The 113983-nt window shown below is 58.5% G+C and carries 110 protein-coding genes (2 of these 110 running past the window's edge); 52 read left to right on the plus strand and 58 right to left on the minus strand.

From position 1 onward, the window contains the following. From ACQR3R_RS09835 to ACQR3R_RS09865, 7 genes are all read right to left on the minus strand, one after another. Window positions 1–274, minus strand: partial view of a DUF535 family protein gene (locus ACQR3R_RS09835; RefSeq protein WP_428271888.1) — the start only. 725 nt of this gene lie to the left of the window's left edge; only the first 274 of its 999 coding nucleotides appear in the window; its start codon is at window positions 272–274; the stop codon falls past the left edge of the window. Window positions 275–281: 7 nt separating this feature from the next. Next, the gene (locus ACQR3R_RS09840) at window positions 282–1268 is read right to left on the minus strand and encodes a glycosyltransferase (RefSeq protein WP_428271890.1); all 987 of its coding nucleotides are present in this window, start codon (window positions 1266–1268) and stop codon (window positions 282–284) included. A gap of 22 nt (window positions 1269–1290) precedes the next feature. Further along, window positions 1291–1815, minus strand: coding sequence for a serine O-acetyltransferase (locus ACQR3R_RS09845; protein ID WP_428271892.1), 525 nt, complete (start codon window positions 1813–1815; stop codon window positions 1291–1293). Between the two features lie 8 nt (window positions 1816–1823). Continuing rightward, window positions 1824–2780, minus strand: a complete 957-nt coding sequence (locus tag ACQR3R_RS09850) for a glycosyltransferase (protein ID WP_428271894.1) — start codon at window positions 2778–2780, stop codon at window positions 1824–1826. After that, window positions 2773–3390 carry an acyltransferase gene (locus tag ACQR3R_RS09855; protein WP_428271896.1) on the minus strand — a complete coding sequence of 206 codons (618 nt, stop codon included), beginning with the start codon at window positions 3388–3390 and terminating at the stop codon, window positions 2773–2775. Before ACQR3R_RS09855 ends, ACQR3R_RS09850 begins: the two co-directional genes overlap by 8 nt. 132 nt (window positions 3391–3522) lie before the next feature. After that, window positions 3523–4989 (minus strand): FAD-dependent oxidoreductase, encoded by a 1467-nt coding sequence (locus ACQR3R_RS09860; protein WP_428271898.1) that lies wholly within the window; start codon window positions 4987–4989, stop codon window positions 3523–3525. 216 nt (window positions 4990–5205) lie between these two features. Continuing rightward, a complete protein-coding gene (locus tag ACQR3R_RS09865) occupies window positions 5206–6582 on the minus strand; it encodes an oligosaccharide flippase family protein (protein ID WP_428271900.1) in 1377 nt (458 codons plus the stop codon). Window positions 6583–6682: 100 nt separating this feature from the next. Here ACQR3R_RS09865 and ACQR3R_RS09870 point away from each other — a divergent pair, with 100 nt between their 5' ends. Continuing rightward, complete coding sequence (locus ACQR3R_RS09870) at window positions 6683–8236, plus strand: O-antigen ligase family protein (RefSeq protein WP_428271902.1); 1554 nt, start codon at window positions 6683–6685, stop codon at window positions 8234–8236. Here ACQR3R_RS09870 and ACQR3R_RS09875 read toward each other — a convergent pair. Then, window positions 8186–9247, minus strand: a complete 1062-nt coding sequence (locus ACQR3R_RS09875) for a glycosyltransferase (protein ID WP_428271904.1) — start codon at window positions 9245–9247, stop codon at window positions 8186–8188. The two genes, ACQR3R_RS09870 and ACQR3R_RS09875, sit on opposite strands and share 51 nt — an antisense overlap. Before the next feature lie 383 nt (window positions 9248–9630). Between ACQR3R_RS09875 and ACQR3R_RS09880 the strand changes: the two genes are divergently transcribed. From ACQR3R_RS09880 to galE, 3 genes are read left to right on the plus strand one after another with little or no spacing between them, the layout of a single operon-like run. Beyond that, window positions 9631–11157, plus strand: a complete 1527-nt coding sequence (locus ACQR3R_RS09880; protein WP_428271906.1) for an O-antigen ligase family protein — start codon at window positions 9631–9633, stop codon at window positions 11155–11157. Window positions 11158–11161: 4 nt separating this feature from the next. Then, window positions 11162–13777 carry a cellulase family glycosylhydrolase gene (locus ACQR3R_RS09885; protein WP_428271908.1) on the plus strand — a complete coding sequence of 872 codons (2616 nt, stop codon included), beginning with the start codon at window positions 11162–11164 and terminating at the stop codon, window positions 13775–13777. A 45-nt stretch (window positions 13778–13822) separates the two neighbouring features. Continuing rightward, a complete protein-coding gene (galE, locus tag ACQR3R_RS09890; protein ID WP_428271910.1) occupies window positions 13823–14800 on the plus strand; it encodes a UDP-glucose 4-epimerase GalE in 978 nt (325 codons plus the stop codon). Window positions 14801–14846: 46 nt separating this feature from the next. Here the strand turns inward: galE and ACQR3R_RS09895 are convergent, their stop codons facing one another. From ACQR3R_RS09895 to feaR, 6 genes are all read right to left on the minus strand, one after another. Then, window positions 14847–15653: an AAA family ATPase gene (locus ACQR3R_RS09895; protein WP_428271911.1), complete on the minus strand. Its 807-nt coding sequence runs from the start codon at window positions 15651–15653 to the stop codon at window positions 14847–14849. A gap of 12 nt (window positions 15654–15665) precedes the next feature. Beyond that, a complete protein-coding gene (locus ACQR3R_RS09900; RefSeq protein ID WP_428271913.1) occupies window positions 15666–17231 on the minus strand; it encodes a GumC family protein in 1566 nt (521 codons plus the stop codon). 20 nt (window positions 17232–17251) lie between these two features. After that, window positions 17252–18274 carry a hypothetical protein gene (locus ACQR3R_RS09905; protein WP_428271915.1) on the minus strand — a complete coding sequence of 341 codons (1023 nt, stop codon included), beginning with the start codon at window positions 18272–18274 and terminating at the stop codon, window positions 17252–17254. 119 nt (window positions 18275–18393) lie between these two features. Continuing rightward, window positions 18394–18951, minus strand: a complete 558-nt coding sequence (locus tag ACQR3R_RS09910; RefSeq protein ID WP_428271917.1) for a polysaccharide biosynthesis/export family protein — start codon at window positions 18949–18951, stop codon at window positions 18394–18396. Window positions 18952–19199: 248 nt separating this feature from the next. Next, window positions 19200–19697 (minus strand): hypothetical protein, encoded by a 498-nt coding sequence (locus ACQR3R_RS09915; RefSeq protein WP_428271918.1) that lies wholly within the window; start codon window positions 19695–19697, stop codon window positions 19200–19202. Between the two features lie 312 nt (window positions 19698–20009). Continuing rightward, window positions 20010–20927 (minus strand): transcriptional regulator FeaR, encoded by a 918-nt coding sequence (gene feaR, locus ACQR3R_RS09920; RefSeq protein WP_428271919.1) that lies wholly within the window; start codon window positions 20925–20927, stop codon window positions 20010–20012. Window positions 20928–21275: 348 nt separating this feature from the next. Between feaR and ACQR3R_RS09925 the strand changes: the two genes are divergently transcribed. The 5 genes from ACQR3R_RS09925 (at window position 21276) to ACQR3R_RS09945 (ending at window position 24728) form a co-directional block, all read left to right on the plus strand. Next, on the plus strand, window positions 21276–22424 hold the full coding sequence (locus tag ACQR3R_RS09925; RefSeq protein WP_428271920.1) for an amine dehydrogenase large subunit: 1149 nt from the start codon (window positions 21276–21278) through the stop codon (window positions 22422–22424). A gap of 12 nt (window positions 22425–22436) precedes the next feature. Next, window positions 22437–22976 carry a MauE/DoxX family redox-associated membrane protein gene (locus tag ACQR3R_RS09930; RefSeq protein ID WP_428271922.1) on the plus strand — a complete coding sequence of 180 codons (540 nt, stop codon included), beginning with the start codon at window positions 22437–22439 and terminating at the stop codon, window positions 22974–22976. Between the two features lie 3 nt (window positions 22977–22979). Beyond that, a complete protein-coding gene (gene mauD, locus ACQR3R_RS09935) occupies window positions 22980–23600 on the plus strand; it encodes a methylamine dehydrogenase accessory protein MauD (protein ID WP_428271923.1) in 621 nt (206 codons plus the stop codon). 19 nt (window positions 23601–23619) lie between these two features. Then, window positions 23620–24141: a methylamine dehydrogenase light chain gene (locus ACQR3R_RS09940; RefSeq protein WP_428271924.1), complete on the plus strand. Its 522-nt coding sequence runs from the start codon at window positions 23620–23622 to the stop codon at window positions 24139–24141. A gap of 65 nt (window positions 24142–24206) precedes the next feature. Continuing rightward, on the plus strand, window positions 24207–24728 hold the full coding sequence (locus tag ACQR3R_RS09945; RefSeq protein ID WP_428271925.1) for a hypothetical protein: 522 nt from the start codon (window positions 24207–24209) through the stop codon (window positions 24726–24728). Window positions 24729–24861: 133 nt separating this feature from the next. Here the strand turns inward: ACQR3R_RS09945 and ACQR3R_RS09950 are convergent, their stop codons facing one another. Genes ACQR3R_RS09950 through ACQR3R_RS09980 form a run of 7 tightly spaced genes read right to left on the minus strand, consistent with a single transcriptional unit; the run spans window position 24862 to window position 33211 of the window. Next, complete coding sequence (locus tag ACQR3R_RS09950) at window positions 24862–26664, minus strand: dipeptide ABC transporter ATP-binding protein (protein WP_428271927.1); 1803 nt, start codon at window positions 26662–26664, stop codon at window positions 24862–24864. Then, a complete protein-coding gene (locus tag ACQR3R_RS09955) occupies window positions 26661–27506 on the minus strand; it encodes an ABC transporter permease subunit (protein WP_428271928.1) in 846 nt (281 codons plus the stop codon). Before ACQR3R_RS09955 ends, ACQR3R_RS09950 begins: the two co-directional genes overlap by 4 nt. 10 nt (window positions 27507–27516) lie before the next feature. After that, on the minus strand, window positions 27517–28578 hold the full coding sequence (locus tag ACQR3R_RS09960; RefSeq protein ID WP_428271929.1) for an ABC transporter permease subunit: 1062 nt from the start codon (window positions 28576–28578) through the stop codon (window positions 27517–27519). Next, window positions 28571–30142, minus strand: coding sequence for an ABC transporter substrate-binding protein (locus ACQR3R_RS09965; RefSeq protein WP_428271930.1), 1572 nt, complete (start codon window positions 30140–30142; stop codon window positions 28571–28573). The genes ACQR3R_RS09960 and ACQR3R_RS09965 overlap by 8 nt, the downstream gene beginning before the upstream one ends. A gap of 11 nt (window positions 30143–30153) precedes the next feature. Continuing rightward, the gene (locus tag ACQR3R_RS09970) at window positions 30154–31353 is read right to left on the minus strand and encodes an LLM class flavin-dependent oxidoreductase (RefSeq protein ID WP_428271931.1); all 1200 of its coding nucleotides are present in this window, start codon (window positions 31351–31353) and stop codon (window positions 30154–30156) included. A 40-nt stretch (window positions 31354–31393) separates the two neighbouring features. After that, window positions 31394–32140 carry a class II aldolase/adducin family protein gene (locus ACQR3R_RS09975; protein ID WP_428271932.1) on the minus strand — a complete coding sequence of 249 codons (747 nt, stop codon included), beginning with the start codon at window positions 32138–32140 and terminating at the stop codon, window positions 31394–31396. A gap of 15 nt (window positions 32141–32155) precedes the next feature. Next, window positions 32156–33211, minus strand: coding sequence for an ABC transporter substrate-binding protein (locus tag ACQR3R_RS09980; protein WP_428271933.1), 1056 nt, complete (start codon window positions 33209–33211; stop codon window positions 32156–32158). A 326-nt stretch (window positions 33212–33537) separates the two neighbouring features. Between ACQR3R_RS09980 and ACQR3R_RS09985 the strand changes: the two genes are divergently transcribed. The 11 genes from ACQR3R_RS09985 (at window position 33538) to ACQR3R_RS10035 (ending at window position 50083) form a co-directional block, all read left to right on the plus strand. Then, the gene (locus ACQR3R_RS09985) at window positions 33538–34806 is read left to right on the plus strand and encodes an acyl-CoA dehydrogenase family protein (protein ID WP_428271934.1); all 1269 of its coding nucleotides are present in this window, start codon (window positions 33538–33540) and stop codon (window positions 34804–34806) included. A 32-nt stretch (window positions 34807–34838) separates the two neighbouring features. Further along, on the plus strand, window positions 34839–36620 hold the full coding sequence (locus tag ACQR3R_RS09990; RefSeq protein ID WP_428271935.1) for an ABC transporter transmembrane domain-containing protein: 1782 nt from the start codon (window positions 34839–34841) through the stop codon (window positions 36618–36620). Continuing rightward, window positions 36613–38475, plus strand: a complete 1863-nt coding sequence (locus ACQR3R_RS09995) for an ABC transporter transmembrane domain-containing protein (protein WP_428271936.1) — start codon at window positions 36613–36615, stop codon at window positions 38473–38475. Before ACQR3R_RS09990 ends, ACQR3R_RS09995 begins: the two co-directional genes overlap by 8 nt. A 238-nt stretch (window positions 38476–38713) precedes the next feature. Next, complete coding sequence (locus tag ACQR3R_RS10000) at window positions 38714–39874, plus strand: LLM class flavin-dependent oxidoreductase (RefSeq protein ID WP_428271937.1); 1161 nt, start codon at window positions 38714–38716, stop codon at window positions 39872–39874. Between the two features lie 20 nt (window positions 39875–39894). Further along, the gene (locus tag ACQR3R_RS10005) at window positions 39895–40947 is read left to right on the plus strand and encodes an ABC transporter substrate-binding protein (RefSeq protein WP_428271938.1); all 1053 of its coding nucleotides are present in this window, start codon (window positions 39895–39897) and stop codon (window positions 40945–40947) included. Window positions 40948–40983: 36 nt separating this feature from the next. Next, window positions 40984–42042, plus strand: coding sequence for an ABC transporter substrate-binding protein (locus ACQR3R_RS10010; protein ID WP_428271939.1), 1059 nt, complete (start codon window positions 40984–40986; stop codon window positions 42040–42042). A 287-nt stretch (window positions 42043–42329) separates the two neighbouring features. Further along, window positions 42330–44600 carry a TonB-dependent receptor domain-containing protein gene (locus tag ACQR3R_RS10015; protein ID WP_428271940.1) on the plus strand — a complete coding sequence of 757 codons (2271 nt, stop codon included), beginning with the start codon at window positions 42330–42332 and terminating at the stop codon, window positions 44598–44600. Window positions 44601–44670: 70 nt separating this feature from the next. Beyond that, window positions 44671–47136 (plus strand): TonB-dependent receptor domain-containing protein, encoded by a 2466-nt coding sequence (locus tag ACQR3R_RS10020; RefSeq protein WP_428271941.1) that lies wholly within the window; start codon window positions 44671–44673, stop codon window positions 47134–47136. A gap of 606 nt (window positions 47137–47742) precedes the next feature. Beyond that, window positions 47743–48504: an ABC transporter permease subunit gene (locus ACQR3R_RS10025; RefSeq protein ID WP_428271942.1), complete on the plus strand. Its 762-nt coding sequence runs from the start codon at window positions 47743–47745 to the stop codon at window positions 48502–48504. Between the two features lie 9 nt (window positions 48505–48513). Next, window positions 48514–49275 carry an ABC transporter permease subunit gene (locus ACQR3R_RS10030; RefSeq protein ID WP_428271943.1) on the plus strand — a complete coding sequence of 254 codons (762 nt, stop codon included), beginning with the start codon at window positions 48514–48516 and terminating at the stop codon, window positions 49273–49275. 13 nt (window positions 49276–49288) lie between these two features. Beyond that, a complete protein-coding gene (locus ACQR3R_RS10035) occupies window positions 49289–50083 on the plus strand; it encodes an ATP-binding cassette domain-containing protein (protein ID WP_428271944.1) in 795 nt (264 codons plus the stop codon). 715 nt (window positions 50084–50798) lie between these two features. Here the strand turns inward: ACQR3R_RS10035 and ACQR3R_RS10040 are convergent. From ACQR3R_RS10040 to ACQR3R_RS10055, 4 genes are all read right to left on the minus strand, one after another. Continuing rightward, a complete protein-coding gene (locus ACQR3R_RS10040) occupies window positions 50799–52148 on the minus strand; it encodes a glutamine synthetase family protein (RefSeq protein WP_428271945.1) in 1350 nt (449 codons plus the stop codon). Window positions 52149–52168: 20 nt separating this feature from the next. After that, window positions 52169–52723 carry a helix-turn-helix domain-containing protein gene (locus tag ACQR3R_RS10045; RefSeq protein WP_428271947.1) on the minus strand — a complete coding sequence of 185 codons (555 nt, stop codon included), beginning with the start codon at window positions 52721–52723 and terminating at the stop codon, window positions 52169–52171. A 25-nt stretch (window positions 52724–52748) separates the two neighbouring features. Next, window positions 52749–54038: an FAD-dependent oxidoreductase gene (locus ACQR3R_RS10050; protein WP_428271948.1), complete on the minus strand. Its 1290-nt coding sequence runs from the start codon at window positions 54036–54038 to the stop codon at window positions 52749–52751. Window positions 54039–54194: 156 nt separating this feature from the next. Continuing rightward, complete coding sequence (locus tag ACQR3R_RS10055) at window positions 54195–55397, minus strand: FAD-dependent oxidoreductase (RefSeq protein ID WP_428271949.1); 1203 nt, start codon at window positions 55395–55397, stop codon at window positions 54195–54197. A gap of 286 nt (window positions 55398–55683) precedes the next feature. Here ACQR3R_RS10055 and ACQR3R_RS10060 point away from each other — a divergent pair, with 286 nt between their 5' ends. After that, window positions 55684–56247 (plus strand): Rrf2 family transcriptional regulator, encoded by a 564-nt coding sequence (locus tag ACQR3R_RS10060; RefSeq protein ID WP_428271950.1) that lies wholly within the window; start codon window positions 55684–55686, stop codon window positions 56245–56247. A 3-nt stretch (window positions 56248–56250) separates the two neighbouring features. Here ACQR3R_RS10060 and ACQR3R_RS10065 read toward each other — a convergent pair whose 3' ends face one another. Continuing rightward, complete coding sequence (locus tag ACQR3R_RS10065; protein WP_428271952.1) at window positions 56251–56586, minus strand: hypothetical protein; 336 nt, start codon at window positions 56584–56586, stop codon at window positions 56251–56253. Between the two features lie 224 nt (window positions 56587–56810). On the opposite strand from ACQR3R_RS10065, the gene ACQR3R_RS10070 reads away from it, so the two are divergent. From ACQR3R_RS10070 to ACQR3R_RS10095, 6 genes are all read left to right on the plus strand, one after another. After that, window positions 56811–57755 (plus strand): 2Fe-2S iron-sulfur cluster-binding protein, encoded by a 945-nt coding sequence (locus tag ACQR3R_RS10070; RefSeq protein WP_428271953.1) that lies wholly within the window; start codon window positions 56811–56813, stop codon window positions 57753–57755. Window positions 57756–57807: 52 nt separating this feature from the next. Then, window positions 57808–59139 carry a Rieske 2Fe-2S domain-containing protein gene (locus ACQR3R_RS10075; protein ID WP_428271954.1) on the plus strand — a complete coding sequence of 444 codons (1332 nt, stop codon included), beginning with the start codon at window positions 57808–57810 and terminating at the stop codon, window positions 59137–59139. Further along, a complete protein-coding gene (locus tag ACQR3R_RS10080; RefSeq protein WP_428271955.1) occupies window positions 59129–59662 on the plus strand; it encodes an aromatic-ring-hydroxylating dioxygenase subunit beta in 534 nt (177 codons plus the stop codon). The genes ACQR3R_RS10075 and ACQR3R_RS10080 overlap by 11 nt, the downstream gene beginning before the upstream one ends. After that, window positions 59662–60255 (plus strand): isochorismatase family protein, encoded by a 594-nt coding sequence (locus tag ACQR3R_RS10085; RefSeq protein ID WP_428271957.1) that lies wholly within the window; start codon window positions 59662–59664, stop codon window positions 60253–60255. The genes ACQR3R_RS10080 and ACQR3R_RS10085 overlap by 1 nt, the downstream gene beginning before the upstream one ends. Beyond that, on the plus strand, window positions 60252–61064 hold the full coding sequence (locus tag ACQR3R_RS10090) for an SDR family oxidoreductase (protein ID WP_428271958.1): 813 nt from the start codon (window positions 60252–60254) through the stop codon (window positions 61062–61064). Before ACQR3R_RS10085 ends, ACQR3R_RS10090 begins: the two co-directional genes overlap by 4 nt. Window positions 61065–61142: 78 nt before the next feature. After that, complete coding sequence (locus ACQR3R_RS10095; protein ID WP_428271960.1) at window positions 61143–62375, plus strand: dienelactone hydrolase family protein; 1233 nt, start codon at window positions 61143–61145, stop codon at window positions 62373–62375. 309 nt (window positions 62376–62684) lie between these two features. Here ACQR3R_RS10095 and ACQR3R_RS10100 read toward each other — a convergent pair whose 3' ends face one another. The 3 genes from ACQR3R_RS10100 to ACQR3R_RS10110 all read right to left on the minus strand — a co-directional run bounded on the left by ACQR3R_RS10100 (window position 62685) and on the right by ACQR3R_RS10110 (window position 66315). Beyond that, complete coding sequence (locus ACQR3R_RS10100) at window positions 62685–63713, minus strand: AraC-like ligand-binding domain-containing protein (RefSeq protein ID WP_428271961.1); 1029 nt, start codon at window positions 63711–63713, stop codon at window positions 62685–62687. 3 nt (window positions 63714–63716) lie between these two features. Next, a complete protein-coding gene (locus ACQR3R_RS10105; protein WP_428271962.1) occupies window positions 63717–64730 on the minus strand; it encodes an AraC-like ligand-binding domain-containing protein in 1014 nt (337 codons plus the stop codon). A 328-nt stretch (window positions 64731–65058) separates the two neighbouring features. Next, complete coding sequence (locus ACQR3R_RS10110; protein WP_428271964.1) at window positions 65059–66315, minus strand: OprD family outer membrane porin; 1257 nt, start codon at window positions 66313–66315, stop codon at window positions 65059–65061. Window positions 66316–66719: 404 nt separating this feature from the next. On the opposite strand from ACQR3R_RS10110, the gene antA reads away from it, so the two are divergent. The 8 genes from antA (at window position 66720) to ACQR3R_RS10150 (ending at window position 74441) form a co-directional block, all read left to right on the plus strand. Then, window positions 66720–68108 (plus strand): anthranilate 1,2-dioxygenase large subunit, encoded by a 1389-nt coding sequence (antA, locus tag ACQR3R_RS10115; RefSeq protein WP_428271965.1) that lies wholly within the window; start codon window positions 66720–66722, stop codon window positions 68106–68108. A gap of 2 nt (window positions 68109–68110) precedes the next feature. Next, complete coding sequence (antB, locus tag ACQR3R_RS10120) at window positions 68111–68602, plus strand: anthranilate 1,2-dioxygenase small subunit (RefSeq protein ID WP_428271967.1); 492 nt, start codon at window positions 68111–68113, stop codon at window positions 68600–68602. Window positions 68603–68620: 18 nt separating this feature from the next. Then, window positions 68621–69646 carry an anthranilate 1,2-dioxygenase electron transfer component AntC gene (gene antC / locus ACQR3R_RS10125; protein ID WP_428271968.1) on the plus strand — a complete coding sequence of 342 codons (1026 nt, stop codon included), beginning with the start codon at window positions 68621–68623 and terminating at the stop codon, window positions 69644–69646. A 196-nt stretch (window positions 69647–69842) separates the two neighbouring features. Further along, complete coding sequence (locus ACQR3R_RS10130; protein ID WP_428271969.1) at window positions 69843–71003, plus strand: ABC transporter substrate-binding protein; 1161 nt, start codon at window positions 69843–69845, stop codon at window positions 71001–71003. 61 nt (window positions 71004–71064) lie between these two features. Beyond that, window positions 71065–71976, plus strand: coding sequence for an ABC transporter permease subunit (locus ACQR3R_RS10135; protein WP_428271971.1), 912 nt, complete (start codon window positions 71065–71067; stop codon window positions 71974–71976). 11 nt (window positions 71977–71987) lie between these two features. After that, window positions 71988–73016: an ABC transporter permease subunit gene (locus tag ACQR3R_RS10140; RefSeq protein WP_428271972.1), complete on the plus strand. Its 1029-nt coding sequence runs from the start codon at window positions 71988–71990 to the stop codon at window positions 73014–73016. Further along, window positions 73013–73762, plus strand: a complete 750-nt coding sequence (locus ACQR3R_RS10145) for an ATP-binding cassette domain-containing protein (protein WP_428271974.1) — start codon at window positions 73013–73015, stop codon at window positions 73760–73762. Before ACQR3R_RS10140 ends, ACQR3R_RS10145 begins: the two co-directional genes overlap by 4 nt. After that, window positions 73755–74441 (plus strand): ATP-binding cassette domain-containing protein, encoded by a 687-nt coding sequence (locus ACQR3R_RS10150; RefSeq protein ID WP_428271975.1) that lies wholly within the window; start codon window positions 73755–73757, stop codon window positions 74439–74441. The genes ACQR3R_RS10145 and ACQR3R_RS10150 overlap by 8 nt, the downstream gene beginning before the upstream one ends. 322 nt (window positions 74442–74763) lie before the next feature. Here the strand turns inward: ACQR3R_RS10150 and ACQR3R_RS10155 are convergent, their stop codons facing one another. The 13 genes from ACQR3R_RS10155 to ACQR3R_RS10215 form a co-directional block, all read right to left on the minus strand. Further along, a complete protein-coding gene (locus ACQR3R_RS10155) occupies window positions 74764–75387 on the minus strand; it encodes an NIPSNAP family protein (RefSeq protein ID WP_428271977.1) in 624 nt (207 codons plus the stop codon). A gap of 33 nt (window positions 75388–75420) precedes the next feature. Next, a complete protein-coding gene (locus ACQR3R_RS10160) occupies window positions 75421–76602 on the minus strand; it encodes an alpha-hydroxy-acid oxidizing protein (protein ID WP_428271978.1) in 1182 nt (393 codons plus the stop codon). 145 nt (window positions 76603–76747) lie between these two features. Further along, complete coding sequence (locus tag ACQR3R_RS10165; RefSeq protein ID WP_428271979.1) at window positions 76748–78025, minus strand: OprD family outer membrane porin; 1278 nt, start codon at window positions 78023–78025, stop codon at window positions 76748–76750. Window positions 78026–78253: 228 nt separating this feature from the next. Continuing rightward, on the minus strand, window positions 78254–78754 hold the full coding sequence (locus ACQR3R_RS10170; RefSeq protein WP_428271980.1) for a flavin reductase: 501 nt from the start codon (window positions 78752–78754) through the stop codon (window positions 78254–78256). A 19-nt stretch (window positions 78755–78773) separates the two neighbouring features. Next, window positions 78774–79733: a 2Fe-2S iron-sulfur cluster-binding protein gene (locus tag ACQR3R_RS10175; protein WP_428271981.1), complete on the minus strand. Its 960-nt coding sequence runs from the start codon at window positions 79731–79733 to the stop codon at window positions 78774–78776. Window positions 79734–79812: 79 nt separating this feature from the next. Further along, a complete protein-coding gene (locus ACQR3R_RS10180) occupies window positions 79813–80553 on the minus strand; it encodes an SDR family oxidoreductase (protein WP_428271982.1) in 741 nt (246 codons plus the stop codon). Window positions 80554–80563: 10 nt separating this feature from the next. Next, on the minus strand, window positions 80564–81043 hold the full coding sequence (locus tag ACQR3R_RS10185; RefSeq protein ID WP_428271984.1) for an aromatic-ring-hydroxylating dioxygenase subunit beta: 480 nt from the start codon (window positions 81041–81043) through the stop codon (window positions 80564–80566). Window positions 81044–81059: 16 nt separating this feature from the next. Beyond that, a complete protein-coding gene (locus ACQR3R_RS10190; RefSeq protein ID WP_428272606.1) occupies window positions 81060–82325 on the minus strand; it encodes a Rieske 2Fe-2S domain-containing protein in 1266 nt (421 codons plus the stop codon). Between the two features lie 56 nt (window positions 82326–82381). After that, entirely contained in the window at window positions 82382–82930 is a 549-nt protein-coding gene (locus ACQR3R_RS10195; protein ID WP_428271985.1) for a nuclear transport factor 2 family protein, read from the minus strand. 16 nt (window positions 82931–82946) lie between these two features. Continuing rightward, window positions 82947–83306, minus strand: coding sequence for a hypothetical protein (locus ACQR3R_RS10200; protein ID WP_428271987.1), 360 nt, complete (start codon window positions 83304–83306; stop codon window positions 82947–82949). Window positions 83307–83335: 29 nt separating this feature from the next. Further along, window positions 83336–84508, minus strand: coding sequence for an acyl-CoA dehydrogenase family protein (locus ACQR3R_RS10205; RefSeq protein WP_428271989.1), 1173 nt, complete (start codon window positions 84506–84508; stop codon window positions 83336–83338). 26 nt (window positions 84509–84534) lie between these two features. Continuing rightward, on the minus strand, window positions 84535–85647 hold the full coding sequence (locus tag ACQR3R_RS10210) for an amidase family protein (protein ID WP_428271990.1): 1113 nt from the start codon (window positions 85645–85647) through the stop codon (window positions 84535–84537). Between the two features lie 317 nt (window positions 85648–85964). Continuing rightward, window positions 85965–86135 (minus strand): hypothetical protein, encoded by a 171-nt coding sequence (locus tag ACQR3R_RS10215; RefSeq protein ID WP_428271991.1) that lies wholly within the window; start codon window positions 86133–86135, stop codon window positions 85965–85967. Between the two features lie 300 nt (window positions 86136–86435). On the opposite strand from ACQR3R_RS10215, the gene ACQR3R_RS10220 reads away from it, so the two are divergent. From ACQR3R_RS10220 to ACQR3R_RS10255, 8 genes are all read left to right on the plus strand, one after another. Beyond that, window positions 86436–87587, plus strand: a complete 1152-nt coding sequence (locus ACQR3R_RS10220) for an ABC transporter substrate-binding protein (RefSeq protein WP_428271992.1) — start codon at window positions 86436–86438, stop codon at window positions 87585–87587. 103 nt (window positions 87588–87690) lie between these two features. Then, on the plus strand, window positions 87691–88728 hold the full coding sequence (locus ACQR3R_RS10225; protein WP_428271993.1) for an ABC transporter permease subunit: 1038 nt from the start codon (window positions 87691–87693) through the stop codon (window positions 88726–88728). After that, window positions 88725–90527, plus strand: a complete 1803-nt coding sequence (locus ACQR3R_RS10230; RefSeq protein WP_428271994.1) for an ABC transporter permease subunit — start codon at window positions 88725–88727, stop codon at window positions 90525–90527. Before ACQR3R_RS10225 ends, ACQR3R_RS10230 begins: the two co-directional genes overlap by 4 nt. Next, entirely contained in the window at window positions 90527–91318 is a 792-nt protein-coding gene (locus ACQR3R_RS10235; protein ID WP_428271995.1) for an ATP-binding cassette domain-containing protein, read from the plus strand. The genes ACQR3R_RS10230 and ACQR3R_RS10235 overlap by 1 nt, the downstream gene beginning before the upstream one ends. A gap of 74 nt (window positions 91319–91392) precedes the next feature. After that, the gene (locus ACQR3R_RS10240; RefSeq protein WP_428271996.1) at window positions 91393–92379 is read left to right on the plus strand and encodes a 2-dehydropantoate 2-reductase; all 987 of its coding nucleotides are present in this window, start codon (window positions 91393–91395) and stop codon (window positions 92377–92379) included. A 23-nt stretch (window positions 92380–92402) separates the two neighbouring features. After that, entirely contained in the window at window positions 92403–93167 is a 765-nt protein-coding gene (locus ACQR3R_RS10245) for a class II aldolase/adducin family protein (protein WP_428271997.1), read from the plus strand. Between the two features lie 15 nt (window positions 93168–93182). Then, the gene (locus ACQR3R_RS10250; protein WP_428271998.1) at window positions 93183–94754 is read left to right on the plus strand and encodes a methyl-accepting chemotaxis protein; all 1572 of its coding nucleotides are present in this window, start codon (window positions 93183–93185) and stop codon (window positions 94752–94754) included. Window positions 94755–94890: 136 nt separating this feature from the next. Continuing rightward, on the plus strand, window positions 94891–95367 hold the full coding sequence (locus ACQR3R_RS10255; protein WP_428271999.1) for a MarR family transcriptional regulator: 477 nt from the start codon (window positions 94891–94893) through the stop codon (window positions 95365–95367). A gap of 23 nt (window positions 95368–95390) precedes the next feature. Here the strand turns inward: ACQR3R_RS10255 and ACQR3R_RS10260 are convergent, their stop codons facing one another. Then, window positions 95391–95609: a hypothetical protein gene (locus ACQR3R_RS10260; protein ID WP_428272000.1), complete on the minus strand. Its 219-nt coding sequence runs from the start codon at window positions 95607–95609 to the stop codon at window positions 95391–95393. 171 nt (window positions 95610–95780) lie between these two features. Between ACQR3R_RS10260 and osmE the strand changes: the two genes are divergently transcribed. Then, window positions 95781–96149 (plus strand): osmotically-inducible lipoprotein OsmE, encoded by a 369-nt coding sequence (gene osmE / locus ACQR3R_RS10265; protein ID WP_428272001.1) that lies wholly within the window; start codon window positions 95781–95783, stop codon window positions 96147–96149. A 55-nt stretch (window positions 96150–96204) separates the two neighbouring features. Here the strand turns inward: osmE and ACQR3R_RS10270 are convergent, their stop codons facing one another. Continuing rightward, a complete protein-coding gene (locus ACQR3R_RS10270) occupies window positions 96205–96396 on the minus strand; it encodes a hypothetical protein (RefSeq protein WP_428272002.1) in 192 nt (63 codons plus the stop codon). 220 nt (window positions 96397–96616) lie between these two features. Between ACQR3R_RS10270 and ACQR3R_RS10275 the strand changes: the two genes are divergently transcribed. After that, window positions 96617–96979, plus strand: coding sequence for an NUDIX domain-containing protein (locus tag ACQR3R_RS10275; protein ID WP_428272003.1), 363 nt, complete (start codon window positions 96617–96619; stop codon window positions 96977–96979). A gap of 5 nt (window positions 96980–96984) precedes the next feature. Here ACQR3R_RS10275 and ACQR3R_RS10280 read toward each other — a convergent pair whose 3' ends face one another. The 8 genes from ACQR3R_RS10280 to ACQR3R_RS10315 all read right to left on the minus strand — a co-directional run bounded on the left by ACQR3R_RS10280 (window position 96985) and on the right by ACQR3R_RS10315 (window position 104432). Then, on the minus strand, window positions 96985–97758 hold the full coding sequence (locus ACQR3R_RS10280; protein WP_428272004.1) for a 1,6-dihydroxycyclohexa-2,4-diene-1-carboxylate dehydrogenase: 774 nt from the start codon (window positions 97756–97758) through the stop codon (window positions 96985–96987). Window positions 97759–97900: 142 nt separating this feature from the next. Beyond that, window positions 97901–98914 (minus strand): benzoate 1,2-dioxygenase electron transfer component BenC, encoded by a 1014-nt coding sequence (benC, locus tag ACQR3R_RS10285; protein WP_428272005.1) that lies wholly within the window; start codon window positions 98912–98914, stop codon window positions 97901–97903. A gap of 10 nt (window positions 98915–98924) precedes the next feature. Continuing rightward, complete coding sequence (gene benB, locus ACQR3R_RS10290; RefSeq protein ID WP_428272006.1) at window positions 98925–99413, minus strand: benzoate 1,2-dioxygenase small subunit; 489 nt, start codon at window positions 99411–99413, stop codon at window positions 98925–98927. Further along, window positions 99413–100774, minus strand: a complete 1362-nt coding sequence (gene benA / locus ACQR3R_RS10295) for a benzoate 1,2-dioxygenase large subunit (protein WP_428272007.1) — start codon at window positions 100772–100774, stop codon at window positions 99413–99415. The genes benB and benA overlap by 1 nt, the downstream gene beginning before the upstream one ends. A 123-nt stretch (window positions 100775–100897) precedes the next feature. Continuing rightward, on the minus strand, window positions 100898–101857 hold the full coding sequence (locus ACQR3R_RS10300; protein WP_428272008.1) for an AraC-like ligand-binding domain-containing protein: 960 nt from the start codon (window positions 101855–101857) through the stop codon (window positions 100898–100900). Between the two features lie 145 nt (window positions 101858–102002). Then, a complete protein-coding gene (gene catA / locus ACQR3R_RS10305; RefSeq protein WP_428272009.1) occupies window positions 102003–102932 on the minus strand; it encodes a catechol 1,2-dioxygenase in 930 nt (309 codons plus the stop codon). A gap of 50 nt (window positions 102933–102982) precedes the next feature. Further along, window positions 102983–103273: a muconolactone Delta-isomerase gene (catC, locus tag ACQR3R_RS10310; RefSeq protein ID WP_428272010.1), complete on the minus strand. Its 291-nt coding sequence runs from the start codon at window positions 103271–103273 to the stop codon at window positions 102983–102985. Between the two features lie 10 nt (window positions 103274–103283). Further along, window positions 103284–104432, minus strand: a complete 1149-nt coding sequence (locus tag ACQR3R_RS10315; RefSeq protein WP_428272011.1) for a muconate/chloromuconate family cycloisomerase — start codon at window positions 104430–104432, stop codon at window positions 103284–103286. 124 nt (window positions 104433–104556) lie between these two features. Between ACQR3R_RS10315 and ACQR3R_RS10320 the strand changes: the two genes are divergently transcribed. Beyond that, the gene (locus ACQR3R_RS10320; protein WP_428272012.1) at window positions 104557–105489 is read left to right on the plus strand and encodes a LysR substrate-binding domain-containing protein; all 933 of its coding nucleotides are present in this window, start codon (window positions 104557–104559) and stop codon (window positions 105487–105489) included. On the opposite strand, the gene ACQR3R_RS10325 is transcribed toward ACQR3R_RS10320, so the two are convergent. The 3 genes from ACQR3R_RS10325 to ACQR3R_RS10335 form a co-directional block, all read right to left on the minus strand. Beyond that, complete coding sequence (locus ACQR3R_RS10325) at window positions 105445–105684, minus strand: DUF1652 domain-containing protein (protein ID WP_428272013.1); 240 nt, start codon at window positions 105682–105684, stop codon at window positions 105445–105447. The two genes, ACQR3R_RS10320 and ACQR3R_RS10325, sit on opposite strands and share 45 nt — an antisense overlap. A 117-nt stretch (window positions 105685–105801) precedes the next feature. Next, entirely contained in the window at window positions 105802–106701 is a 900-nt protein-coding gene (locus ACQR3R_RS10330; RefSeq protein WP_428272014.1) for a polysaccharide deacetylase family protein, read from the minus strand. Window positions 106702–106850: 149 nt separating this feature from the next. Next, a complete protein-coding gene (locus tag ACQR3R_RS10335) occupies window positions 106851–107798 on the minus strand; it encodes an aliphatic sulfonate ABC transporter substrate-binding protein (RefSeq protein ID WP_428272015.1) in 948 nt (315 codons plus the stop codon). 296 nt (window positions 107799–108094) lie between these two features. Here ACQR3R_RS10335 and ACQR3R_RS10340 point away from each other — a divergent pair, with 296 nt between their 5' ends. From ACQR3R_RS10340 to ACQR3R_RS10360, 5 genes are all read left to right on the plus strand, one after another. Continuing rightward, the gene (locus ACQR3R_RS10340; RefSeq protein ID WP_428272017.1) at window positions 108095–109081 is read left to right on the plus strand and encodes an aliphatic sulfonate ABC transporter substrate-binding protein; all 987 of its coding nucleotides are present in this window, start codon (window positions 108095–108097) and stop codon (window positions 109079–109081) included. Window positions 109082–109146: 65 nt separating this feature from the next. Continuing rightward, entirely contained in the window at window positions 109147–109986 is an 840-nt protein-coding gene (locus tag ACQR3R_RS10345; RefSeq protein WP_428272019.1) for an ABC transporter permease subunit, read from the plus strand. Between the two features lie 3 nt (window positions 109987–109989). Then, the gene (locus ACQR3R_RS10350) at window positions 109990–110703 is read left to right on the plus strand and encodes an ATP-binding cassette domain-containing protein (protein WP_428272020.1); all 714 of its coding nucleotides are present in this window, start codon (window positions 109990–109992) and stop codon (window positions 110701–110703) included. A gap of 206 nt (window positions 110704–110909) precedes the next feature. Continuing rightward, entirely contained in the window at window positions 110910–111587 is a 678-nt protein-coding gene (locus ACQR3R_RS10355) for an SOS response-associated peptidase family protein (RefSeq protein ID WP_428272021.1), read from the plus strand. A gap of 239 nt (window positions 111588–111826) precedes the next feature. Beyond that, complete coding sequence (locus tag ACQR3R_RS10360) at window positions 111827–112099, plus strand: hypothetical protein (RefSeq protein WP_428272022.1); 273 nt, start codon at window positions 111827–111829, stop codon at window positions 112097–112099. Between the two features lie 284 nt (window positions 112100–112383). Here the strand turns inward: ACQR3R_RS10360 and ACQR3R_RS10365 are convergent, their stop codons facing one another. The 3 genes from ACQR3R_RS10365 to ACQR3R_RS10375 form a co-directional block, all read right to left on the minus strand. Next, window positions 112384–112542 carry a hypothetical protein gene (locus ACQR3R_RS10365; RefSeq protein WP_428272023.1) on the minus strand — a complete coding sequence of 53 codons (159 nt, stop codon included), beginning with the start codon at window positions 112540–112542 and terminating at the stop codon, window positions 112384–112386. Between the two features lie 64 nt (window positions 112543–112606). Beyond that, entirely contained in the window at window positions 112607–112921 is a 315-nt protein-coding gene (locus ACQR3R_RS10370) for an AzlD domain-containing protein (RefSeq protein WP_428272025.1), read from the minus strand. Next, a complete protein-coding gene (locus ACQR3R_RS10375; RefSeq protein WP_428272026.1) occupies window positions 112918–113619 on the minus strand; it encodes an AzlC family ABC transporter permease in 702 nt (233 codons plus the stop codon). The genes ACQR3R_RS10370 and ACQR3R_RS10375 overlap by 4 nt, the downstream gene beginning before the upstream one ends. Before the next feature lie 167 nt (window positions 113620–113786). Between ACQR3R_RS10375 and ACQR3R_RS10380 the strand changes: the two genes are divergently transcribed. After that, a protein-coding gene (locus tag ACQR3R_RS10380; RefSeq protein WP_428272027.1) for a diguanylate cyclase domain-containing protein crosses the window boundary here: on the plus strand, window positions 113787–113983 show its 5' end (the start). 739 nt of this gene lie beyond the right edge of the window; only the first 197 of its 936 coding nucleotides appear in the window; its start codon is at window positions 113787–113789; the stop codon falls past the right edge of the window.

The following is a 113983-nucleotide window of genomic DNA, read 5'->3' on the forward strand; positions in this document are numbered from 1 at the left end:
TCACCACTTCATAGTGCGAGGCGATGACATTCAGCCGTTCCTCAGCGCTCCAGGTTTTACTGATGTAAGGCCATTGAACAACGCCGATGCAATCGACCCCCAGTTTTTCAACACCCGAGGCACCCAGTGCGTTGGTCATGCGCGAAAAAAACGACGTCAGAGCAGACCGGTGTTGCGCCACTAACAGCAAAAACTTGAGCTTGTTCTTCAATGCCCTCGGAGAATAACCCGGGTGCACGGTGAACATGCTTTTGATGATCAATCCATAATCCATTTGGGTCTCACTTGTATTCGATCAACGCCGTTTTGCCGGCGCCGAATCTGCTCAAAACAAACTTCGCTTGCCCGAGCATTTCGGGAAATTTGCCCAGCACGAGAAAGAACGCCAACAGCCAGTTCTCCCGTGCAGATCGTTTACCCCGCAGTGCCAGGCGCGTGATTTGCAGCGGGTAAACCAGCAGTAACAGCCAGCCTGCAGGTCCCATGATCAAAGTCGCGATGAGCGCGGCCAACGGAATTCCCAGCCCCCAGAACCAGGCGCGACGCGACTCGCGCAGCCAATGGTGTTCTGGCGTGGCGCCATGCAGGAAAGCGCCCTCGGCAAACGCATGGCCACCGCGCATCGTGCGCCGCCACCACTGGCCGAAGCGGGTCATGGCGGCATCGTGCAAGGTCATTTCTTCGTCCAGACGCCAGACCTTCCAGCCCTTGGCACGCAGACGCACACACAACTCGGGCTCTTCCCCGGCAATCAGGTCCGGGCGAAACCCGGCTACCAAGGCAAGGGCATCCGCGCGCATCAACGCATCGCCGCCGCAAGCCTTGGCTTCGCCCACCGGTGTATTCCATTCCAGGTCACACATCAGGTTGTACACCGAGCGCTGAGGGAAGCGCTCACGACGCCGCCCACAGACCACCGCTACCTCAGGCTGCGCATCCAGAAAGCGCTGCGCCCGAGACAACCAGCCATCGACAACCTCACAGTCGCCATCGACGAACTGCACGTAGCGCATGTCGGGCAACAGGCGTTGCAAGCAGGCAAACCCTTCATTGCGCGCACGCGCCGCCGTGAAGGGAATGGTCATGTCCAGCTCGACTACCTGAACCCCGCGGGCCTGTGCCATCTGCACCGAACCATCGGTTGAGCCAGAGTCGACATACACGATCTTGTCCGCAGCGCCCACCAGCGAGGCCAGGCAACGCTCAAGCCTCGGGCCTTCGTTGCGCCCGATAACAACCACCCCGATACCACTCGCCACGGCGCTCATTCAGCGGCGCAATCGAAATAATTCATGAGCATTCCTTGGCTGTTGCAGGCTGTCTTTTCTTGATGATCGCGGGCACGCCCACCGCAATCGAGTCGTCCGGCACATCGATCAACACCACGGCATTGGCGCCGATCACGACATTGTTACCAATGCGGATATTGCCCAGCAGCTTGGCACCGGCGCCGATATCAACGTTGTTGCCCATCACGGGGGCAATCGGTTCGTGCACATTCTTCAGGCCCACGACCACGCCATTGCGTATACGACAATCGTCACCGAACTTGGCATAACCGCTGATGACGATGCCGCCGAAATGATCGATCACGAAGTTGCGACCCACTTCAACTTCGCAGGGCAATTCGATACCGGTGATGATCTGCACCAGTTTGAACAGCACTTTGTAGATAAAGGAGAACAGCTTGCGTAACAACGCCGGGCGCACGCTGTAGCGCCAGCGTCCAAAGCGATAAACCAGCATCACCCAGAAACCCTGAGCGCCCCAATCACCCGCGTAGGCACGTAAATCCGCGCGTATGTTTTTGAACATGGTGGGTTCTACCGAGTTGGTTGACTTGCAAATTTGGTGTCGCGCAGCAGCGCCCAGGTCACGCGCGCATGCTCCCAGCACGCGCCAATGGCGGCCCGGCCGCGGCCCTTGAGCAATGCCTTGCACGCCAGAACCAGATCGCCCAAGCACACCAGCAACATATGCCAGGCCAACCCCACTACGCCGTGGTGCTTGCGGAAGTACAACAACTCGCTTTCGATTTGCAGTTTGGGGATCTGTCGACTGGCCACATTGAGGTCTTCAACCGACTTGGCACTTTCACCGCCGATGTGCACCACGGTGGTGTGAGGGTAATAAACCACCTTCCAGCCTGCCTGCTTGACGCGTTTGCAGTGGTCAACTTCCTCGTAGTAAAGAAAGTAACGCGGGTCGAACAAGCCAACCTGATCAATCACTTCACGGCGAATCAGGTAATAGCAGCCTGGTACCCAGTCGCACTCGCGAATCGAGGCATGGTCCCATTGCATGTCATCGACTCTTTTCACCCCCGGAAAAAAGCGCTCAAGGCCCGTGCGCGAAAGAAAGACATTCAGCGGCGTTGGGAAATAGCGACACGAGGGTTGCAGATCGCCTTCGCGGCCGACCAGGCGCACGCCGAGCACACCGCAGTCCGGGTGAGACTCCATGTAGTCGAGGGTTTTGGCCAGGGTGTCCGCTTCGACGAAGGCATCGGTATTGATCAACAGTGCGTATTTGCCCTGCAGGTGTTCAACCAGTTGATTGTTGGCACGCCCAAAACCAACGTTGTCCTGATTCGACAGCAACAGAGCCTCGGGACAAATGGTGGCCAGGCACTCCAGCGAATTATCGACCGAGGCGTTATCCACCACCAGATAGCGCGTTTGGTCCGCACTGCCGGTTTGGCGTAACGCATTGAACATCGGTTGCAACAGGCCCGCGGTATTGTAATTGACCACCAACACATCAAGTGCAGCACTAACCATTGGATTGTTCACCAAAAAAGTACTGCGCTCTCATTGCTTTCAGCTTCGGCTCGAACTCGGGGTCGAACATGCCATCACGTTCGCGGATGAGGTCGATCCACGGGTAAGCGTTGCTGCGCTCTTCAACATTTTTCAACAGCGTTTCCATCGTACAGATAACCCGTGCCGGGTTGCCGCCAACCACTACCCCGGGCGGAACGTCCCTGAGCACCACTGCACCAGCGGCCACAATCGAGTCCGGGCCAATTTTCACGCGTGGCAAGATAATGGCGCCATGGCCGATAAAACAGTTATCAAGGATGTCGATAGGGCCCACAGAGTCCAGTTTTGTGCCGTAGCGCGCGTTGAGAACGCCGACAATTCCATCGTGCCCGAACAGCGTGCAATCCGATAAACCGACATTGTTGCCGAGTCGCACTAACGTAGGGTCGGTAATGTTGCACCCCAGATTGATCCAGACGCCCTTACCGATGGAATGCAGCCCCCCCCATTTAACCAAATGTTCAGCCCACTCATACCCGTTAGGCTGGCACAGTTTTTTATATATCGAGGTTCCACGCCCCGTCGTTCTCGCAATATGAGCAATAGCGCGCTTCAGTAGACCAATCATCCTGTTAGCCTCGAAATTTCAAATAGACATCTGTGCCAAGGCTATATACACCTTGTTTCTTGTTTAACGCGATACTTTAGCGTAGTCCCCACCCTGAAATCCGATAGGCCAGTCATCGACAAAGCCCTGCACTCAGGACTCGCTGGCCGCCAAAATCCCTCTCTGCAGATTCAGGTGATCCGCCAGCCTAAGTGCAACTTGCAACAGCGGCATCGTCGGGTTGGAGGCGCCACCGGTGGCAAAAACACTGCTACCGGCAACGTACAGATTCTCAACCCCAAACACTTTGCAATTTTCGTCGACCACACCGAATTGCGGCGACGTCGCCATCCGCGTCGTGCCCATATGATGGGCATGAGGACTGACCTTCAGCGGCAACGACACGTTATAGACGCTCTCCTCCAGCCTGACAAAGCCCAAACCCGCTTCAGCAAAACATTTCGCCATTTCCAGCCCGATGGACTTGATGGTATTGCGGTCTGCCGCGCTCAACTCCCAATGGATATGGGCCTTGCGCATGCCCAACGCGTCTCGCTCGTCGAGCAACGACACCCGGCTATCCAGACTCGGAAACTGCTCGATCAGGGTGGTGATCGCTCCATCGCCCGGGCAGGCGAACTTGGTAATGAACTCGATCTTCTGCTCGCCGTCGATGTCGCAGACCAGGTTCTCGAAAAAGCTCTTGATCGCCGCCGTGCGTCCATACGTCTGCACTTGGGAGACGAGTGAGGCCGTCACGTTGCCTTTGCCCGATTTATGCTCGGCTATAAATGCATCGGTGGTGAAGTACTGCCGGGCGTCTTTACTCTGCCCGTCCTTGAGGATGAACGTGCCCAGATCAATATTCAGGTGTTCCATGAAACACCTGCCAACCAGGCTCTGCGGCCCGACGATACCGCCCACGGCCAGGGACTCGCTGTTCAGCAGTTGCCGAGCGTTCTCGATTGCGCCCGTCGCCAGGATGAATTGCCTGGCCGAGACGCGCTCTTGATGCAGGTCGTAGTCCGAAACCACGATCGTCGCGATGCGTCCGGTCTTGCTGTCGAACTCTAGATCGACACAGTTGCAATTGATGAAAACTTCAAGCCCTTCGGTCTCTTCGAGTTCCTTGGCGTATTTCTGCGCAAATCGCGTCGGCGCGCTGAGCAGGAATCGATCGGCTTCGAACTCGACATCGTCCAAAGGACCATTGATAGCCTTGAATTCAGCGTTTGGCACCAGGTCCACGATGGCCATGGCTTGCGGCAGATGACGCTCGACTTCAGAAAACGCGATCGGCCAGCCAGGCAAGGCCACTGGCGGTCCCGCTGCAAAATCCGATGGTTTCCAGGGACGGCAGCGCCCGGCCCAGTGATTGGAAGTGCCACCTAGAAAGCGCAGGCGTGTTTCTTTGGCGTACAGGTCGAGCCCTGTGGAGGGACATTCATAAAGACTTTGCGAATTCTGCGAATATTCATGCCCGCCGCCTTCGAGAAGCAGCACGCGCCTGCCGTCGCCGGCCAGACGCAAGGCCAATGTAATACCTGCCGGCCCGGCACCAATGATGCAGACGTCATAAAAATCACGCAGTTCTTTCTGCGATTGGTAGTCCTTGATCATGCGTGGACGGGCCGAAAATGCTGGGCCGGCAGCACCCAACCATCGATGACGACGTACTCGGACTTGACCACAGCAGGTCGGGCAACGACCTCTGAAAATCCAAAGATGAGCCCCCCAAGACTCAACAGGGCAAATGCCTGGAGCACGTCTCTGCGCCCTATCGCAGAGTTATTCGAATCACGTTCGTTCATGATCTAAAGCGCCCCGACATCAAAGTCAAAACCAGTTAGCCAGCCCTAACACCAACTCACCACACACCATCCCTACCAGCAACATCGGTAGCACCACCAGTTCACGCTTGATATCGAACAAACCTATTTTGCAGTTGACGTAAACAATCAACCCCAGCGTCGGCAAAGCATGCAGCGCAACACCCCAGATCGCATAGTTCACGCCGCCAATCGCCAGCAACAGAGGCAGTAGCACCCACAACGAAACCAGGCGAATAATGTTGTCCATGGCCTGGTACTTCGTCAGCCCCAGCGCCAGCCAGGCCTGATGCGCTACTGTGTAGCGCCACACGAAAAAAGACAGTGAAAGGACGGACAGCATGCTGCCCGCCTCGGCATAACGCTGGTCGTACAAGGTGTTGATGATCAGTGGGCTGATGGTCCAGAACAACCCGCAAAGAAACAGCGAGACCAGATCGAACAGCAATTTGAAGCGGTAATACAAGGCACGCAGCCGCGGGGTATCGTTGGTACGCGTGGCTTCACTGAAGGCCGGCAGGGCCACAGCCCCGACCAGTCGTTGCATGCCCTGTTGCAGGGCACCGAGAATCAGCACGGCAATCGAATACACCCCAAGTTCGGTGGCCGACATACTGCCGCCGAACCAGATCCGGTCGCCGTTCATGGCCAGCACGCCGACAGCCGAAGACAACAGCATCCACCGGCCAAACACCACCAGCTCCTGGACCGCAGGCTTGTCCCAATGCAGACGGTTGGGCGACCCGGCAAACCAGAAATGCCCAAGCAATGTCATGACCAGCGCCGAGAACAGACCGGCGCCCACCAGCGACCAGACAGACCGGGTGAAGTAGCCAATCACCAACATCGCGAGCAGGCCGCACAGCTGGGAAGCAAACTCGGCGAGCACCACTTTTTTCTGCTGGAAATCACGCACTGCCACGTCGACCTTGGTCGACTGGAACCCATAGATGATCGCGGAAAAACCGGTCCAGGCCAGCACCATTGGCAACTCGGGTGCGGCATAAGTGGAATCGGGCGACCACAGGTTGATGACTTGAGCAAACCAGGCGAAACCTGCGATCAGCAACGTCGAGACAAACAGTATGAAGCCCCGGATGATCTGGACGGTCCACACGGTGTTGAGAAACGCCGGATCGTCACCGCGCGGGCTCTGGATGATGTTCTGGCGCAACCCCACATCGGACAGCAGGTGGATAACAATCGAGACCGTGGTAGCAATGACCATGATGCCGAACATTTCCGGCATCAACAGCCGCGCCATAATCAGGTTGCCCCCCAAGCGAATACCTTGAGAGGTAACCAGTGCCCCCAAATTCCATGCCCCGGCAAATATCGCTCGCCTGCGCAGGCTCAACGATGGCGATAAATCAGCTGGCGGCATAACAACCCCGGACTACTAAATGATACGAAAGGTACTATAGTCGCATTTTGCCATTCCACTTGTAACTGTCTGTTCACCCTTTAAGTGAGTCCGACAAACCATGCCTGAGCACTTTCGCGCGTTAGTCGTCATTCTGGTACTTGCGGGCATCGTTTTCACCCTTGCACGTGGAGCGGCGGCGGACCTCATTTCTTACAACGACTACACCCGTCGGCGCAACCTGTGGTTCGTATTAACGCTCGCGGCTTTTATCTCGCAGAGTTTCTGGGTGTACGCAGGCATCGCCGCGATCGTTTTGATACTTGCCGGCAAACGCGAACGCAATCCAGTGGCACTGTTTTTTCTGCTGCTGTTTCTCATCCCGCCGGCCCCGGCGGAGATACCCGGCTTCGGCTTGATCAACTATTTCGCAACCCTCAACCATGTTCGCCTGCTCGGGCTGTGCGTGTTGTTGCCGGCGTTTTTAAGACTGCGCAAACAAGCGGGCACACTCAAGTTCACAAGCACCTGGCCGGACAAACTGCTACTGGCGTATCTGGTACTGACAAGTTTGATCTGCCTGCGTGAAACAACGCCCACTGACACCTTGCGCCAAATGCTCTACCTGTTCATCGACGTTTTCCTGCCTTACTACGTCGCCAGCCGGGCCCTGAAAAACCTGAGTGACTTCAAGGACGCCCTGTTTGGTTTTGTCCTTGCCGCCATGGTGCTGGCGATTATCGGCCTGGTCGAGTTCGTCCGCCACTGGTTGCTTTACAGCGCACTGATCAACGCCTTGGGCCTGCACTGGGAAATGACCAGTTACCTGAATCGCGGCGGCTCACTGCGTGCCAGCGCCACCACCGGCCAGGCCATTGCACTGGGGCTGGTCATCAGTGTTTCCATCGGTTTTTATCTGTTCCTGCAAGAGGCGGTGCGCAGCAAGTGGCAAAGACGCCTTGGGGCACTTCTGCTCGCCGGCGGCCTGTTTGCACCGCTTTCGCGTGGGCCCTGGATAGGCACGGCCACGCTGTTGATAGTGTTCATCGCCACCGGCCGCAAAGCGGTCAAACGCCTGATAATGCTAGCGCTCGCCGGGGTACTCGCCCTCCCGGTGCTGGCCATCGTGCCTGGCGGGCAAAAGGTCCTGGACCTGCTGCCATTCATCGGCACGGTCGAGGTCGAAAACATCACCTACCGCCAGCGCTTGTTCGACACCGCCCTGCTGGTCATCCAGCGCAATCCTTTGCTGGGCTCCTTCGATTACCGCCATGCCCCGGAAATGCAGGCCATGATTCAGGGCGAAGGCATCATCGACATCGTCAACACCTATATAGGTATCGCACTCTCGTTCGGATTGATCGGGTTGGCGCTGTTCGTGGCTTTTTTTGTCACGGTACTGCTCGGCATCCGCAAGACCATGCATACCTACCCCAACAAGGACGATGAGGCACGTCGACTTGGACGTGCACTCTTCGCGACACTGGCCGGAATATTGGTCACCATCGTCACCGTCAGCAGCATCACGGTGATCCCTATCGTGTATTGGTCTGTTGCCGGCCTGGGTGTTGCCTACATGCAACTGGCCCGCAGCCTGAAGCAAACCTCGACGGCACGCGCACCGCTAGTGGGGCGAACCCTTTCCACACGCCTTGCCAAGAGCAGCCTCAAATAATTTGGCAGAGTTCTCCCATGAACTTGACGCCACAGTTTGATAAGCCGCCTGCGACACCTCACGCCATTGCGCATCGTCCAGGGTCAAAATATGTTCGGCGCCGCGTGTCAGGGCATCGCTGTCGTCAATTTCGGTCAGCACCCCGTTTTCATAACTCACGATGGCATCTGCCGGCCACCCGGTTCGCGTTGCAACCACCGGAACCCGGCAGGCCATGGCTTCCATCGCGGTGAGATTGAAGCCCTCTTCACTGCGGCTGGGCGCCAACCAGACATCACATTGCGCATAGAGATCGCGAATATGCTCTTGATCAGGCGCAAGGTGAAACTCGACACTGGCCGGCAAGCTGAAGTGACCGCTAGGTGGAAAACTCGAGAAGGTGATCACGCGAAGCGTCGGGAATTTTTTCTCGAGTTCAGCGATGACCTTAAGGGCAACATCAACTCCCTTGAATGGCGCTTCGTGGTACAGAAACCCGAGGGTCGGACGCTGTTGCTTGTCCCTTGGCGGAGCAAAGAATTGCTGTTTATCGACGCTGTTCAATACCAGGTCGACATCCGAGTCGCCGTACTCCACACGCATGACATCCGCCAACCATTTGGAAATGGTTATTTTGCGCAAAGGCATCTTGTACGTCGCCACGACTTTATCGATCGGGCAATACGGAAATATTTCGTGCGCTTGCACGAAATACGTTTTTGCACCCTTGGCCGGACTTAGCGCGTTGACCCAATCGGCCGTTTCCCACCAGGTTGCGACAACAACATCTGCATCGGGAACATCCGATTCCAGAATGGGCCGATGCTGGTCCAGCATCCGGTGATCAAGGCCAAGACCGTCTAAATGAGAGGGGATTTTCGGGGTTGTCGGCCATCCCTTGCCGGTCACCAGGCTTTTGATTTTCCTGCGCAACGGAACAGGTGGCATCGGCAGCGACACGAGCGTTACGTCGTGCCCTGCTTCGGCCAATGCCTTGGCGTAAATTGCAATGACGCGAATCCCGCCCGACATGCTCGCCACGTGCAATACAAAAGTCACTTTCATTAAAACGTCTCCAATCCCCCCCTGAAAATCAGAGGCTTTCTAAAAAATCCAATACACACCCAGCCAGGCAACTTGTTATAAAGCCCTATCCAGACGAGCATCAAACAGGAAAAAACCAGCACGTCAACAGACTATGGCAACGCCTGCGACACACTCACTATCTCGCTCGATTTCGTCACACACGATGGGCTAGGCTGGCCTGCCCGAGAACGTACCGCACAAGCTTGACGATGGCGATAAATCAGCTGACGGCATAACAACCCCGGACTAATGATACGAAAGGTACTATAGTCGCACTTTGCCATTCCATTAGACACTGTCGTTAACCCACTAAGTAAGCCTAACAATCCATGCCTGAGCACTTTCGCGCGTTAGTTGTCATCCTGGTTCTTGCGGTCATCGTCTTTGCACTTGCGCGCCGAGCAGCAGCAGACCTGATTCCTTATAACGACTTCAAACGTCGACGCAACCTATGGTTTGTGCTGACGCTGCTGGCGTTTTTCTCATACAGCTTCTGGGTGTTTGCGGCAGTAACCGTCATCGTTTTGACCGTCGCAACCAAGCGCGAACGCAATCCCGTGGCGCTGTTTTTCCTTCTGTTGTTTTTGATCCCGCCCGCCTCGGCGCAAGTTCCGGGCTTCGGCCTGATGAATTATTTCTTCGACCTTAACTACGTTCGCCTGCTGTCGTTGTGCGTTTTGCTACCGGCGTTCTTCGCGCTGCGCAGACGAGCAGACACACTGACGTTCGGGCGTACCTGGCCGGATAAACTGCTTGCCGCCAACCTGGCACTCACCAGCCTGGTTCTACTGCGTGAAACCACCATCACCGATACGCTGCGCCAGACGGCCTACCTGTTTACCGACGTGTTTTTGCCTTACTACGTGGCCAGCCGGGCGCTGAAAAACCTCAGCGACTTCAAGGACGCGCTCTTGGGCTTTGTACTCGCGGCCATGGTGCTGGCGATCATCGGGATGTTCGAATTTGTGCGCAGTTGGCTGCTCTACAGCGCGCTGATCAATGCGATGGGCATGCAATGGGAAATGACCAGCTACCTGAACCGCGGCGGCTCACTGCGCGCCAGCGCCACCACCGGCCAGGCCATTGCGCTGGGGCTGGTCATCAGCGTGGCCATCGGTTTCTACCTGTTCCTGCAAGAAGGTGTGCGCAGTAAATTGCAGCGACGCCTCGGTGCACTGCTGCTCGCTGGCGGCTTGTTCGCGCCGCTGTCGCGTGGCCCATGGATCGGTACGGTCGCCATGCTGATGATGTTCATCGCCACCGGCCGCAGCGCGGTCAAACGCCTGGTGCTGCTGGGGCTTGCCGGGTTGCTTGCCCTGCCCTTGCTGGCCATCGTGCCCGGCGGACACAAAGTGCTCGATCTGCTGCCATTCATTGGCACGGTAGAAGTCGAAAACATCACCTACCGCCAGCGCTTGTTCGACAACGCCATGATCGTCATCCAGAACAACCCATGGCTGGGCACGTTCGATTACCGCAATACGCCAGAAATGCAGTCCATGATTCAGGGCGAAGGCATCATCGATATCGTCAACACCTATATCGGCGTAGCGCTTTCGTTCGGATTGATTGGGTTGACGCTTTTCGTGGCTTTTTTTGCCACGGTCCTGCTCGGTATCCGCAAGGCGATGCGCTCATTCCCCGACAAGGATGATGAGACACGTCGACTTGGCCGTGCGCTGTTCGCGACATTGGCCGGCATCCTGGTCACCATCGTGACCGTCAGCAGCATCACGGTGATCCCTATCGTGTATTGGTCGGTTGCCGGACTCGGCGTCGCCTACGTGCAACTGGCGCGCAGCCTCAAACACACCTCAACCGCAGTCACTGCGAGTGCTCACCTCCAACTCCGGTAACCCCATGGCCCAATTTTTTCGCGGTACCCGTTTGTTGCTCCCGATTCTTGTGTCTTGCGCCGTGTGGCCGTTTAGTACCTGGGCCTCGGACTGGATTGCCAGAGTCGATGATAAAAGCGGGCTACCGGTGGTGGTGCGTGGTGGTAGCCCGGTCGTTGCCTCTAATTTCTCTTTTTTTGAGGGCAATTGGGGTTGGACGTATTTTGCGACCGAATTCAAAATAACCGGCCCTTATGCCTACTCCCTCGCGGGCCAGAACAAGACCCTGGATTTCGACCTGGCGGCAAAAATCCAGAAGCAAGACCCGCAAAACATGACCTGGAATTTCGTCCTCGACGCACACAGCAAGAAGTCGGGCGTGATGGGTGGCGGGGTCGTCTTCAACTTCGACCCGGCGCTGTTCTCGGGGGAAATGGGTGAACCGGTTCTGCTTCCCGATAACAAGGGCTGGGCCTGGGGCAATGAAAAAGGGCGACGCATCGAAATGCGCTTCGAGCCTGCGTTGGCGCGGGTCTATTTTGAAACGGGCGATCGCTCTGAAGTCCGCGCTTTCTTCTACAAAAACTCGGTAGAGCCCGGCCAGCAAAAAATCAAAGCCACCATGAGTATTTCTGGCGACGTGGCACTCGGCCCGACCACCACCGAACGCTTCGGCCTGGTAGACCCAAAGAGCTGGCCGGCCGACAAGGTCGACATCAAAACCTCTCCGGTCGACCTGTCCTTTCTGAACGCTGATGAAAAACCCGCCGGCAAACGCGGCTTCGTCAAAGCGTCCGGTGAACAACTGATGTTTGCGGACAACACCCCGGCACGCTTCTGGGGCACCAACATCTCGGCGTATGCAATCTTCCGCACCACCGACGAAGACATCAAGCGCCAGGCCAAACGCCTGTCGGCACTGGGATTCAATCTCGTGCGTCTGCACCACCATGATTCGCCATGGGTGAGCCCGAACATGTTCGGTGACCCTGCGCTCACCAAAGACACCCAAAAACTGAGCCCCGAGTCGCTGAAAAAAATCGACTGGTGGATCAAGTGCCTCAAGGACGAAGGGATTTATGTGTGGCTCGACATGCACGTCGAGCGAGCCGTGACGCAAAAAGACAACATCTATGCTTTCGATGAGTTGACCAAAAATAGCCAGGGCACCGCAGACATCAAGGGCTTTGCGTATGTGAACTCGACCATCCAGGAGGCAATGAAGCGCTTTGCCAAAGATTATCTGACCCATGTGAACACCTACACCGGCCTCGCGTACAAGGACGACCCGGCCATCGCCGCCGTCCTGATCACCAACGAAGACGACATCACCCAGCATTTCGGCAACGCCCTGCTGCCAGACAAAAACGTGCCCAAGCACAACAAGCTGTACATGGCCGAAGCCCAGGCATTTGCCAACCAGCACGGCTTGTCTGCGGACAAGACCTGGCGCGCATGGGAATACGGCCCGTCCAAGCTGTTCCTGAATGATCTGGAACACCGCTTCAACGTGGACATGATTCAGAACCTGCGCGAAATTGGCGTAAAAGTGCCCATCGCCACGACCAGCAGTTGGGGTGGCGACAGCCTGAGTTCCTTGCCGGCGCTGACCGCTGGCGATGTCATCGACGTGCACAACTACGGCGGCTCCGGGCAACTGGAGAAAAACCCGCTGACCACCGACGGCATTGTCGACTGGATTGCCGCAGGCCAGGTGACCGGCAAGCCACTGACCGTCACGGAGTGGAACAACGAGCCGTTCCCAACGCCTGATCGGCACACGCTGCCACTCTATATTGCCGGCACCGCCAGCCATCAGGGCTGGGACGCGCTGATGCAATACGCCTACAGTCAGGAGCCACTTAACGGTGGCTGGGTAACCGCCGACAACTGGCACACCTACAACGACCCGGCCGTGCTGTCGACGCTGCCGGCCGCTGCACTGCTCTATCGCCGTGCGGACGTCAGCGAAGCCAAGACCACGTATGTTTTCGCGCCAACGCCCGCCACGCTGTTCGGTCAACAGATCACACCGATAAATTCTGCGCTGCTGCGCACGGCGATGGAGAAAGGCAAGCTGCAAATCGCCATGCCGCAAACCCCGGAATTACCGTGGCTGCAGCAGGGCCCTATCGTCGCCGATGCCCAGGTGTTCCACGACCCAAACCAGTCGCTGCTGGACGCCAATGCCACCGAATCGACAACCGACACCGGTGAACTGAAACGCAACTGGAAACAGGGCACCTACACCATCGATACGCCACGCACCCAAGCGGCAACGGGCTGGATCGGCGGCGAATCAATCAGCCTTGCGAATGTGCAAGTCCAGGTGAAAACGGCGTACGCCAGTGTGGTAGTGCAAAGCTTGAACGCGACGCCACTCGGCCGCTCGCAAGACCTGCTGATTTCACTGGGCACCCGCGCCATTCCACAGGACGAAGGCAAAGTACCGTTCTACGTGGAACCGCTTGAAGGCACGCTGACCATTCAGGCGCCAGCAGGTTTGACGCTGTTCACCCGCGACACGCCTACACAGATGAAGAAGGTGCCAGCCACCTACGCCGATGGCCGCTACACGATCAAATTCGACGGGGTGCAGGCAGCCAACTGGCTGTTTCTGACAAAAAACGCGCCCCGCTAAACGTTAAAATCGGCGGATGCGGGAACAGTTTTCCAGGAGGTACGGATGAAGTTTTTGGTAGTTGGCGGCGCAGGTTACATCGGCTCGCACATGGTCAAGCAACTGCTTCGCGCAGGCCATGAGCTGGTGGTGGCAGATAACTTTTCAACGGGCTATCGCAGTGCCTTGATCGGCGGAACGCTGGTCGAACTGGACATTGCCGACGCACATGCCCTGGACGATCTGTTTCGTGCACATCGCTTCGACGCCGTATTCCACTTCGCCTCATTCATTCAGGTAGGCGAATCCGTCAAGGAACCTGGCAAGTATTACCAGAACAACGTGGCGGCAACGCTTACGCTGTTGCAAGCCATGGTGCGCGCCGACGTTAAAAACCTGATTTTTTCGTCGACCGCTGCCGTTTTTGGCAACCCGGTGTACGTCCCCATTGACGAAGACCACCCCAAAGCAGCCATCAACCCGTATGGTCGCAGCAAGTGGATGGTGGAGCAGATGCTTGAAGATTTCGAACGCGCCTACGGCTTGAAATCAGTCAGCCTGCGCTACTTCAATGCCGCCGGCGCAGACCCTGAAGGTGAATTGGGCGAGCGTCATGAGCCAGAAACTCACTTGCTGCCACTGATCCTGCAGGCAGCATCGGGGCGGCGCTCGGACATCACCGTGTATGGCCGCGATTACGACACACCTGACGGCACCTGCATGCGTGACTACGTGCACGTTGTCGATCTGGTCGCTGCTCACGCACTCGCCGTGGATTACCTGATGGCCGGCGGCGCAAGCAGCGCCTTCAACCTCGGCAGCGGCCAGGGCTTTTCCGTGCAGCAAGTGATAGACACGGCACGCCGCGTGACAGGCAAGGATTTCAGGGTCAATGAAGCAGAGCGCCGGGCCGGTGATCCACCGCGCTTGGTGGCCGATCCGCGCAAGGCGAACGAAGTACTGGGATGGAAGCCGCAGTTTGCGTCACTGGAAGAGATCGTGAAGCATGCCTGGCAGTGGGAGCAGAAGCATCCCTGGCATTAACAAGAAAGGCGCTGGCGTTTAACGCGCAGCGCCTTTGTTGGACGTCTTAGTAGTAAGAGCGTTTTTGCACTTCAGCCTTGTTCAGCACGGTGCCCACCAGATTGGCACTGCCGAGATGGAACAGGCTTTCATCAATCTCTTTTTTACTGTTGCTACCGTTCGCCACGACCAGCAGGACGCAGTCGAACTGCGGCAAGACGTTAATCGCATCATCCGAACTCAACAGCGGCGGCAGGTCAAAAATGACGATGCGCGAGCTGTAGCGCTCGCGCAAGTCAGCGATCAAATGGCTGACCGCAGGCGATGAAAGAACTTCAGTGGAATGCGGCACCGGCTCACGCGTTGGCAGCACGACAAAACGCGGCAAGGTCGGGTTCACCAGCACTTCTTGCAGCTCGGCTTCGTCGGCCAGCAATTCGTTCAGCGACTTTTCCATCGGCAGGCCAAGGCACGCGCCCACTCGTGGACGACGCAAGTCGAAATCCACCAGCAACGCGGTTTTGGTCGTGTGATGAGCAATACTCATCGCCAGATTAATCGCCAGCACGGTCTTGCCCGCCTCCGGAGTAGGCGAGGTAATGGCGAGCGTGCGCCAACCGTTTTCTTCCATGATTTTCAGAACCTGAGTACGCAGCAGATCGAACGCGCTGCCCATATTCGAGTTCTTGTTGTAAGCCACGATACGGTTGCGTTCGAGGTGGTCCGGGCGCAGAGGCACGACCCGGGTCTGCACATAACTCAGCGCATTCAAACTTGAGGACTGCCCTGTCGCGGTCATGGCTTTCGGCGTGGTCACGAGATCGGAAGAAGGCTGTTGCTCGGTATCTTCGTTACCCGGCTTGATAATATCCATGGGTATATTTCCTTATGCAAACCGGCCCAGAGCCTTGAACACTAGAAGATCCAGCGGCATGTAGAAGAAGTGCAGCAGCACCAGGAAGAGCACGACCAGCAAGATGCCGGAGATGATCAAACGTCTGCGCCATTGTTTGCGTTGGGCCAGTTCTGCCCTGGTATGAATGTAGGGAATGGAGACCAGCACACGCCGACCCAGCACGCTGGCCAAGGCCTCAGCACCACGTACGCGCTGGCTCAGCATTTCGAGCAGCATCACCAATGCACCGGCACCCACCGGCGCGAGAACAAAGCCCATAGCGACCACTTTCTTGCGGTTTGGCTTGATTGGCTTCTCAGGCATCAGCGGCGACTCAAGCAGCACAAAACGCTCGGCTTTGTTTTCCTGCTCCAGACTTTCGGAAATTTTCGCGCCCATCTCTTTGGTGCGAATCTCTTCGTATTTCTTTTGTGCGTTGTCGTGGTCACGGGTCAGCGTCACCAGGCCGCGCTCGATTTGCGGCGCTTCCAGAATCTGTGCTTCCAGGGAGTCGATCTTGGCCAGAATCTGGCGCTTCTGATCGGCCAGCGACTTCATGCGCAACTCGGCCGAAGCGATCTTGCTCTGTGCCCGCGCAGCGTCCATGTTCACCGGCACTGAACTGCCGGCACCCGAACCCTGGGCCGCTTCAAGTGCTGCAATCTTGCGTTTAACGGCACGGACGTCAGGGTGAGCTTCGGTGTACAGCGCCAGCAACCGGGTGTATTCGGCCTTGAGGCTCGGCAGGTCTTGCGGTTTATCAGCAGCGGCACCATTGGCGCCAGTCTTGGTCGACTGGCCGGCATTGGCGGCAGACAACTCCAGCTGATTGAAGCGCAGGTCTTCACCGGCTGACTTGTAGTCGCGGTCGACATCTTTCAGCTCGGTTTCAGCGCGCGACAAACTGTTCATGCGCAGCTCTTGATGCTCAGGCAACGCGTTGCTGTGCAACTGCTTGAAGTCTGCCAGCTTGTTTTCCAGGGTTTCCAGTTCGACCCGCAGCTTGTCAGCTTCCTGGGTCAGAAACTCGGTGGTTTCACTGGCACGCTCGGTACGCTGCTTGATGTTTTCATCGAGAAACAACGTCACCAGCTCTTTCGCGACCTGGTTGGCAATTTCCGGGGAACGGTGCTCAAAGGAAAGGTTGAACGCGATGGTCACCAATCCGCGGCCCTTGACGTCAGCACTGACCAGGTTGACGCCAATCGCGTTGCGCATCTCGTCAATCTTTTCCGTTAGGGTCAGATGCCGGCTTTGCGAGTCGAACAGGTCGTATTTATTGATAATCGCTTCCAGATGCTCACGGGTCATCACACGTTGGCGAATGACCTCGATGCGCTCATCGGCGAAGGTAGTGTTGTTGGCTGCCACCAGGTCGGGCGAGATCTGCTGCGACTCGACCAGGATAGTGCCGGAAGACTCGTAGGTAGGCGGGAGCGTCATCGCCACCGCAATGCACGCGCCCAGAATCACCAGGAAACTCACGATCAACAACGGCGCACGGTGCTTGATGATTGCAATGTAGTCGTTGACCGACATTTCGTATTCAGAGGTCATAATTATCACAAAGCTGAGTTTCAGAGTTCCGGGTAACTATAGATCAAGGTCAACCCGACGACGTTTGCTGTGGCATCCGGCAAGCCATCTTGCTGGCGTTGCTTGTAGGTGTAGGTTAGGCGCGCCACCCAAAAAGGTGAGAGTTCCTGGCTGAACCAGGCGCCCACGTTGCGCAGGGTGTTAGGCGTCAAGCCCTTGGTCTTTTGCCATGAGGCAAGAAAACCGGCACTGCGGGTTTCATCAAAGGCATAACTAAATGCACCTTTAAGGTTATCCGCTTCAACAAGTCCGCCATCGCCGCTGGCGATAGTGGTACGACCGCCATCGATGCTCGCATCAAAACGCTCGCCGAGGTAGTGCAACTCGAAACCGCCCTCCCCGCCAGGACCACTGTCGGTGCCGGTCACCTTGTTGACGCCGACGTACACCGAACCCTTGAGTTGCTCGGAGACTTCAAAGTTCATACCGACTGTAGGCGTGTAGCTGTTCGAGGAGGCGATGGTGGTGCCCGATTCCGGCTCATAACGCTTGACGCCAAAACGTGTGAACAAATCCACACGCTCGCTCCACGAGTAGATCAAACTCGTTTCGTTCGACAGTTCGTCATAGTTGGTCAGGGTGTTCACATCGTAGCTGACACTCTTGTAATCGGTATTGTTTTCCAGGGTATTTCGCTCGTTGAGCGCCGTACGCCAGTTGCCACCTAACGAATACTCTTTTTGCGTACCGTCGGTTGCAACTACACCGGTTTCCTGGACCGCCGAAGACAGCGTGGAGCTCTCTTCATATTTGGCGTTGATACCGTAAGCACCGGTTTCAGTCTGGCGCTCCCAACCAAACCGCAACTTGGGGTCTTGGCGGTTGGAAACAACGGAGGTGTCAGATGAGTGCACGACGTTAACACCCAGGCCCAGCGTTAACGCATCCAGACCGGAAGTACCAACGAGGGTGTAGTCGGGGGCAACGATGGCGCGAGTCACGCCTTTTGAGCCGCTCGTCAACAACGCGGGATTACTGTCGTACTCGACAGTATTTGACACCACTACTGATGAATCCCAAGTGGTGGCATGGACCATGCCGGACCACGGCAGAAAGAAAATTGCCGTGGCAACTCCAGTCTTTCGTAACCCTGACAAGGTTGACCCTAGCGCATCGCTCAAGGTTAATTTACGACCAGCGTATCGCCGGCCTGAAGTGGGTAGTTAGTGGACAGGTCTTTGCCGGACATCAACGCGTTGTAATCCACGGGCAAGATCTTTTGATTCGGTGCATCACCACGCAACACCATGATTCCGCCCTTATCGGCGAATTTATCAAGGCCGCCGGACACGCTCAACACCTGCAGGACCGAGGTTGGCCCATTCAAATGCACTTCGCCGGGCTTCATCACTTTGCCTTGCACAAACACGCGATTACCTTCAGTGCCGGTGACGGAGACGCTCACGATCGGTTCTGGGTAATACTTCAGGAGGGCTTTGGCATAAAGTTTTTCGACAGCGGTGGTGTCGAGGCCCTTGACGTCAATCGGGCCTGTCAGCAACGGAGAGATCGTGCCGCCATCCAGCACTTTCAGTTCTTGCTTGAGCTTGTCTTCACCCCAAACAGAAATAGAAATGGCATCCCCGGGATTCAGCCGATAAGCCGCACTTTTTTCAGCGGCGTGCGAAAGGGTCGGCAATACCGACAGTGCGCACAGTACAGGTAACAAGAAACGCTTCATGGGATCCCTCCGCCTTATATAGCCTTGGAAATAGTTTCACATAAAAGCAGGAGCAAATCACTCTCCCCTGCGGCTATGTCCGAGGCCTGCATTTGCGGCACAAGACTATTTTTATTTAACAATAACTTGAAGTTGAACAAGCTGCCCCCGATGGCCACCCGCCAATTTAATAGCACTGCAAAAACAGGCTATCGCACTACTTGACCGTTGCCTGCGCCTATATAAGCGAGGGCAAAAAAATCGTCTACCTACACCTTGCGTCGATTGGCCACTACTACAAAACCCAACAAGGCTGAAGAAAACAACCACGCTGCGGCGGGCAACGACATAGCGTTCTGCTGAGTACCGTAGGCATTTGTTTGCGCACTCAAATCTTTACCTTGAGCAGACACATCGGCCACCAGCTTATCATTTGGAAGTTCCGCCATTAAACCGTCGCACGCAGAACTATTGACGCTGGTAACCGGGTCTGAAGCAGAGGTAAACAGGTTGGTAAGTTGCGCTGCCGGAGCATTATAGAAGTAAATAGCGCTCAGCAATGAAGGTACACCGTGGCCACTTCCGAACGTAATCGGTGCGCTGGCTTGCTCTTCCACGGGCATGCCGGTTTTTGGGGCATTTTCTGCACACGAAGTACCTATGCGACTAATTTCATAGGTCAAATCGCTCGCCTGCGCGCTCAAAATCGCCGCACCATTAAAGAGCACAGACAACAAAACGGATTTGATGACGAGTGACTTGCGCATATCACGGCCTACCTGGAAGAAAGAGCTATTTTGCCGCCGGATGACATAACTGTTTCCGGAATGACTGGAGCGTATAAGCACATCGCCATTACGTCAATAGCCCGTCACGACAATAGAAAAAAATAAAATTCACAGCCGGATGGCGTCAAAATAACGACACAAAACACTCGTTTAAGACTGGGTTTTTATGCGCAGGAAGTACTTCAGGTTTGAGCGCTAACCCATTGGAATGTCTGCACCACCCACAGCGGCCCCCCGCGCCTCGCCAACAAACCGACTCTTTAAGGTCAGCGCCCTGCCGTAAATCGGGAGTTACACGCTATAGCGCTTTCGATAAACACCTGGAGACACGCCGAAGCGCGCCTTGAACGCCGAGGAGAAATAGCTGGAGTCGGAGAAACCCCAGGCGTAGCACAGTGCCGAGAGCTTTTGCTCGCCAGGTGCGCGTCGCAGGTTTTCTGCGCAAAAGTCCAGGCGTCGGTGTTTGATGTACTGCGCCACCACCAGACCGCGCTTGGAAAACATCCGGTACAAGCCTCGTACCGAGATCCCCACTTCACTGGCAATCAGCTCCGGGCACAAGGCTTGCGCGCTGATGTGCGCATCAATGTAGGCGATGATTTTACGAAACTGCCGTTCGTGGGAGTCGGCACCGCTGTGGCGAGAACTGATGCCCGGTAACAGCAGGCTGGCGAGCGCATCGAGGACCGCCTCGCTTTCGTTCATGTCCAGCCAGTCTCTTTGGCGAGTGTCCAGTACCAACTGGTTGGCCAGCGCGGCCAAAGGCGTGTTGCCGGCGATGCGTGTGGCGCAATTGACGCCGCTGAAGTGTGAACCGCGCTCCAGCACCTGACGCGGCACGATCAATGAAAGTTGGCGTGAGTCTTCGTTATAAGTCATGTCGCTGGGGCGGCAGGCGTCGATCAAGGCGATATCGCCACAATCGAGTCGGGCCCGGTTATCCCCTTGCTCCAGTTGCGAGCTGCCGCGCATCTGGAACACTGCATAGTAGTGGCCGTCGCTGCTGACGCTGACATCCTTGCTGGTTCGATACAGGTGCACGTGCGCCATGTCGACCACGCTTAAGTTGATTGCACCGTTGCGGTGCTCCGCCAGCTCGCCGTAAAAATCGGTGTCCAATGCCCGGGCATCGAAACGCCCACAAGCCTGGTTGACTTGGCTCAACCAGTTCTCGAATGCCTCATTGCGAATCGCTGAAGAATCAATCATCAGTGCAAAGCCTCACGCATTTTTTATTTTCTTCGACCGCTTCGTCGAGCGGCTCGGCAACTAGTTTGTAGCGGGCAGCCGCCAACGTCGACAACTACCGGGGCGCTATTCAACAGCCTCACGCGTTCGCGTGCCAGTGTTCCCTGAATTAATCATGCACTAACAGACCAGTGGAAATCGCCAGCAATTATTCAGCTGCGGGGCCATTTGCGAAGACTGGCACAGACACACAATCACTTGGCAGCCAGAGCAATTCTTCGTTTGCAGCGCCAAGGCAGAATCGAATGGCAAGACTCTGCCAACAGCACCCGCGATTTGCGTGAACAATAATTCAGGGAGTCCCCCCTAATGCGAGCCACCAGGATCACCGTACAGTCAGCGCTGAGTCTCAGCCTGCTAGTACTCGGTTTGAACAATGCCAGCGCGGACCTGCCCGCAGACACTATCGGCCAGACCGTATTGGCATTTCCGCCGGAAACTCATCGGGCATTTGTCGTCGATGTTGAGTTCGAGAGCTTCGTGGCCGGCCGTGTCACCGTGGTCGACCCCGATAAAAAACGCATTCTCGGCATGGTCCCCACCGGTTTCGCCGCCCCTTCGACGCTGAGCCACGATCAGAAAACCCTCTACAGCGCCGACATTTTCTACTCGCGCGGTACTCGCGGCACCCGCACTGACGTGCTCACGGCTTGGGACAGCTCAACCCTGTCGCCGGCCTGGGAACTGCTGATCCCAACCAAGCGTGCCGAGTCGCTGACCCAGCGTTATGGCTTGAAGACCAGCGCCGATGACCGCTTCGTCTACGTCTACAACTTCACGCCGTCGACCTCGGTGACCGTTGTCGACACCCAAGCCAAATCGGTGACCGCCGAGCTGGCCATTCCGGGATGCGTGCTGAATTACCCGGTCGGCAATCGACGCTTCGCCTCACTGTGCGGCGACGGCAGCCTGCAGGTCATCACGCTGAATGACCAAGGCCTGGAAACGGCACGCAGCCGTACGCCGTTCTTCGATCCCAATGCGGAAAAGCTCAACGAGCGCGCCGTGAACGTTGGCGACACGTATTACTTCACCACGACCACCGGCACCATCCGCCCGGTCGACTTCTCGGGTGATGCGCCAAAAATCCTGCCCTCATGGTCACTCACCTCCGAAGAAGAAAAGAAAGCAGGCTGGGCGCCGGGAGGCTGGCAGTTAATGGCCGTGGCGCCGAAGCTGAACCGCTTGTACGTGCTGATGCACGACGCTCACGAAGCCATGAAGTGGGAAGACCCCAGCCCGTTGATCTGGGCGTTTGACCTCAAGACCCACAAAAAACTGGCAACCCTGGAAGCACCGGTTCCGGTGTGGAGCATGCAAGCCACTGGCGACGACAAACCGCTGTTGCTCGGTGCCGACGTTGAAGGTGGTTTGCAGATCTTCGACCTCACCACCAACAAGCTCACTGGCAGCATGCCGAAAGTCGCGAAAACGGCGACCCAGGTCATGAGCTATTAACGAGGTTCGGCCATGCACATAGATCCGATCTTCATCATTGCCAGTGCACTCGCTATCGCGGTGTTGCTGGCCAACGCTGCAACTCACAAGTTGCGAGCACCGGCACGTTTTGCCAAGCAACTGACGGACTACCAACTGCTGCCAAACGCACTGGTCCGCCCGGTTTCAAGGGTCGTTCCAGTACTGGAGCTGGCCATCGCTTTCGCCTTGCTGGTACCGGCCAGCCGTTCGTGGGCTGCGTTGGCGGCCGCCAGCCTGCTGGCACTGTACGCGGCCGCTATCGGCATCAACCTGTGGCGCGGCCGTCGAGACATTGACTGCGGCTGTGCCGGCCCGGATCAGGCCCAACCGCTGCGTCCGATCCTGCTCGTGCGCAACAGCGTGCTGGTGGGGCTGGCACTGCTGGCCAGCGTGATGCCGATTGTTCGCGACCTGAACGTTTTCGACGGCTTTGTGACCATCGCCGCCAGCGCTGTTGCGCTGCTTGTTTACGCTGCAGCCGATGGCTTGCTGGCGAACTCCCCTCTTCTGCTCAAACTGATTGGTAGGTGAAAAATGGAAGGCTTGATTGTTTCCAATGCGCTGCTCTGGATATTGCTGCTGGCTCTGGCCTTTGCGGTCATGGGCCTGGTTCGTCAGATCGGTGTGCTGCATGGCCGTATTGCTCCGGCCGGCGCACTGATGGTCGATAAAGGCGTAGCCGTCAACGAACCCGCACCGCAAGTCACTGCCACTGACCGCAACGGCCGTCCGGTGAATTTCGGTTATGCCGCGGAAAAATCGCAACTGCTGTTCTTTCTCTCTCCGACCTGCCCGATCTGCAAATCCTTGCTGCCGGCGATCAAGTCGATTGCCCGGGAACAAGCCGATCGCCTGGACGTGGTGTTCATCAGTGACGGCGATATGGAGGCTCAACAGGCGCTGATCCGCGAACACAAACTGGATGACGTCACTTATGTGGTCGGTCCGCAAGTCGGCATGACCTATCAAATCGGCAAGTTGCCTTACGCGGCGCTGATCGACAAGGCAGGCACCTTGCGCGCCAAAGGCCTGGTCAATTCCCGTGAACACCTGGACAGCCTGTTCGAAGTCGAGCACCTGAAAAGCGCGACGCTGCAGGAATACCTGAACAGCCAACCCCATCCGCATGACCACAGCCACGGCCATAGCCACTGATTAAGGCAGGGAGATAGTTATGAAACTGCTGGATCTGTTGTTTGAGCGCTCGACCCGTCGCGTTGCCGACACCACCTCGCGACGCAAACTGTTGTCACGCATGGGTTCCTTGATGGTCGCGGGCGCTGCACTGCCCCTGTTGTTGCCACTGGACCGCACCAGCAAGGCATTGGCCGCCGATGCGCCGAAGGCTGGCGACCCAGGCGATCCGAACAGCTGCGACTACTGGCGCTACTGTTCCATCGATGGCTTCTTGTGCAGTTGCTGCGGAGGCTCGGTAACGTCCTGCCCGCCAGGCACCGAAGCTTCCCAAGTGACCTGGATCGGTACCTGCCGCAACCCGTCCGACGGCAAGGACTACATCATTTCGTACAACGACTGCTGCGGTAAGCAGAGCTGCGCCCAGTGCGCCTGCACCCGCAACGACAGTGAGGAGCCGGCCTACCGTCCGTTCAACAACAACGACGTTAACTGGTGCCTGGCTGCCAAGTCGCACATCTACCACTGCACGGTTTCGATCATTCGCGGCGTCGCCGTTTAACGTGCGTTCACCGTCGGTTGCGTAAGCAGCCGGCGGTTTTTTTGCTTTCCGCAGAGGTGCTCGCCATGCGCAGGTTATTACTCGTCGGCCTGGTGTGCTTCATCGCCGCCCCGCTCGCTTATGCCAGAGCCATTCCCAACCCGGCGCAGCGTCATGCACCGGGCAATGAAGCACCGCAAACACCCATTGCCGAGGCCGGCTATAGCGTGGGCGTGAACTATCAATTGCAATGCGCCGGCTGCCACTTGGGCAACGGCATGGGTTCGCCCGCCAACGACACGCCGAGGATGGCCGGATTTGTTGGCAATTTTCTGAAAGTGCCCGGTGGCCGTGAGTTCCTGGTGCGCGTGCCGGGCATGTCGCAGTCTGCGCTGAACAATGCGCAACTGGCCGATTTACTCAATTGGTTGATGCGCGAAGACGGCATGGCCGGCAAGAGCACACCCGTCAATTACCAGCCTTTCAGCGCCGAAGAAGTCACTGTTCTGCGCCAAAAAGCCATGCTCAACCTGCCCGGAACCCGGGCCGGACTGATCAAGGAAATGCGCGCACAAGGTATCGCCATTGAAGACGGAATGAATGACTGAGCGTCGGGGTTGATGCCTTGCCAGCGATGGCGATTTCGCAGACGCCATCACCGGCAAGCCGGTTTCCTGCGGGATTTGCGTTAGCACCATACATTCCTGCATCACCACGTTTCCTGCGGGGCTTGAAGTGGCTTCAGCCGAGTGTCGGGGAGTTGTCGAGCAGCGTGCGCGTGTACGCTGCCTGTGGCTGATCGAGGACCTGGTCGACTGTGCCCTGCTCCACGACTCGCCCCTGTTTGAGCACCAATACGCGATCGGCGATGGCGCGGACCACGCCGAGATCGTGGGTGACGAACAGCAGCGTCAGCCCTTCCTGTTGCAATTGGCGCAACAGGGCCAGAATCGACGCTTGTACCGACACATCCAGCGCCGAAGTGATTTCATCGCAAATCAGCAGTTTCGGCTCACAGACCAGCGCGCGGGCAATCGCAACACGCTGGCGCTCGCCACCCGACAAGCTGTGAGGGTATAAATCCGCCACCGAAACCGGTAGCGAAACGCGCTTCAGTACGGCCTCCACTCGCTGGCGGGCGACGGTGCCCTTGATGCCGAAAAAGTGCTCCAACGGCGCGCTCAATGTCTGATAAATCGTTTGCCTCGGGTTCAGCGCCCGGTATGGATTCTGGAAAATGTACTGAATTTGATGCCGCTGCGCGCTGTTGCGCTTACGTGTCGACAACGCCAGCAGCGCGCCGGCGTAATGCAACTCGCCCTCGGCATTTTCCCCCAATCCGGCGACCGCACGGGCCAGGCTGGTTTTGCCGGAGCCGGACTCGCCAACCAACGCCAGGCACTCGCCGGCGGCCAGATGCAGCGACACCTCGAACAGCACCTGGCGGTCATAGGCCACGTTCAGGTCCTTGATCTGAAGCAACGGCGCACGCGTCAGCACCTCGCCAGCGCGCGGCAACGGTGCTTGGGCCTGCAACTGCAATGGCTGAAGATGCGGGTCGATGCAGGCCACTTCCTGCGATGACAAAACAGCGTGCAACGCAGGTTCGGCCCCAGAGCAACTAGCACTGCTGCGTGGGCAACGTGGCGCAAAAGCACAGCCTTGCGGTCGCTGCCCCGGTGCGGGTGCGTGCCCGGCAATCGCTTGCAAATCACGACGCTGCGCAACGTCCGGAATCGCGGCCAGCAAGCCTCGGGTGTAAGGATGAGCCGGCTGTTTGAACAACGCCTCGCGGCTGGCGACTTCGACGATACGCCCGGCGTACATCACCATCACCCGATCCACCAGGTCCTTGATCACCGCCAGGTCATGCGAGACATACACTGCAGCGACACCCAGGCTTTTGCACAACCGACGCAAGGTCGCGAGGATGTGCGCCTGCGTGGTGACATCCAGCGCGGTAGTCGGCTCATCCAGAACGATCAATGCCGGGCGCAGGACAAACGCCAACGCCAACATCACTCGCTGCTGCTGCCCACCGGACAACTGGTGAGGAAAGCGCCGCAGGAATTGCGCATCCTCCGGCAGGCCGACATCGCGCAGGGTTTCATTGATGCGCCGCTGTTGCGCCGCGCGATCGAGCTGCACCTGATGCGCTGCCAGCGTTTCACGTAACAGACTGCCGATGCGCAGCGCCGGGTTCAACGCCGTCGCAGGGTCTTGTGCCACGTAACCGATCAAACTGCCTCGGGCGCGGCGCAGCGCTTCACCTTGCAGTGCCAGCAACGACTGGCCACTTACTTCGACCTGGCCACCGACAATTCGCGCGCCCCGCCGGGCATGGGCCAACAACGCAGTGGCCAGCGTGGTTTTGCCCGAACCGGATTCACCCACCAACCCCAGAATCTCTCCCGCCTCAAGGCTGAAGGACACACCGGACACCACATCGATCTGGCCCGCAAGCTCCACCCGCAGATTGTTGACGTACAACACCTGCGAACTCATCACAGGGGGACGGTGTTGTATCCCGGCAAGTGCATTCATGGTTGTTTTTCTCCGATCCGTGAGCTGCTGCGACCGATGCCTTCAGCCAGAATGTTGGTGCCATAGGCGAAGATGCCGATCAGGATCGCCGGCGCCAGCACCGCCCACGGCTGTACCAGCAGACCGGCCTGGTTTTCGTTGATCATCAGCCCCCAGTCAGCGGTCGGTGGTGCGACGCCGTAACCGAGAAAACTCAATCCCGAGAGCATGCCCACGCCCCAGGTCAGCATGTTGCCAAAATGCACCAACAGCGGCGTAAGGATGTTCGGCAATATTTCCCGGAACAGAATCCGGCGCCTCGAATAGCCCATCATTTGCGCGGCCTCGACAAACTCTTGCCCCGCAACCGATACCGCACTGCCGCGTGCCAGACGAATCACCCCGGGCGTGAACGCGATGGCCACCGTCAACACAATCAGCCACGGCGCACGGCCCAGCATCGAGACGATCAACAGCACCAGGATCAGGTCGGGAAACGCCAGCGACACATCCGCCAGCCACGTGATCAACTGATCCAGGCGGCGCCGGGAAAAACCTGCCAGCAAGCCCAGCGTGCTGCCCGCCAGCAGCGCAATTGACGCCGCCGCCACTGACATCCACAGCACCGACACGCCGCCACTGAGTAACCTAGACAACACGTCATGCCCCAGAAAGTCGTAGCCCAGTAGCGCAGCACCCACCGGTGCGCCATAAATCGAGCCGACCATATCGGTGGGGCTGTGCGGCGCCAGCCATGGCCCAAGCAATGCCAGGGCAACCACCAGCAGGGTGATCAGCACGCCTTTGCGGGTTTGTGGTTCGGCCAACCACACGCGCCAGCGCGCTTTTCGCGAGTCAATCATGCATCACCTCTCAAGGCGCCTTGGGTGCGGAACGTCGCCACCAGGGCTGAATGCCCCGACGGTTGCGCCTGATCAGGGTGACCCGGCGCGCGGTACGCAGTTTTGGGGTCAGCAGCACGGTCAGCAGGTCAGCGAACAGATTGATCAGCACCACGCCCAGGGTAATCACCAGCACGATGGCCTGGATCATCGGCAAATCACGCATCTGAATCGCCGAATTCAGCGAAGTGCCGATACCCGGGTAGCTGAAAATCACCTCGGCCAGCAACGCGCCGCCGATCAGCGTGCGCAGCGTCAGCGCTACGCCCTGAATGGCCGGGATCAGTGCATTGGGCAGCGTGTGGCGCCAGACAATGCGCCACTCGGGAATCCCCCGCAGCCGCGCGGCGATGACGTAATCGGACTCCAGCGCCTCGATCATCGAGGCGCGCACCATGCGCGTCAGGTAAGGCAGTGCCGACAAACTCAGGGCCAACACCGGCAATACCAGAAACTGCAACTGACGCAGCAACGATTTGTCCGGATCAAGGATGGAGACGGCGGGCAACACGTCCATGTGCGGCATGGAAAACAGCAGCACCAGACCGATTGCCAACAAGAAACCGGGCGTCGCCTTGAGGAAAATCAGCAGCGACAGGCACCAGCGATCCAGACGACTGTCACGGCGCAACGCCAACGCAACACCGAGCAGCAGCGCGGCGGGCACCACCAGCGCAATCACCCCGGCAAGGAGCGCCAGGGTGTAGCCAAAACGCGCAAACAGGATGCTGCCAACCGGCGCATTGGAATCCAGTGAAACGCCAAGTTCACCGCTCAGCGCATGCCCAAGCCAGCGCACATACTGTTCGAGCACCGGTCGGTCCAGTCCCAACTGCCGTTGCAGCGTAAGAATGCTTTGCAGTGGCGCATCGGGCCCCAGGATCACTCGCGCCGGATCTGAAGGCAGCGCTTGCGTGGCAATAAACACCACCAGGCTGATGACCCACGCGGTGAGCAAGCCATAAATCAGTCGCCCGATAAACCAGGACAACCAGGCCGGCGTGCGCGGTGTTTTGCACGTTGAGTCATGCATGATTGAGCCACATCTCGTCGAAACGCCAGGAAGCGAATGTGGTTTGTTCAGGCTGCAAGCCACCGACCCGAACCGAGGCTGCATCCAGCACATCGTTGAAGCCCCAGATCAGCAGTCCACCCCGCGCGTGTTGAATGCTTTGTGCTTCGTGTACCAGCAGTTTGCGCTGCTCAAGATCGGGTTGTGCCAGCGCTTGCCGGTACAACGCGCTGAAGCGCTCATCGTGGAAATTGCTGCGGTTGTAAATCGCTTGCGGGGCATCGTTGTGCAGCGCCGAAGCCAGAAAACCCCGCGCCGGGGTAGAGCCCGGTGACAGCAGCCAGTTTTCCCGTTGCGGACCGTTGAACACCGAACCGTCGACCTGGGTGACCTTGATCTCGACCCCGGCCTTTTTCGCCTGCTGCGCAAAGACCAGCGCCGCGTTCACACCCGGCCCCGGGGTGGTGGTCAGTTCCACGCGCAAGTCATCAGCCCCGGCCTGTCGCAACAGCGAACGTGCCTGGTCAAGGTCGTAGGGGCGCTGCGCGATGCTGTGGTTGTAGGTAGGATCATGCGGTGAATACAGGTCGTTGGCCACACGACCAAAGCCGTTCAGCCCCCGGTCGACCAACTCTCGCCGGTCGGCCAACATGCGAAATGCCTCGCGCACTCGCTGATCCTGGAACGGCTGTTTTGCCACATTCAGGTTGAACCCGGTGAACGAAGTACTCGGCGAGGCGTAAAATCGCAAGCGCGAATCAGCCTTGAGCAGCGCGCTGTGTTCGGCCTGCACACCACTGGCCACGTCAATCTGGCCGGCACGCAGCGCCGCTGCCCGTGACACCTGATCCTTGAATTCGATGATCTCCAGCTCATCGGCGTAAGGCTGGCCGGGTTTGTAGTAATTCTCGAAACGCTGGTACAGCGAACGCTGTCCGGGAATAAAACTTTTAAGTTTGTAAGGCCCGGCGCCGACTGGATTGGTGATCGGGTGGTAATCGGTCGGCACAATGCCGCCGAAGCTGATCAGGGTTTCATCCAAGGGGTAGAAACTCTGGCCGTCCTTGAAACGGATTTCAACGGTGCGCGCGTCCAGTTTGCGTAACGCATTGCGGTCGATGGCACCCACCAGACCCGCAAATGGCGACGCCAATGCCGGATCGGTCAGGCGCAAAATCGAAAACAACATGTCATCGGCGCCAATGCTCTTGCCATGGTGAAACTCGAGCCCGGGCTTGATACGAATCACCCAGGCGCTGGCATCGGCGTTGGGCTCGGCAAATTCCGCGAGCGCCAGGCGCGTACTGACATCGGTGTTCCATTCCCAGAACTTGCTGTACAGCGCCCAGCCGCGAATGATCCCGCCGCCCACCGGTTTGTGGGCGTCGAGGTTGCCTGATTGATCGCCATCGATAATGCCGACCCGCAACCGGCCGCCGTGCATTGGCGTGCTGCCCAGGGCTGCTGCGGTTGCGACCTCTCCCCCGCCATCACAGCCACTGAGCAGACTGCTGCCAAGCAGCAAACCGCCGCCGACGGCCAGGCCATTACCGAGAAAACTGCGACGGGAAAATAGCTCGCTCATCAACGTCGTCCTCAGGCCTGCCCGGCTGCCAGCGCGCGCGGTTGTATCGCGGGGCTGACGCCCAGCCGAGGCACGTCGAAACCGTGGTCCAGGTCGAGCAACGGAAACAGCAGATCCGCCACTCGGTGTGCTTCATCAATCAACGGAAAACCGGAAAGTATGAAGGCCGAGACGCCTTGCGCTTCGTACTCACGAATGCGCTCGGCAACCTGTTCGGCACTTCCAACCAGGTAGGTGCCGGCTGCCGGCCCGAGAATATTGAAGCCAAACAGGCTGGGGCCGAGCCACACGTTAGGGTAGATCTCCAGGTCCCGCGCCGAAGGCAATCGCCCCGCACGAATGGCGTCAACGTTGCGCTGGATTTGCGGGTCCTCGCTGCGAAAGCTCTCCAGGGTTTCGCCAGCAGGCAGTTGGCGCTCGATGGCCGTGCGCGCGGTCTGCAGCGACGTGCGTTGCAAGAGTTTTTCGGCGTGAGCCCACGCCTCCTCCTCGGTTTCACGGACGATGATTTGCAGGCGCGTGCCGAAGGTCAATTCGCGGCCCAGCTTCGCAGCCTCGGCGGCCACTTTACGGAACTTGTCGCCGAGTTTCGGCGGGGTGTTGGCAAAGCTCAGGTACACGTCCAGCAGTTGCACCGAATGCGCAACGCCGGGGCCTGAAGTCCCTGCGCCCCACAGCGGTATGCCGGGTTGCTGCCGTGGCGGGTGCCAACCGCCCAACGGGTGACCGGCAGCGCCCGGCGAGCGTGGTGCAAGCTTGACGTACTGGCCGTCGAAGCCTGCGGTTTCGCCGGCATAGATGCTTTGAAAGGCGCGCCAGTACTCGAGGCTGAAGTCGTAGCGTTCGTCGTGCGGGTAATGCACGCCAAGCGTCGCCAGACCGGCGTCATTGCCATTGACCACGTTGAACAGCAACCGGCCGTTGGAGAACTGATCGAAGGTCAGCGCCCACTTGGCCAATACCGCTGGGGACAATTCGCCAGGGTGCTGCGCCACCAGAAACCGCAACCGCTGGGTGGCATCGATCAAGGACGCTGCAACCGCCAGGCTCTCGTTGGGACTGGAACCCAGCAGCGAACCGTAATAACCCAACCGATCACTGGCCACTGCCAGTTGTTTCAAGTGCTCGAAATCAGTTTTCCAGCGGCCCGCAGGCTCCCACGGATAAGGCCCGTCGGGAGTGGTGAGGTACCAAAGAATTTTTACCGCCATGCGCATATTCCTTGAAGGGTGAACATCCTTTCAACCGCCGTCAGGCGCGACGGTCAATGGCCGGCACCAAGCCCAGTTCGGTAGCCTTTTCGTACAGGCCGCTCATTTTCCATTGCTGGGTCAAAACACCTGGGCCGTAAGCCCGCGAGCCACCCAGCGCATCGGCGAGCAATTGCAGTTGCGCGCCCTCCTCCAGCAACAAGATGAATTCGGCGGTCGCGCGCAGGCCTTGCTTGCCCCACACCGTGGCGCCGCCGTTAGCTTCCAGAATGGCCAGGTTGAAGGGGTTCTCGGCAATCTTCTCGAGGATGAAATCTACCTCTTGCTGGCGCCGGTCGATGTACACCGGCAACTCGCGAGCAAGCTGATAACGCTGCACCGGCACATAGTGAAATGGCAGCGTGCGGTGGGTTTGCGCCCAGGCACCGAGGTACGGTGAGTGCACATGCGACACCGTGGTCACGTCAGGCTGTTGCTGGAACAGTTTGGTGTAACGGCCCAAACCGCCCTTGCCTTTGCCAAGAATCACGTTGCCGGCAAAGTCGGTAACGGTGGCTTGCAGCGGCTTGCGGTAGTTCCACGGGCCGCCATAGTTCACCGACACCAACAGTTCCTGGCCCGGTACGCGCTCGATAAACCCTACGGTGCCGTTGGCGGTAATGGTGTTGGTTTCACGGAACACGGTGAAGGCCGCTTCAGCCTCGACCAGCACCTTGTCGACAAAACTTTGCAGTGCTTCGCTGATCGGTTGTTCGCTGATCGGCTTTTCATTGATGAGTACAGTCATGGCAGTTCTCCACAGTCAGGCGCGGCGCTTGGCCAACAGTTCATGGGCGGCTTGCAGGGGGCGCGGATCGACCCAGTCGGCGATCGAAAAATCGCGCTCCAGGAAGCCGTGCAGGTACAGAAAGTCTTTTTGAATATCGAGAAATTCCAGACGCTGTGTCGACAGGTCTGGCGCCAGCGTGGTGTGGAATTCACCCCGGTAGGCTTCGGCGACACCGGCACTGCCGGCACGGGTTTCTTCTTCGAGAATTGCGTTCAACGCATCGCGATTATTGGCCGCCCAGTCGGCGGCGCTGAGGGTTTGCGCGAGAAAGCGCACCACCAGGTCGAAATGGTTATCGAGCAGGCTCTGGTGAACCGTGATCGGACGCGGCGTACCGTTGTTAATGCGAAAACGCGGCTCGGCGATCAGGTCCAGATCGATACCCACCACCAATCCGAGACGGCGCGCGGCGTCGGCCGCCGACGCCCCTTTGACGTACACCGCATCCACTTCACCGCGCACCAGGTAATCAAGGCCTGACCACAGCCGCTGCAAACCTTCCTGCGGGTTCGCTGCCTGCTCCTGATTCTGCAGGGCGACTTCCACCAGGTGGACATCATCGAAACCCAACCCTGCCAGGCTCAACGCCCCTTTGTAGCCGTGCAGGCTCATGGCACGAGCGATGCTCCCGGGACGGTTTTCACCCCAGGCCGGAAGCGCCAGGCGCTTGCCTTTCAAGTCTTCCGGGCGGCGAATACCGGAGTCGGGGCGTACCAGTATCGTTTGCCATTCTTCAATCCAGGTCAGGCCGATCAAGCGACTCGGTGCACCCGCCGCTCGCGCCGCCAATGCGGGTACATTGCCGCCCTCGCGAAACAGCCCTGGCAGCTCATGATCGTAATGGTGATGCCCCAGTTGACGAGCCTCTTGCAAGGTCGAAACCGGCAGCCCGTCGGCAGCGAATTCTTCGCTTAACCAACCGAGTTTGTAAGCAATGCCCGAGGCGGTTGGAACCGGGCAGCGGGTGAACCAGATCTGATCCAGTTCGGCCTGGTCAGCAGGCCGGGGTTGTTTGGCAGCAAGCGTCATGGGCAGCTCCTTGGGTTGAAACGTCGGTAGCGGTGACTGTTGCCAGGGCTATTGCAGCGCCCGTGCCAACAAGCAAAAGCCCCGGTTTACAGGGCTTTGCGCGTCACTTCGAAGAATTGCCCAGGGCTGATTGCTGAACGGCCAGCAGGTTTGCACGTGCACTGCTGCTCATGCAGCAGTGGCCATGACTGTGTTGCTTCTGGAGCAGCACACGCTGCGCCTTACCCGCGCCAAACCCTGCGCAGGGCAAGGTTTTCGGCCCTTGGCGCAGAACTTGCTCAAGGCACTTTCAATGCCCATACAGGCCCATCAACAAAGGTAAAACCATGAGCAAGGTTGAACACGATCCCGCCGGCCACCTGACACAACACCAGGCCCCGATCCGTCTGTTAAGCAGCGAAGCGCAAGCCATCGAAGTCGCACGGGAGATTGCCGTAGAAATTGCCGAAATCGCCGCCGATGCCAGTCAGAACGGCCAGTTGCCACGTCGCCAGGCACAGCTGTTATCCGACAGCGGCCTGACCGCTATCGGTGTGCCGCAAGCGTTTGGCGGCCTCGGCGCTTCGGTAGAAACCATCGTCGAAACCGTGCGCATCATCTCGATAGCGGACGGTGGCGTGGGCCAGTTGCTGCAGATTCATAACGTGATGCTGCGCGGCATTTTCAGCGGCTACCCCGATGACATTCGTGATCGCCTAGTGCGCGATGTGCTGGCCGGCAAGCGCTTCGGCAACGCCTTGGCTGAAGTAGGCGGTAAAAATAAATTTGCCCTCAAGACCCGTGTCGAACGCCGCGCCGACGGCAAGCTGATCCTTAACGGCAGCAAGTTCTACTCCACCGGTTCGTACCTGGCCGAGTGGATCTCCCTGACCGCTGCCAGCGATGACGGCGGCGCCGGTGTACTGCTCAACCGCAATGCCCCAGGCCTGACGTTGGTGGATGACTGGGAAGCATTCGGTCAAAAAAACTCGGTCAGCGGCACGGTGATTTTCGACAACATTGAGCTGGACGAAAGTTTTGTGTCCCAGCGCAAGGGGCCGATGAAACGCACCGGTCTGACCTTCCCGCAGATTCTTCACGCCGCCATCGATACCGGCATTGCCGAAGGCGCGCTGTCGGCTGCCGTCGAATACCTCAATCAACATGCCCGGCCATGGGTGGAAAGCGGTGTCGAGCAGGCTAATCAGGAACCGCACATCATCAAGCAGATCGGCGAATACGCCGTGGCGCTACGCGGTGCGCAATCGTTACTGCGGGACGCGGCGCGGGTGTTCGACCAGCACGAACTGGACCCGGAAAACAAAGCACTGCAGGACGAGCTAATCCTGTCGGTCGCCACCGCGCGTGCGCATTCGGACGCGGCCTCGCTGAAAATTTCCAGCGACATTTTCTCGCTGCTCGGCGCCAGCTCATCGCTGAGCAAATGGAACCTCGACCGGTTCTGGCGCAACGCCAGGGTTCACACCACGCATGACCCTGTCCGCTGGCGCTTGCATCACGTCGGCAATTACTACCTCAACGGCGTTGACCCGGGCGAGTACACCGCGATTCTCAATGCCAAGGAAAAACAGGGTGCCACGCATCCCGCGCGTTGATCGCACCTGGACCCTTAAATCAGAGCTTTTTCATGATCGAAAAACACCCTCTCTTGCGCAGCCTGGCGATTTACCGGGAGATGCCCTGGCGCTTCGTTCTGGTGGCGGCGTTGTACATTGCAGTAAACCTCGGGCTGGTCTGGCAGCAATGGCTGATCGGGCATGCCGTCAATGATGTCAGCGCCGGGCGCGCCGTGGTGCGGTTGGCCGACGGCAGCCTGGACGCCAGCCTCGGTTGGTACTGGCTGTGGCTGATGCTCGCCGTGGCGCTGGGCCGCGGTGTGTTGCAATACGCCGCCAGCGTGCTATCGCTGGTGCTCAGCCAGGAACTCCTGACGCGCTTGCGCGAACGCATCCTGCAGCAGGTGCAGAACCTGCACCTGGGTTACCACTGGCAGCACGGTATGGGGGAAATGATCACCCGCACCACTCGCGATGCCGACAAGGTTCGCGACGCGCTGATCAGCTTCTGGCGCCAAGTGCTGGAAACGCCGCTGGTGGTGTTGGCCACGGTGGGTCTGCTGAGCTGGTACGACCCGCTGCTGGGGTTGGTGCCGTTATTGTTGACGGTGGTCGGCCTGTGGATTTTCGTGCGCCAGACCGAGCGCCTGGTCAGCCTCGACCGGGCGGTCGGCGAAGCCTATGACCGGGTCAATCAGGACCTCAGCGAAGGCATTGGCGGCGTACGGGTGATCAAGTCATTTGGTCTGGAGCACAGCCGCATCCAGCGTTTCGCCACGCAAGTGAACGTTTTCGCCGAGCACGCGCGGCTGGCCCTTGCCTACTCAAGTTCACGGATACCGCTGCCGCAAGCCGTCGTCGCACTGGGCCATGTGTGGATTCTGGTCTACGGCGCGCACCTGGTCGCCGACGCCCGACTGGGTATTGGCGAGCTCGTCACTTCATTGTTGATTGCCACCACGCTGGTGTTTCGCATCGAAGGCATTGGCCGTGTGATGCAGACCTTCGCCGATGCGCGTTCGAGTGCCGAACGTATCTGGCAACTGCTCGACGAACCGGCGGCCATCCGCAGCGGCCCTGCGACGTTGCCCGATACAGCGGTGGGTTTGAAACTGGAACGGGTGAATGTCAGCGCGCCCGGCGGTGGCCGGGACATTCTTCACCACTGCTCGCTGACGTTGCAGCCTGGTGAAATTGTCGCCCTGGTGGGTGCAACCGGCACTGGCAAAAGTGTGTTGGCGAGTCTGTTACCGCGTCTGAGCGATGTCAGCTCCGGTGCGGTTCTGCTGGGCTCTGACAGCGCTGGCTGGCAGGACATCCGTCAATTGAACCTGGACCAGGTTCGTCGCCGGGTGCATGTGGTGCCACAGGAAAGCTTCCTGTTTTCCGACACGCTGGCCGCCAACCTGCGCCTGACCGCGCCGCACGCCAATGATCAACAGTTACGCCACGGCCTGCGCCTGGCCGCTGCCGACGATGTGCTGCAGCGTTTGCCACAAGGTTTGGCCACCCCACTGGGAGACCGTGGCGTGACGCTGTCGGGTGGTCAGCGTCAGCGCCTGAGCCTGGCTCGCGCCCTGCTCGGCGAACCGGACATTCTGTGCCTGGACGATGCCACCAGCGCACTGGATGCGATCAGCGAGCGTCAGGTGCTGAACAACATTCGCCAGCTGCGCCGCGATCAGGGACGTGCCACTACCTTGCTGGTGATCTCCAGCAAGCTGTCGACCATTCTTCTGGCAGACCGCGTGTTGATGCTGCAGGACGGCCGGATCGCCGCCGATGGCACGCACGCCGAACTGCTAAAAACCAACCCGGACTACCGCGACTTGCTAGGGATCGATCATGGCTAACCCAATCGCCGGCAAAGCCCTGAGCGACATTGAAATTGAAGAAATGCTGGCGAGGAAAGCCCTCGACCGCAGCATGTTCAGTCGTTTATTGCCGCTGCTGCGGCCCATTCGGCGGCATATTTTCGGGGTCATCGGCATCGAAGTGCTGCTGGTGTTCACCGTGTTTTTACGGCCATGGTTTGTCCGTGAATTGCTCGACCGAGGGTTGATTCAGCAAAACGATCATTGGTTGCTGGATGAGCGCTTGGTGCTGTGGCTCGGGTTGGGGCTGGCGGCGAGCTGGCTGGGGCGTTTTCTGTTGGCCGGTATTTCGCAATTCGTTGCCGGCAGTGCGGCGATCCGCGTGCTCAACGACTTGCGGGTGCGAGTGTTTGCCCACGTTCAAAGCCTCAGTGTCAGCTACTTCGACCGAACCAAGGCCGGGCGAATCATTTCCCGCGCCGACCGTGACGTCGACGCGCTCGAACCCTTATTGATTCAAGGCCCTCCCGAGTTGCTGGGCGCGTTGCTGCGCTGCGGCCTGGCGTCAGTGATGTTATGGCGGATCGACCCGCGATTTTTCCTCAGCCTGGCCGCCACCGTGCCCTTGCTCGTCTTGGCGACCTGGAGTTTCAAACGCATTTCGCAGCGCAACTGGTCGAAAGTCGCGGAAAACCGCAGCCGCTTCACCGCGCACCTGGTGGAGAGCGTCAGCGGTGCGCGCATGTTGCAGCAATGCGCCCAGCAAGCGCCAAACCTGAGGCGTTATCGCGGTCTGCTGGAGGATTTTAATCAAGCGTTGATCCGCGGCAGTTTGCGTTCCAGCTGGTTTGCCCCCTTCACCGCACTCCTCAGCTCGGCCGGCATGGCGCTGCTGTTGCTGGTGGGAGCTTTTGGCCTGGCGCAGCAGGACGTGACCGTGGGCCAGGTCGCGGAAAGCCTGTTTTATGTGTTCCTGTTTCTCGGGCCGCTGCAAGAGTTGTCGGACCTGTTCGAGCGCTACGCCACGGGTTCGGCCTCGGCGCAACGGATCTTCCTGCTGCTGGATACAAGGCCCGACATCAACGACAGCACCGCCCCTCAAAGCCTGAACAGGGCCCGTGGCAACGTGAGCTTCGAGCGCGTGCGGTTTGCTTACAACAGCGACAGCCCGTCACCGGTCATTGATGATCTGGACCTGCACATTCCGGCCGGCGAAGTGCTGGCAATCGTCGGCCCCTCGGGGCATGGCAAAAGTACCTTGGTGCAGTTGCTGACGCGTTTTTACGATGTGCAATCGGGCGTGGTCAAACTGGATGACATCGACATTCGTGACCTGACACAGCATCAACTACGGCGTAATGTCGGTGTGGTATTGCAGGACAACGTGCTGTTCAGCGGCAGCATTCTCGATAACTTGCGCCTGGCCGCGCCGACTGCCGACGACGCCTGCCTGATTGCCGCCGCGCGTGAGTTAGGCGCGGACGAAGTGCTGGAACGCCTGCCCCATCAATACCAGACCGAAGTCGGTCCGCTAGGCGCGCACCTCAGTCACGGCCAGCGGCAATTGGTGTGCCTGGTGCGCGCCTACCTCGCAGACCCGGCAGTACTGGTGCTGGACGAAGCCACCTCGGCCGTCGACATCCACACCGAGCGCCGTATTCAGCGAGCGTTTCGTCGCCTGTGCGAAGGGCGTACCGCGATCATCATCGCCCACCGTTTGGCGACCATTCGCGACGCCGACCGCATCGCCGTGATTCGTCATGGGCGCCTTGTCGAACAAGGGCCTCACAGCCAGTTGATCGACCAGGGCGGCGCGTATGCGGCGTTGTATCAAACCTATCTGCGCAGCGCTGAAGCGGGTGCCTCCATCGACGATATCGTCGCGACGGCCTGACCACCTGCATGCTCACGCGCCGCGTGGGCATGCAGCCTGTTGCGCCCCCAGCAACCATTGCTGACGGGGTGCTGCTACAGAAGCACCTCGCCCGTTCAAGGCCTGCCGCGAATCGTCAGACACCCGCCGCTGCGGGTCGAAACCGCTGCAACCTTGCATGGCATGTCCGTTGCAATCCTCCTGACAACACGTCTTCGCACCTGCGCGACGCGACGCGTACTTGAATCAGGAGCATTCCATGAGCACTGAGTTTTTCTGGCGCCTGCCACTCGGCACCGATGGCCCGCAGTTGACCACCGACAAACACAACCGTGGCAACCCGCACTACCGTCCTGGCCATATCGCACCGGGTCGTTTGCCGAACGGTGAGCCCGATGACTTCACCTACATCGACTACATCGCCCAGGTCGCCAAAGCCGCCGAACTCGCAGGCTTTGAAGGTGCGTTGCTGCCCACCGGTCCCGAGCCATGGATTGCCGCCGCCGCCCTCGCCCGTGAAACCCGGCGCATCAAGTTCCTGATTGCGTTCCAAGCCACCTGGACCCTGCCGGCCTACGCCGCGCAGCAAGCGGCCATCCTGCAAAACCTCAGCCGCGGACGCCTGGAGTGGAACATCATCACCGGTGGTAACCCGGCCAGCCAACGGGCTAACGGTGATTTTCTCGAACACGACCTGCGCTACAAGCGCACGGGTGAGTTCCTCGACATCATCCAGGGCCTCTGGCAGAACGAACGGTTCTCCTACGATGGCGATATTTACCAATTGGAAAACGGCAGCCTGCCGCACGGGTTGCAGAACGAACGCAAACCCGGTGTGTATTTCTCGGGTTTCTCCGATGCGGCGCTGGGTGTGGCGGCTAAACATGCCGACGTTTATCTGAACTGGGCCGAGCCCATCGACAAGCTCAAACCGCACATCGACCGGGTGCGCGAACTCGCCGACAAACAAGGACGCAGCGTGCGTTTCGGCTTGCGCGTGGACCTGTTCGCCCGTGAAACCGAAGAGTTGGCGTGGAAAGACCTGCGTCGCCAGTTCGACAAGCTCGAAGGCAAGAGCAGCACGGTCGCCAAGGGCTTCACCAGCGGTTCCGACTCGGTCGGCGCGGCGCGGCAAACCGCCTATCACCAAAACGTCGATCGCTTCGACGACCTGATCATCGGCCCCAATCTGTGGGCCGGTTTCGCCAAGGCTAAACCGGGGCCCACCGTAGGCCTGGTCGGCAGCCATGAAAACATCGCCGAGCGCCTGGTGGAATACCGCGACGCTGGTTTCTCAACCTTCATCCTCGCCGGCAATCCGCACCTGGAAGAGGCGTTGCGTATCGGCCAGGAAGTCTTGCCGCTGGTGCATCAACGCCCTGCCGTCGAACTGGCCACTTATTCAAAAGCCAGCGCCTGAGCGCTGCGGGAGAATCATTGATGACTCAACCCCTCGACACCCTCTGGTACACCCGCTGTCCGGTCCCGACCGGGCTTGGCATCGCGGTGCAAAAAGGCTGGTTGCAAGACACCGTCGGTGCGTTAGGCACTGAAGTTCAATCGTTGCGCGAATCCACCGACAAGGCTGTGCGCGAATCGCACTTCGATCACACCCTGCGTAATTCAGTCCGCCATGGCGGCAATATCCCGGCCATCTGGGCTCGGGCCCAAGGCCGCGAAACCCGGATTATCGGTCTGTCGTGGGCCGATGAAGTGCAATTGATCCTGACCCGCGCTGACAGTGGTATCCGCACGGTCAAGGACCTCAAGGGCCGCCGTTTTGGCCTGCCGGACTGGGCTGGCGCGCAAATAGATTTCACCCGTGCCCAAGCGCTGCGCGGGTTGGAGAACGCGCTGAAACTTGAAGGCTTGCAAGTGGGCGATGTGCAACTGCTGAACTTTCGCTATGAAGGCACCTTCAGCGACCCGCAAGTCAGCACCGTCAACGGTACGCCGGTCAGCACGCAGCGCGTCGAGGGTCGTAACCTGGAGCTGGTGGGCCTGCTGCGCGGAGAGGTTGACGCGATTTTCCTCAAAGGTGCCAGCGCGGCCCGCCAGGCACACGAGTTTGGCTTGCACACAGTGATCGATACCGGTTCACACCCCGACCCGCTGATACGCAGCAATAACGGCACGCCGCGCACACTGGCCGTGGACCTTAACTTGCTGGACAACCACTTCGACGTCGCTACCGGCATTCTTGATTCGGTACTGCGTGCCGAACAATGGGCCCACACCCACCCGGAAGAAACACGCCGCTACCTCGCCCGCGAAACCAACAGCAGCGAGTATTGGGTCAGCGCCGCGTATGGCGAGGACGCCCATTTGCGCCTGCGTACCGCGCTTGATGAACAGGCGATAAATGCCTTGCAGGACTTCACACACTTCTTGCACCGCTGGCGCTTCATTCCGAAAACCTTCGAGGTGCGCGACTGGATCGATCAGCGACCGCTCAACGCGTTACTGCAATCCCACACCGCACTGGCAGGCTAACCCGCCAGGTGTCATGGACTCGAACTGAAGACCTTTATGAGCAAACCACTCGATACGCTTTGGTACACCCACAGCCCAGTGCCGACCGGCCTTGGCATCGCCGTGCAATCCGGTCGGCTGGCAGAAGCCTTTTTGCCGTTCGGCACCAACATCCAGTCACTGCGCGAGTCCAGCGAACGGGAAGTACGTGAAGCCCATTACGATCACCACCTGAAAAACTCGGTGCGCCACGGCGGCAACATTCCGGCCATCTGGGCCTACGCCAGTGGCGTGCAAACCCGAGTGTTGGGGTTGTCCTGGAGCGACGAGGTACAGTTGATCCTGACCACTGCGGAAAGCGGTGTGAACAGCGTTCGCGACTTGAAGAACCGCCGCTTCGGGCTGCCGAAATGGGCCAACGTCCAAATCGACTTCACCCGTGCGCAAGCCCTGCGCGGGCTGGAGAACGCGCTCAAGCTTGAAGGCCTTGAAGTCGCCGACGTCGAGTTGGTGGACTATCCCTACGGTGGCACCTACAGCGACGACCAGAAACAGCACGTTTTCGGTTCGGAGGTCAGCCTGGGCGTGACTCGCTTCAGCCGTCGCAACAACGAACTGATCGGCCTGCTGCGCGGCGACATCGATGCCATCTTCCTCAAGGGTGCACACGCCGTGCACCTGGCCAACGAGTTCGGTTTGCAGGTAGTGGTCGACACGGGTTCGCACCCAGACCCGTTGATTCGTTCGAACAACGGCACGCCACGCACCCTGACGGTGGACACACATCTGCTGCACGAGCATTTCGATGCCAGCGTGAAAATTGTCGATACCGTGCTGCGCACAGAACAATGGGCCTGGGCCAACCCGGATGAAACCCGACGTTTTCTGGCCCGCGAATTGAACACCAGCGAATACTGGGTTGCCGCCGCTTATGGCGAGGACGCACACCGCCGTTTACGCACCACGCTGGATGCGCGTTCGATTGAAGCACTGCAGGATTTCACTGACTTCCTGCATCGCTGGGACTTCATTCCCCGGCGTTTTGATGTGCGCGACTGGATCGATTTCAGCGTGCTGGAAAAGGTAATTGGTTCAACGTCGCGCCTGGCGGTGTAAATCGTTGTCACCCACGCCTTGGAGTTGCTGATGCAGCAGCAGATTTGCACTCGATCTCTGCTGCTGCAGCAACACCCGCCAAGCAACTTCTGCTGAATCCATGACAGGCTTTTAAAGCCTTGTTTTCACTGATTGCGCCACGCCTCCGAATACGTTTTAGATCGCAGCTTTTAAGTCAATAAATAGCGTTATTAATCAATAGCTTAATAAAACCAAACACCCCTGAAAAACACTTGGCACGATCTCTGCTCTAGCCCCTTTAGCGAAACTTTAAAGGGGAGATTAAAATGCATAAACTCAATCCAATTGCCAAGGGTATCTGGCTGACTTTACTGCTGGCCGGGGGCGGCGTCAGCGAGGGTTTGCTGGCAGCGCAAGCGACAGACAGCGACGCCGACAAAAGCAGCACCGAGCCTGCGCTTAAAACCGTGACCGTCACTGCTCAACACCGGGAAGAAACCCTGCAGGAAATTCCAGTAGCGGTGTCCGCGGTACAAGGCACCAGCCTGGTGGCCGATGGTGTGCGCAACATGGGCGACATCCTGACATTCATTCCCAACGCGTCGGCGAAAAACCCCGACGGTGATGGTCGGCCACGCTGGTACATCCGTGGCCTGGGCACCGGCGATACGGGCGCTGCCACCGTGTTCCCGGTGGGGATCTACGCTGACGACGTGTACCTGAACGCGCCGATTGCCGGCGGCGGTCCGTTGTTCGACCTGGAGCGCATCGAAATCCTGCGCGGCCCACAAGGCACGCTGTACGGCAAAAACACCACGGCCGGCGCGGTGAATATCATTTCCAAAAAGCCGTCCTTCGACACCGATGGCTTCGGTACGATCGGTTTTGGCAGCAAGAACGAGCGCATCGTCAGCGGTGCTATCGGCGGTGCGCTGGTGGATGAAAAACTGGCGGCTCGCGTCTCGCTGTACTCCGAGGAACGTGATGGCTTCCAGAAAAACCTGGTGGATGACCACACCTATGGCGACGTCAACAAGAAAGCCGTGCGCCTGCAGTTCCTGGCGCAGTTGAACCCCGACCTGGACGCCTTGCTGAAAATCCACAGCCGCGAGTTCAAGGGCGACGGCAGTAACGGTTCGCTGCCGGTCGGCCGTTACTACAATGTCGGTTATCAGAGAGCGAACGGACGCAACATTGCGCTCAACGTTGATGAAGACGCCAAGCTCAATCACGACGGAACCTCGCTGACGCTGAACTGGCACCTGGGCGATTACACCCTGACGTCCATAAGTGCCTACGACTACATCCGCGGGCAGTCCACCAGTGACGCCGACTACACGCCCTATGAGGTCAACGGTGCAGCGGTTTCAGACAACAAATACGCGCAGTACTCGCAAGAAATCCGCCTGGCCTCACCGCAACAGGAAACCTTGCGCTGGCTGGTGGGCGCGCATTACTTCCACGAAGACCTCGACAGTTCTGCCCAGCGTTTCATTACGCCTGGCCCGACACCCAACGGCACAGGGTCGAACCAGACTGGAGGGGCAACCGACTTGCGCGACCTGAACTACGACCACACCACTGATAGCTACGCGCTGTTTGGCAACCTGACTTACGACTTCACCGATGATTTCACCGTTACCGGTGGCTTGCGCTGGACCCAGGAAAAGAAAGACATCGACCTTGACCTGACCCAGTTGACACGCACCACTGCCAATGGCCCGCTGGTGGCATTGGGCGGCGTCGGCACCAATGGCAATCGTCAGGAAAACAAGACCTGGGAAGCCTGGACGTATGACCTGACGCCCGAATACCGGATCAACGATAACGTGCGGGTGTTCTTCCGATATGCCCACGGCTTCCGGTCCGGTGGTTTTAATACCGGCCTGTCGACCAGCCTTGCGCAGCTGACCACGGTTGACCCGGAGCAACTCGACGCGTACGAAATCGGCCTCAAGTCCGAGTGGTTCAACCATCGACTCACGGCTAACGCCAACATTTTCTACTACGACTACTCGGACATTCAGGTCAACCTGCTGACCGTCAACAACGGGGTGCTGACCACTGCGCTGACCAACGGCGCCAAGGGTACGGTCAAAGGTGCCGAACTGGAGCTGGAGGGCCAGCCGACCGATTACCTGCACCTGCGCGCGGCGGTGTCGTTCCTCGACACTGAATACACCGACTTTAAAAACACCAACCCCAACACCGGAGCAGTCACTGGCGATTACAGCGGCAACAGCTTCGTGCGCTCCCCGCGCAACGTGGTGTCGCTCGGCGCCGATTACACCTTCCCGCTGGAAATCGGCGGCAAGTTGGTGGCGGGCGGCGATGTCAGTTACCGCGACAAAGAGTACTTCCTGGCGGACCGTCAGAGCAGTGTCGACAAAACGCTCAGCCAAGCGCATTACACCTTGGCCAACACTCGCCTGACATGGTTCAGCCCGGATGAAAAACTCAGCGTCACCGGTTTCGTCAATAACGTCACCGACCGTCGTTATCAGGTTCACGGCCGGCCAAACGGTACGCTCGGCCAATACGTCATCACCTACGGCGACCCGCGCACCGTGGGCCTGAGCGTCACCAGCCGCTTCTGATAAATCCCCTTAGCAGGCGCTGCCTGGTCGGCGCCTGTTGATCCCCTCTGCCCTCGAAAGGAATCCCGTTATGTTCCATCGCACTCCGTTGGCCGGCGCCGTCGCGCTGGTCATTGGCAGCTTTGCCGTGCCTGTCGTGGCGGCCCAGACCCAACCCTCCGCCAATAGCAGCGAGCCTCTCGATACGGTGGTGGTACTCGGCACACGCCGCAGTGATGTGACCGCCCTGGAAAGCGCCGCACCGGTAGACGTGTTGTCTGCCGCGCAGCTGGAGCAGACCGGCGCCAGCGACTTGTCGGGCGCCCTCACCGCCCTGTCACCGTCGTTCACTTACCCGCAATCACCGCAAGGCGCATTTGCCGGCTCCATCGCCCAGGGCGCTTCCTTGCGTGGCCTGGCGTCGGACCAGGTGCTGGTACTGGTCAACGGCAAACGCCGCCACACCAGCGCCAACGTCACCCGGCAAAGCCTGGTCAACGGACGCGGTGCGGCGGCGGTCGACCTGAGCCTGATTCCGCTGAGTGCGATCCAGCGTGTCGAGATCTTGCGCGATGGTGCCGCGGCCCAGTACGGCTCCGACGCCATTGCCGGGGTAATCAACATTGTGCTCAAGGAAAAGGATGACGGCGGCAACCTGGGTTACCGCTTTGGTGGCTACGACAAGGGTGACGGTATCCAGCGCAAACTCAGCGGCTGGAAAGGTTTTGCCCTGCCCAACGACGGCTTCCTGACCCTGAGTTTCGACGCTGGCAGCCAGGACCCGGCCAGCGACACCAACCCCGACAACCGGATCTTCTACCCCGGCGATACCAGCATCAACACCGCGCGTGAGCAGAATAACCGCTACCGCACCTGGCGTTGGGGCGCGGGCAATGTGTCGGACCAATACAATTTTGCCGCCAACAGTGAAATCGGCATCGGTGAAGGTTTGACGGCCTATGGCTTCGCCACGTATTCGCACAAAAACACCGATGCCGAAGGCTTTTTCGACCCACCGACAACGCTGCGCAATAACTACAGCTCGACTGCGCTGGCACGCTTTCCCGACGGGCGCTTGCCGATCACCCGCTACTCGTTGGAAGACTATGCGTTGACCGGCGGCCTGCGCTATGAAAACGAGCAACTTGGCGCGTTCGACTTCGCGGTCAATCATGGCGATAACACGCTGGATTCCACCGACCGTAACGCGATCAACCCGAGCTGGGGCGTCAACAGTCCAGAGAAGATCTACACCGGCCAACGTGATGCCGACCAGACCAACATCACGCTGGACTGGGTGCGCGATTTCCCGACTGACCTGCTGTTCAAACCGCTGACACTCTCTGCCGGCCTGGCCTGGCGCAAAGAGAACTATGAGCTGAGTGCCGGCGATGCAGCGGGCTGGCAGAACGGGCCGTTGTTCAATACTGTCGACCCGATTACCCGTCGACGCATTCCCGGCTACTACTCAGGCATCACCCAGGTCGACGCCGCCTCACTGGACCGTACAGTGCTGGGCGCCTACGTCGATGTCGAAGGCCAGATCACCGAGAAGTTCCAGGCTGGCGTCGCGGTGCGCAGCGAGCACTATTCGGACTTCGGCGACACCACCAACGGCAAGCTCTCGCTGCGCTACGACTTCACGCCGCAGATCGCCGCACGGGCCACGGCCAGCACGGGCTATCGCGCGCCGTCGCTGGTGCAGAGCGGTTTGTCTTCGTTCAGCGTGCAGGTGGTGGAACAGCCACCGGGCAGCGGTAATTACGTAGAGGTGCAGCAACGCACGCTGCGCGCCGACAGCCCGGAAGCCGCACTGCTGGGCGGTAAATCGCTGAAACCCGAGGAGTCCACCAGTTACTCCCTTGGGCTGGTGTGGCGTCCGCTAAGCAATGCCTCGGTAACGCTGGACGCCTACCGCATCGACATCGACAACCGCATCACCCTCTCCGATCAGTTGCCGACAGCAGTGGTATCACCGATCTTTGCCGGCACGCCTTACGCGAATATCCAGAGCGCGGCGTTTTACACCAACGTCGCGGACACCCGCACCGATGGAGTCGAGTTGACCGGCAACTATCAGGTGGACCTGCAACGATGGGGACGCCTGAACCTGAGCAGCGGTTACAGCCAGAACAACACCAAAATCACCGCGCTGCGCGACGTCGGCAACATTGCTGGCTCGCAGATTGTCGGCCGCACCACCCAAGGCCTGATCGAAGACGGCACCCCAAAAAACAAGCTGATACTCAGCGCCAACTGGCTCTATGACCAATGGGGCGTGACCGTGGCGCAGCGCCGCTACGGTGAATGGAAAAGCCTGAACGCGACCAACCCGACGCTGGACCAGACCTATAGCCCGCAATGGGTAACCGACCTCGACCTTTCCTACACCTTCAACAAGGCGCTCAAAGTGTCGGTGGGCGCGATCAACCTTTTCGACACCCATCCCGACAAGGCGGATGGCGCGCAGTTGTACGGCGTACCGAAGTACTCGATCACCAGCCCTGAAGGTGCACAAGGCGCGTTTTACTACACCAGCGTCAGCTACGACTTCTGAGCTGAAAAAGGCCCACAGGAAACCGGCTTGCCGGTGATGGCGACCGTGAAATCGCCATCGCTGGCAAACCAGTCTCCTATAGGATCGGGTGAGGATCACGATGCCGGGCATTCGCATATTTTGTAGGAAACCGGCTTGCCGGTGATGGCGACCGTGAAATCGCAATCGCTGGCTAGCCAGTCTCCTACAGGGCCGGGTGAGGATCACGATGCCGGGCATTCGCACATTTTGTAGGAAACCGGCTTGCCGGTGATGGCGACCGTGAAATCGCCATCGCTGGCAAGCCAGTCTCCTACAGGGCCGGGTGAGGATCACGATGCCGGGCATTCGCACATTTTGTAGGAAACCGGCTCGCCGGTGATGGCGTCTTCTCAATCGCAGGGAATTGCTGGTTGGGTGTTGCTGTGGCAGCAGCGGCTGTTGGCAGGGCATCAATGGATAGTGTTGTAGCTGTCGTTATTGCTGGCGGGTCAATGTCTACAGGTTGTACACCGTCCTGTGGGAGCTGGCCTGCCAGCGATAGCGTCACCCCGTTGCAGCACACATTGCGGCACTGGCACAGCTCTTGCGATACCGCTTGGGTACTTCGCCGAATTAAGACCTGCCATGCCCATTCACCGTCTGTTGTCGTCTCTGACCTGGCTTATCTCCCCCGCTGCCCTGTTGCTGGTGTGGGCACTGGTGGCTGCGGCCGGGATTTTTCCGCGTAACCTGCTTGTGCCACCGGCACAGGTCTGGCAAACCTTCGAAGCCCTGTCCGTCAGCGGCGAATTGCTCGAGCACCTGCTTAACAGCCTGTCGCGACTGGGGCTGGGTTTCGCCATTGGCTCGCTCTGCGGCCTGGCATTCGGGGTACTGATGGCGTTGTCGAAGAACGTCGAGATCTACTGCTCAGCGCTATTCCATACGCTGCGCCAGATCCCCAGCATCGCGCTGATCCCGATGTTTGTGCTGCTGTTCGGCATCGATGAAACGTTCAAGATCATCATCGTCGCCAAGACTGCATTTTTCCCCGTTGCGCTGGCGGCCAGCGAGGGCGTCAAAGCGATCCCGCGCAGCTACTTTGAGGTTGCTGACGTCTATCGCCTGCGCTGGCCGACATTCGTCCACGAGATCGCCCTGCCCGCCGCCGCCCCTGGAATCATCACCGGTTTTCGCATCAGCCTGACCCGCGCCTGGGTGGTGTTGGTGGCGACCGAATTGCTGGCGGCCGACAGCGGCCTGGGACAGATGATTGAAATGAGCCGCCAGATGTTGCGCATTGATGTGGTGATGGTCGGCGTGGTGGTCACCGGTGTGATCGGTTTTGTACTGGATTTTAGTTTTCGCCAACTGGAACAGCGGCTGTTCCGCTGGCAGACCCGCTAGGAGCCGTGAATGTCTGGTTTTTTCAATAAAGCACGCGGCCTGTTGTTGCCACTGTTGTTGATCGGTGGCTGGGAATTGCTGTCGAGGCAGGACGCCGCTGGCGCTTACGCCTTTGTGCCGCTGTCGACAATTGGCTCGGCGCTGATCGAGCTGTTGGCCAACGGCGAGTTACTGGTGAACTTGTGGGCCAGCCTTGCCCGCACCACCACCGGGCTCGCGTTCGGCATTGCCTTCGGCGTGCTGCTGGGCGTGCTGATGGCGCTGTCTACCGTGGCCAATCGGTTGATCGGCCCACTGTTCCACTCGATCCGCCAGGTGCCGATGCTCGGCTGGATCCCGCTGATCGCGATGTGGTTCGGCAACGGTGAATTCTCCAAGGTGCTGATTGTCAGTCTGGCGGCGTTTTACCCCATGGTGCTCAACACCTATCAAGGCTTCAGTCACGTGGAACAGCGCTACCGCGAAGTCGGCCACGTGCTGGTATTGAGTCGTTGGCAGCAGTTCTGCCACGTGTTGCTGCCCGCAGCACTGCCCAGTATTGCCACTGGCGTCTTGCACGCTTTGGCGTTTGCCTGGGTGACGGCCGTCGGCAGTGAACTGTTCCTGTCTTCCGGCGCGGGCCTGGGCAATTTGATGATGAACGCCGAGGCCGGCTCACGCATGGAAGTCATTGTCCTCAGCGTACTGTGCATCGGCCTCTGCGGTTACTTGATGACCCTGCTATTCACTCTTCTGAGCCGCCACCTGCTGCGCTGGCGCAACACTCGTTGAAAGGCCAATACCCATGAACGCAATTGCCCAATACGCGGAGCAACACCACACTTCATTGCAATCCGGTGCGCTGGATATTCGCGGCCTGAGCAAGGCTTACCGGATCGAAGGCCAACCGCTTCCAGTGCTGCAGAACATTGATCTTCAGGTGCGCCCCGGCGAGTTCGTGAGCATCGTCGGTGCCAGTGGCTGCGGTAAATCCACGCTGTTACGGCTGATCGTTGGCCTGGAAGCCGATTATGAAGGCGACATTTTACTGGACGGCAAACGGATTGTTGGCACCAGCCTAGAGCGCGGAATCGTGTTTCAGGACCACCGATTATTCCCGTGGATGACCCTGAGCAAAAACATTGCCCTGGCGTTGAAAAACCATCCCCTGTCATCGGCGGAAAAAGACCGGTTGGTGGCCGAACACATCGCCTTGGTCAACCTCGACGGTTTCGAAAACGCCTACCCGCATCAACTCTCCGGCGGTATGGCGCAACGTGCAGCCATCGCCCGGGCGCTGATCAACAAGCCGAAAGTATTGTTACTGGACGAACCCCTTGGCGCGCTGGATGCCCTGACTCGCGTGCGCCTGCAACACGAGTTGCAGCGCATCTGGGTGCAACAGCGCTGCACCGTCATCATGGTCACCCATGACATCGAGGAAGCGTTGTACCTGGGCGACCGGGTGATTGTGATGGACGCTCATCCGGGTCGCATCAAGCACGAAATCAGAGTTGACCTGCCTCATCCCCGCGACCGCAGTTCGACTATTTTGCAGGGCTACAAGGAACAACTGCTGGAGGAATTGGTGGGGCACTGAACATTTAGTTGGTGCTCACTATCCATTTTTGTGGGAGCCGGGCTTGCCCGCGAAGGGGCCGGCACATTCAACATCAGTATTGGCAGACACATTGTCATCGCGAGCAGGCTCGCTCCCACATTTGATCGGTGTCGAACACTTGGTTGGCGTTCACCACAAAACCTATGGGAGGGGGCTTGCCCGCGATGGGGCCGGCACATTCAGCATCATTATTGGCAGACACATTGTCATCGCGAGCAGGCTCGCTCCCACATTTGATCGGTGTCGAGCACTTGATTGGCGTTCACCACAAAACCTGTGGGAGCAAGCTTGCTCGCGAAGGGGCCGGAACATTCAACATCATTATTGGCAGACACATTGTCATCGCGAGCAGGCTCGCTCCCACATTTGATCGGTGTCGAGCACTTGATTGGCGTTCACCACAAAACCTGTGGGTCTGTGTCGAACACGTGGTTGGCGTTCACTACAAAACCTGTGGGAGCGAGCCTGCTCGCGATGGGTCGATCTATTCGAATCAGGTGGGAGTTCACCAAATTGCAGGCAAAAAAAAGCCCAGGCAGCTGATGGACGCCTGGGACTCAAAATGCATAAACCGTGGTGGTGAACGCGGGGCGGATATTACGGAATATTTCGACATGTAACAAGATATTTTTATTAACCATAAAGTTACTAAGGTCGATAACCTGTTAAATATCCACAATTTTTTAAGGGGTGATTATAAAAACCAACGGTATTCACGCGCGTTGATATCTTGCATGAACGCCAAATGGTCTTGGCGTTTGTTCTCGCAGTAGACATCAACAAACTCGGCGCCCAAGCCTTCGCGTAGCTGTGCGTTGGTTTGCATGGACTGCACCGCTTCAAGCATTTGCGTTGGAAAATCGATACCGCTGCTGCGGTCTTCGTTGAGAGGCGCAATCGGTTCACGTGCGGCCTCCAGGCCTTGCTCCAACCCCACCAGAATCGCTGCCAATACCAGGTAAGGATTGGCATCGGCGCCGGCAAGCCGATGTTCAACACGCAGATTTCCAGCGTCCGATTCGGGCACCCGCAGGCAGGCGTCGCGGTCTTCAAAACCCCAGCTCGCGCGGGTCGCGACGTTGACGGTGCCGCTCAAGCGGCGCATGGCATTGTGATTGGGGGCGAAGATCGGCATGCAGTGCGGCAACACCTCAAGGCAACCCGCCACGGCATGACGCAACGCTCGCTGCTCGTTCGCAGCCAGCACGTTATTCCCGGCTTCATCGTAAAGGCTCACATGCACATGCATGCCGCTGCCGGGATGCTGCAGGTAAGGCTTGGCCATGAAACTGGCGCGGTAATTGTGCTTGAGTGCCACGCCACGCGTGCTACGGCAGAATAAGGCGGCCCAATCGGCGGCACGCAAGCCGTCGTCGAGGTGGCCAAAATTGATCTCGAACTGACCGGGGCCGAGTTCGGCGGTGATCACCGTGGCATCGACGCCTTGCGCCCGTGCGGTCTCGACCATTTCATCAAGCACAGGGGCAAATCGTGACAGCCGTTCGATGTGCATGTTCGGCTGATCGTCGGCGTCGTCGGTCAACGGATCCCGGGCGAACTGTGGCAAGCCATCACGCAATTGACGATCGAACAGATAAAACTCCAGCTCGAACGCCACCACCGGGAACAAACCTTTGCCAGCGAGGCGCTGCAGCACGCGCGCCAGGACTTCTCGCGGTTCGAATTCAATCGGTTTTTCAGTGCCGTCGGAGGTGATCAGCATCTGCCCCAGCACTTGTTTTTCCCACGTTACCGGTTTCAATGTCCCGGCCACCAGGCGACGCGGCGCATCCGGGTCGCCATCGTTGAAACAGTAGTCGCCAATCTTGAACAGCCCGCCCTGGGCGCCCAGCAACACGCAGTTTTGCGGCAGCTTCAGTACGCTGCCCGCAGCCACTTTTTCCAGCATCTCGATCGGGTAACGCTTGCCGTAGAAATGCCCCGGGATGTCCAGGGAGATCAGGTCCACGTAACGCACATCGGGAAATCGCTGGCGAAAGTTTCGAACCTCGGCCAGCAGATCTGAGCACACAGCATCCATCATGGTGTTCCTTGTTGTTTTAATCAGGTGTAGACCCACAGGACCCGGGTGAGATGGTCGGTTAAATTGCCATAGCGGCAATGGGTATGACTGGCCAGTTGAAAGCTGTCGCCGACGCCCAGCGTCACCGGTAGATCGTCATCCAGCCACAGCGTCAGTTCCCCTTCGAGGACATAACCGCCCTGCTCCGAGCTGTCATTCATGTGCCGGTCACCGCTGCTGGCACCGGCCTCGAGTCGGCTTTCGAGCATCGAAAAAGAGGCGCGCATTTTCGGCGAGACCATGATGTCGGTGATCCCGTCGGCGTAATACAGGGTGCGACGCTCGTCCGGGCGGGTGACCCAGGGCAATACCTTGGGTTTGGGCAGGCTGTAGAAATAAGTGGTCGGCACGCCAAGGGTTTCGCTGATGGCGGTCAGGTCCGCCACTGTGGGGCGCGACAGCCCACGCTCGACCTGCGAGAGGAAGCCGACGGAGCGCCCGATCTTATCGGCCAGCTCTTTCAACGTGTACTTTTTGTGTTTGCGCAGGTCCTGAATCAAGATCGCCAACGCTGATATTTCTTCTTGCATGTCCATCGATGGCTTCCAGTAAGGGTGCGGTTCAAAGGCTGTCGCGTAATCGATACCAGGCCTTGCCGATAGCTTCCAACGGGGCCGCCATGTATTGGCCGCCGGGGAAGCTGTCGTTGATCAACCCTTCGTACAACGCCAACTCATCTGATTGACCGAGTATTGCGTCCGATACGGCGCGTGCCGCGGCCAATGTCGGCAGCACACCGTGGCCGGAATACCCCTGCAGCCAGTACAACTCGCCGCGCCGGCCAATGTCCGGTGTGCGCTTGAGGGTCAGGTCTATGTGTCCGCCCCAAGCGAACTCCAGATCCACGCCTTGCAACTGCGGGAACACGCGCTGCAGAAAGGGCCGCGTGGCTGCCGCGATGTCCTTCGGCATCCCGCCGAGGTAGGTACAACCACCGCCGAACAGCAACCGGTTATCCGGCGTGCGCCGGAAGTAATCGAGCACAAACTGGTTGTCGGTAACGCACACATTGCCCGGCAACAGCGAGGTTGCCAGCTCTTCAGAGAGCGGCGCGGTGGCTACCTGGTAAGTGCCGACAGGCAACACGCGGCTCGACAGCGAGGAGTCCAGCCGATCAAGGTAGGCGTTGCAGGCCAGCACCAATACATCGGCCCGAATGAGCCCGCGTTCGGTGGTAACCACGTAGCGATCACCCTCCTGGCGATAGCTCAGCGCTTTACTTTGCTCATGAATACTGCCGCCGGCTCGCTCAATCGCGGCAGCCAGGCCAAGTGCCAACTTCAATGGGTTCAAGTGCCCGCCTTCAGGATCGAACAACCCGGCCTGATAACGATCACTGGCCACCCATTGCGGCAATTGCTCACGCGGGATGAATTGCAAACCGTCGTGCCCCCATTTATGGCTCGCCTCGTGCTGCCAATCCGTCAGCAAACTCACCCGCCGCGGCAACACCGACGTCCACAGATGACCGGCCCGATAATCACAATCGAAATAGTGCCGACCCGGCAAATCGCGCAACTCCCGCGCGGCCCAGCGCATGCCATCCCACAAACGCCTTGCGCGTTCATAGCCCAGTGCAGCCTCCAGCGGCGGCATATCACACGACCAGCCGAGAATCGCCTGCCCGCCATTGCGCCCAGAGGCTGCCCACGCCACTCGACTGGCCTCGAGCACGGTGACGCGTTTGCCGGCCAAGGCCAGGCGCAAGGCCGTGTGCAAACCGCTGAAGCCGGCGCCGATGATCACTACGTCGGCTTGGTGCTCACCTTGCAAAGCCGCCCGATCCACCAAACGATCCGCACAGGAATGGGCGTAATAGCTGTCTACGTGGTGGGTGGATTGCTGAAACATGCCGGCCTCGTGAAATTTTGTATTTTTAATTTCATGAAAAAATACAGACTTAATTTCACAGACGCAACTTTTCGGGGCACAAAAAATCCCGCCAGCGAGATTCCTGGCGGGATTTTCCTGGACTGGCTGCGTTATTCAAACGCAGCTTTCGGCCACTCAGGCAATCGGTATCAGCGGATCTGCAGCGGCCCACGCGGATTCACGATTGGCCGCTGGAGGGTAGATCCACACCGTGTTTATCTGGGTCTTCAGCGACTTGCCTTCCTGCTTGACCAGTTTGACCTGGCGATCCCAGCCTTCGGTGTAAACCGCGCCCCAGGCCCCCAAATCCAGGCACGTCACGTACTTGGGTTGACGGTAGGGTGTCGGGGCCACGCCGAGGATTTGCGCGGCGACATTATTGCCGGCATGACGCCCCAGGACGATGGCGTGCTGACAGGTCATCATTGCGAAATTGCCGATATCATCAGAGGCCGCCCGGGCGACGTCTCCGGTCGCAAAAATGTGTTCTTGGCCGACGACTCTCAAATTGCCATCCACGTGCAGGCGCCCCTGCTGATCGCGCTCGCCAGGAATTTGTTCGGTCAACGAACTGGCCCGCACACCGGTGGTCCAGACCACCGTTTTGGCATCGATACGCTGACCATCGGCCAGGGTAACGCCATTGTCATCGACGGAAACTACAGAGGCGTTCAACCGCCACTTCACGCCCAGTTCGGTGCTGGCATCAGCGATCGACAGGCTGATTTCTTCGCCCATGGACGCACCGATCTTCTCGCCACGGTCAACGATAATAACGTTGATATCAGCTTCGTCTCCGAGAATGGCACGCAAACGAGCGGGCATTTCAGTCGCAGTTTCAATCCCGGTAAAACCACCACCCGCAACCACCACGGTGTTTCGAGCGCTGCTTTGTGGCAGGTGCACCAAGGATTCAAGGTGCTTTTCGAGGCGCACGGCGTGTTCGATCTGGTCAACGTCAAAGGCAAATTCCGCGACACCCGGCGTATTCGGCACGGCGAGACGGCTGCCGGAAGCCAGAACGAGTTTGTCGTAGCTGCGCACCTGTTTTGCCCCAAATTCATCGACGTAACCCACACGCTTTTGCTGCACGTCGATGGTCTCGGCAGCGCCCTTGATGAAATTGACACCTACGGCATCGAACAGCTCGCCAATCGGTGCGGCCAGTTGGTGTGCGTTCGGCTCATAAAAGCGCGGACGCACTCGTAGCTCCGCCTGCGGGGCCAGAACGGTCACTTCAACGTCGTTATGACCGTGAATATCGAACAGGCGCGTGGCGCTCAACGCCGTCCACATGCCACCAAAACCTGCGCCGATTACCAAAATGTGCTGTTTCATCTATCGCTCCAAAGGGGGGAAGACCACAAACGAATGGGGGAAGGTCACGCTGAGTGCTTGGCACTGCCAACCGAACAACTACGACTATATTGATCCTAGTTAATTCACGCAATCGGTTTTTCCCGATCTAAACAATCGAGCGTTGCGATGCGTCACCGAAATCCTCTCGAAACGCCCACAGGCCATGACGCAACAACCCAAACAAAAAAATCGGTCGTACCCTGCAGCCGTTGCCTGCCTGATAGAGCACTGCTAATATTGACGACTACTTTTGTCGGAGATTTATATGTCTCTTTACAGCGCAGGCGTTGAATACGGTATTCATTGCCTGATTTTTTTGGTGGGTAAAGGCGGCAACACCCGCGAGGCGAGCGTGCGCGACCTTGCCGAACTGCAAGGCGTGCCGCTGGACTATCTGGCGAAAATATTCACCAAACTGGCCAAGGCAAAACTGGTGGAAGCGACTGAGGGTGTGCGCGGCGGTTTCAAGCTTGCCCGCCCTAGTGATGAAATCAGCATCCTGGACATCGTCAACGCCATTGACGGCCGGAAGCGCATTTTTGAATGCCGCGAGATTCGCGGGCGCTGTGCCTTGTTCGACGGGGATGCACCCGACTGGGCACTGGAGGGTCACTGCGCAGTGCATAGCGCCATGATGACCGCACAAAAACGCATGGAAGAAGCACTCGCCCAGCAGACTATTCTTGATCTTTCCAGAAAGCTTGGACGCAAGGCGCCCGAGGATTTTGGGGCGAAGGTGGACAACTGGATAAGCGAACGCCGGGACAGAAAAAACACTGCCCCGGCACCCGACGACCAGGCGATTCAGCTGACCGACATCACCGACTGAGCCCTACAGGCAATCATGCACGGCCTTGCGCAACGCACCTGACTTTGCCCAGGGTGGGCCCTGGTAAAGCGACACATGGCTGCCATCCTTTGATTTGACGACGTCGAGGATTTCGTCAGCCGTGATGACGCTGGGCGCCTTGATCCGGTAGCCGTTGGAAATGCCTGTCTGGGTGGTATTGGAGACCTGCTCCTTCCACAGCGGCAGCACACAGGCCGCGAAATCCTTGGGCGGTTTTGCGCTGTACTTGCTGACGTTCGGCTCACCGGGCACCAACGATGCGGGCAACGAACACCCCGCCAACAATGACACCATCACTACGCCAATCAACCGGTGCATGGGCCTTCCTTAAGTATTGAAAAACAAAATGTAGCGCGTCGCCCCGCAGACATCCATTCAGCGCACAATTTTAAACAACTCGCGCTGATGATCAGGCTCCCGCGCATTTTCGCAAAATGCGGATATCGACTTGCCTGTTTCGGCTTTTTTGCCCTCCCGCCCTTCCCTACAGTCAGTACGACTTCAAAACAGCGAGCATTGCTCGCCCCGTTCAGGAATCGTACATGTCCAGTCTGTCTTTGCGTATCGAACGGATCGACCCGCTCACCCCCAATATCCGCCGCTTGATCCTGGTGCCTGATGCCGGACACGCATTGCCCGGTTTTACGCCCGGTGCGCATATCGAACTGCAAATCCCCGGTGAAAAACCTTCATGGCGCGCCTATTCGCTGGTCAACCTGCCGGAGGCCGGGCATTACGAAATCGCCGTGCAACTGAAAGAGCAAAGCAGCGGAGGATCTCGCTGGATTCACGCACTCCAGGCCGGCCAACAGGTGGCGGCACGCGTCCCGAAAAATCACTTCCCGCTACTGGAAGACGCCGACGACTACCTGCTGATCGCCGGCGGCATAGGCATTACCCCGATGCTCGGCATGGCACGGGCGCTCGCCGCGCAAGGTCGCCCTTTCACCCTGCATTACGCAGGACGCGATGCGACTCGCATGGCGTACCTGGAAGAAGTGCGGACGGTGCACGCGGCGCACTGCTGGATCAGCGGTGGCGACCCTACGCGGCGCTTGCCGCTGGCGACCCTGCTGGGCTCCCCAACGAGCGGCCGCCAGCTATACGTTTGCGGCCCCAAATCGATGATCGCCAACGTGCTGCACATCGCTTGTGAACTCGGTTGGCCGGATCACCAGGTGCACAGCGAACTGTTCATCGGCACGCTCGAGACCGATGCCGACAGTGGCTTTGAAGTGGAATTGCGCGCCAGTGGCGTGACGTTGCTGGTGCCGGCGGGCAAGAGCGTGCTGGACGCCATGATCGAAGCCGAGCTGGACCCGATGTTTGATTGTCGTCGCGGTGACTGCGGCGTGTGCGTGGCTCAGGTACTGGAAGGCGACGCCGAACACCGCGACATCTGCCTGTCGGAACGCGAGCGCGCTGGCGGCAGTTTCTGTACCTGCGTATCCCGCGCCAGCAGTGCCCGGTTGGTGCTCGATTTGTAACGGCGGTGCTGCACAGCGTGCACCCGTTTATGGCTATTGAAATGGAGAAAACATGATTCCCTCGAACGAACAGATCGCGGCACTGGTACGCCATGACAGCGTGCATAAAAGTGTCTACACCGACCCGCAGCTTTTCGATCTGGAAATGCAGCGCATCTATGGCCAGGCATGGATTTACGTCGGCCATGAAAGCCAGGTCAAGCATGTTGGCGACTACCACACCACGCGCATCGGCGATCAAGATGTAATTCTGGTTCGTGGCGCCGACAAGCGTGTCAACGTGCTCTACAACCGCTGCCCGCACAAGGGCGCCAAACTGGTGGCCGAGGGCGATGGCAATGTCGGTAAATTCTTCCGCTGCCCTTACCACGCATGGACCTTCAAACTCGATGGCCAGCACCTCTCTGCGCCCTTGAAAAACGCCTTTGAAGGCACCTGCTTCAACCCGCAGCACCCCGACTTCTCGATGGTCGGGCTGGCGCGTGTCGACAGCTATCGCGGTTTCGTATTTGCCAGTCAGATCGATCACGGCCCCGATCTTCAAAGCTTCCTCGGCGGCGTTATCACCTCCATCGATAACCTTTGCGACCGCTCCCCCGTAGGCGAAGTCGAAGTGGCCGGGGGCATTTTCCGGGTGATGCAACGTTCCAACTGGAAGGTCTTCTACGAAAACCTGCACGACACCATGCACGCCCGCGTCACCCACGAATCATCCGTGCAAGCGGCCCGTAGCGAAGCCGAATCGCTGGGTGAAATGCCTTTCGAACTGCTGATCATGGATGGCAACGGTGAACCGTATGACTTCTGGGAAAAGCTCGAATTACGCGCCTACAACAATGGCCACGGCTACATGGAAGCGATTTTTGACCCCGCCGCCGCCGAGCGTGATGACGTCGCCAAGGCGCATTTCGAGTGCCTTAGCCAGGCCTATGGTGAAGAACGTGCGCGCAGCATTCTGGGGATGAACCGCCATAACACGGTGATCTATGGCAGCGGCTCGCCGCACACGGTGTTCATGCAGTTCCGGGTGATCCGCCCCATGGCCGTCGACCGCACGCTGGTGGAAATCCAGACCTTTCGCTGCAAGGGCGCACCGGACGCCGTGTTCGATCGTGCGCTGACCTATGCCAACGTGATCAACTCACCATCGTCCAACGTCATGCCCGATGACGTCGAAGTCTATGCCCGTTGCCAGGAAGGCAACATGACCCGTGGCGGCGAGTGGATCAGCATGCACCGATATGTCGGTACCGACCAGGTGCTGGCTGATGGCGCCGTCTCGACCAATGGCACCAGCGAGTTACCGATGCGCAATCAGTTCGCTGCGTGGAAGCACTACATGACCGCCACCCTGATTGCCAAGGAGAGCACCCATGCTGCTTGATCGCTCGTTCGACGTCTCGACTCAAGCCTTGACTGCGGCCCAGGTGCCCAGCGAAACACTGCGCCAGATCGAACAATTCCTGTACCGCGAAGCCCGTCTGCTGGACGAGCGACGGTTCTGGGAATGGGATCAATTGTTCACGGATTCGGGCATGTATTGGGTGCCGCAAAAACATGGCCAGGTGGATCCGTTCGAACATATTTCGTTGTTCTGGGAAAACCGCATGCTGCGCGAAGTCCGCATCCGGCGGGTGGAAAACGTACGCAACTGGTCACAGCAGCCGCCCACGCAAACAGCGCACCTGGTGGGCAACGTCATGGTCGAAGGCCTCGACAGCCAGGGTTTGCTGGTGGTGAGTGCGACTTTCCAGGTCAGTGAATGGCGCCTGGAACAGCGCCAGCTTGCCGGACGCTACACCTACAAGCTGGCCACCCAGGACAGCGGCGACTGGAAGATACAGCTCAAGCGCGTCGACTTGATCAACTGCAATGACGTGTTCGCCAACCTGGAGGTGTTTGTCTGATGACGCGCCCAACCGTGCTGGCCCTGCATTATCAGAACGATGTGTTGCACCCCGACGGATTGATCCGGGTCGGCCTGCGAGCCGACGACCCCGCACGCAATGCGCTTATCGATGCCGCCAGCAGGTTGCAGCACGCGGCACGCGCACGGGGCTGGCCGATCATTCATGTGCGCGTGGCCTACCGCCCGGACTATGCCGACCTGCTGCAGAACGCGCCAATCCTGCGCGCAGTGGCGGCCAGTGGCGCTGTGCAGGAAGGCTCGTGGGGCGCGCAGTTCCATGATGTCTTGGGCCCACAGGAAAGCCCCGATGAGTTCATCGTCACTCACACTCGCATCAACGCGTTTTACGGCACACCACTGGATATTTTGCTGCGCCGGCTCGATGCGCAGCAATTACTGATCGCCGGAGTCGCTACCCATTCAGTCGTGGAAAGCACGGTGCGGCACGCTGTCGATTGCGGTTTTGAGGTGACTGTACTCGCCGATGCGTGCGCTGCAGCCTCACCCGCGACGCATCTGGCGGCCCTCGAAAGCATGCGCTTGATCGCCACCATCAGCGACGTCAACAGCGTTCTGGAGCGCACGTCATGAAAACAGTCCCGACTGCCAATCTTAACGGCCGGGTGGCCATCGTCACCGGCAGCACCCAAGGCCTGGGCACAGATATTGCGCGGCAACTTCTGCTGGCCGGCGCCAGCGTAATGCTGGTGGGGCGCAACCGTGAAACCGGCGCGGCATTGGCTACAGAGTTGGGTGAGCAGTGTCGTTTTGTTGCGTGCAACGTCGAGCTGGACGAGGACATCGACGATTGCATCGAGGCAACGCTGGCAGCCTTTGGCCGGCTCGACATACTGGTCAACAACGCCTGCCTGTACGACGATCAGGGCTTGTTGTCAGACCGCGCGCAATGGCTACAAACGCTTAACGTGAACCTGATCTCTGCAGCCATTTTTGTGCAAAAGGCCGCGCCGCGAATGAGCGACGGCGGCGCCGTGATCAACATTGGCAGTACGGGCGGCAAGTTTGGTGCGGCCGGGCGTGCGCTGTATCCGGCGTCCAAGGCCGGGCTGCTGCAACTGACCCGCAACCTCGCCGTGGACCTCGCGCCGGTGTCGATCCGAGTGATCAGTGTTTCGCCGGCCTGGACCTGGTCGCCTTCGGTGGCCAACCTCAGCGGCGGCGACCTTGCGGTGGCTGACCGTGTTGGCGCTACGTTTCATCCGCTGGGACGTGTCGGCCGAGGCGATGAAGTGGGCCAGGTCGTCGCCTTCCTTTGTAGCGATGGCGCCTCGTGGATCACCGGCGTGGACATTCCGGTGGACGGCGGCTTCTCGATCCTCGGCCCCGACCAAGGCCTGTCGCCACGCGTGTGGTTCGAGCGACTGCGTGACCTTGGGTGAAAGGTCGGATAGCCTCCAGCATCCCTTTCGCAACGTTATAAACAAGACCAACTGATGAGTCGATAACGAGGAAATGACATGGGCAAGATGATCGATGTGAAGGCCAGTGACGGCAGCGGCACGTTCGCCGGCTACCTGGCACTCCCCGCTAGCGGCAAAGGCCCGGGCGTGGTGATTGGCCAGGAGATTTTTGGCATCAACGCCAACATGCGCCAAGTGGCAGACTTCTATGCCGAGGAAGGCTACGTCGCCTTGGTGCCGGATCTGTTCTGGCGCCTGGAGCCCGGTGTTGAACTGGGCTACACCGAAGCCGATTTCGCCCGTGCAATCGACCTGTTCCAACGCATGGACATCGATAAGGCTGTCGACGATATCGACGCCAGTTTCAAAGCACTGCGCGGCTTGCCTGAAGTCGATGCGGCAGGCCTTGGCTATGTCGGATTCTGCATGGGCGGCAAGCTCTCCTATCTGACCGCGACGCGTACCGAGGTCGCGTGCTCTGTCGGTTATTACGGGATGGGCATCGAACATTTACTGGAAGAGGCCAACCAGATCAAAGGGCGCCTCGTGTTGCATTTCGCAGAGCAGGACGGGTATTGCGATGCCGATGCCAGGGCGCTCATCAGCAAGTGTCTGGCGGGACGCGACAAGGTCAACATTTACACCTACCCCGACGTCGACCACGCCTTCGCCCGTCATGGCGGCATGCATTACAACAAACCGGCCGCATTAATGGCGCACGAACGCAGCATCGCCGCGCTGAGACAGGAAATCGGCCCGCACTACAACCTGTCCGATCTCTGGGAAAAACACATCGAGTTTGAGTTCGCCGTGCGCGATGTGCCGGCGACCATGGCAACCATGGTGGCTGAACCCTACGTCAACCACATCCCGACCATGACCGGTGGCGTTGGCTACAAGGAGTTGAGCCGTTTTTATCAGAACCATTTTGTCCATGCCAACCCACCCGACATGAAACTGGTGCCCATTTCGCGCACCGTGGGCGCTTCGCAAATCGTCGATGAGTTTGTGATGTGCTTCACCCACACCACCGAAATCGACTGGATGCTGCCTAACGTCGCACCCACCGGAAAATACGTCGAAATCCCGATGCTGGGCGCGATCAAGTTCCGGGGTGACAAACTTTGCCACGAACACATTTACTGGGACCAGGCCAGTGTGCTGGTGCAGATCGGCCTGCTCGACCCGACCGGCCTGCCCGTGGCCGGGATCGAATCCGCGAAGAAGCTGCTCGACGAACAATTGCCGTCCAATACACTGATGGGCAATTGGCCGAATAGCGCCCCGTAGGAAACCGGTTTGCCGGTGATGGCGGTCTCGAAATCACCATCGCTGGCAAGCCAGTCTCCTACGGATCGGTGGTGAATGCCGGCATTGATGTGGTTAACCCAAGTCCCGTAGGAAACCGGCTTGTCGGTGATGGCGGTCTCGGAATCGCCATCGCTGGCAAGCCAGACTCCTACGGATCGGTGGTGTATGCCGGCATTGATGCAATAACGCAAATCCCGTAGGAAACCGGCTTGCCGGTGATGGCGTCCGTAAAATCGCCATCGCTTGCAAGCCGGTTTCCAAAGGGTTGGGGGGTCGAGAGCGCGTTGCTCAGTTGATCTTGCCGCTGGCAGTCTGGTGCGGCAGTTCGCCAAAACGTTCGCGGTAGTAGCGGGCGAAACGTCCTAAATGGCCAAAGCCATGCTCTAACGCCACTTCGGTGATGCTCAAGTCGCGACGGCCGAGCAAACATTCACGCACCGCCTCTAATCGCAGGTTGCGCAAACGCTCCATGGGAGTTTGCCCGTAACAGCGTTGGCACAGGGTGTTGAGGCTGCGTACGCTCATCCCACCTGCTGCTGCCAACTCCCCCAACGACAGCGTTTCGCCCATATGGCCTCGCATCAAACCCTCGATTTTCTGCAGCTGACGCAACGCCTGGCGCTGTGCCGCAGATTCGACGACTGTGGCCTCGGCGCACTCGACGTGTGGCGGATGGGTCAGTAAAAACAGCGGCAGGCTTTCTTCCAGATGCCGCAGCCAGTGAGCGTGTACAGGGTCGCCAGCACTGGCACCCAATTGTTCGAGCAAATTGTCCACCAACCGCAACCAGCCACGCGCCTGGCCCGTGTCGAGCCGGTAAGCCGCCGGCAATGAGAAATCTGCAGCCAGCCCTCCTTCGTCCACCAACCGCTCCTGCATCAGACGCAACAAACTGCGTGGCACCTTGAGCAACAACTGTTCGCAGCCGCTGTGCCACACCAGCCGCGCCTGGCGGTTTGGCGAGAGGACCGCTACCTGCCCCGCTTCCAGCTCTAGCGCCAGCCCATCACACTCAATACTCGCCCGTCCGCGCAAAGGCATTTGCATCAACACGAAATCGGTGAAGGGCCTCGGCCGTACTTCAACCTCGGCGCCGTAGCGCAACACAAACAGTTGGCAACGCCCGACCTCGGCACGGAAAAAAGCAGTGTCGACATTGTCACCACGCCAACTGAGGTCGTGCTCCACCAGCTCGCGGGCAAGCAGGCGATGACTCTCTGAGCGTGAGCGGCTGGTAAACACCGGGGTTTGGCACAGGCGAGAAAGATCGAGCCGGGTGCCCACGTCTTGCGCAGGCTGCGCGAGTAAAATAGCCATGGCTCAGAACGACCGGTTACGGCGCGCTTCGTTGCGCTGCAGGGTCATGCTCGGTGTTTCATCGAACAACTTGCGGTACTCGCTGGAAAAGCGCCCCAGATGCGTAAAACCCCAGCCCATGGCAATCACCGAGATATTGCGCGCCGAATTGTCCTCCAGGATTTCCTGACGCACCGCGCCCAGGCGATGCTTTTTCAAGTAAGCCATCGGCGACATGCCGAAGTACTTCTTGAACCCCTCGAACAACTTGAACCGCGACACACCCGACACGGCCTCGATGTCTTCCAGGTGCAACACTTCGCGAGCATTGTCGTGAATGTATTGCTTGGCGCGAATCAGGTAATGCGGCAGCTTCACCCCAAGCACATCACGCAGCTCCTCCGAATAATTATTCGGCTGGGCGAGGATCAGGCCCTTGATCAGCGAGCTTTCAATGTCGCGGGTGAAAAACGTCTGGTCATACAGCTCTCGGCTGCGCTCCAGCTCGCCGATAAAGTAGCGCGCCATCCGCCACCACGAAGCCGAAGATCCATTGACAGCGTCCATCACCGGCTCGAAGCGCAGCGGCATTTCAAGTGGCCGTTGCAGCATGTCTTCGAGAGATTTGCGCATTGCTGCCCGCGTGATAACCACCTGGACCTTGCGGCAATCGCCGGCAATCGACAGCTCCTGGTTTTCATGCGGAGAGACGATGATCCCGCGATCGGCATCGGACGTGACCTGGCAACCATTCTTGCTCAAGTGTTGCTCGCCCACCAACGGCAGGCTGAGGCTATAGCTGTTCAGGTGGTCGACATCTTCGATGCCGACAGTGACGTCAGTGCCGTACTCGATGATGCCCAATGTGGTGGACATCGATTTCAGCACGTTGCCGCTGTGATGGAACTGAATGCGGTTAGGCGTGCTGGTCTTGAGCAAGTGTGGGCCGCAAATGCCGGCCATCCATTGTCGTGCGCCATTGAGGTCATAACGTTCGATACGAATGTCTCGAACATGTACATCTTCAGTTGTACTCATCACGGGCACCCACGGCTATTTTATGGGCGCGCTCTAACGGCACGCCTTTGACGGGAGAAAGAGCAAGCTTCATGCCGCTCACTGCCCTTTGGTCGGTTGCCGAAATATGCGGATAACATTCACCGAATAAACGGACAGAAAAGCTTCTGCCCGAGAAACTCCCGACTGCCCTTTTCGCCTTTGCGCGCCCTAAACATGGGGGATGCGCTGCAAAAAAGTGCATTCACGACTCGGTCGGCACGAAGGTCATGCACCGTCAGGAAAGTGTGGTTGGGTATTACCTGCCCAGATGCCCAGGCAGGTGTTACCCCCGAGGGGCGTTTTATGCCTACCAGAACTTCCAGGTGTAGGTGGTGATCAGGCGGTTTTCATCAAAGTTATTGCCCTGGTGAAACTTGACGTTGATGTTGCGCAGCTCCACGCCGAGGTTCTTCAGTGGCCCCTCCTGAATCACGTAGGAGAGGTAGATATTGCGCTCCGATTCACTGTTATCGCTCAGCGCACCGCGATCGATCCCGCTGCCGCGCATGTAGCGCGTCATCAGTTTCAGACCCGGCAAGCCCAGGCCGGCAAAATCGTAGTCGTAACGTGCCTGCCAGGATTTTTCGTTCGGTTTGATGAAGGCAATGGCGGACCAGTTCACCAGGTAGGGTTGCGGCGCATAGCCGTTGAGGGTCGGGAATGCGCTGTCGCCGAGCATCCGCTGGTAACCCAGGCCAAAGGAGTGAGCGCCTTTGCGCACGGTGGTCATGATGCCGTAGGAGCGGTTGTCGATACGCCCGTACAGTGCGTCGCCATCCTGCTTGTTGTTGAAGTAGCGCAGGTCGGTTTTCAGGCCGTAACCGGCGCCCAGATCGGTAAGGTAAGTACCGCCCAGGTAGTGCTGTCGGTAGATGTCTTCGAGTTGGCCGTAGAAGTAAGTGCCGGTCAGCGACGGGGTAAACGCATAACTCGCCCCACCGAAGTTCAGACCGTCACTGCGACGCTGTATGTCGGGACCGTTGAACAGGTACATCTTCTCGCTGTTGGAAGATTCCCGGCCGCTGATCTCGGTGAACCGCCCGCCCGTGAGCGTCAGCTTATCGACCTCTTTGGACTCGATGAGCGTGCCGTGGTACGTGGTCACCAATTGTCTTGAATCGTCCATGTACGCCACTGGCAGCGTGGGTCGATGCTCACCAAATTTCAGCTCGGTCTTGGAGTAACGGACTTTGGCTGTGTACCCGCCACGACCGTAGTCGGTTGCCTGTTCGTGCTTGCTCGTGCTGTAAGGAATGATGCTGTCCGGCCCCCTGCCGCCACCACCGTCGAGTCGGTAGGCGTACTGCGTCGAAGCGTCCAGGCCAAATTGCAGCGGGCCTTCTGTGTAGCCGGAAATGAAGCGCAGATCAAAACCCTGGGTCCAGCTACCGACGCGAGAGTTCTTCGGGTTCTCGCCTCGAAAGTCGCGGTCAATGTAGAAATTACGCAGGCCCAGCCCCAAGTGACTGTCTTCGACGAAATCCGCCTGGGCCATCATCGGCGCAAACATTCCGGCCAGGCTGGCGGTCTTTACACATCGGGTTAACCAACTCGCTTGAAACATGACATCTCCCTCTTATTTAATGCGCGAACACATTAATTAGCGGTGTGACCAAAGCGATCACCCCAATAGTTGGCAGTTGTTTCTTTATTAAAATATTCAGCGTCAGTTGTTATAGGCAACGTTTACACAGCCGGTAAACATCGAGGCCGATTAGGCCGCATTGGCCACAAAGTCTCTATCCTGTTATTTCGCTACTCATATCCACTTACTTGGGTTTATCACCCAGCACCCTCGCCATAAAAGCCGCAGCGGCCAGCCTGCAATGCGCCGCACTGCGCCGCCAAATTTTACGGACTGTGTTCGCCAACAAAGCGGATAGACCACAACGCGCGCAACTTATTAAATGCCAGCACGAACAACTTACTGAATGCACGAATTAGCCCGATGCAACGAGGTATCGATTAATGAGCAGTGCAAAAAGCGTCGAACAATGGAAAACCTTTATTGAAAGCTGCCTGGACTTCCGTCCCGCAGAAGGCATCTTCCGAATCGCCCGGGATATGTTTACCGAGCCGGAACTGTTTGATCTGGAAATGGAACTGATCTTCGAAAAAAACTGGATCTACGCTTGCCATGAAAGCGAGATCGCCAACAAGCATGACTTCATGACGATGCGCGCCGGCCGCCAACCGATGATCATCACCCGCGACGGTGAGGGCCAACTCAACGCGCTGATCAATGCTTGCCAGCATCGCGGCACCACGCTGACCCGCGTCGGCAAAGGTAACCAGTCGACCTTTACCTGCCCTTTCCATGCCTGGTGCTACAAAAGCGACGGCCGCCTGGTGAAGGTCAAAGCCCCCGGTGAGTATCCCGAAGGTTTTGACAAAGCCACCCGTGGCCTGAAAAAAGCCCGCATCGAAAGCTACAAGGGCTTCGTATTTATCAGCCTTGATGTCAATGGCACCGACAGCCTCCAAGACTTCCTCGGTGACGCCAAAGTGTTCTTCGACATGATGGTCGCGCAATCGCCAACCGGTGAACTCGAAGTGCTGCCGGGCAAGTCGGCCTACACCTACGACGGCAACTGGAAACTGCAGAACGAAAATGGCCTGGACGGTTATCACGTCAGCACCGTGCACTACAACTACGTGGCCACGGTGCAGCATCGCCAACAGGTCAACAGCGAAAAAGGCAGCAGCAACAGCGGCACCCTCGACTACAGCAAACTTGGGGCTGGCGACGCTGACACCGATGACGGCTGGTTCTCGTTCAACAACGGCCACACCGTGCTGTTCAGCGACATGCCAAACCCTTCGGTGCGCTCCGGCTACGCGACGATCATGCCGCGCCTGATCGAGGAATATGGCCAAGATAAAGCCGAATGGATGATGCATCGCCTGCGCAACCTGAACATCTACCCGAGCCTGTTTTTCCTCGACCAGATCAGCTCCCAACTGCGGATCATCCGGCCTGTGGCCTGGAACAAAACCGAAGTCATCAGCCAGTGCCTCGGGGTCAAGCATGAGTCCGACGCAGACCGGGAAAACCGCATTCGCCAATTCGAGGACTTCTTCAACGTCTCGGGGCTCGGCACCCCGGATGATCTGGTGGAATTTCGTGAAGCCCAGCGTGGTTTCCAGGCGCGGCTGGAGCGCTGGAGCGACATCTCGCGCGGCCACGACAAATGGGTTACCGGCCCCACTCGCAACAGCGAGGCCATCGGCATCGAACCGGCATTGACCGGCACCGAATTCACCCACGAAGGGCTGTACGTCAACCAGCACAGCAATTGGCAGAAATTCCTGCTCAAGGGCCTGGACGCAAAAGCCCTGAAACTGCGCGAGGTATGAGCATGAATCCGCAATTGCAGTACCAGATTGAACAGTTTTTCTACCGTAAATCCGAGCTGTGCGACGCGCAGGAATGGGACGCGTATATCGATCTGTTCGACGAAGGCAGCGAGTTTCACCTGCCGCAGTGGGACTCCGAGCACGTCTACACCAAAGACCCGAAGCGCGAGATGTCGTTGATCTACTACGCCAACCGTTCAGGCCTGGAAGACCGTGTATTTCGCCTGCGCACCGGCAAAGCCGCTTCGGCCACGCCCATGCCGAGGACGCTGCACATGGTCAACAACGTGCGCATTACGCCGACGCCGGACCAAGGGCTGGAAGTTCGCCTCAATTGGCAAACGTTGTTCTACCGCCAAGCCACTTCCGAACAGTTTTACGGCCGCGCCACGTATCAACTGAAACCGGTTGGCGATAGCTGGAAGATCACCCGCAAGCATGTGCTGCTGCTTAACGACACCATCAATTCGGTGCTCGATTTCTATCACCTCTGATTGGCGGAAGTCCGGATCATGAGTCACAAGGTCGCGTTCAGTTTTGCCGATGGAAAAACCTTGTTTTTTCCGGTACAGACCAATGAAATCCTGCTCGATGCAGCACTGCGCAACGGCATCAATATCCCGCTGGACTGTCGCGAAGGCGTCTGCGGGACGTGTCAGGGCCGTTGCGAGTCGGGGCAGTACAGTCAGGACTACGTCGACGACGAAGCGTTGTCGGCGGAAGATTTGCGTCAGCGCAAAATGCTCACCTGCCAGACCCGGGTCAAATCGGACGCAGCGTTCTATTTCGATTTCGCCTCCAGCCTGTGCAATGCCGCAGGGCCGGCACGGCTCAAGGGCATCGTGCGGGCTGTCGAACAAGTGTCGCCGAACACCGCAATCCTGCATCTGGACGCTGGCGCCGACGGCCAACAGCTGGACTTTTTGCCCGGCCAATACGCGCGGCTACAAATACCGGGCACGCAAGGCCAGCGTTCTTATTCGTTCGCCAACCGCCCCAACAGCAGCAATCAATTGCAATTCCTGATTCGCCTGCTCCCAGACGGCTTGATGAGTAATTACATCCGCGAGCGCAGTTTGATCGGTGACGAAATCATGCTGGAGGCGCCACTCGGTGCGTTCTACCTGCGCCACGTCGATAAGCCACTGGTACTTGTGGCGGGCGGCACCGGACTTTCAGCGTTTCTGGGGATGCTCGACGAAATTGCCGAGCGTGGCGGTTGTGGCCATCCGGTGCACCTCTACTACGGCGTACGCAACGCCGCCGACCTTTGCGAGACCGCGCGCATCGCCGCCTACGCAGAGCGCATACCCGGCTTCCGATTCATTGCGGTCGTCAGTGATCCGACGCCCGAATGGGATGGCAAGCGCGGCTACATCACCGAGCATTTCGACGTCGCCGAATTTCGGGACCAGGCACTGGACATGTACCTCTGCGGCCCACCGCCAATGGTCGAGTCGATCAAGCAATGGCTGGCCGAACAAGACCTGAACCAGACGCACCTGTATTACGAGAAATTTACCGAGAGCAACACCTGACCCTTGACCAATAAAGGGGCGGTTGTGGCCAGGGCGCTTGCTTGCTGGATTGCGCAGCAGTCTCATCGAGCCGCTTCGCGCGGCGGCAGCAAGCGCCCTCGTTACAGAAAAGCCCGACGCTATACCAATCATTTTTTTACTGCCCTCCACTAACAACTACGTCACGCGCGATGCGGACATCATTAAAGGCGGCACTATGAAAAAACTACTCGTGGGTACACTGCTGGCGGCCAGCTGCGTGGCCAGTTTCATGGCTCAGGCGCAGGACCCGGTACGCATTGGTTTTATCACCACGTTGTCGACCCCCGCCGGTTACCTCGGCGAAGATTCGCGTGACGGATTCCAACTGGCTATCGACCAGGAAGGCGGCAAACTGGGCGGCGTCCCCGTGAGCCTGATGGTCGAAGATGACGGCCTGCAACCGGCGCGGGCCAAGCAAATCGTCGACCGCATGAGCCTGGACGGGGTTTCGTTGTACACCGGTGTTATTTTTTCCAACGTACTGGCGGCCGTGGTCAATACGGCGACCAAGGACGGCTTCTACATCAGCAACAACACCGGCCCTTCGAGCCTGGCGGGTAAGCAATGCAAGGCCAACTACTTCGTGGCCTCGTACCAGAACGACACGATCCATGAAATGGCCGGTGTCGCAGCCAACGACCTGGGCTATAAAAAAATGGTGATTCTGGCGCCTAACTACCAGGGCGGACGCGATGCCCTGGAAGGGTTCAAGCGCACGTACAAAGGCGAAGTCACCGAGATCTACACCAAGCTCAACCAACTGGATTTTTCGGTGGAGCTGGCGCGGGTTCGCTCACTCGCACCGGATGCCATTTTCGAGTTTCACCCAGGCGGTGCCGGCATCAACTTCGCCAAGCAATACGGCAGCTCCGGGCTGAGCAAAACCATCCCGATGGTGGTACCGGTGTTCTCCATGGATGAGCGCATGCTCGCCGCCACCGGCGACGTCGCCAAGGGCATGAACATCGTCACCTTGTGGAACCCTCAATCGCAGAATCCGGCCAACCAGGCGTTCGTCAAAGCGTTCAGCGAAAAATACAACCGCGTGCCAACCGTTTATGCCGCACAAACCTATGACACCGCACGCCTGATCGGTGCCGCGCTCAAGACAGTGAACGGTGACGTGAAAGACCCTGCGGCCTTTCGCAGTGCTCTGCGTAACGTCAAGTTCGACTCGATACGCGGGGACTTCGCCTTCGGCAAAAACCAGCACGCCGTCATCGACTGGTACCTGCTGCGCGTAGAAACCGATGCCAACGGCAAACTGGTGCAAGTGCCCGTCAAAACCATCGCCAAATCGCAAGTGGACAGCTTCGCCGCCGAATGCGCCCTGTGATCCGAACTTTCTGTCTCGTGCCCGCTGGCAGCAGCGGGTACTTTTCACAGGATTACCCAGCATGCTGCTATTCGAACAAATACTTAACGGCTTGCAATACAGCGCCCTGCTGTTTTTGCTCGCGTCAGGCCTGACGCTGATCTTCGGCATCATGGGCGTCATCAATCTGGCTCACGGCGCTTTTTACATGGTCGGCGCGTTCTGCGCCGCCTACACCGCCTCGGCCAGCGGCTCTTTCTGGCTCGCCGGGCTGGCAGCGCTTGTAGGCTCCGCGTTGTACGGGCTGATGATCGAAACCAGCATCATGCGCAGGCTGTACAACCGCGATCACCTTGACCAGGTGCTGGCAACGCTGGCCGTGGTGTTTTTCACCAACGAGCTGATTACCGTGCTGTTCGGGCGCAGCCCACCGGCGATGCCAACACCCGAGTGGTACGGCACTTTCGTTGAAGTGCTGCCGGGGTTGATGTACCCGGTCAGTCGCCTGCTGTTCATCGCTGCCGGCGCCTTGGTAGCGATTGCCATGTGGCTGCTGATCAACCACACACGCTTGGGAATGTTGATCCGCGCCGGCGCCGATGACCACGAAATGGTCGGCGCACTCGGCGTGAACATTTCGCGCCTGTACACCCTGGTATTCGTCTTCGGCTGTGCGCTGTGCGGGCTCGCGGGATTCATGGCCGCCCCGCTGCTGTCGGTAGAAATCGGCATGGGCGAGAAGGTCTTGATTACCACGTTCGTGGTCATCGTCGTCGGCGGTGTCGGTTCGGTCCGCGGCGCACTGGCCGGCGCGTTATTGATCGGCATGGTCGACGGGCTCGGTCGCGCCTACATCCCGCAGCTGCTCGACCAATTGTTGCCAGCCGAGGTCAGCGGCACCTTGAGTGGTGGGCTGATTTCCGCCAGCGCCTACATCGTTATGGCCGTGGTGCTGCTGGTCCGTCCACGCGGCTTGCTACCCGCACGCGCCTGAGGAGAAAAAACATGTCTCGCCGAGTCATTATCGACCTGCTTTGCCTGGCGACATTCGCCCTCTTGCCGTTGCTTGCCTCAATGCTGCACGAGCCGTTTCTGGTCAGCCTGTTCACACGCCTGGCGATCTACGGGATGGCCGCCGCCAGCCTCGATTTGCTGATCGGTTATGGCGCAATGATCAGTTTCGGCCATGCCGCGTTCTTTGGTCTGGGTGGCTATGTGGTCGGGGTTATTGGCTTCCACACTTCACAGGCCATGCCACTTTGGGGCTGGGACGGTTCCACCAGCGCGCTGATCGTGTGGCCACTGTCGCTAATGGTGTGCGCGTTGTTTGCGTTGGTGGTGGGTTATCTGTCGCTGCGCACCAGTGGCGTGCAGTTCATCATGATCACCTTGGCGTTTGGCCAGATGCTGTATTTCGTCCTCAGTTCACTGTCGTTGTACGGCGGCGACGACGGCATTCTGCTCAATGAACGCAATACCTTGCCCGGCATGGACATGGAAAATCCGGTGCAGTTTTACTACCTGTGCCTGGGGTTGCTGGTGGCGTGGCTGTTGTTTTGCCGACGCTTGGTCAACTCCCGTTTCGGCTATGTCTTGCGCGGGCTCAAACAAAGCGAACGGCGCAGCATCAGCCTGGGCCTGCACCCATTGCGCTATCGCCTGAGTGCGTTTGTGATCGCCGGTATCGGCGGCGGGCTCGCCGGTATTTTGTGGGCCAACTATGCGATGTTCGTCAGCCCCGACATGGGCGCCTGGCACAAGTCAGGCGAGTTGATGGCGATGGTGATTCTGGGCGGCGTCGGCACCCTGCTCGGCCCGGTCCTGGGCGCAGCAGTGTATCTGGGCCTCGAACAAGTGCTCAGTCTTTGGACCGAGCACTGGTTGTTGATATTCGGTCCGTTGCTGCTACTGGTGGTGTTATTTGGCAAGAAAGGCCTGTACGGGTTGCTGCTCAGTCCTTGGCCACGCAGGCGCAAAGCCGCGCCAACCCCTTCCATCATCGCCGGCGGCGACATCAGCGAGGCGCGTTCATGAATCCGCAACTGTCGATTCAAGGCCTGGAAAAAACTTTCGGTGCGGTCAAGGCCACCAACAACGCGAGTTTTGACATCGCCCCCGGTGAACTGCACGCCATCATTGGGCCCAACGGCGCCGGCAAGTCGACGCTGATTGCGCAGATCGCCGGTGAAATCCAGCCGGATAAAGGGCGGATTTTCCTCAATGGGCAGGACATCACCGCTGTGCCGGCGCATAAAAGACCGGGCCTGGGCCTCGCCAGGGCGTTTCAAGTCAGCCAGTTGTATGCGGATTTCACCTTGCTGGAAAACGTGGCGCTGGCAATAGCGGCGCGTAATGGCCAGACCTTTGGTGTCTGGAAACCGCTGACTACCGATCGCAGCCTGCTCGATCCAGCAGCCGATTATTTGCAGCGTGTGGGCCTGGAAGCGCGTGGGCCGGCGCTGGTCAGTGAGTTGTCGCACGGTGAACGGCGTCAATTGGAGATCGCATTGGCATTGGCACAGGAAGCTTCGGTGTTGCTGCTCGACGAGCCGATGGCGGGCATGGGTGCCGAGGAGTCGGCGCGCATGACGCAACTGTTGCTGGAACTCAAGGGGCGTTATTCCATCCTGCTGGTGGAGCATGACATGGACGCGGTTTTCGCCCTGGCTGACCGGATTACCGTGCTGGTCTACGGCCAGACCATCCTGACCGGCAGTGTCGAACAGATCCGTAACGACCCACACGTCCGTGCCGCCTACCTGGGAGAAGAACATGCTTGAAGTCAGTGGATTACAGGCTGGCTACGGCCTTAGCCAAGTGTTGTTCGACATGCACCTGACCATCGAACAGGGTCAGGTGGTGTCGTTGATCGGCCGCAATGGAATGGGCAAGACCACCACCGTCAAATCGATCATGGGCCTGCTGAAACCCAGCGCAGGCAGCGTGTTGATTCATGGCAAAGAGATGCGCGGCGCGGCACCTTACCGGATTGCCCAGGCGGGTTTGGGACTGGTACCTGAAGGTCGACGTGGCTTTGGCAGCCTTAGCGTGCGGGAAAATCTGTTGGCGACCGCCACCCGGGGTAAATGGGATCTGGCGCGTATTTATCAGCTGTTTCCGCGGTTGCAGGAGCGTCAAGACCAGCTGTCGAAAACCCTTTCCGGCGGCGAGCAACAGATGATGGTCGTTGCCCGTGCCTTGCTCACCAATCCGCAACTGTTGATCCTCGATGAAGCCACCGAAGGCCTGGCACCGATTATTCGTGAAACCATCTGGAGCTGTCTGGCGAGTTTGAAAGCCGAAGGTGAAACGATCCTGGTCATCGACAAGAATCTTAAGGAAATGGCGCGCGTGGTCGACCTCCACCACATCATCGAAAAAGGCCGCCAGGTATGGCATGGCACACCCGCGCAACTGGCCGCCACACCGGATTTGTCTCAGCGTTATCTCGGCGTGTAAACCCTGACGAATGTGCGCGCGACACCGCTCCGGGCGGCGTTCCTACGATTGCGGTGTGTCAGCCAGCGCTGATGTTGGATGTGCTGGCGCCATCGCGAGCAGGCTCGCTCCCACAAGGTTCTCTGTTGCCAGCGGAATCTGTGTCTTGCTGCAAATCCCCTGTGGGAGCTGGCCTGCCAGCGATGGCGATCCAATGTTCAGCATTGATGTCGACTGACCCACCGCGATCGCGAGCAGGCTCACTCCCACAAGGTTTTTTTGTGGCCGATGCAGGTGTGTTCGACACAAATCTACTGTGGGAGCGAGCCTGCTTGAGGCTTGGCTATTGCAGCGGCGAGAAGCTTGCCGGCAGGTAGATGGTCGAGTGCATGTCGCGCAGTTGCGGGCCGGAGTTTTCGGGAGGCCAGACGCCGTCTTGCACGGCTCGGGTGCGCACATCCAGGCGTTGCTCAAGCGTTGCATAGGGCCAGATGTGCAAGTACCGCGGCAGGTTGCCGTCGGTGGCGTAGAAAGCGCCGTAGACTTTTGAATACTGCTCGGCGGTTCTGGGCCCTACCGCTTTTTCCCACCCTTGAAGCGTCGGTGCCAGGCCTGCGGGGACCAGGTCATAAACCCGCAGTTCGTAAAAAGGGCCGTGTTGGCCGGCAGGCAGCGGATCAATGAAGGGAAACAGCGTGTAGTTCTCAACCTGCATGTGTGTCACGAATTCATTAATGCCAAACGCATCAGCGCCTGCCAAGTAACGCTCACGCTCAACCTGGCGTGCCGACTCATCAGTAAAGCCGCGCAGCACCGCGATCTGGTTCAGCGGACCGATCTCGGAAGCCCAGCAGCCCATCAATCTTGCGCTGCCGTCAGTGTTCGTCAGCGGCTGTTCCAGGCGAGCCATGGCGTTGGCGACAGTGCGAACCCGCACCGTGAATGTGATCAGTTCAAAAAACTTCATGACAACCTCGGATCAAAATCAGACTCATACAATTCACGGACGGCGGCGCTCAAACAAAGCATCACCGTCAAGGTAATTAAGGTGGGTGCAGCCCATCAGATTCAGCGTCAGCTTCAGTTCGTCGGTCAGCAGATCCAGCGCTCGTCCGACGCCCGCCTCACCTGCTACGGCCACGCCGTAAAGGGTGGCGCGGCCAAGCATCACAGCGTCTGCGCCGAGCGCGCACGCTTTGACAATGTCGCTGCCTCGGCGAATGCCACCGTCCAGCAACACGCTGAGTTTGCCTTTCGCTTGCGGGGCGATGGCCGCTAATGCATCAAGACTGCTCAGCGCACCGTCCAGCTGACGACCGCCATGGTTGGAGACCACCACACCGTCGAGCCCCAGTTCTATTGACCGCTCGACATCGGCCGGGTGCAGCACTCCCTTCAGCAATAGTTTCTCGCCCCATTGGTCACGCAAACGCGCCAGCATGTCCCAGTCGAGCAAGGTGTCCATTTGCTTGCCGATAAACGCCATCGACCCGAGCGGGCTACGTTCACCCTCAGGCAGATAGGGTTCAAGATTGCCCATGCCCGGCAACCCCGAAGGCCACATGACCTGTTTCAACCAGCGCGGATGACGCACCACATCAAACTTGCTGCGCCATGACAGCTGCCTCGGTCTGACGTAACTGCGCCGGTCCCACTCGCGATTGCCCAGCACCATGGCATCGCACGTCAACACCAGGGTTTTACAACCCACCGCTCGGGCCCGGCGCAGCAAGTCGCCTTGCACCTGCGGATCTCGCATGGCGTAGAGCTGGAACCATAAATCCACGCCAGGCACTGCGGCCGCCAACGCCTCAAGAGACGTATTGGAGGCTGTACTCAAGCTGAAAGGCAGCCCGCGTGCGGTCGCCGCACGCGCCAGGTGGATGTCGGCATCGCGGTGCAACAAGCCGTTATAGCCGGTGGGCCCGATCAGCATCGGCAATGGCAGCACCCGCCCGAATACCGCGCGATGAGTGTCCGGGGCATGGCACGGCACCATGGCCTTGGCGTGCAGCCCATACCCGCTGTACGCATCAAGATTGTCGCGCAATGTCAGCTCCGACTCCGCACCGCCGCTCAAGTATTCCCAGGCAAAATGAGGCAGACGCTGTCGCGCCATGTCAGCCAGTTCAGCAATGCTGTGAACGCGACTCAAATCAGTGCCGGTGTGAAAATGGCGCATGGACGTTCCTCGAATCAAGCGTTAAAAACGCTGCAAAAAAAAGCCCGGGAGGAGTGATCCGGGCAAAAATAAATCGGTTGCCTGCGCACCGATTACGCCCTGATGCGCGGGCGTAACCGGCAGCCGCGAACGGCTTGGCAGTGAATCAGAACTTCCAGGTGTAGGTCGTGATCAGGCGGTTTTCCTGATAGTCCGGCCCTGAGGCGCCGCCATTGCCATAACGGGTCTTGACGTCGATGCGACGCCATTCGAAACCGACGTCCTTGAGCGCGCCACTTTGCACCACGTAACCCAGCACAATGTTGCGTTCGCTCTCGACGTTCTGATCCAACGCATTGCTGCCGCGATCAACGCCAGTACCACGGATGTAACGCGTCATGAACTTCAAGCCCGGCAGGCCAATACCCGCGAAGTTGTAGTCATAACGCAGTTGCCATGAGCTCTCGTTCGGTTTGACGAAGGCGACAGTCGACCAGTTCACCAGGTAGGGTTGCGGCGCATAACCATTGAGCGTCGGGAACGTGGATTCGCCGAGCATGCGCTGATAACCAAGTCCGAACGCATGCGCACCTTTTTTAAGGGTCGTCATGACGCCATAGGATTTGTTGTCGATGTTGCCGTACATCGCTTTGCCGTCTTCACTGTTATTGAAGTAGCGAAGGTCTGTCTTCAACCCGTAACCGGCCCCCAGGTCATGGTTGTAAGTCATCCCCAGGTAATGTTGCTTATAGATGTCTTCCAACTGACCAAAGAAGTAGGTAGCCGACAAGTTCGGGGTGAAAGCATAGGTCGCGCCGCCAAAATTCAAACCGTCACTGCGGTGTTGAACATTGGGCCCGTTAAACAAATACATCTTCTCGGTATTGGAAGACTCCCGCGAACTTATCTCGGTAAAACGGCCGCCCGTCAGCGTCAGGTTTTCCACGTCCTTGGATTCAATCTGAACACCGTGGTACGTGGTAATCAACTGCCGCGAGTCATCCATGTAAGCGACGGGCAATGTGGGGCGCAACTCACCGATTTTAAGTTCGGTCTTGTTGTACCGCACCTTGGCCGTCAGCGCTGCACGGCCGTAGTCCCGAACCTGCTCACCCTTGCTGTAGTCATACGGGATGATGGTGTCCGGCCCCCGGCCACCACCGCCGTCAAGGCGATAGGCATATTGGCCCGAGAAGTCCAGGCCAAACTGCAAAGTCCCTTCGGTGTAACCCGAGATGGCGCGAAAATCGAAGCCCTGAGTCCAACTGCCTACGCGCGACTGGGGGGCATTGTCCTGTTTGTAATCACGGTCGATATAAAAGTTTCGCGTGCCCAGACTAATCTCGCGATCGTTGATGAAGTCAGCATTTGCAACCAGTGGTGTGAAGATCCCCATCACAGCCGCAGTGGTGGCGCCACGGCTTACCCAGCTCTTCTGAAACATCAAACTTTCCTTCTCTTTTTTGCATGCACAAAGGCACGGCTAGTGGAAGCAGATCAAATCAGCAAAAGTGCAACTTTGGCAGTCAATCCACAGTATTGTTTTTATAACCACTTACTGCAAAAAAAGTACAACACAGTCATTCGCTGCTACGGCGACAACCGCTTTATAGTTATGTTTAATCGTTTTACACACCTGAAACTTTTTTGCCGCTTACTGTTTAGTCATTGCTCAGGAGGTGGACTTCGATGCATCACTCAAATGGTGATAAGCGCGATTGAAATACACCAGGCCTTCCTGGCTTTCACTGTTGCGAATACCCAGCACTTCGCAATAGAAAATAGTGTGTGACCCCACTTCATGGGCCTGGGCGATGCGGCAATCGAAACTCACCAGCGCTTCATCGAGCAATGGCGCACCGCTTTCCAGCGTGCTCCACGAGGCACAGGCAAAACGCTGCTCGGTGTCGAGATTACGGTTGGAAAAAGCACCCGACACTTCCAGGTGGCCTGGGGTCAACACGTTAACGCTGAGCACGCCGTTGCTCTTGAAATGCACATTGGAAAACGACGAGCGATTCATGCACACCAGCAAGGTCGGCGGCTGGTCGGTCACGCTGCACACCGCCGAGGCGGTGAAGCCATAACGACCTGCCGCACCATCGGTGGTGATGACCGAAACGGCGCCACCGAGCATTGCCATCGAGTTACGAAATCCAGTTGTATCGACCATGGTCTTACCCTCCGGTCTATCAGATATCCAGCACAAGTTTGTTCGACTTGGCTCGGGAACAGCACACCAGAATCTGGTCATTAGCGGCTTTTTCATCGTCCGTCAGGTAGACGTCGCGGTGGTCGGGTTCGCCTTCGATGACGTCACACAAACACGTGCCGCACACGCCCTGCTCACAGGACACTTCAATCTTGATACCCACCGCCGTCAGCGCATCGACGATGCTTTGGCCTTCGGCGACCTGCACCGTTTTGCCGCTGCGTTGGGCGACCACTTCAAAACCGGCGCCGGTGGCATCCACTTCAACCTGAAAATATTCGCGGTGCACGTGGTCATCGGCATATCCCCGTTTCAGGGCCTCGGCGATGACCCAATCCATAAACCCCGCAGGGCCGCAGACATACACATGCACACCGGCCTGCGGCGTGCCCAGCACCTGCTGCAGGTCGAGTTTCTGTTCAGCCGCCTCATCATCGAAATGAGTGCACACGCGGGAGGCAAACGCCGCGTCACCCAACTCCTGGAGAAAGGCGCTGCGACTGCGCGAACGGCCGCAGTAGTGCAATTGGAAATCACTGTCGCGAGCGTTCAGCGCATAGGCCATGGCAACCATGGGCGTGATACCGATGCCGCCGCCGATGAGAATCGATCGTTTGGCATCGCTGGCCAGTGGAAAGTGGTTGCGCGGCAGGCTGATCTCGATCTCGCGACCTTCCTGCATCAGTTCATGCACGGCCACCGAACCGCCGCGTGAGGCCGGGTCCTTGAGCACACCCAAGCGGTAAGCGTCAGCATTGGCTGGATCGCCGCACAGGGAATATTGACGAACCAGGCCCGTCTTGAGATGGATATCGACATGCGCGCCCGCCTCGAAGGCGGGCAGAGGCTGCCCCGACGGATCGCTCAGATCCAGTACGACGACACCTTCGCCCTGCTCTTCGCGCTTGCGCACGACGACTTTCAATAATTGATCGCTCATACAGGATCGTCCCGAATTCGTTGTAAGGGAGCGAATGTTCGCCCCCCGCTGCTTTTTACAAAACGTGCAACTGACCCGGTCAGCGCATGAATATCCCGCCGTTCACATCCCAGGTTGCCCCAGTGGTGAAGTAGGCGTCTTCGCTGGCCAGTTGCACGATCAGCTTGCCGATGAAGGCAGCGTTGCCCAGCTGCTTCACCGGAATCGCCTCGATCAGCTTTTCCAGACGGTCTGGCGGTACGGCAGCGCGCACGGCTGGCGATTCAATCGGGCCAGGGGCAATCGCGTTGACCGTGACCCCCGACGCCGCCAGCTCTTTGGCGAAGATCTTGGTCAACGTAATAATTGCTCCCTTGGACGCGGCGTAGTGCGCACCGGTCGCGGTGCCGCCGTTCTGCCCGGCCAGGGAGGCCATGTTGATGATTCGCCCGTAACCCTGAGCCGCCAGGTAGGTGCCGAACACTTGGCAACCGACGAACGTCCCGCGCTGGTTGACGCTGACCACCCGGTCGAACTCCTCCGGGCTGATTTGCATCACGGGTGTGGTCATGGTTATCGCGGCGTTATTGACCACCACCTGCAACGCGCCCCAATGCGCCACAACGGCCGCCAGTGCCGCTTCGAAATCAGCCTTGCTCGACACGTCGAGCTTGAGCGCCAACACGCGCTCGCCGCTGGCGTCGAGTTCGCTGGCAGTCGCCTGCGCAGCGTCCAGCGAACGGTCGCTGATCACCACGCGGTAACCGGCGGCCAGCAGCTGTTCGGCAATACTTTTGCCCAGCCCCTGGGCCGCGCCTGTGACCAATGCAACCTGTGTCATGGCAACGTCCTCAGAGGATGTAACCGATACCGGCGAGGGTATCGGTCGAATTGATGAGCTGAATCAGCTTGCGCTGGATTTTGAAACTGTCGCCGTCACGCACCAGTTGGAAAGTGACGTCGGCGGTGTACTGCTTGAGCACGTCCTTGCGGAACTCACGCAGGTTCTGCGCGCACCGCACGGTCACAATCGCGTCTTCATCCGACAGCACCCGAAAACGCGACTGGCTGCGCACGGTCCGCGCTCGCGGGGTGGTCGAAATCGACTCGCCGCTGGTCAACCGGGTCACGCGCAACTGACGCATGTGATGGTCGTCATAGGCGTAGTTCAGGGTATTTTCGAAATCGGTTTCCAGTGGGTCGATCGGGATGATGTACGTCGCCGACTCGGTCCACAGGTCGAGCCACTGCACGAAGTCGCCGTGGTCGAGCATGTCCGCTTCCTGCCAGATGAATGCGCTGACTTGGTTAAGCAATTGCAGATTGATCATGGTGTTCTCCGTCGACTCAGGCCGACATCATCTTTTTCCACTGCTGGTAACCAGCGCGCATGCCGGTTTCGGCGCTCACATCGCTGACCAAACCGTCCTCACTCTGCTTCTCACCCGGCAAGCCGCGGTTGAGCATGATCCACAGGTCGGTGCCGGCACTGGCGCCACGTTGCACGCGTTCCCAGGCTTCGGAATCGTCCGGGGTACCAAAACCCATCGGGCCCTGGAAGTGCTCATGCAGGCGCAGGCGATAGCGGTTGGCCACGGCCGGGCCGCCATCCATGGTGATCACGGCGTGATGAATTTCGGTTTCGTTGACGGCAATCGGTTGCAGCACCCGGAAGAACGCCATGGAGCAGGCAATATTCGGGAACAGGTTGAGGTTGAAACCCGAACCGCCCACGGCACGCACAATGCGGCGCACGGCTTGTTCTTCCTGGCCTTCATCGCGCAGCTGCTGGGCGAGGTCTTCAAAACGCTCGGGGATCGGCAGGTCGAGGTTGGCTTCGAGGTCGATCAGGTCCGGGATCATCACCATCACACTGTGACCGTTGCCCAGGTCTTTGACGTAACCCGGCCCTTCGACGAAATCGAACAGGGCCAGGGTTTGCTCATCCACCGACGACAGGAACGACTTGTGAACCAACGGAAAGTGGTAGGCGTCGGTGGTGTTTTCCAACTGGATTTTCCAGTTGCCAGGGAAGCGGAAGCGATGTTCGCCGCCGACCTTGACCGGGTAACCGGCGCCCTGCTTCATGAACAGATCGATCCATTTTTTAGCCGGGCCGAGGTAATCGGCGAGCGGCTCGATATCGTCCTTGAAGGTGGCGAAGATCATGCCGTTGTACTGCTCTACGCGCAGGCTCACCAACGGCAACTCGGCCTTGTCCAGGCAATCGGCATAGCTTTCCGGATGCGGAACACCGCGCAGGCTGCCATCCAGGGCATAGCTCCAGCCGTGGTAGGGGCAAACGAAACTGTTGGTCTTGCCTTTTTTGTGCTCGCACACCGTCGCGCCACGATGGCGGCAACGGTTCAGCAGCACATGGACTTCTTTCTTGCGGTCACGCACGACAATCACCGGCTGCTTGCCGACATAGGTGCTCTTGTAGCTGCCTGAGTCAGGAATCTCGCTGGCGTGCGCGACCCAGATCCAGGTGCTGTAGAAAATTTTCTCCAACTCGTCATCGAAGATCTTCGCGTCGGTGTACAGCGAGGTGTGGACGCGGTCATGCAAGACCAGGTCGGCCGGACTGGTTTCCAGCGTTACGGTGTTTATCAGGTTGCTCACGGTTGCTCCTCGTCGGCGTGGCCCGCCGACTCTAAGAATTCTGGGTGCTACTTGTTGTGACTGTCGGGCGCGTCAGATTGACCGGGCACAGGCAGGTGCGCGTCGCTGTTCCAGTTGCCCACCGGGCGGCTGAACAGGTTCTCGGTCTGGAAGTGCGCCATGCGCCACTGCCCTTGCTCCATGGCGAACCGCACGGTCAGACGGGCGCTGTTGAGGTGCGAAGCACCCGAGGCAAATGTCGAGGTTTGCAACATCACCCAACTGGCCTCTGCGACCTCACCGCTGACCCGGATCAGCTCCGAAGTCAGGAAGTGCACGTTCAGCGAAAAGTGCGCCGGTTCGACCATGTAAGTGGCAAACATCGCCTTGATCGCCTCGCGCCCACGGTAACCACCAAAGCTGTTCTGGTACTTGGCACCCTTGCCCTCCCAGACCGCTTCGACGGTGAACAAACCGGCCAGTTCGTCGAGCGGGGAACCCACGCCCAACTCGTCGCACAGGAACATGTAGCGGTTCATGCAGGCGCGGATAGCGTTCTCGCTTTCCAGCTGTTCCAGCCGTTGTTCCAGTGCCCGGATATGCGCTTGTGGTGACATGGCGATGGCTCTCGATTCAGCGCTGGATGATCAGTTCGCGGCCGGTACGGGCCTCGACTTTGCAGTACTTCCAGAGTTTGTAAGGGCCGTCGCCCACCGACGTGGTACGAAACAGGTTGCACGCCGCGTGCACGGTTTCGATGTCTGGCACGTCCGCCAGCAAGTAGGTGGTCCAGGGCCAACCGGCAGAGGGGCCGACCATGCTCTGATCGTCGTCCATGTTGCCCAGTACGGTGACGCCCGGCAGATCGGCGATGCCGTTCCACATGGCGCCAAACGCGGCCCAGACTTCCAGCGCCTCAGGACGTGGCGCATCGAAGAAGTTCTGGTTGATGCCGATGCAGAACAACACGCGCAAGGCTTTTTTATCGGTCATAGGGTTCACCCAATAGTCATTGAAAAAAATTACAGGTAGCCAGGCAGCGGCTTGTTGCCGAAGAAAATCGCGCCAGCGTTCTGGTAAGTCATGTCGCCCATGAAGGCGTGCTGTGTGATGACCTGGGTGTCGTTGACGAAACGCGACAGCGGGCTGGTGCGATAAACACCGCTCATGCCCGAAAGCATTTGTGCAGTACGCGCCACATCGGCCGCCACGCGGGTAGCGTGAGTCGACGACAAGCGCAGCATGTTGGTTTGCTCGACAGTCACCGCATCGCCTGCCAGTACACTGTTCCAGGCGTCGTCGATGGACTGGTAGAACCACGAACGGGCGGCGCGCAATGAGGCTTCGGCCTTGGCCATTTCGACCTGAGCCAGCGGCCGGTCGGACAACGACGGCGCACCGGTTACCGAGATCCGGCCACTGGCCATGCCGCTCAGTTCATCGAGTGCTGCACGCGCAACGCCGAGGCCAACCACCGACAACACTTGAGTGGCAAATGACAGCGACGGATAGCGGAAGAACGGCTCGTCCAGGTTCGAAGGACCGCCACGAACGAAGGTCCACTCCTCCGGCACTACCACGCCTTCAACCACAACGTCATGGCTGCCAGTGCCGACCAGGCCGACGACGTTCCAGGTTTCCTCGATGCGCACTTTCTCGCGCGGCATCACCGCCAGGCGTGGCAGACCGAGCATGTCGCCGTTTTTCGGGCTGATACCCACACCAATCAGGGACGCGCCCATGCAGCCACTGGAAAATTTCCAGCGGCCGTTTACTTCAAGGCCACCCTCGACAAAAGAGGCCGGTTGCGGTGGGAAAATCCCGCCGGCAAACACCACGTCCGGGGAGTCGGCGTAAATTTTCTTGATGGTTTCCAGCGGCAGCGCCGCCAGGTAAACCGGGCTCATGCCAAAGCTCGCGACCCAACCGGCCGAACCGTCGGCGATGGAAATGTCTTCGACCATCTGGCAGAACTCGGCGGGCGAACGCTCGTCACCTCCGAAGCGTTTTGGCACCAGCGCCCGATACACACCCAGCGTGCGGAACTGCTCGATGACGTCCTGGGAGATGAATTTTTGCTGATCGAATTCTTCGTGTCGGGCCCGCACACGAATGTCGGCCAACAGCGCTTGAAACGCAGGGTTTGCGGTGATCGGCACGCAGCGCTGGTTGCTCGGTTCGCTTGGCGCAGTCATGGGTTTCTCCATAGTAAGCATGTCGATTAGTCTTCCTGGCGCCGGACCAGCTCGCGGGCGACTGCACACAGCAGTTCGTCTGCGCCATGGGCGGCAATGAGTTGGAGGCCGACCGGCAGTCCTGATGCGCCTTCCAAAGGAATGCTCAGGGCCGGGTGACCGGAAAGATTGAAAGCGCGTACCAACGACGTCATGCCCAGCGCGGCGCGAGTGTCGGCGGCGTCAGCCACCAGCAGCGGGTATTCGGGCATGGTTGGCATGGCCAGAATCGGGGTGATGGCCAACGCTGCATCCACTTCGGCGATGAACGCTTGGCGGATGATTTCGGCTTCTGCAACTGATTCGGCAGTGGTCAGGCTGGCGGCGCGCAGACGGTCGGCGACATCGTTGCCGACACGGCCGGTTTGCAGCAGATGGCCGCAAGCAGCAAAGGTTTCGGCGTTGATAACCACCATGCCCGCGCCGTAGGCGGCGAGCATTCCAGGCAGCGATTGCTCGACCAGTGGAAAGCGCGAACGCTCAAGCGCGGTGTTCACTGCGCCATGGATCTGATCGTTAGCGTGTACCGCCACCACACCGATAGAAATGTTCTGCGGCAACGCTACTGATTTGAACGTCGGGTCGATGGCTTGCATCCCTTGCACCAGACGGTCCATGTCTGCAGCCAGCGGACCGACACAATCGAGTGTGCTGTGCGTCGGCATGACGCCTTTGCGGCTGACACGGCCAAACGTCGGTTTGAGGCCGAACACGCCGCAGCAAGCAGCCGGAATGCGTACCGAACCGCCGGTGTCGGTGCCCAGCGCGAAGTCGCAGAGCCCTGCCGCCACGGCCGCAGCCGAACCGCTGGAAGAACCGCCAGGGATGTAACCCGGATAACGCGGATTGGACGCAGTGCCAGTCCATGCATTCAGGCCGGTGGTGCCAAACGCCAATTCATGAAGGCTGGTTTTACCGGTGATCTGGCAACCCGCATCCAGCAGTGATTGCACCACCTGAGCGTGCTCGGTAGCCGCCGGCGCGTCGGCCAATGCCTGACTTGAAGCACGGGTCGGATAGCCGGCGATATCGATGGTGTCTTTCACCATGACCGACAGACCGTTCCTGCCTATAGCTAAATCCTCGACGACGATCGACATGCTTATTACCTGCTTGTTATGTCCCGACAGAACACTTGCCCTCTGCCTGAAGGCGTGGGCAATTGCTTAAATCTAAAATCGTAATATTTACGTGAAATGTCAATTGAATTTTACCAAATTAAAGAGTGTGTATTTTCGGTGCATATTTCCGTCGAACGCACCGATGACGTGCAATTTGGTAACACCATGATCAAAACCTTATAAATTCATTAACTCGATTAATATCGTTATAAATCAGATAGTTGATAGATTTTACATACCTATTCACTTGGAAACATTTGGAAAATTCAGCGCGAGAGATCACCTGAACAAAAAAATCATAAAAATAAATAAACGCTGAAAACTGGCGCAAATAACACCTTAAAAAACACCTGTTTTTTCATTTTTTTTGTGGCGTTTTTTCCGCATAAAAAGCCACCCTTGATCCAGATCAAGGCCTTGATCGGCGTGGCGTGCTGGGTATTTTTCAGGCGTTTGAAATCATTCATGCCGGGCGTTCAAAAGCGCTTGGCCGTATCGCCTTGTCGTGCGCAAGCCGCAGACCCTCGGTAACGGCGTTTTGCCATCTCTGGAAAATTTTCTGGCATGCAATCTGCTTTTGCCCTGTTCGCCCTCGATCGATTGCACATGGTCGACCGGTACCCACACGCTCGGTAACACGCGATGGGTACCGCAGCAGTTCGCCAAAAAAATACAGGCCGTACCTTGGGCCGTACTCGCACCCCGTCGTGTCGAGGCGGCTGGCCAATTAGCCTTTTGCAGCGCCTTGCAACTCTTCGGAGAAAGTCATGCTTTTCAGAAAAGCCGTGTCCACGTTGTTGTTGAGTGTCGCCTGCGCCGCTGCCGCGCAGGCTGAAGTGAAAGTCGGTGTGATCACCTCCTCCACCGGCCCGATTGCATTGGTCGGGCTACCCCAGAAAAACACCATCCCGTTGCTGCCAACCCAGGCTGGCGACCAAACGGTGAAGTACATTTCTCTGGATGATGCGAGCGATCCAACCGCGACTGTGAAGGCGCTGAAAAAGCTGATCGACGAAGAAAATGTCGATGCGATCATTGGCCCAAGTGGTTCGCCTAACGCCATGGGCGTGATCCAGTTTGTTGCCGAGGCTGGCGTGCCGTTGCTGGCGCCGGTAGGCACTGCGGCCGTGGTGCTACCGATGACCGAACAGAAGAAATGGGTGTTCAAGACCACGCAAAACGATGATCTGATCGCCAAGGCGCTGTTCGAACACATGGATAAAAAAGGCGTGAAGACGCTGGGCTTTATCGGCACCGCCGACCCTTACGGCGAGAACTGGGCCAAGGTGATGTCCGGCCTGGCAACCGAGCACAACATCAAGGTTGTGGCCAACGAACGCTTCCAGCGCCAGGACACTTCGGTGACCGGGCAGAGCCTGAAAGTGCTTTCAGCACGCCCCGACGCAGTATTGATCGCAGCCCCGGGCAGCTCTGCCGTGATGCCGCAAACCACCCTCTTCGACCAGGGTTATCGCGGCCAGGTCTACCAGACCCACGGTGCGGCGCTGCAGGACTTCCTCAAACTGGGCGGTAAAAAGGTCGAGGGCACTATTCTGGCCGCCAGCCTGATGTTGGTGCTCGATGAAATCCCGGACAGCCACCCTTCGAAAAAAATCGCCAGCGAATACACCGCAGCCTACGAAAAACTGAACGGCAGCAAACCTGCAACCTTCGGCGGCAACACCTTTGATGCCGGCCTGCTGTTGCAGCAAGCGATCCCGATCGCCGCCAAAAAAGCCGCTCCGGGCACCCCTGAATTTCGCGCCGCATTGCGCGATGCGCTGGAACAAACCCACGAACTGGCCGGCACCCAAGGCGTTTACAACATGACGCCGCAGGATCACAGCGGTTTCGACGAGCGCGGTCGTGAGTTGATCCAGGTGAAAAACGGCAACTGGATGCTGCTACACGACAACTGATCATCTCGATGGGCCGGTTTGCCCAGTGTTTGCCCTGCCTGCCGCGAGCACACCTCGCTGGCAGGCACGCTTGATATTCAATCTGTAGAAAAGAGTTCCCATTATGAATTTCCAGATAGCCATGCTGCTGGGCCAGGACGGTATGACCAACGGCGCGATCTACGCGCTGCTGGCCCTGTCGATCCTCCTGGTGTTCACCGTCACCCGGGTGTTGCTGATTCCCCAGGGTGAATTCGTTACCTACGGCGCCTTGACCATGGCGACCTTGCAGGCCGGTCACCCGACGGCGTTGGTCTGGCTGCTGCTGGGCTTGACGCTGGTCGATTGCACCCTCGATATCTGGGGAGCTGCGCGTGCGAGCCACGCGTTTCGTTTTCCCAAACGCATACTGGCCAAACTGGGCTACGCCGGCCTGATGGTGGTGCTGATCAACACGCTGCCACTGGCCGATCTGCCAATGGCCATTCAAGCGCTGTTGACGCTCGCGCTGGTGGTGCCGCTGGGGCCACAAATCTATCGGTTGGTATTCCAGCCGATTGCCTCGGCCAGTTCGCTGGTGCTGCTGATCGTATCGATCGCAGTGCACGTCAGCATGGTCGGCATCGCCCTGCTGCTGTTCGGCCCGGAGGGTGCGCGCACCCGCCCGTTCTCTGAAGCCGGGTTGGAACTCGGCCCGATAACGTTCAATAGCCAGACGCTTTGGGTGTTGGCCGTGTCATTGGGGCTGATCATCAGCCTGTATCTGTTTTTCGAACGCACGCTGTACGGCAAAGCCCTGCGCGCTACGGCGGTCAACCGGATGGGTGCGCGGCTGATGGGCATCTCGCCGACGCTGGCGGGCAAATCGACCTTCATGCTGGCCGCATTGATCGGCACCCTCTCGGGCATTCTTATTGCGCCGATCACTACGCTGTATTTCGATTCCGGTTTTGTCATCAGCCTCAAAGGTTTCGTCGGCGCCATCATTGGCGGGTTGGTCAGTTATCCAGCCGCGGCCCTTGGCGCTTTGGCGGTGGGTTTGATTGAGGCGTTCTCGATGTTCTGGGCCAGCACCTACAAGGAAATCATCGTGTTCACGTTGATTATTCCGTTCCTGATGTGGCGTTCGTTCACCAGCCGTCATGTGGAGGAAGAGGAATGAATCCGCGTTACTTGTTACTCGCCTTATTGTTAGTGGTCGGCGTCGCGCCGCTGCTGTTACCGCCGTACTACGTAACCCTGCTCAACTACATCGGCATGTACGCGCTGGTGGTGCTCGGGCTGGTCCTGCTGACCGGCGTGGGCGGCATGACCAGTTTTGGCCAGGCCGCTTTCGTCGGACTGGGCGCCTACACCTCGGCGTACCTGACCACCACTGAACAGCTACCGGGCTGGCTCGCCTGGGCAGGAACATCGCCTTGGCTGACGCTGTTGGTGGGCATCGTATTGACCGCCTCGGTGGCGCTGATTCTTGGCGCGCTGACACTCAAGCTGTCGGGTCACTACTTGCCGTTAGGTACGATTGCCTGGGGCATTTCGCTGTATTACCTGTTTGGTACCGTGGATTCGCTGGGCGGCCACACCGGCGTCAGCGGCTTGCCGTCGGTGTCACTGTTCGGCCTCAAACTGGACAAAGGCGAGAAGATTTTCTACCTGATCTGGGCCGTGCTGTTGGTGGCGATTGTTGTCACGCAAAACCTTTTGAACTCACGCGAAGGCCGTGCCATTCGCGCACTCAAGGGCGGCCAGGTGATGGCTGAGTCAATGGGCGTGAATACCTTTCGCTCGAAGATGGTGATCTTCGTTATCTCGGCGGTCTTCGCCGCGATTTCCGGCTGGCTCTACGCCCACACCCAACGCTTCGTGAACCCGACGCCATTCGGTCTGAACATGGGCATCGATTACCTGTTCATGGCGCTGATCGGCGGTGTCGGCAGCGTATGGGGCGCCCTGCTCGGCGCGGGCATTCTGACCATGCTCAAACAATGGCTGCAGGATTGGTTGCCACATCTGCTGGGCAACACCGGCAACTACGAAACCATCGTCTTCGGCATTTTGATCGTAGTGCTAATGCAGCGTGCACCGGGCGGCCTCTGGCCGTTACTGACCCTCCTGGTACCGACGCGCTTCAGAGTACGCGCCAAGGTCCACAGCCTGGATGCAAGCCCAGAGCCGTTGCCGCGCCGACAACTGCCGGAACACGGCGAGCTGATCCTGGAAGCGCGCAATGTGACCAAGCGCTTCGGCGGGTTGGTGGCGAACAACGACATGAGCCTGGAAATTCGCTCCGGTGAAATCCTCGCCCTGATCGGCCCCAATGGCGCTGGCAAAAGCACCATGTTCAACCAGCTCTCCGGGGTCGATACACCGACCTCCGGCGAGGTGCTGTTCATGGGCCAGAAAATCAATGGCATGAGCTCGCGGCAAGTGGCGCGCATGGGCATGAGCCGGACCTTCCAGCACGTGAAACTGCTGGGCAACATGAGCGTGCTGGAGAACGTGGCGATTGGTGCGCATTTGCGTGGCCAGCAAGGTGTGCTGTCGGCGGCATTGCACCTGGATCGTCGCGAAGAAGCCGAATTGCTGGGCGAAGCGCGGCGGCAACTGGAGCGCGTCGGGCTCGGTGATTACCTCAACGAAGAGGCTGGCAGCCTGGCATTGGGTCAGCAACGGATTCTGGAAATCGCCCGTGCACTGTGTGCCGATCCATGCCTGCTGCTGCTCGACGAGCCCGCCGCTGGTTTGCGCCTGAAAGAAAAAGAAGCCTTGGGCATTTTGCTCAGTCGCCTGCGTAACGAAGGCATGGCGATCTTGCTGGTAGAGCACGACATGGACTTCGTCATGGGCCTGGTCGACCGCGTGGTGGTGATGGAGTTTGGCCAGCGTATCGCTCAAGGCCTGCCCGAAGACGTGCAGAAAGACCCTGCGGTGCTGGAAGCCTACCTGGGAGGAGTTGAATGATGAACATGCACGTAGAACCACACGCCGAACCGCGCAACCTGGTCCGCGATGCCGTGCTGGACATCAAGGACCTGAGCGTCGCTTACGGCAAGGTCGAAGCGCTGAGCAACGCCAGCCTGACAGTCGGCAAGGGGCAGATTGTGACGGTGATCGGCCCCAACGGGGCCGGCAAAACCACCCTGCTCTCGGCCATCATGGGCGTGCTGGGCTCCAAAGGTCAGGTGAATTTCGACGGCACCCTCGAAAGTTTGCCGGAAGTGGAAGTGATGGTTGCCCGAGGCCTGGGCCTGGTGCCCGAAAAACGCGAGCTGTTCACCAGCATGAGCGTGGCCGACAACCTGCTGCTGGGCGCTTTTCAGCGGCACCGTCGAGGCGACCGTGGCTACAGCGAGACGCTGGGCGAGGTTTATCAGCTGTTTCCACGCCTGTGGGAGCGCCGCGAGCAACTGGCGGCGACCTTGTCTGGCGGTGAGCGGCAGATGCTTGCCGTGGGCCGCGCGCTGATGGCCAAGCCCAAGCTACTGATGCTGGATGAACCCAGCCTGGGCCTTGCGCCGCTGATCACCCGGGAAATTTTCCGGATCATCACCGCCCTGCGCGATCAAGGCGTTTCGATTCTGTTGGTTGAGCAAAACGCTCGCGCCGCATTGCGCGTCGCGGACTACGCCTATGTGCTGGAAACCGGGCAGATCGCAATGCAGGGACCGGCGCAGCAACTGGCTGATGATCCGCGCGTGATCGAGGCGTATCTGGGGTTGGCCAGCAAGCATCAGGAGATGCTGGCGACTTGATGACGGGCTGATAAAGCTTCGCGAACAAGCCCGCTCCCTCAGGGGCTTGAGCGCCAAAAATCTTTGGAGTAACGATGAACGCTTCCCCTCTGCGCATCTGTATTGCCGGCGCTGGAGCCATTGGCTGCACCTTGGCCGTGCGCCTGTCGATAGCCGGCCAAACGGTAAAAATACTGGCTCGCGGCGATACCCTGGCGACCGTGCGCCGCGACGGCATTCACTTGTCAGACCTGGACGGCAACCACCATGCCCGACCGGATGCCAGCGACGACGCCGCCAGCCTGGGTGAGCAGGACTTGATTTTCCTCTGCACCAAAGCCCCGGCGCTCGAAAGCCTGCTGCCACAAATCCAACCGATGGTGGGTCCCCAGACCGTGGTGATACCGGTGGTCAACGGCGTGCCCTGGTGGTACTTCCACGGTGAAGGTGGCAGGTTCGACGGGCAACGGGTGCAGGCAGTCGACCCGCAATCGATCCTTGGCGAAGCGCTGGATCTGCGGCATGTCATCGGTTGCGTGGTGTTCATTACTGCCCGGTGCACGGCTAACGCCGTGGTCGAATCACGTACACCGCACCTGATGATTTTTGGTGAGCCCGATAACAGCCTCAGCCCTCGGCTGGAGCGCATTCGTGCGCTGATCGAAAGCGTCGGTATCGAAGCACGGGCGACTGACCGCATCCGCGACAACCTGTGGACCAAGATCATCGCCAACATCACCTCCAATCCGCTTTCGGTGATTACCGGCGCCACGCTAGAGCAGCTCTACGGATTGCCGGAATTGCGTGACCTGGTTCGCACCTGCCTGCAGGAAACACTGCTGACCGCCGCCGCACATGGCGCCCGCGTCAGCATCGACCCTCACACTTTTTTCGAATTGGGCGCCGGCATGGGTGCGGTTCGCACCTCGATGCTGCAGGACTACGAAAAAGGCCGCCCGCTGGAGCTGGCCGCGATCGGTGATGCGGTACTGGAGCTGGCCGATTGCATGTCAATTGCGATGCCGGTCACGCGCAACATCATTGCCTTGGCGCGCTTTCGCGGCGACCAGGCCAGCCATTGAACTTCAACGATAAGGATTGCGAAATGAACCCAGGCACCCAGGACAAACCCGATCATTACAGCGACGAAGAATGGGCACTGCGCGTGCAGCTTGCGCATTGCTACCACCTGGTGGATTTCTTTGGCTGGACAGAAACCATTTTCAACCATATTTCCGCACGTTTGCCCGGCCCGGCCCATCATTACCTGGTTAACCCATTCGGGCTGAACTACACCGAAGTCACGCCACACAACCTGCTCAAAGTCGACCTGCATGGCAAGAAGCTTGAAGACTCGCCTTACGACGGCAACCCGGCCGGTTTTGCCTTGCACAGTGCGGTTCACGGTGCCCGGCCCGACATCCAGTGCCTGATCCATACGCACACCACGCCGATTTCGGCCATCGTCATGAAGAAGGCTGGTTTTGGCCACAACGACTTCTACGGCGCGCAACTTTACGGACGCATCGGGTACCACACGTTCGAAGGCATCACGCTGTTCGACGATGAGAAAGCCCGGATGATCGACAGCCTGGGCGACAAGCACATCCTGGTGCTGCGCAACCATGGCATTGCAGTCGGCGAAAACAGCATCGCCAAGGCGTTCTTCCTGTTGTGGACCGTGCAGCGCGCTGCCGAAATCCAGTGCCAGGCCGGTGCCTTGGGCGGTGAAGACAACCCGCTGCCGGAAGAGATCAGCCACAAATGCGCCGACCTCACCGCCATGCTGATTCGTGACAGCGGGTTTGCAGTGAAATTCTTCGACGCGATGGTTCGCAAAATGCGCGCCGCACGCGGCCAATGCTGGTAACCGCGGGAGCGCATCATGGTCAGGTCAATGGTAACCCCACGTTCGCCCGCCTCCCCGGCAGTGGAAGAAGTCCCCATTTCACGCCTGGATACCCAAGGCCATTTGCTCGGCTGCAATGACGCCTATCTCACGCTTTGCGGTTATTCCAAGGGCGACTTGCTGAACCAGCCACATGAGCTGATCAACCACCCGCTGATGCCAAAACGGGTGATCGAACGCATGTGGCAGACCTTGCGCAGTGGCGTGCCCTGGACCGGGCCGTTGATGGGACGTGACAAACAGGGCATGACCTTCTGGTGCAACCTGTACGTGGTGCCTTTGTTTGAGGCGGGCCAGTTGAACGCGTTGGGCACGGCCTATCATCCGCTGGATCGCGAGCAGAGCCTGCGCGCCGAGAAGCTCTATCAGCGCTTGAACGCTGGCCAAAGTCCATTGACGCTCGGCCAGCGCCTGCAGGAAATCGCCAGCACCCAAGGCATTGCCTGGGCCCTGGGCGCGGCCGTCACGACGGCGACAGTGGCCGGCAAAATCGATCTGGCACCGGGGTTGCTGGTGCTCGGTGGTTTGGTTGCGGCGGGTGTGCAGTGGCGTATCAAGCAACGCATGGACGCGCGGCGCATCATGGCGCGTCATGAACTGGTCTACAGCGATGCGTTACTGGCGCCGCTACAAGGCGACTCCGGCGAAGTGGCCGGCCGCTTTGACATGGCCCTCAACAGCCAGAACACCCGCATGCGCACGGTCATGGCGCGCATTCAGATCAATGGTGAGACCGTGCGCAAACGCGCCGAAGAGTCCGCGCAATTGGTTCAGGTTCAATCGGGTCACCTGCAACGTCAGCTCGAGGAGGCCGAACAATCGGCCGCAGCCGTGCACCAGATGAGCGCCACCATTCAGGAATTGTCGCGCAATCTGCAACAGGCTGCCGAAGCCACCCAGGCCGTCGATCGTCTGGCGCACGAAGGTGACCGGATTTCCGATCAGAGCCAGCTATCCATGTCGGGGCTGTGCACTTCGGTTGAGGAAATCGGCGTGGCCGTCAGTCGGCTGGCGGAGTCTATCGAGTCCATCAGCGGTGTGGCCCATGTGATACGCAGCATCGCCGAGCAAACCAACCTGCTGGCCCTCAATGCCGCTATAGAAGCAGCACGCGCCGGCGAAAGTGGTCGTGGTTTCGCGGTGGTGGCCGATGAGGTTCGTACGCTCGCGACCCGCACGCGCGAATCTACCGAGCAAATACAACGTTCAATCGAACAATTGCGCGACGGCAGCGCGCAAGCGCTGGTCACCGCACAACGCGGCGAGTCGGCCGCACGTGAATCACGCGAAGATGTGACGCAGGTCCAAACCGCGCTGCGGCGCATTTGTGATGAGGTCGGGCAGATTTCCGGCATGAGCTTGCAAATGGCTTCGGCCATCGAGCAACAAGGCCAAGTGGCGCAGGAAATCAACGGTCAGATCTCCCAGATCGTGACGCTGGCACACACCAGCAACGAGCAATCACGGCGTAGCACTCAAATTGGCGAAGAGTTGCACCAATTGGCCAACTCGCAGCTCGATCTGGCGCAACGTTTTCTGCAAGGCTGAATCAGCCCCGCCGAAAACGCCTCGCCTGACCCGCTCCTGGCACGCCCCGGTGTGCCTGCTGGTTTTTTGCAGCGGGCGGCGCGACAATGGCGCCCGCCATTAAACCCAGCTATTTAGAAAGACTACGTAAACCTCTATGACCACCCCGAAAAAGCGCCTCAGCCGATACAACCCCGCCAGCGAGGACTTCAAGAAGGAAGAGTTCCCCTTTTACTGGCTGGCTCGCCTGCATGGCCGCTATTCCATGGCCATGGAAAAAGCGCTGAAGAAAATCGACATGGACATTCCCCGCTGGCGAATTTTGTTCATTCTCAAAGAGAACGGCGAATCCAGTATCTCGGAAATCTCCATTCACGCCATTGCCAAGCTCTCGACCATCACCAAGATTGTCTACCGCATGAAGGCTGACGGCCTGGTCGAAACCAACACCAGTGCCAGCGATGGCCGTGTGACCCAGGTTTCGCTGACCGATGTCGGGCGCCGCACCATCGAAGAAATCCAGGTCGGCACCAGCGATATCTTCCGCACCAGTTTCAAGGGCCTGACCGAAGCCCAGATCACCAAGCTGAACGGAACGCTGGAGATCATCTTCAACAACTTGCCCGAAGACTGAACGCCCGCAGCGGGGGTTCGTGTTCACGGGGTAACGTTGCCATCGCCGGCCTCCGGGTACGACCGCGTATTAAGGTAGGTCATCCAGCGTTCGTACGCTTCATGCTGCCATTGGCTAACCCGCTCCCATTCCGGACCGCTTAACTGGTGGGCAGAAATCAGTTTCATCATTTCCGTGGTGGCCGCGTCCAGATCAACGATCAACTGGTGGGCTTGAAATCTGAAATCGTCAGTAGTTGTCATATGAAGTGGCCTCGCCCTGGCGAAAAATTTCTACTTCAGTACGACATCGGGCATGCTGCTGCGCATTCACTCTCCCGACCAAAGGCAACGCCACCAAACGGGAAGAACACCACACCCCAGCGGTTCAAATGGGGTTAATCTTTAGTAGCGAAAATTATCGAGAACCCTGCAATGAACAAACCTGTCTGCGCATTGGTCGTTTTGCTGAGTGCGCTGGGTGGCTGCACCAGCGATTCGTACGTCTACAAGGACCAACCGCTGGTCGATCAAGTGGACACCGGGATGACCAAGGAACAAGTGATCAAAATCGGCGGCCAGCCGTTGTCGATCTTCACGCGAACGGCTCAATCCGGCACCTGTTTTGACTATATGTTTACCAATCACGGAAAACAGCAGCCGTTTAACGTCAGTTTTGATGGGCGGGGCAAGGTCGATCACACCAGTTTCATTTCGTGCCCGCAGTGGAATGCCATCCAGGAAAAAGCCAAAAAACCGCACAAAGCCGCCAAGCAGTCCGGAATGGCGCCTGTGGGCTACTAAGCTGCAGCCCTGACAGACAAAGCCCCGGGCTACCGGGGCTTCAAAACACACTTCTTTAGCGATTATTCGCCGGTGGTACGGTTCGCGCCTTGTAGGCGGGAAGCGCCGCCGCAAAGGCCAGTGCCTCTTCTTTGCTGCTGAAGGCGCCAAGTCGGTCACCTTTAGTGCACACACGCCATGGGCCATTGTTTACGCTGAGTACGTCATAACCGTTCATGTGCATTTTATTCAGCATGGGAACGCTCATAGTCACCTCCATTCAGGCAGTGATAGACGGGATCGACACGTCTACCTTACACCTGCCCTTCGCCAAGATGCTGACCAGACGTCGCGCCAGCATTTCGACATCAAGTTGCACTTTCCGCCGTTGTCACAACTCCAACCTACTGAGAACAGGCACTCCAGGCATGCGGCCTGAATATTGCATTTTTATGACTGTTTTGTGACAAGCAGCCATTGGGTAACACATGAAAGTACGGGCAACAGTCATTTGCGAGCAGGATCGACACATTCTGCTGGTGCGCAAACCAAGGTCCAGGTGGACACTGCCGGGCGGAAAAGTCGAGCGCGGAGAAAGCATCGCGGGTGCCGCTGCGCGTGAATTGCAGGAAGAAACCGGACTTGGAGTCGACGGTTTGCTGTACCTCATGGAACTGGAGTCGGCCAGCACCCGGCACCATGTCTATGAAGCATCGGTGATTAATCTTGACGATGCCCGCCCACAAAACGAGATATTCGATTGCGTTTGGCACCCATTGGAGACGGTGCACAACCTCAAGACAAGCGACGCCACGCTCAGGATAGTGAAAGCGTTCCAGCGTCGCCTGTAGGCACTTCAGCCCTGGTCGCCGCCACCGACAGGCATCACCATGCCGGTGATGTAGGACGCGTCGTCGCTGGCCAGGAACAGAATTGCGCCCGCCTGTTCATCCAGCGTGCCGTAACGCTTCATCAAACTGCTGTCGATGGTCTGGTCGACAATCTGTTGATACCAGATTTTTTCCTGTGCACTTTGTTCGGCACTGTTACGCGGTACAACCCGTGGCGGTGCGTCGGTACCGCCGGGTGCCGTCGCGTTGACCCGCACGCCTCGTCCCGCAGTTTCAAACGCCAGGCAAGCGGTCAACGCGTTGACGCCACCCTTGGCCGCGCCATACGGAACGCGATTGACACTGCGCGTGGCAATTGACGACACGTTGACGATAGCGCCACTGCCCTGCTCAAGCATGATCGGCAATGCCGCATGACAGCACCACAGCGTCGGGAACAACGAACGCCGCACTTCGGCTTCGATCTGCGACACCTCGTATTCCTCGAACGGCTTGGCCCAGATAGTCCCGCCGACGTTGTTGATCAGCACATCCAAGCGGCCGAAGTGTTCGACAGCGGCCTGCATCACGCGGCTGCATTCCTCGTATTGCTCAAGGTCTGCGGTCAGGGCAAGCACCTCGCTGCCCTGCCCTAACTCTTTTTGCACCTCGAACACCAGATCGGAACGATCAACCAAAATCAACCGCGCGCCCTCGGCCGCCATGCGCTCGGCAACCCGTCGACCAATGCCTTGCGCGGCGCCGGTAATCAACGCCACTTTGTCGTCAAATCTGTTCATGCATACCTCTAGAAAGAAATCCTACCCTGTGGGAGCTAGCCTGCTAGCGATGAGGCCAGTACACCCAACATCATTTTCGCCGTCCAAACCACCCTCATCGGATCGCCGCCCGGAGCACGCTCACCCCTGCAGGCAAATTCATTCAAGCCGCGCTGGCGGCAAATTTCTCGTAGTAGAAGTTCGTGGGCGCAATCCCCTGTTCACGGATGAACTGGCTGACGGCCTCGACCATCGGTGGCGGGCCGCACAGATAGACATCAACGTCGCCACCGTTCAAATGTTGTGGTTCGATATGCTGGGTCACGTAGCCTTTCAGCGGGTGCTGGCTATCAGGACTGGCCACGCACGCGCTGAAGCTGAAGTTGTCGATGCGTGCAGCGAACGCTTCGAGCCTGTCCAGTTCAACCAGATCGAAATCGTGGGTGACGCCGTAGATCAGATGCAACGGAAATTCACTGCCCTGCTCGGCGATTTTTTCCAGCATGGCGGTGAACGGTGCCAGGCCTGTTCCGCCAGCCAACAGCAACAATGGCCGGCGAATATCGCGCAGATAGAAACTGCCCAGTGGCCCGGCCAGGCTCATGCTGTCGCCCGCTTTCGCGATGCCGGTCAGAAAACTGCTCATCAGTCCGCCGGGCACATTGCGAATCAGGAAACTGACCTCGCCATCGCGCTGCAATGAACTGAAGGAATACGCGCGAGTGTGCTCGCTGCCGGGAATCCCCAGGTTCACATATTGCCCCGGCAAAAACGCCAGCTTACTCAGCGCCTCACCCTTGACCGACAGGGCGATGGTGCTGTCGGACAACTGACGCACAGCGCTGATGGTGGCCTCGTAACTGGCCTGGCGCGTACGACAGACGTCCGAAGACGCCGGCACACGGACCACGCAATCGCTTTGAGCGCGCATCTGGCACGTCAGGACAAACCCTTGTTCGGCTTCTTCGGCGGTCAGCGCATCGTCGATGTATTCCTCGCCGAGGTCATAACGACCCGCCTCGGCAAAACACTTGCAGGTGCCACAGGCGCCATCGCGGCAATCCAGCGGAATATTGATGCCTTGGCGGTACGCCGCATCGGCCACGGTTTCGCCGACATTGGCGTCGATGAATCGGGTAACACCGTCTTCAAAATTGAATGCGATTGAATGCGTCATGACCGCTGCCTCACAAGTGGTAAACATCGATGACCTGGCGAACGTAATCGTTCTTCAGGATCACTTTCTTGGCCTTGATCAGCGGGTTTTCGCCGCGCACGTCGAGGGTGTAGAAACTGCTGCCGAAATAGCTGTCGACGGTCTTGTAGCGAAAGCTCAGGGTGTGCCAGTTGAAGCGCACTTTGCACAGACCGTCAGCCTGTTCGATCAGCTCGATGTTGCTGATGTTGTGAGAGGTGCGAGTGTCCGGCACGCTGGCGCTCGAACGCTCGGTCTTGATGCGAAAGATACGGTCTTCCAGGCCGGTGCGGTTGCCGTACCAGATCAGCGAGATTTCCCGCTGCGGGTCTTCGGTCAATTCGTCATTGTCATCCCACGACGGCATCCAGAACGTCGCGTCCGGGGTGTACAACTCCAGCCATTCATCCCACTGCCGATCGTCGAGATACCGCGCCTCGCGGTAAAGGAAATCACGCACGGCGTCAAAAGTGATGGTCATTACACGGCCTCCACGGCAATCAGCGCCGACTGTTCAGCGGCCAGTGCCTTGAGCATGGTTTGCTGCCAGTACTTGTGCTGCAGCACGAACAGGCCTTCGTCTTCGGTGCGCACGCCACTGAGCAGCGGATGCAGGTCTATCTCCTTGGCCGCCTCATCGGCGCCTTCGACCCAGTGCTCGGCGCCTCGGGACATGTCATTCCAGGCAGGCGTGCTGCCCTCATAACCCATCTGGCACGAGCGAAACTCTTCCAGATCATCAGGCGTGGCCATGCCGCTGACGTTGAAGAAATCCTCATACTGACGAATCCGGCTCGAACGCGCGGTGTCGCTTTCACCTTTGGGGGCGATGCAGTAAATCGTGATTTCAGTGCGGTTGACCGATATCGGCCGGGCAATGCGTATCTGCGAGCTGAATTGGTCCATCAGGTAGACGTTCGGGTACAGGCACAGGTTGCGCGAGTTCTCGATCATCCAGTCGGCGCGAGCCTTGCCGAAATCCTGCGCCAACTCATCGCGACGCTCGTACAACGGACGGTCCTCGGGGTTTGCCCAACGGGTCCAGAGCAACATGTGGCCCTTGTCGAACGAATAGAAACCGCCGCCCTGCTTCGCCCAACTGCCAGCGCTCATGGTCGGGTTGGTATCGCCGGCCTCACGCTGCTTGCGCTGGTTTTGGGTGGCGGCGTAGTTCCAGTGCACCGAACTCACGTGATAGCCGTCGGCGCCGTTCTCGGCGGTGAGCTTCCAGTTGCCTTCGTAAATGTAACTGGAGGAACCGCGCAGCACTTCCAAGCCATCAGCGGATTGATCAACGATCATGTCGATGATCTTCGCCGACTCTCCAAGGTGCTCAACCAGCGGCACCACGTCGGCCTTGAGGCTGCCAAACAGGAAACCGCGATAGGACTCGAAACGCGCGACCCTGGTCAGGTCATGCGAGCCTTCGCAGTTAAAACTTGCCGGATAACCCGCCGCCGCCGGGTCTTTGACCTTCAGCAGTTTGCCGGAGTTGTTGAACGTCCAGCCATGGAATGGGCAGGTGTACGAACTCTTGTTACCGGACTTGTGCCGGCAAAGCATCGCACCACGGTGGCTACACGCATTGATAAAAGCGTTCAACTCGCCATCCTTGTTGCGCGCGATAAAGATCGACTGGCGCCCCATGGTGGTGGTGTAGAAATCATTTTTGTTGGGGATCTGGCTTTCGTGCGCGAGGTACAGCCAGTTGCCTTCGAAGATGTGTTGCATCTCGAGGTCGAACAGCCGCGGGTCAGTGAACATTTCGCGCTTGCAGCGGTAAATTCCCTGTTCTGGGTCTTCTTCGAGCAGGGAGTGCAGGTATTCGGGTTGCAGGGTCATGGCCGCCGCCTCCATTGTTTTTATTCAGGCAGTGCCATGCTAGGACGCGCGGATCGGGCGGACTATCCACGGGGTGCAGACCTTTATCCGTTTAGTGCAAAGCGGCGATGAATAAAAACCCGGTCAGTGTCGACGCTTGAGCGTGTCCGACGGTAATTCGCCAAACTGCTTGCGATAGCTGTCGGAAAATCGTCCCAAGTGCAGAAAGCCATAATCCATGGCCACTTCCGTTACGTTGCGCACGCTGCAGGTCGGGTCGCTCAGGCAGGCGTGAATACGTTCCAGACGTTTTTGCCGAATGTAGTTTTTTGGCGTGGCACCGGCGTTGCGCTCAAATAACCCGTACAGCGAACGCAGGCTCATGCGTGCCTGACGCGCCAACTCTTCGCTGTCGATGTCCTGCTTGAGGTGGCGGGCGATGTAATCTTCCAGCACCTCGAACGTTGCGGTGTGTGAACCGAGACTGATACGGCTGACGTTGGTTTTCATCAGGCTGAGCATCTTGCTGACGATGATCTGCGCGTAATGTTCCTGAACTTTGGGGATCGGCTCACCGGTCTCGGCTTCCTGGCAAATCATCGCCAACAGCCCGACAAAACCCTCCAGCTCATTAAGTTGGTAACGGTTCTCCAGAAACCGTACGCCCTGCCCCGGGTACCGCCAGCGCTGCTCATCACACACTGACTCCAGCAACGAGGTGGGTACTTTGACGATGAATTTTTCGCAATCGTCGGAGTAAGTCAGGTCGACCGGATCGTCCGGATTGATCAGCAACAACTCGCCTGGCGCAAAGTAATGTTCCTGGCCGTGGCCGCGCCATAGGCAATTGCCACGCAGCAAGACTTGCAAGTGATAGATGGTTTCGAGTGCGCCGGAAGTGACCCGCACGCTGCCGCCGTAGCTGATGCGGCACAGGTCCAGGCTGGCAAATTTTCGGTGATTGAGGCTGGCCAACGGGTGACCTGCACGAGGCATTAAAATGCAGTGATTGCCGACGTGCTGATTGACGTAACCCGACACCGCATAGGGATCGGCCTGGTCAAATACACGGCTGCGCTGACTCAACAGTTGCGTTTGCATCATCAGGTCACTCTCATTTTTGTTATAGGTAACGAGACTTGTAGAAGCGAGCCTGCTCGCGAAGCAATCTGTCAGTCAAAAAATTTTTTGAATGTCAGACCGCATTCGCGAGCAGACCCGCTCCCACAATGGCTCGGCAATCGAGTGATCAATCCTCGAGTGCGCGAACCCGCTCTTGACGCTGCTGCTCTTCAGGCTGGGCAGACGACTGCAGGGTGAAATCGAATTCGATTTCGGCGAAACGGCCGCTCACACCGTGGGCCGCCGCACGCTGCTGATCATCGCTGAAAGTGATCGGCGCGATCAACTCGTCACGGGTGGCGTATGCGAAATCGTCATGCAGGTACTGATCGCCATCGAGGTTGATCTGGGTGGTCAGGTGGCGATGATCGGCCGCCGAAATGAAGAAGTGGATGTGCGCCGGGCGCTGGCCGTGACGGCCCAGTTGATCCAGCAGTTGCTGGGTCGGACCGTCCGGTGGGCAGCCATAACCCGACGGCACGATGCTGCGGAAACGATAACGACCTTCGGCATCGGTAACGATACGACGACGCAGGTTGAACTCAGACTGAGTGCTGTCGAAGTACGAATAGGTGCCGCCCGTGTTGGCGTGCCAAACGTCTACCACGGCGCCGGCCAGCGGTTCGCCAGCGGTATTGAAGACTCGCCCTTGCATGAACAGCGTCACGCCTGGATCGACGCCATCGTCAAGACGCGCTTCGGCTTGCGACAACGGCGCACCGGCCACGTACAACGGGCCTTCGATGGTGCGTGGCGTGCCGCCGGATTTGCCGGCCTGCTCGTCTTCAGCGTCCATCAACAGGTCCAGGTAGTGCTCCAGGCCAAGGCCGGCGACCAGCAGGCCAGCCTCTTGACGCGAACCCAGCACGTTGAGGTAGTTGACCGCTTTCCAGAACTCTTCCGGGGTCACGGCGAGGTCTTCGATGATGTTCACCGAATCACGCAGGATGCGGTAAACCAGGGCCTTGGCGCGTGGGTTGCCGCCGTCGTTGAACAAGCCACTGGCTTCTTCAAGAAACTTCTGGGCGCTGGCAGTGTGGGAAATCTTGACGTTCATGGTGGTTCCTCATCTTGTAATTATTAGCGTTCACGCTGAGCAGGCTGGGCTCAACGGTCATCCTCACGGATGGAAGACGGATGACGGCACATCGCGGTGACTTCGATCACCATGTACGGGTACAGCGGCAATTGCATCAGCGTGTCGTGCAGCTCCTGAACGCTGTCCACATCGAACACGCTGTAATTGGCGTAGAGCCCGGCGATGCGCCACAGGTGACGCCACTTGCCTTGGTCTTGCAGACGCTGCGCCAGGGCTTTTTCGTCAGCCTTCAACTTGGCGGCAACTTCCGGATTCATGTCGACCGGCAGGTTCACGGTCATTTTTACGTGGAACAGCATGATGCATTCCTCAGACGTTATGAAGGACGGTGGATGTCTTGTCGCGACGGAAAAACGCCAGGCGGTCTTCATCGAGGTTCAGGCCCAAGCCCGGTGTGTTTGGAACATGCAGCTCAAAATCGCGATACACCGGCGGCTCGCTGAGGATGTCTTCAGTCAGCAGCAACGGGCCAAACAACTCGGTATCCCACGCCAGTTTGTTCAGGGTAATAAAGGCATGAGCTGCGGCCATGGTGCCGATTCCGCCTTCAAGCATGGTGCCACCATACAGACCGATACCGGCCGCTTCAGCGATGGCAGCGGTTCGCAGCACGGCGCGCGGGCCGCCGTTTTTGGCGATTTTTAGGGCGAAAATCGACGCGGCGCCTTCGCGTGCCAGATTGAACGCGTCTTCCACGCACTCGATGGATTCGTCGGCCATGATCGGCGCCGGGCTCATGGCATTCAGGCGCACCATGCCCGTGCGGTTATTGCGCGAGATAGGCTGTTCGATCAGGTCGATGCCGTTGGTCCCCAGAATACGGCAGGCGCGTATGGCCACTGCTTCATCCCAAGCCTGATTGACATCGACGCGCACACTGGCGCGGTCACCCAGGGCTTTCTTGATGGCGATGACGTGCGCCAGATCGCGGTTGACTTCACCGGCACCGATTTTCAGTTTGAAGATCCGGTGGCGACGCAGGTCGAGCATTTTTTCCGCTTCGGCAATGTCCTTGTCAGTGTCGCCACTGGCCAGGGTCCAGGCCACGGGCAGCGCATCACGCACGCGGCCGCCGAGCAATTCGCTGACCGGCAGGCCCAGGCGCTTGCCTTGCGCGTCGAGCAACGCGGTTTCGATACCTGATTTGGCGAACGTGTTGCCACGGATGCTGCGTTCCAGACGCAACATGGCGGCGTTGACGTTACTGCTGTCTTGACCCAGCAACAGCGGCGCGAAGTGCCGATCAATGTTGGTCTTGATGCTGTCAGGGCTTTCGTTGCCGTATGCCAGGCCACCGATAGTGGTGGATTCGCCGATACCTTCAATGCCGTCGGCACACCGCAGGCGAATCAGCACCAGGGTCTGATTCTGCATGGTGTGCATCGCCAGCTTGTGCGGGCGGATGGTCGGCAAATCGACGATGATCGTCTCGATCGATTCAATGGCTGTTGCAAGCATGTCGATACCCGTCAGGTTCTTGAAGTTCTGAAACCGATTCTGGTACGGCTTTTTTTACGATGCCAATATAGAATTGGTCTGACTTGATACCTTAAAGGTATGCAAACCGGTTTTCGGAGGCCTCATGGAACTGCGTCACCTGCGGTATTTTCAGGTGTTGGCTCAAACGCTCAACTTCACCCGTGCAGCCGAACTGCTGCACATCGCCCAACCGCCACTGAGCCGCCAGATCCAGCAACTGGAGGACGAGTTGGGGGTGTTGTTGCTGGAACGTGGCCGGCCGCTGAAACTGACCGATGCCGGGCGCTTTTTCCATGAGCACTCCACTGCCCTGCTCGAGCAACTGAACAAGGTATGCGACAACACCCGGCGCATTGGCCTGGGGGAAAAAACCTGGCTGGGAATTGGTTTTGCGCCGTCGACGCTCTATGGCGTGTTGCCGGAGCTGATTCGTCGCTTGCGCAGCGGCGAGCCTCTGGAGCTGGAATTGGGGCTGTCTGAAATGACCACCAAGCAACAGGTGCAAGCACTGAAGGCCGGGCGCATCGATGTCGGCTTCGGGCGTATCCGCATCGACGACCCGGCCATCGTTCAGACCGTGCTTACCGAGGACCGATTGGTCGCAGCGCTGCCCGCCGGGCATCCCCTGCTCGGCCGGCCGATCAACCTGCGTGAACTGGCGAAAGAGCCCTTCGTGCTGTACCCGGTCAACCCGCGCCCCAGCTACGCCGATCACGTTATCGCGCTGTTCGAATCCTATGGCGTGAACATTCATGTGGCGCAGTGGACCAACGAACTGCAAACCGCCATTGGTCTGGTGGGGGCGGGAATTGGCGTGACTCTGGTGCCGGCCTCAGTGCAATTGCTGCACCGCGACGACATTGGTTTCACACCGTTGCTGGAAGATAACGCGACCTCGCCGATCATTCTCAGTAGGCGCGTGGGCGACGTATCGCCGGGGCTCAATCACTGTTTGCAGATGATTGATGAACTGTTGCCGCAGCACAAACGCTCAACCGGCGAAGGCCCGGCGTCCGGCGCTCAACTCCACGCGTAACTCACCCACCAGGTCGGAGATGGCGCGTACGCTGTCCAATTGGGCAATCGATACACCGTTGATCAACAGTTCAACGCGCCCATTGGCGGGTTCGTAAACCTCGATCCGCAACAAGCCGTCACTCTCCGTGCATTTGCAGGACAGTGGCGTAAAACCGGACTCAACAATGTTGCAAAGGACTGAAATCGGAACCATGGCCGACGCCTCGGGAGCGGTTGATCGGGTTTAACCCAGTCAGAATAGATGCCCTTTTCCGATTCTGCGCCTGTACAGCCACACAATAGTGTTAGCTGCGTCGCACTTTTAAACGGTTCAGTGAGAATCACCGTCCCAGATCCAGTTCCAGATCCCCGGCAATTTGACCGATTGCGAGCTGTCGGCGACGGTGCGCGCCATCGCAGCCTTGAGCAATTCGCCCTGATCGTCATAAAAAGGCTTTTGCGCCAGTTTCACGCCGGTGGCGTTGGCGCTGTCGATGAGGATTTGCAGGTATTCGCGGGTATGCCGGGCGGTATAGCGATTAAGGTCATGGAACGTCACCACCACCGGAATCACCCCATCCACCGTCGGGATCTCGCCCAACGCGATGCGCTCACGAACTTCCGACAGTTGACGCAGCATGTTCGCCCGTCGCCGAGGGCTGGCGTTGAAGCCCCAGATCTTGCCGTCATTGGCGCTCAAATCGGTCAGCAACACGTGCATGCCATGCCGTTGATACGCTGCAAACACCCGTTTGTCATAGTTCCAGAATGGCGGACGCACCAGTGTCGGCGGCGCGCCGGTAATCGCCGCAATGTCGGCACTGCCTTTGGTCAGCGATTGTTCCAGCTGTTCCGGGCTCAGGGAGCGGTGATTGGTGTGCCAGTGCGTGGCCGTGTGGAAACCCAGTATTTGGCCGTCGGCATGTTCACGGTGCATGACCCCGCGACCGATATCGCTGTCGCCCGCCCGTGGCGCGCCGGTTTGCACGAAGAACACTGCTTTGATGTTTGGCAGCAACGGATTAGTCGCCAGACTGTCGAGCACCGTCATCGTCGGGTTCCAGAAACTCGAGGCGCTGGGACCGTCATCAAAGGTCAGCAAAAAACGGATGGGCGGTTGAGCCTGCAGGCGCTGTGCGGTCTGTGGCGTCATTTCGATGGGAGCAGCAATGCACCCCGCCAAGCCGACGGCGATGGCGAATGCAGATAGAACCTTGAACAGTTGTTTCATGTTTTGCCTTGGGCCAGACCGTTGCGGTCATCACGTCAAACGGCAAAAATCCTTCGCCCATTTATCCATCATCGGCCCGCAGATCGCTGCGAGCCGAGGTTGGATAAGGGTACACAGTGTTTGGTTCCGGCGCTCCCCGGCATCGTGGGTCAGTGAGTAAAAGACTGCTGGAAGGTGTTGTCGATAATCGGTGCCGTGTTGAACGCTGTCGGCAGCGCCTTGACCTTGAACAGGAAATCCGCAGTGCTCTGCAAATCTGCCGCTGCCTGGGCATCGACCGGGCCGACGGTCATGTGGGCCTGGCGCAACCAATGCCGCGACACGTCCCGGTCCAGATTGGCCTTCTTCGCCCACAAATCGGCGTATTCGTCGGTGTGGTTATCTACCCAGGCCCGGGCTTTTTTCAGGCGCACGAGGAAATCGGCGATGGCTTCACGCTTGCTCTCGATTGAAGGCGTCGAAGCAGCGATAGCGCTTAGGCCGGGCATCAGGTTTTTCGCGGTGAGAATCGGCCGCGCCCCGGAGAACACAATCTGCTGCGAGATGTACGGTTCCCACACCGGAAACGCGTCAATGCTGCCCTGAGGCAATGCGGCGGCAGCATCGATCGGCATCAGCTTGACGAAGTCGACGTAGTCTTCCGGCAGGTTGGCATTTTCAAGCGCACGTAACGTCAGTTGTTGGCTCCAGGCACCGGGCCAATAAGCGACTTTTTTGCCTTTCAGGTCGGCAATGGTTTTGACCGGGGAATCCTTGGGCACCAGCAATGCAATGGTGTCTGGGTTCTGCCGCGACACGCCGATCAACTTCACTGGCGCCTGTTTGGCGGCCAGGAACAAAAAGCCCGAATCGCCCAGGAAACCGAGGTCCAGCGCGCCGGTATTCAGTGCTTCCGCCAGCGGTGCGGCAGCCTGGAAATGCTTCCAGTCGACCTTGTACGGCGCCCCTTCGAGCACACCTGACGCTTCTACCGAAGCGCGAACGTTGTAGTAATTCTGATCACCGACGTGCAGCACAACGGGGTCGGCAGCGTAGGCAAGCGGTGCAGCGAATAATGCGCTGGTCAGCACACTTCGCACGAAACGGGAGAGGTTCATCGGTCATTCCTGGCGAGTTAATTGGTTAGACGATAACGCTCTTACCGGGCCATTTTTAAATTCGATTTAGCAATAAGCTAATGATCGCGCGTTGCCACTGTTCGCCCAGCAACAGCGACTCAACAGACTGCACTCTGCGGGACATTCGACTGACTCCCGCGGCTATCCCCCGAGCCCGTAAATACGTGAAACGGCGATGTGGCACAGAGCCTGCAATATTCCTTTTATGCAGGATGCATTCACGGAAAATAAATATTTTGACATAAGAATCTCGTCGCCTTGCCCGGAGCCGTCTCATGAAACCGATCTTCACGCTGTCCAGCATCAGGTACCTGTTAAGTGCCTGCGCCCTCGCCCTGACCCTGCAACCACAGGCTCACGCAGCGGAGGCGCCGCCGAAGGAAGTGCACCTGGACTACGCCTATTACTCGCCAGTCAGTCTGGTGCTCAAGCATTTCGGCTTCCTGGAACAGGCGCTGTCGCAGACCAAAGTCAGTTGGGTCCTGAGCCAGGGCAGCAACCGCTCGCTGGAGTACCTCAATAGCGGCGGTGTCGATTTCGCCTCCTCCGCCAGCCTCGCCGCCGTCCTGAGCCGCGCAAACGGCAGCCCGATCAAATCGGTGTACGTCTATAGCCGTGCCGAATGGACGGCGTTGGTCGTGCGCAAGGACTCGCCCTATAAAACCGTGGCTGATCTGAAGGGCAAAAAAATTGCCGCGACCAAAGGCACCGATCCGTATCTGTTCACGTTGCGTAGCCTGCAGCAGGCAGGCCTGAGCAAAGACGACGTAGAACTGGTGCATTTGCAGCACCCGGACGGGCGCACCGCATTGGAAAAAGGTGACGTCGATGCGTGGGCCGGGCTCGATCCGCACATGGCCGCCAGCCAGGTGCAGGCCGGATCCCGGTTGCTCTATCGCAACACTGATTTCAACAGCTACGGCGTGCTCAGCGTCACCGACACCTACGCCAAAGAACATCCACAAACCATCGACACTGTGTTGAAGGCGTACGAAAAGGCCCGCGAATGGGCAGTGAAAAACCCTGATGAACTGGCGAAATTACTCGCTGCTGAATCCGGCCTTCCGTTGGAAGTGGCCACGCTGCAATTGTCGCGTACGGATTTGAGCAGCCCACAGCTCACCGCCAAGGATGTCATCGCCTCCAAGGCTGCCGCGCCGATCCTGGTTTCCGAAGAACTGGTGCGCCGTGGGGTCAATGTCGACCAGGTGATCGATCAATTGATCGACACCCATTCGAAAGAAACCGTGGCTCGTCAATAAACAGCCTAGAACGGGAAACACCGAATCCGCGCCCGTCGCGGATTCGTGGTGACTGGAGACATTTCATGACCAGCAAAAGCAAAGACCTGCCCGCCAGCCTGGCATTGCCGGTACCCCAGCGTTCGCCCAAAACCATGAGCAACGCCTGGCGTGTGCGCCTTAAAGGGCTGGCATTGCCGGTATTGATCGTGATCGTGCTGGAGTTCGTCGTACGTATCGGCTGGCTCCCGTCCTATCAAATGCCGGCGCCCAGCGACATCGCCCTGACCTTGCGGGACCTTGCTGAAGGCGCCTTGTGGAAACACATCAGCGCCAGCGTGCTGCTGGGCTTCGCCATCGGTGCGGGTCTGGCGTTGGTGTTCGCGGCATGGGTGGGTCTGAGCCGTGAAGCCGAGACCTGGCTGGAGCCGACATTCGCCGGTTTACGTTCGATCCCCAGCCTGGCGTGGGTGCCCCTGTTGTTGCTGTGGCTGGGCATCGACGAGACCTCAAAAATCGTCCTGATCGCCATCGGTGCGTTCTTCCCGGTGTACCTCAACGGGGTCGCAGCGATCCGTGACATCGATCGCAAACTGGTCGAAGTCGGGCAAATGTACGGTTTCAGCCGCCTGCGCCTGGTGCGACGCATTCTGCTGCCCGCGGCCCTACCCGGCCTGTTCACCGGGTTGCGTGCCGGCATGAGCCTGGCCTGGATGTTTTTGGTGGCCGCCGAGTTGATCGCCGCCACCAAAGGTTTGGGCTATTTGTTGAGTGACGGTCGCGAGACGTCACGTCCCGACATCGTGCTCGCGGCGATTATCGTCCTGGCGCTGCTGGGCAAGATCAGCGACGGCATTCTGGCCGGGCTGGAGAAACGTTTCCTGGCCTGGCGTGACACGTTCAACGGCCAAAGCGCAGAGGATTGAACCATGACCGAACACCTGCTGGACATTCGCGTGGAGCGCAAAACGTTTGCCACTGCCACGGTGTTGAAGCATATCCACCTGCAACTCAAACCACGTGAAACCGTCAGCCTGTTGGGGCCAAGCGGCTGCGGTAAAAGCACGCTGCTGCGGATCGTCGCCGGCCTGGAGAAAGACTTCGAGGGCGAACAGCAGAGCCATGCGGGTGAGGTGGCGTTCGTGTTTCAGGAACCTCGTTTAATGCCTTGGCTGACGGTTGAGCAAAACATTGGTTTTAGCGCCGATAAGCATTTTGATCGGGCCTGGGTCGCGCAATTGATCGATGAAGTCGGCCTGACCGGGTTCGCGCACGCACTGCCCAAAGCCCTGTCCGGTGGCATGGCACAACGTGTGGCCATTGCCCGTGGCCTGTACTCTCGACCGGACGTGCTGTTACTCGATGAACCCTTCAGCGCGGTAGACGCTTTTACCCGCATGAAATTGCAGGATTTGTTGCTGCAACTGGCTGAACGCCACGCGATTGCCTTGTTGCTGGTCACGCATGATGTCGATGAAGCGCTGTACCTTAGTGACCGCGTGTTGGTCATGGACAATCGCCCCAGCACCTTCCGCCAGGAACTCTCCGTGCAACTGGCTCACCCGCGTGATCGACGCGACCCGCTGCTCGCCAGCCTCAAAGCCCAATCGCTGACCGAACTGCAACGCGCCCACGTCATCTGACACCGGCCAGCGATGGCGTCTTCGGAATCGCCATCACCGGCAAGCCGGTTTCCTACGGGATTTGCGTTCGGGGCACCACCCCCGGCATCACCCCCGACCCGTACGAGACTGGCTTGCCAGCGATGGCGCCCGTGAAATCGCCATCACCGGCAAGCCGATGTCAGTGCCAAGCTCTATGCTGAACGCTCCAGCACGAGGGTTTGTCGATGTGTGGACGATTGTCGCAATACCGGGGTATTCATGATTTTGTGGCGGCGCTGAGTATTCCTGATGCCTTGATCAATCACGTCGGCGATCAGCCGCTGGGGCGTTATAACGCTGCCCCGACCGCGCAACTTGCCTTGCTGCATATTGAAGACGATCACCTGCACGCCGATTCGGTGCGCTGGGGTTGGCGGCCGCACTGGGCGAAGGATCGGGCGCCGCCGATCAACGCGCGGGTAGAGAAAGTTGCCCACGGCGCGTTCTTTCGGGCGATCTGGCCACACCGTGCAATTGTGCCGATCGATAATTGGCTCGAATGGGTTGATGAGCAGGATTCAACACGCCAGCCGTGGCTGATTCGTCGCCAGGACCAGGCGCCGATCTTCTGCGCTGCGATCAGCCAGTTCACCGCCCGTGGCGAATCCAGGGGTGACGACGGCTTTGTCATTCTCACCGCCGACAGCGCTGGCGGAATGCTCGATATTCACGACCGGCGCCCCGTCGTGTTGTCGCCCGAACTTGCCCGGGAGTGGTTAGACCCCGCAACTCCAAAAGAACGTGCTGAACAGATGGCATTATGCCAAGGCGCAACCAGTGACGTTTTTGAATGGTACAAAGTGGGTAAAGCGGTGGGTAACGCCAGAAACCAGGACGCCTCTCTGATCAATAAAATAACCTGAACTTAGATTGCAACACGCCGTACCGCACAACGTTACACTCGGTGTTTCAATAACGAGACACTTTTTAAAAGTATCTATTTTGATACATAACCGCCGGTCTGAGATTCTAAAGGTAATACATACATTTAGAATAACTACCGATAGCATTTGTGTCGCATTTCCACTGGCACGACCCAGTTGACCGCCGCGTCAAAAAATAAGGAAATCCCTACAACTAACAAGCCTTGCAGAGAATTAACTTGCGCGACGATTTTTCAACTAATCAAGTCAGCGGGCTGGCTTGCGTCTATCTGTCGATGACAGAACGTTATGAACTCGACTGTTACATAGGGCAATACATCAAGACCCGAGAACTGCGTGCCGTGCCCGATATCAGCAATACCTTGCGCTCAACCCTCGCCGATTATCCGGGCCAACCTCCGGTGATGGTCAACGAATTGAACGCCTGGATCGACAAGACGCTGGGTTATCGTGCCTGTCACCCCGAGTTTCTGCAGTTCGACGACGCCTGATTCGACTCGCGCACCCCAAAAAAGCCCCGAAGGCAATTCGAATGCTGCTCACTTAAGCGATACCCATTCATTTTGTGGCGAGGGGATTCATCCCCGTTCGGCTGCGCAGCAGTCGTAAACCCAGCACACGCGGTGTACCTGCTACACCTGGGTTGCAGCTTTTGGGGCTGCTGCGCAGTCCAACGGGGATGAATCCCCTCACCACAGAATGCTGTTTGTCTGAAGATCGTCTAAGTGAACAGCATGACGAAAACAATTCGGGGCTTGGTTGTTTCCGGGGGCCATCAGGGTTTCAGCGGAATATCCTGATCCCGATCCGAAAGCTCTCGACTGTCGTCATGCTTCCAGGTCTGGGAAGAGCGCTTCTTTTCACGCTCTATTTCTTCTTCCGTCGGCTCATCCACATCGTCATCCGGCTCTGGCGGCTTCTGTTCATTTGCCATGTTCACCTCTCTTCCTGAAGGGATCAGTCATTTACTCAGCGTAGAACACATTGGCGCGTGCGGCTCAGAGCCACCCGCGCAGCAAAAAGAAAAAGCCCATGCTCAACAACATACTGAGCAAGGTATTGCGGGTGTACAACACCAGCCCCACCGCCACCAGCGAGCTGATCAGGTAGGGGTTATCCCACTGCAGATTCAGTTGCTTATCAGGCATAAAAACAATCGGACCGCAGATCGCCGTCAGCATCCCCGGCACTGCGAACCCCAGGAACTGGCGCACATTGCTGCCGAGACGCACCGGCAACCGGGGCTCTAGAAATACGTAGCGGTTGAGAAACACCAACGCGCCCATCCCGATAATCACCGCCCAGACCATCATGCTGTTTGCCTCACATGGAATTTGTTGCAGATAAAGCCTGCGGTCATGCCCGCCAGCCCCGCCAATACCAGCGCTGAACCCCAGTGCCAATAGCTGAACAGCACCGAACAAAACAGTGAAACGGCCACGCACACCACGGTCGGCACGTTGCGTACCACGGGCGTGATCAAGGCAATGAACGTCGCGGCAACCGAGAAATCCAGCCCCAGGTGTTCGAGCCCCGGAATGCTTCTGCCCAACACAATGCCGGCCAGCGTGAACAGGTTCCAGGCAATGTAGAACGTCAGGCCGACGCCCAGCGCGTACCAGCGATTGAACTGCTGTTTGTCGTGCTGACTGACCAGCGCGAACAATTCATCGGTCAGTAAAAAGCCCAAGCCTGCGCGCCAGCGACCCGGCAACGGTGAAATAACCGAACGCATGCTCATCCCGTAAAGCAAATGCTGGGAGGTCAGCAACAACGTGGTCAGCAGGATCGAAAAGATTCCGGCGCCACCCTTCAGCATGCCGATCGCCACCAATTGCGCGGCACCGGCAAATACGATGCTCGACAACCCCTGCCCTTGCAGCGGTGTGAGATTGGCCTCGATGGCCATGGAACCCGCCAACAACCCCCACGGGGCGGTGGCTAAAGACAGTGGCATGATCGCCAAGGCGCCACGCATAAACGCGCTGCGCGGCAGGAGTGAATGGGACATAACGCTCTACAGGCCGGGAATGACAGCGAACTGTGCCAGCAGTCGCGGCCGATGGCTTGAACAATCTTGCGCACTTTTAACGGCCTGATCCATTCATCGGCTAGACGCTTGTTTCAAAACCGTAGTAGCAACATGATGGCGCAGCATTTTTTCATTGAGGCCCCTTCATGAGCACCGTCGACACTGACAGCGATGTCTACAAAACCCTGCTTGAATCGACCAAGGCGATTCCTTGGCGCATCGACTGGAAAACCATGACCTTTAGCTACATCGGTCCGCAGATCGAGCGTTTGCTGGGCTGGAAACAGGACAGTTGGCTTGGCGTGAATGACTGGGTTGAGCGCATGCACCCCGATGATCGCGA

It is taken from the genome of Gordonia sp. IEGM753 (assembly GCF_050321825.1).
GTDB lineage: Bacteria > Pseudomonadota > Gammaproteobacteria > Pseudomonadales > Pseudomonadaceae > Aquipseudomonas.

Bases quoted from the DNA above. Each gene is read 5' to 3' on its own strand.
- ACQR3R_RS10205 (WP_428271989.1), bottom strand. From the start codon at position 84,508: ATGACTGCGCCAAGCGAACCGAGCAACCAGCGCTGCGTGCCGATCACC.
- ACQR3R_RS09895 (WP_428271911.1), bottom strand. From the start codon at position 15,653: ATGGATATTATCAAGCCGGGTAACGAAGATACCGAGCAACAGCCTTCT.
- ACQR3R_RS10000 (WP_428271937.1), top strand. From the start codon at position 38,714: ATGAGCACTGAGTTTTTCTGGCGCCTGCCACTCGGCACCGATGGCCCG.
- benB (WP_428272006.1), bottom strand. From the start codon at position 99,413: ATGACCATCACTTTTGACGCCGTGCGTGATTTCCTTTACCGCGAGGCG.
- catC (WP_428272010.1), bottom strand. From the start codon at position 103,273: ATGCTGTTCCACGTAAAAATGACCGTGAACCTGCCGGTCGACATGAAT.
- ACQR3R_RS10155 (WP_428271977.1), bottom strand. From the start codon at position 75,387: ATGAAGTTTTTTGAACTGATCACATTCACGGTGCGGGTTCGCACTGTC.
- feaR (WP_428271919.1), bottom strand. From the start codon at position 20,927: ATGATTGATTCTTCAGCGATTCGCAATGAGGCATTCGAGAACTGGTTG.
- ACQR3R_RS10355 (WP_428272021.1), top strand. From the start codon at position 110,910: ATGTGTGGACGATTGTCGCAATACCGGGGTATTCATGATTTTGTGGCG.
- ACQR3R_RS10195 (WP_428271985.1), bottom strand. From the start codon at position 82,930: ATGTCACCACAAGCGCATATCCGGGCACTGGAACAACGGCTGGAACAG.
- galE (WP_428271910.1), top strand. From the start codon at position 13,823: ATGAAGTTTTTGGTAGTTGGCGGCGCAGGTTACATCGGCTCGCACATG.
- ACQR3R_RS10050 (WP_428271948.1), bottom strand. From the start codon at position 54,038: ATGTTTCAGCAATCCACCCACCACGTAGACAGCTATTACGCCCATTCC.
- ACQR3R_RS10110 (WP_428271964.1), bottom strand. From the start codon at position 66,315: ATGTTTCAAGCGAGTTGGTTAACCCGATGTGTAAAGACCGCCAGCCTG.
- ACQR3R_RS10255 (WP_428271999.1), top strand. From the start codon at position 94,891: ATGACCACCCCGAAAAAGCGCCTCAGCCGATACAACCCCGCCAGCGAG.
- ACQR3R_RS10075 (WP_428271954.1), top strand. From the start codon at position 57,808: ATGATTCCCTCGAACGAACAGATCGCGGCACTGGTACGCCATGACAGC.
- ACQR3R_RS09940 (WP_428271924.1), top strand. From the start codon at position 23,620: ATGAAACTGCTGGATCTGTTGTTTGAGCGCTCGACCCGTCGCGTTGCC.
- ACQR3R_RS10235 (WP_428271995.1), top strand. From the start codon at position 90,527: ATGAACATGCACGTAGAACCACACGCCGAACCGCGCAACCTGGTCCGC.
- ACQR3R_RS10350 (WP_428272020.1), top strand. From the start codon at position 109,990: ATGACCGAACACCTGCTGGACATTCGCGTGGAGCGCAAAACGTTTGCC.
- ACQR3R_RS10275 (WP_428272003.1), top strand. From the start codon at position 96,617: ATGAAAGTACGGGCAACAGTCATTTGCGAGCAGGATCGACACATTCTG.
- ACQR3R_RS09945 (WP_428271925.1), top strand. From the start codon at position 24,207: ATGCGCAGGTTATTACTCGTCGGCCTGGTGTGCTTCATCGCCGCCCCG.
- ACQR3R_RS09855 (WP_428271896.1), bottom strand. From the start codon at position 3,390: ATGATTGGTCTACTGAAGCGCGCTATTGCTCATATTGCGAGAACGACG.
- ACQR3R_RS10185 (WP_428271984.1), bottom strand. From the start codon at position 81,043: ATGATCAATCTGCAATTGCTTAACCAAGTCAGCGCATTCATCTGGCAG.
- mauD (WP_428271923.1), top strand. From the start codon at position 22,980: ATGGAAGGCTTGATTGTTTCCAATGCGCTGCTCTGGATATTGCTGCTG.
- ACQR3R_RS09955 (WP_428271928.1), bottom strand. From the start codon at position 27,506: ATGATTGACTCGCGAAAAGCGCGCTGGCGCGTGTGGTTGGCCGAACCA.
- ACQR3R_RS09860 (WP_428271898.1), bottom strand. From the start codon at position 4,989: ATGATCAAGGACTACCAATCGCAGAAAGAACTGCGTGATTTTTATGAC.
- osmE (WP_428272001.1), top strand. From the start codon at position 95,781: ATGAACAAACCTGTCTGCGCATTGGTCGTTTTGCTGAGTGCGCTGGGT.
- ACQR3R_RS09875 (WP_428271904.1), bottom strand. From the start codon at position 9,247: ATGTCGGGCGGGATTCGCGTCATTGCAATTTACGCCAAGGCATTGGCC.
- ACQR3R_RS10030 (WP_428271943.1), top strand. From the start codon at position 48,514: ATGTCTGGTTTTTTCAATAAAGCACGCGGCCTGTTGTTGCCACTGTTG.
- ACQR3R_RS10270 (WP_428272002.1), bottom strand. From the start codon at position 96,396: ATGAGCGTTCCCATGCTGAATAAAATGCACATGAACGGTTATGACGTA.
- ACQR3R_RS10130 (WP_428271969.1), top strand. From the start codon at position 69,843: ATGAAAAAACTACTCGTGGGTACACTGCTGGCGGCCAGCTGCGTGGCC.
- ACQR3R_RS10080 (WP_428271955.1), top strand. From the start codon at position 59,129: ATGCTGCTTGATCGCTCGTTCGACGTCTCGACTCAAGCCTTGACTGCG.
- ACQR3R_RS10345 (WP_428272019.1), top strand. From the start codon at position 109,147: ATGACCAGCAAAAGCAAAGACCTGCCCGCCAGCCTGGCATTGCCGGTA.
- ACQR3R_RS10330 (WP_428272014.1), bottom strand. From the start codon at position 106,701: ATGAAACAACTGTTCAAGGTTCTATCTGCATTCGCCATCGCCGTCGGC.
- antC (WP_428271968.1), top strand. From the start codon at position 68,621: ATGAGTCACAAGGTCGCGTTCAGTTTTGCCGATGGAAAAACCTTGTTT.
- ACQR3R_RS09930 (WP_428271922.1), top strand. From the start codon at position 22,437: ATGCACATAGATCCGATCTTCATCATTGCCAGTGCACTCGCTATCGCG.
- ACQR3R_RS10220 (WP_428271992.1), top strand. From the start codon at position 86,436: ATGCTTTTCAGAAAAGCCGTGTCCACGTTGTTGTTGAGTGTCGCCTGC.
- ACQR3R_RS09915 (WP_428271918.1), bottom strand. From the start codon at position 19,697: ATGCGCAAGTCACTCGTCATCAAATCCGTTTTGTTGTCTGTGCTCTTT.
- ACQR3R_RS10240 (WP_428271996.1), top strand. From the start codon at position 91,393: ATGAACGCTTCCCCTCTGCGCATCTGTATTGCCGGCGCTGGAGCCATT.
- ACQR3R_RS10370 (WP_428272025.1), bottom strand. From the start codon at position 112,921: ATGATGGTCTGGGCGGTGATTATCGGGATGGGCGCGTTGGTGTTTCTC.
- ACQR3R_RS10045 (WP_428271947.1), bottom strand. From the start codon at position 52,723: ATGGACATGCAAGAAGAAATATCAGCGTTGGCGATCTTGATTCAGGAC.
- antB (WP_428271967.1), top strand. From the start codon at position 68,111: ATGAATCCGCAATTGCAGTACCAGATTGAACAGTTTTTCTACCGTAAA.
- ACQR3R_RS10040 (WP_428271945.1), bottom strand. From the start codon at position 52,148: ATGATGGATGCTGTGTGCTCAGATCTGCTGGCCGAGGTTCGAAACTTT.
- ACQR3R_RS10135 (WP_428271971.1), top strand. From the start codon at position 71,065: ATGCTGCTATTCGAACAAATACTTAACGGCTTGCAATACAGCGCCCTG.
- ACQR3R_RS10225 (WP_428271993.1), top strand. From the start codon at position 87,691: ATGAATTTCCAGATAGCCATGCTGCTGGGCCAGGACGGTATGACCAAC.
- ACQR3R_RS09850 (WP_428271894.1), bottom strand. From the start codon at position 2,780: ATGGTTAGTGCTGCACTTGATGTGTTGGTGGTCAATTACAATACCGCG.
- ACQR3R_RS10300 (WP_428272008.1), bottom strand. From the start codon at position 101,857: ATGATGCAAACGCAACTGTTGAGTCAGCGCAGCCGTGTATTTGACCAG.
- ACQR3R_RS10250 (WP_428271998.1), top strand. From the start codon at position 93,183: ATGGTCAGGTCAATGGTAACCCCACGTTCGCCCGCCTCCCCGGCAGTG.
- ACQR3R_RS10095 (WP_428271960.1), top strand. From the start codon at position 61,143: ATGGGCAAGATGATCGATGTGAAGGCCAGTGACGGCAGCGGCACGTTC.
- ACQR3R_RS09880 (WP_428271906.1), top strand. From the start codon at position 9,631: ATGCCTGAGCACTTTCGCGCGTTAGTTGTCATCCTGGTTCTTGCGGTC.
- ACQR3R_RS10200 (WP_428271987.1), bottom strand. From the start codon at position 83,306: ATGACCGATAAAAAAGCCTTGCGCGTGTTGTTCTGCATCGGCATCAAC.
- ACQR3R_RS10035 (WP_428271944.1), top strand. From the start codon at position 49,289: ATGAACGCAATTGCCCAATACGCGGAGCAACACCACACTTCATTGCAA.
- ACQR3R_RS10065 (WP_428271952.1), bottom strand. From the start codon at position 56,586: ATGCACCGGTTGATTGGCGTAGTGATGGTGTCATTGTTGGCGGGGTGT.
- ACQR3R_RS09965 (WP_428271930.1), bottom strand. From the start codon at position 30,142: ATGAGCGAGCTATTTTCCCGTCGCAGTTTTCTCGGTAATGGCCTGGCC.
- ACQR3R_RS10280 (WP_428272004.1), bottom strand. From the start codon at position 97,758: ATGAACAGATTTGACGACAAAGTGGCGTTGATTACCGGCGCCGCGCAA.
- ACQR3R_RS10340 (WP_428272017.1), top strand. From the start codon at position 108,095: ATGAAACCGATCTTCACGCTGTCCAGCATCAGGTACCTGTTAAGTGCC.
- ACQR3R_RS09985 (WP_428271934.1), top strand. From the start codon at position 33,538: ATGAGCAAGGTTGAACACGATCCCGCCGGCCACCTGACACAACACCAG.
- ACQR3R_RS10335 (WP_428272015.1), bottom strand. From the start codon at position 107,798: ATGAACCTCTCCCGTTTCGTGCGAAGTGTGCTGACCAGCGCATTATTC.
- ACQR3R_RS10105 (WP_428271962.1), bottom strand. From the start codon at position 64,730: ATGAGTACAACTGAAGATGTACATGTTCGAGACATTCGTATCGAACGT.
- ACQR3R_RS09925 (WP_428271920.1), top strand. From the start codon at position 21,276: ATGCGAGCCACCAGGATCACCGTACAGTCAGCGCTGAGTCTCAGCCTG.
- antA (WP_428271965.1), top strand. From the start codon at position 66,720: ATGAGCAGTGCAAAAAGCGTCGAACAATGGAAAACCTTTATTGAAAGC.
- ACQR3R_RS10010 (WP_428271939.1), top strand. From the start codon at position 40,984: ATGAGCAAACCACTCGATACGCTTTGGTACACCCACAGCCCAGTGCCG.
- ACQR3R_RS10180 (WP_428271982.1), bottom strand. From the start codon at position 80,553: ATGACACAGGTTGCATTGGTCACAGGCGCGGCCCAGGGGCTGGGCAAA.
- ACQR3R_RS09990 (WP_428271935.1), top strand. From the start codon at position 34,839: ATGATCGAAAAACACCCTCTCTTGCGCAGCCTGGCGATTTACCGGGAG.
- ACQR3R_RS10260 (WP_428272000.1), bottom strand. From the start codon at position 95,609: ATGACAACTACTGACGATTTCAGATTTCAAGCCCACCAGTTGATCGTT.
- ACQR3R_RS10175 (WP_428271981.1), bottom strand. From the start codon at position 79,733: ATGAGCGATCAATTATTGAAAGTCGTCGTGCGCAAGCGCGAAGAGCAG.
- ACQR3R_RS10085 (WP_428271957.1), top strand. From the start codon at position 59,662: ATGACGCGCCCAACCGTGCTGGCCCTGCATTATCAGAACGATGTGTTG.
- ACQR3R_RS09865 (WP_428271900.1), bottom strand. From the start codon at position 6,582: ATGCCGCCAGCTGATTTATCGCCATCGTTGAGCCTGCGCAGGCGAGCG.
- ACQR3R_RS09995 (WP_428271936.1), top strand. From the start codon at position 36,613: ATGGCTAACCCAATCGCCGGCAAAGCCCTGAGCGACATTGAAATTGAA.
- benC (WP_428272005.1), bottom strand. From the start codon at position 98,914: ATGACGCATTCAATCGCATTCAATTTTGAAGACGGTGTTACCCGATTC.
- ACQR3R_RS10325 (WP_428272013.1), bottom strand. From the start codon at position 105,684: ATGGTTCCGATTTCAGTCCTTTGCAACATTGTTGAGTCCGGTTTTACG.
- ACQR3R_RS10145 (WP_428271974.1), top strand. From the start codon at position 73,013: ATGAATCCGCAACTGTCGATTCAAGGCCTGGAAAAAACTTTCGGTGCG.
- ACQR3R_RS10060 (WP_428271950.1), top strand. From the start codon at position 55,684: ATGTCTCTTTACAGCGCAGGCGTTGAATACGGTATTCATTGCCTGATT.
- ACQR3R_RS10025 (WP_428271942.1), top strand. From the start codon at position 47,743: ATGCCCATTCACCGTCTGTTGTCGTCTCTGACCTGGCTTATCTCCCCC.
- ACQR3R_RS10215 (WP_428271991.1), bottom strand. From the start codon at position 86,135: ATGAATGATTTCAAACGCCTGAAAAATACCCAGCACGCCACGCCGATC.
- ACQR3R_RS09845 (WP_428271892.1), bottom strand. From the start codon at position 1,815: ATGTTCAAAAACATACGCGCGGATTTACGTGCCTACGCGGGTGATTGG.
- ACQR3R_RS09950 (WP_428271927.1), bottom strand. From the start codon at position 26,664: ATGAATGCACTTGCCGGGATACAACACCGTCCCCCTGTGATGAGTTCG.
- ACQR3R_RS09885 (WP_428271908.1), top strand. From the start codon at position 11,162: ATGGCCCAATTTTTTCGCGGTACCCGTTTGTTGCTCCCGATTCTTGTG.
- ACQR3R_RS10165 (WP_428271979.1), bottom strand. From the start codon at position 78,025: ATGTTTCAGAAGAGCTGGGTAAGCCGTGGCGCCACCACTGCGGCTGTG.
- ACQR3R_RS10230 (WP_428271994.1), top strand. From the start codon at position 88,725: ATGAATCCGCGTTACTTGTTACTCGCCTTATTGTTAGTGGTCGGCGTC.
- ACQR3R_RS10375 (WP_428272026.1), bottom strand. From the start codon at position 113,619: ATGTCCCATTCACTCCTGCCGCGCAGCGCGTTTATGCGTGGCGCCTTG.
- ACQR3R_RS10315 (WP_428272011.1), bottom strand. From the start codon at position 104,432: ATGCTTGCAACAGCCATTGAATCGATCGAGACGATCATCGTCGATTTG.
- ACQR3R_RS10320 (WP_428272012.1), top strand. From the start codon at position 104,557: ATGGAACTGCGTCACCTGCGGTATTTTCAGGTGTTGGCTCAAACGCTC.
- ACQR3R_RS10170 (WP_428271980.1), bottom strand. From the start codon at position 78,754: ATGGTCGATACAACTGGATTTCGTAACTCGATGGCAATGCTCGGTGGC.
- ACQR3R_RS10020 (WP_428271941.1), top strand. From the start codon at position 44,671: ATGTTCCATCGCACTCCGTTGGCCGGCGCCGTCGCGCTGGTCATTGGC.
- ACQR3R_RS10150 (WP_428271975.1), top strand. From the start codon at position 73,755: ATGCTTGAAGTCAGTGGATTACAGGCTGGCTACGGCCTTAGCCAAGTG.
- ACQR3R_RS10070 (WP_428271953.1), top strand. From the start codon at position 56,811: ATGTCCAGTCTGTCTTTGCGTATCGAACGGATCGACCCGCTCACCCCC.
- ACQR3R_RS10055 (WP_428271949.1), bottom strand. From the start codon at position 55,397: ATGAAACAGCACATTTTGGTAATCGGCGCAGGTTTTGGTGGCATGTGG.
- ACQR3R_RS10090 (WP_428271958.1), top strand. From the start codon at position 60,252: ATGAAAACAGTCCCGACTGCCAATCTTAACGGCCGGGTGGCCATCGTC.
- ACQR3R_RS10140 (WP_428271972.1), top strand. From the start codon at position 71,988: ATGTCTCGCCGAGTCATTATCGACCTGCTTTGCCTGGCGACATTCGCC.
- ACQR3R_RS10210 (WP_428271990.1), bottom strand. From the start codon at position 85,647: ATGTCGATCGTCGTCGAGGATTTAGCTATAGGCAGGAACGGTCTGTCG.
- ACQR3R_RS10005 (WP_428271938.1), top strand. From the start codon at position 39,895: ATGACTCAACCCCTCGACACCCTCTGGTACACCCGCTGTCCGGTCCCG.
- ACQR3R_RS09870 (WP_428271902.1), top strand. From the start codon at position 6,683: ATGCCTGAGCACTTTCGCGCGTTAGTCGTCATTCTGGTACTTGCGGGC.
- ACQR3R_RS09970 (WP_428271931.1), bottom strand. From the start codon at position 31,353: ATGGCGGTAAAAATTCTTTGGTACCTCACCACTCCCGACGGGCCTTAT.
- ACQR3R_RS10160 (WP_428271978.1), bottom strand. From the start codon at position 76,602: ATGCGCCATTTTCACACCGGCACTGATTTGAGTCGCGTTCACAGCATT.
- ACQR3R_RS09900 (WP_428271913.1), bottom strand. From the start codon at position 17,231: ATGACCTCTGAATACGAAATGTCGGTCAACGACTACATTGCAATCATC.
- ACQR3R_RS10015 (WP_428271940.1), top strand. From the start codon at position 42,330: ATGCATAAACTCAATCCAATTGCCAAGGGTATCTGGCTGACTTTACTG.
- catA (WP_428272009.1), bottom strand. From the start codon at position 102,932: ATGAACGTCAAGATTTCCCACACTGCCAGCGCCCAGAAGTTTCTTGAA.
- ACQR3R_RS10100 (WP_428271961.1), bottom strand. From the start codon at position 63,713: ATGGCTATTTTACTCGCGCAGCCTGCGCAAGACGTGGGCACCCGGCTC.
- ACQR3R_RS09980 (WP_428271933.1), bottom strand. From the start codon at position 33,211: ATGACGCTTGCTGCCAAACAACCCCGGCCTGCTGACCAGGCCGAACTG.
- ACQR3R_RS10365 (WP_428272023.1), bottom strand. From the start codon at position 112,542: ATGGCAAATGAACAGAAGCCGCCAGAGCCGGATGACGATGTGGATGAG.
- ACQR3R_RS10245 (WP_428271997.1), top strand. From the start codon at position 92,403: ATGAACCCAGGCACCCAGGACAAACCCGATCATTACAGCGACGAAGAA.
- ACQR3R_RS09960 (WP_428271929.1), bottom strand. From the start codon at position 28,578: ATGCATGACTCAACGTGCAAAACACCGCGCACGCCGGCCTGGTTGTCC.
- ACQR3R_RS09975 (WP_428271932.1), bottom strand. From the start codon at position 32,140: ATGACTGTACTCATCAATGAAAAGCCGATCAGCGAACAACCGATCAGC.
- ACQR3R_RS09840 (WP_428271890.1), bottom strand. From the start codon at position 1,268: ATGAGCGCCGTGGCGAGTGGTATCGGGGTGGTTGTTATCGGGCGCAAC.
- ACQR3R_RS09910 (WP_428271917.1), bottom strand. From the start codon at position 18,951: ATGAAGCGTTTCTTGTTACCTGTACTGTGCGCACTGTCGGTATTGCCG.
- benA (WP_428272007.1), bottom strand. From the start codon at position 100,774: ATGACCCTGCAACCCGAATACCTGCACTCCCTGCTCGAAGAAGACCCA.